Origin of the sequence: Streptomyces sp. NPDC048420 (assembly GCF_040651535.1) — a bacterium.
In the GTDB taxonomy this organism is placed as follows: domain Bacteria; phylum Actinomycetota; class Actinomycetes; order Streptomycetales; family Streptomycetaceae; genus Streptomyces.
Window position 1 is genome coordinate 93735 of record NZ_JBEZKG010000008.1, and the last position, 113606, is coordinate 207340.

The following is a 113606-nucleotide window of genomic DNA, read 5'->3' on the forward strand; positions in this document are numbered from 1 at the left end:
CGACCGGGGCGGCGTCGCCCTCCACGACGTACGCCAAGCCCTCGTCGACGGAGACCGGCACCGCACGCGTCGCCGTGAGCGCGCGGCGGACCTCGGTCACCTTCCAGCCCGTCCACCACTTCAGGTCGGCCTCGGTCGCGGGACCGCACACGGTGAGCCAGCGCCGTAGCAACTCGGCCTGTGCCTCGGCCACGTCAAGTTCGGGATGCGGCGGTGCCACCGCCCAGCGGAACTGCGAGGAGGTCCAGGAACCGAGGGGGCGGCCGCGGACCACCTTGCCCTCCACACCGAGCACCTTCAGCAGGCGGCTCAGGACGGTGTGGACGCCTTCGTAGGGCTTCCCGGCCGCGTACACGAACCGCTCCCGCAGTCTCGGCTCGTCCTCGGCGAGTTCCGTCGCCGTCGCCTGGCCGCGCCGGGCGAGCGCGGCCAGCGCCGACTCCTCGACCTCCTTCAGCCAGGTCGCGTCCGGGGCGCCGGCCTTCGCCATGTCCTTGATCAGCTTGGCCCGTTCGCGGGCGGCGACGACGACACCGGTCGAGGCGTGCACGACCGCGGTGAGCTCGGTGGGGAACGCGAACACGGTGTGCCGCATGCCGTGCATCCGCACCAGGGTCCGCTCCTCGTACAGGGCCCGCTCGGTCTCGGCGACGGTCCCCGAGGGGTCCGCGACCCGCGCACCGACCGCGAGGTAGACGGTCGCGGGGTCGGATCCGTGCAGCGCGACGAGCGCCCCGGCCACCTCCTCAGGACTCCCCGCACGAGCCGCCCCGGCCAGCTGCTGCCGCAGCCCCATCCGAGCCCGCCGCTCGTCCACCCCGATGTACCGCACCCCGTCACTCATGCGGCCCATCTTGACGGACGGCACTGACAACGCACCCCTTCAGGGGCGCGGGGCTGTATCAATGTGCGGCTCCGCCGCGTGAGCGCGACCAACCACGACGCAGCCGCAGCCATACGACGCAGCGGAGCACATGTCACCCGTTCGCCGTACTCCACATGCGCACCACCCCACCCCAGCCTTCACTGCGATCAGGAGGTGACGGACACCCGGGAACCAGGAGGCACCGTGGACGCTGAACGCGCGGAGCGCGGTCGCTCCGTCCGCAAGCATGTCCCCCGCTCCGCCCACGCCGGCTGGATCCCGTCCAGCGACCGGCAGGACCCCGTCGCCCTGCTGGAACGCCAGGGCCGCGACCGCCTCTCGGAGCTTTTGCCGATCCGCTACGGCAGAATGTCGGCCTCACCCCTCGCCTTCTTCCGCGGTGCCGCCGCAGTGATGGCCGCTGATCTCGCCGCCCAGCCGCACACCGGCCTCACCGTGCAGCTCTGCGGCGACGCCCACCTGCTGAACTTCGGCCTGTACGCCTCCCCGGAACGTTCCCTCCTCTTCGACCTCAACGACTTCGACGAGACCTTCCCCGGCCCCTTCGAATGGGACGTCAAACGCCTCGCCGCGAGCATCGCCGTGGCCGCCCGCGAGAACGGGCACAGTGAGGCGCAGGCCCACCGGGCGGCGCTGGAGGCGGTCGCCGCGTACCGCACCGCGATGCGCCGCCTGGTCCGCATGGGCGAGCTGGAGGTCTGGTACGAGAGCGTCGACGCGGACAGCCTGCTGCCCCTCGTACGCTCCGCCCGCCACCGCAGGCGGGTCGAGTCCAGCCTCACCCGGGCCCGCCGCCGCACCAGCCTCCAGGCCCTCGGCAAGCTGACGGAGGTGGTGGACGGCCGCCGCCGTATCGTCCACGACCCACCGCTGCTCGAACCGGTCGGCGCCCCGGACATGGCCAGCCTGCGCAAGATCTTCAGCGACTACCGCTCCACGCTCTCCGAGGAACGCCGGCTGCTGTTGGACCGCTACCGCTTCGTCGACGCGGCCCGCAAGGTCGTCGGCGTGGGCAGTGTCGGCATGCGCTGCTTCATCGTGCTGCTGACCGGACGGGACGCCGACGACCCGCTGTTCCTGCAGATCAAGGAGGCGCGGACGTCCGTACTCGAGGAACACCTGCCGCAGGGTCCGTACGTCCATCCCGGCCGCCGGGTGGTCACGGGTCAGCGGCTGCTCCAGTCCGCGAGCGACATCTTCCTGGGCTGGATGAGCGGGCCGCAGGGACGCGCGTACTACTGGCGCCAACTGCGCGACATGAAAGGCTCCGCCGACGTCGCCGGTATGCCCCCGGCCGACCTCAGGGCCTACGCCCGTCTCTGCGGCGCCACCTTGGCCCGCGCCCACGCCCGCGGCGGCGACCGTGTCGCCATCGCCGCGTATCTGGGGTCCGCCGACACCTTCGACCAGGCCGTGGCCGACTTCGCCCTCACGTACACCGCCCAGACCACGACCGATCACGCGACGCTGTCCGCGGCCATCGCGGCGGGGGTCGTCAGGGCGGCGCCGGGGGAGTAGGGGATGGTCAGGATCCACGCCTTCGGGGAGTCACAGCCGGGCTGAGTCCATCAGGGCGGTCACGTACGCGTCCAGCCGCCTCTCCACGGCCCGCACCGTCAGCTCCGTCCTCCCCGCCTCCCGCCATGGCCGCGACACCGCCCCGACCTCCTCCGAGAACGCCAGAGCGTCCCGCACCCGCCAGTACAGCCGCTCGCTCGCGGCCGCCGCCGGCACCCCGCCGGCTTCCTCGTACGCCTCGGCGAACCGCAGACCCCACGCCGGGCCGTGCAGCAACGCCAGGCTGGTGGAGCAGTGGGCGACATCGAGGTCCGCAGGTCCCCAGGAGGTCGCCGCCCAGTCGACGACGCCGGTGATCCGCGGTCCGGTCCCGGCGAACAGCACGTTGCCGGGCTGGAAGTCCCGGTGCAGGAACCGCCCTTCGTACGACGACGGTACCGGCCCCCGGATCACGTCGACCGCCGCGGCCCACGCCGCCGCGTCGGCGACTTTCGGGGGCACGACGGTGTCGGCGGTCGTCAAGGTCACGTATTTCCGGGGCTGTTGGGCGGGAGCGGGCCGCAACGTGTGGATCGCGACGAGCTGCCGGGCCAGCAGGGGAACGCGTGCCTCCAGTCCCTCGTCGTCGAAGACAGGTCGGCCCGCCAGACAGGTCATGAGGAGCGACGGATACTCGCACTGAGCGGCGCTCGGATCGACCGCGACCAGCTCCGGAGCGGGCACCTCGGTCCGTGTGAGCAGGGTCAGGGCGCCGGACTCCCTGTGCAGCCGGTCCTCGGCGGACTCCACGCCGACGAAGGTCCGCAGCACCAGCTCGCGGGTCCCACCGCCCCGTGTGCCGATGGTCAGCCGCCGCATCTCGGCGGTGATCCCGCCGTGCAGCACCTCACTGCGGATGACCCGCTCGCCGACGTCCAGCTGCCGGCTCACCCAAGCCAGGGTCAACGGCCGGACAGCAGCCTCCTCGTCGGGGTCGCTCAGCACGTCACCCATACCGTTCCACGGGCAGCTGCCTGGCCACCCAGCCCCCCGTCGCCGTCCAGCCCAGGTCGCCGAGCCCGGACAGCAGTGCGGCCACCAACTCCCGCCGGGAGGCCTCGTGATCACGCAGCCACCTCCCCAACTGATGGTCGGCCTCCGGAAGTTCGAGTCGCGTGAACCGGGCCCGGAGGGCCAACGCCTCCTGTACGGCCTCGGTCACCTCCGGCGGGATCACCGCGTCCGTACCCGGCACCGCCAGCACCGCACGGCCCTCGTACGCCCGCAGCACGTCGAGGGCCGGAGCCCGCCGCCAGCTGTCCGGCCGCCGGATGATCGCGCTGAACTCCCCGTCCCCACGCCCGAACGGCAGGTCCCAGGCCTCGGCCGCGTACACGGCGGGCGCGCACAGGCCGAGGGCCGCGACCCGCGCGCCGTAGTGCCGGGCGAGGTCCGCCACCGTCTGTCCGCTCATGCTGAACCCGACCAACACCAGTGGCCCGTCCACCGGAGCGTGCGCGTCGATCACCGCGACCGCCTGCTCGAACCGCCTGCGCAGGCTCAACTCGGCGAGTTCGCCGGAGCTTTCGCCGTGCCCGGAGAAGTCGAAGGCGAGCGCGTGACAGCCGTGCGCCACGAACTCGTCGAGCAGCGGCAGGAGTCGCTCCTTGCTGCCGTTGCCGGCCCCGTGCAGCAGTACGGCACTGGGCACGGTAGAGCCGTCGACACCGCCACCGCCGTGGACCCCACTGAGCCGTTCGCCGTCGTGTTCCTGCGTGAAGGGCTCGGTCATGCCGTCGACTCCAGAGTGCGGGGAAAGAGCTGCGCGCAGGGCAGGCATCACCCCGCCGCTCCGGGGCTACTCTTCTACACCACACTCACGTACACGGAGGCCCGTCATGGGCACCATGGTCATTTCCGGGACCGTCGTCCTGGTAATCCTGGGCTTCGGGAACCACACCTGGTGGCTTGTCGCCGTAGCCGTGCTCTTCCTGTACACGCAGTACGGCCGGAACGGCCGGGGCGCCTCGGCGTCCTCGTCCGGGGGCGCCTCGGGCGCGACGCCCGGCAGTTACCGCGCGTACCGCGACCGCCGGGACAAGCAGGCCAAGTGGGAACGCCGTTACCGCCGCGAGCACCCTCTGGAGGCCCGCCGACAGGCGCGCGAGAGAAAGGGTTAGGAGTTCAGAGGCCGGGGGCGCCCCACACCGGGAACCACCGGTTCAGATCCGGCTCGATCCGCAGGTCGTCGGTGAGCGCGGCCTTCACCCGCAGCTCCAGCGGGTTGTCGCGACGCTGCCCCTCGCCCGGCAGGGGCGCGAACGGGTAGAAGGAGCCGCGCTTGTAGAGGTAGACCAGCGCGAGCGAGCGGCCCTGGCCGTCCTGGAAACCGGCGAGTGAGCACAGCAGTTGGGGCCCGAAGCCGTTGACCTCCATCGAACTGTTCACCGCGTGCAGGTCGTTGACCAGTTGCGGCAGCTGGTCCGGGGTGCGTTCGGAGACCAGCCAGGAGTAACCGAAGTCGTCCCGCCGCAGTTCAACCGGCGGGCCGTCCCGGTCGGCGTCCGCGTCCAGCAGGGCCTGGACCTCCCGGTGCGTCTGCTCGAAGGCCGCGCCCTCGACCGTGGCGAAGCAGACCGCCCCGCGCCCGGTCGGGGTGAACGAGGCGGCCGCCTCCAGCGTCACGGCCGCCGACGGCAGCGCGAAGAGCTGGTCGAGATCGGGTGCGACCGGCTTGGTGCGCCCGAGCAGGATGTCCAGCAGCCCCATCCTCAGCCCGCCTCACCTTTCCCGGGCATTGCCGCCTCGCCCAACTCCGTGGAGATCCGCCCCAGTTGCTCCAGCCGCTGTTCCAGGGAGGGGTGGGTCGAGAAGTACCGCTCGATGCCGGGCTCCTTGCCGGTGGCCGGGGTGAAGTAGAAGGCGTTGAACGCCTGGGCGGTGCGCAGGTCCTTGGTGGGGATACGGGCCAGCTCCCCGGAGACCTTGGTGAGCGCGGAGGCGAGGGCCGAGGGTCGGCCGGTGAGGTGCGCGGCGGCCCGGTCCGCCGCCAGTTCCCGGTACCGGGACAGCGCCCTGATCAGCAGGAAGCTGAGCGCGTACACCGCCGCCGACACGCCCATCACGGCGGCGAAGATCACGGCGGTGTTCTGGTCCTTGCGCCCGCCGAAGATCTGGCTGTAGAAGGCGAACCGCACGATCAGCCCCGCGATCACCCCCAGGAACGAGGCGATGGTGATCACGGCGACGTCCTTGTGCGCCACGTGCGACAACTCGTGCGCGAGCACACCCTCCAGCTCGGCGGGATCCAGCCGCCGCAGCAGCCCCGTGGTCACACACACCACGGCGTTGTCCGGGTTCCGGCCGGTGGCGAACGCGTTGGGCATGTCCATCGTGGACACCGCGATCACGGGCTTGGGCATGTCCGCGATGGCACACAGCCGGTCGACCACCGCATGCAGCTCGGGATACTCCTCCCGCCCCACGACCTTCCCGCGCATCGCGAACATCGCGATCTTGTCGGAGAACCAGAACTGCGCCACGAACATCACGGCGATCAGGGCCACGACCAGCAGCCACGACTTCAGCAACACGATCAACGCGGCGAAGAAGGCCACGTACAGCAGTCCGAGCAGGAACATGGTGACCGTCATCCGCACGGTCAGCCGCCGGTCGCTCCGGAAACGACTCCGCATCTGCACCACCCCGCAGTCAGGCACTCGTCCCACCGTCCAGTGTGCACCCGGCCCTGCCCATGAAGCGGTCGCGATCAGCCCTGGGGCCGGCAAAGGCTCAGGCCTCGAGCCCGGCCTCCCACTTGCGTCTCTTCAACCCGTACTCGTCGAACAGCCGCGCCCGTTCCAGCAGCTCACCCACCTCCGCCGACCCGCGCGGCACCTCCGCCGTCGGCTGCCAGCGCAGCACGGACTGCCGGGCCCAGTGCCGCAGCCTGTCGTCCGGATCGTCGACCAGCGCGACGGCCGCCCGCAGCCGTACGAGCCCACCGTGCGCGTCGAGCAGCCGAAACGCGGAGACCCGCGTCTCCCGGGCCCGCTCCACCGCCAGCCGCTCCAGCAGCCACCCGTCGTCCAGCATCCGCGCGGACGGCACCAGCGCCAGGGTCGCCTCCCGCACCACACCGGGCGAGGGATCGTCGAGCAGCGCCCGCAGCCGCCGTACGTCCAGCACGTCCAGGGCCCGCAATCCGCCCACGGCGCGCGCCCTGACCACCGGATCCGGATGGGAGGTCAACGCCCACAGCACCTCGGCGTCACGCCGGTCACCGCACTCCGCGAGCCCGCTCACCACCCCCGCCGCCGGCGCGCTATCGCCGGCGGCGGCGCACCGCCGCCGGTACCACTCCAGCGGCTCACCCCCGGACTGCCGTACGACATACCGCGCACAGGCCCGTACCACCGCGGCCCGGTCGCCGAGAAACGCGACCGCTCGCTCCCCGCGCCCGGCCCGCCGCAACGCGGTCACCCCGGCCGACCGCGCCCGCGGGTTGCGGGCGGCGAGCAGCGGTTCGAGTACGTCGTCGTCCGCGCCGCCTTCCGCCACGGCGGCCAGGGCGGCGTCCGCGCAGAGGCCCTGGACGACCGTGTCGTTGTCCCGGGCGGCGGCGCGGGCCAGCTCGGCGGGGGAGAGGAAGCCCTCCTCGACGGCGAGCCGGTGGGCGAAGCGGCGCACGGTGCGGTCGGCGTGGGTGAGCAGCGGGAGCAGTGCCTCGCCGTCCTCCGCGCGCAGCACCTCGTCGACCAGGCCGACGGCGTAGTCGCCCCGGTGCCGGACGCCGATCCGCAGGGCGAGCGGGGCCAGCGCGACCGCGCTCTCCACCGTGACCGCCTCCGCCCACCGCTTCCGGGCCCGCTCCCGCACCGGTTCGGCCCAGTCCGCGCACCGCAGCACAACCAACGGCAGCAGCTCCGGCCGCCCCGCGACCACCCCCAGCGCCCGCTTGCGGATCCGCCCGTCCCGGTGACACAGGGCGAGCGCGAGGTGCGCGTCGGTGAGCTGTTCACCCCGTAGGAGAGCATCGATCAGGGCCCGCCCGCGCCCGGTCCGCTGCCAGGCCGGCAGCCAGGTGCCGTCGGCCGCGGACCAGACGCTGTGCCGTACCGCTTCGTCCAGCTCAATCCATACAGCCGGATCGGCCGGGTCGAACATGGCTCCCCGCAGGACGGTTCCCTCGGCGAGGCGGACCGCCGCCCGCGTCCCGTTCCAGATACTGCCGCGCACATCCGCCTCTCAGTACGGGCGGAAGCCCGTGTATCCCAGCACCAGGATGATCACCGCCACGATCCCGAAGACGGTCGCCGTGGACACCCACGACGACCGACGCGGAGCGCGCTGCTCCGGGTCGGCGCGGAACGGCTGGGGCTTCGGTGGGTTCTCCTTCCACCGGGCGGCGAGCATCCGGGCCCGGGCGGAGGGCTCCTTGAGCTCGGCCCCGTCGGCCCACTTGATGTCGAACTCCCGCTCGCCTTCGTCGTCCCGCGCGGACATCCCCGTAACCCCCGTCGTCTCCCGTCGAACAGCTGTGCAGGAAACGATACGACGGCGCCCCCGTCCCGGGAAACGGGAACGGGGGCGCCGTAAAGCCACCGTAGGACCGGCCACAGGACCGGCCTACGCGTCGATCACACGTCGAAGTACAGCTCGAACTCGTGCGGGTGCGGACGCAGCTGCAGCGGGGCGATCTCGTTCGTCCGCTTGAAGTCGATCCACGTCTCGATCAGGTCCGGCGTGAAGACGTCGCCCTGGAGGAGGAACTCGTGGTCGGCCTCGAGGGAGTTGAGGACCGCCGGGAGGGAGGTCGGGACCTGGGCGACGTTCGCGTGCTCCTCGGGAGCCAGCTCGTACAGGTCCTTGTCGATCGGCTCGGCCGGCTCGATCTTGTTCTTGATGCCGTCCAGGCCCGCGAGCAGCAGGGCCGAGAAGGCCAGGTACGGGTTGCCGGAGGAGTCGGGCGCACGGAACTCGACGCGCTTGGCCTTCGGGTTGGAGCCCGTGATCGGGATACGCATGGCCGCGGAGCGGTTGCGCTGCGAGTACACCAGGTTGATCGGCGCCTCGAAGCCCGGCACCAGACGGTGGTACGAGTTCACCGTCGGGTTGGTGAAGGCCAGCAGCGACGGGGCGTGCTTGAGGATGCCGCCGATGTAGTAGCGGGCGGTGTCCGACAGGCCCGCGTAACCGGCCTCGTCGTAGAAGAGCGGGGAGCCGCCGGCCCACAGGGACTGGTGGACGTGCATGCCCGAGCCGTTGTCACCGAAGATCGGCTTCGGCATGAAGGTCGCGGTCTTGCCGTTGCGCCAGGCCACGTTCTTCACGATGTACTTGAAGAGCTGGAGGTCGTCGGCCGCGGCGAGCAGCGTGTTGAACTTGTAGTTGATCTCGGCCTGGCCGGCGGTGCCCACCTCGTGGTGCTGGCGCTCGACCTGGAGGCCGGACTTGGCCAGCTCCAGGGAGATCTCGGCACGCAGGTCGGCGAAGTGGTCGACCGGCGGGACCGGGAAGTAGCCGCCCTTGTAGCGGACCTTGTAACCGCGGTTGTCCTCCAGCGCACCGGTGTTCCAGGCGCCCGCCTCGGAGTCGATGTGGTAGAAGGACTCGTTCGCGCCGGTGGCGAACCGGACGGAGTCGAAGACGTAGAACTCCGCCTCGGGGCCGAAGTAGGCCGTGTCGGCGATGCCCGTCGACGCGAGGTAGGCCTCGGCCTTCTTCGCCACGTTCCGCGGGTCACGGCTGTACTGCTCGCCGGTGATCGGGTCGTGGATGAAGAAGTTGATGTTCAGCGTCTTGTCGCGGCGGAAGGAGTCCACCCGGGCGGTCGACAGGTCCGCGCGCAGCGCCATGTCGGACTCGTGGATGGCCTGGAAACCGCGGATCGACGAGCCGTCGAACGCGAGCTCCTCGTCCGGGTCGAACGCCTCGACGGGCAGCGTGAAGTGCTGCATGACGCCCGGCAGGTCGCAGAAGCGGACGTCGACGAACTTGACGTCCTCGTCCGCGATGAACTTCTTGGCCTCGTCGGCGTTCTGGAACATCCAGCTCCTCCTACTCCCGACCCGTTCCGTGCCGGGGTGGTAGTTCGTTCGTGCGGCCAGTGCGGTGGCACACGCTGTCCACGACCCTAGGGACGGGTGGTTTCTCGGGCGTGACCCATTTGTTTCGCACAAGTTAACCGGACATCGCGGGTCCCGCCCCACCTGTCCGTATCCCGAAACGCTGGCAGTACCGTGGACGCGTGGACAAGAGGGATGCAATCGGATCGTGGCTCTCCGGCCCCCGCGCGGCGGCCGAGGATGCCGGTGTCGACTTCGGATACCGCGGACAGCAGCTCGGCCTGCCGGAGGAGGGACCGGGGTCGATCGCCCGCCCCGGTCGGCGGCTCGGCGCACTCGCCGTGGACTGGGCGATGAGCGTCCTGATTGCATCCCAGTTGATCACTCAGAGCTACGGCGACCCGTCGACCTCCAACTGGTCGCTGCTGGTCTTCTTCCTGATGGGCGTCCTCACGGTCGGCACCATCGGCTTCACCCCCGGCAAGCGCCTCTTCGGCCTGCGCGTGGTCGCCCTCGACAGCGGCCGCGTGCACCCGGCGCGCGCCCTGCTGCGCACGGTCCTGCTCTGCCTCGCCCTCCCGGCCCTGATCTGGGACCGCGACGGCAGGGGCCTGCACGACCGGCTGGCGAAGACCGTGGAAGTGCGGATCTGACATCGGGTGAGTTACGACGATGAGGGCGCCCGGAGTGATCCGGGCGCCCTCATCGTCGTACAGGAAAGATCAGCGGGCCTTGCCGCCGCCCTTCGGCAGCTTCATGCCCTTGGGCATGGGGCCCTTGGGCAGCGGCATGTTGCTCATCAGGTCGCCCATCGCGCGCAGCCGGTCGTTGGTTGCGGTCACCTGGGGGCCGGTCAGGACGCGCGGCAGCTTGAGCATCGTGGTGCGGACCTTCTTGAGCTCGACCTGGCCCTCGCCCGTGCCGACGAGGATGTCGTGCACCGGCACGTCCGCGACGATTCGGTTCATCTTCCGCTTCTCGGCGGCCAGCAGGCTCTTGACCCGGTTCGGGTTGCCCTCCGCGACCAGCACGATCCCGGCCTTGCCGACGGCCCGGTGCACCACGTCCTGGCTGCGGTTCATCGCCACCGCGGGGGTCGTCGTCCAGCCCCGGCCGATGTTGTCCAGCACGGCCGCCGCGGCGCCCGGCTGCCCCTCCATCTGCCCGAACGCGGCCCGCTCGGCGCGGCGTCCGAAGATGACCGCCGTCCCGAGGAAGGCGAGCAGGAAGCCCAGGATGCCGAGGTAGACCGGGTGGCCGATCAGGAAACCGATCGCGAGAAAGACACCGAGGATGAGGATGAAGACACCCGCGAGCACCAGACCGATCTTCTTGTCGGCCTTGCGGGTCATCTTGTACGTCAGGGCGATCTGCTTCAGTCGCCCGGGGTTCGCGGCATCCGCCGCACTGTCACTTCTCGCCATGCCCCGAAGTCTACGTGGCCCCGGAGGCGCCGACGACGGCAGTGTCCGCCGCCGTGGGAGAGGGGTCAGGAGCGGGCGGTGAACGTCTCGGTGAACGTCTGCTCCAGGACACGCTGCGCCTCGACCCTGTCCTTGGCGCGGCGGCGGTCCTCCAGGACGGACGTCCAGGCGTTGCGGCGGGCGGTCCGCTGACCGCTGCTCATGAGCACGGATTCGACGGCACGGAGTGCATCGGTGAACGACGGGATCGCGGTGGCGCGAACGGGCGCGGCCTGCATGATGGGGGTCCCCTCGGGAGCGGCGGCTCGGGTGAGTGGTGCACGGGCTGTACAACCAGGGTCACTGAATGGTGTTACCAGGGCGTGACCGACCGGTCAAACGCCCATGAAGCCTCGATGCGCTGCCCTGAAACACCGACGCGGCCCCGAAACCCCCCTATCTGCGGGGATGTCCAGGACCGCGTCAATCGGCCTATATCGAGCGGTAGTTGCTTGTGCTCGGATTCACACGCCGGGGGTGGCACTCCGTGCCATCAGACCGCCTGTGAGGCCACGTAGGCGCCACGCTTTTCTACGGCCATTTGGTAGAGCCGACCCGCCCGATAGGAGGACCGGACCAGCGGCCCGGACATCACACCGGAGAAGCCGATCCGGTCGGCCTCCTCCTTCAGCTCCACGAACTCCTGCGGCTTGACCCAGCGCTCCACGGGGTGGTGGCGGACGCTCGGGCGCAGGTACTGCGTGATGGTGACGAGCTCGCAGCCGGCGTCGTGCAGCTGCTGGAGCGCCTCGCTGATCTCCTCGCGGGTCTCGCCCATGCCGAGGATGAGGTTGGACTTGGTCACCAGGCCGAAGTCACGGGCCTCGGTGATGACCTTCAGGGAGCGCTCGTAGCGGAAGCCGGGGCGGATCCGCTTGAAGATCCGCGGGACCGTCTCGACGTTGTGCGCGAAGACCTCGGGGCGGGACTCGAAGACCTGCTGGAGCAGCTCCGGCACCGCGTTGAAGTCGGGGGCGAGCAGCTCGACCTTGGTGCGGCCGGCCTCGCGTCCCGCGGTCTGCTCGTGGATCTGGCGGACCGTCTCGGCGTACAGCCAGGCGCCGCCGTCCTCCAGGTCGTCGCGGGCGACGCCGGTGATGGTGGCGTAGTTCAGGTCCATGGTGACCACGGACTCGCCCACGCGGCGCGGCTCGTCACGGTCGAGGGCCTCGGGCTTGCCGGTGTCGATCTGGCAGAAGTCGCAGCGCCGGGTGCACTGGTCGCCGCCGATGAGGAAGGTCGCCTCGCGGTCCTCCCAGCACTCGTAGATGTTGGGACAGCCGGCTTCCTGGCAGACCGTGTGCAGGCCCTCGCTCTTCACGAGCTTCTGCATCGCGGTGTACTCGGGGCCCATTTTCGCCCGGGTCTTGATCCACTCGGGCTTGCGCTCGATGGGGGTCTGAGCGTTGCGGACCTCCAGGCGCAGCATCTTGCGTCCGTCGGGTGCGACTGCGGACACGACCGGCTCCCTAGCGTTGATTCTTCGGCGTGCTCAAGGGTACGCCCGTGGATTTGAAAGCCCACTGCCTGTCTCAGGCCGCAGGTGTCTTCTCGATCACCCTCGGCTTCAACTCCGCGTTCTCCAGTACGTCCTTCAGGTGCCGCTCGACGACCGGCAGGACCTCGTGGATGGCCACGTCCCGGCCGAGCTCGTCCGCGAGGGAGGCCACGCCCGCGTCCCGGATGCCGCACGGGATGATCCGGTCGAACCACTTGTTGTCCGGGTTCACGTTCAGCGAGAAGCCGTGCATCGTCACGCCCTTGGCCACGCGGATGCCGATCGCCGCGATCTTGCGGTCCTCGCGGCGCTGACCGGCGTTGGACGGGGCGTACTCCGGCCCGTTCATGCGCGGGTCGAACTCCTCGTCCGTCAGCCGCGGGTCGAAGTCCAGGGAGAGCCCGCCGAGGGACGGACGCGTCTCGACAGGATCGCCGAGCACCCATACGCCACTGCGGCCCTCGACCCGGCTGGTCTCCAGGCCGAACTCCGCGCAGGTGCGGATCAGGGCCTCTTCCAGGCGCCGTACGTGCGCCACCACGTCCACCGGGCGCGGGAGCTTCTGGATCGGGTAGCCCACCAGCTGGCCGGGGCCGTGCCAGGTGATCTTGCCGCCGCGGTCCACGTCGATGACCGGGGTGCCGTCGAGGGGGCGCTCGCTGTCCGCGGTGCGCCGGCCCGCCGTATACACAGGAGGGTGTTCGAGCAGCAGGACCGTGTCGGGGACCTCGTCCTCGAACCGCGCCGCGTGCACCCGGCGCTGCTCGTCCCACGCCACCTGGTACTCGACCGCGTCCGCACCGAAACCCATGCGGACGAACCGCAACCCACTCACGGCAAGCGCCTCCCTAGAAGGTCGTAAGGCACGAAGGGTGCCTACGCCACTGTACGTCCGGCTCACGGACGTCAGCCCTGGGGGCAATCCTCACACGATCGGATGAACGAACGTCGAAGTGTGCGATCGCCTGCTCACTCTCCGCTACATTCGCGCCGTTCGCAGAGGCCATAAGGGCTGCTCACAGGCAATCCGGGCACCACGTGACCACGTGACGGCCCGAAAGGCAGGAGACCGCACCGCAGATGACGGAACGACCCGCGCAGCGCACGCCCAACCGACAGCTCGCCGCGCTCATCGCAGAAGCGGGGTTCTCCAACGCGGGTCTCGCCCGGCGTGTGGACCAGCTCGGACTCGAACACGGGCTGGATCTCAGATACGACAAGACATCCGTGACCCGGTGGCTGCGCGGCCAGCAGCCCCGGGGCACCACACCCGCCCTCATCGCCGAGGTCTTCACCCGCCGCCTCGGCCGCCGGCTCTCCGCACAGGACCTGGGACTCGACGCCTGCGCGCCGGTGTACGCCGGGCTGGAGTTCGCCGCCGGTCCCGAGGAGGCCGTCGACATCGTCAGCGGGCTGTGGCGCAAGGACTCCGGCAGCCACGCCGAACTGCGCAAGATCGCCTTCACCCCGGCCGGCCTGGTCGTCCCGAGCCGGGACTGGCTGATCGGCCGCCCCGACGACCGGGTCGCCCGCGGGGAGCCCGCGGTCCGGGTCCCCGTCCAGGGCCGCCCGGTGGTGCCCCGGCAGCGCGGCCAGGCCGAGCGCGGGCCCGGCCAGCGGGTGACCGGGGGCGACATCGCCGCGCTCGGCTCGGTCGGCGACCTCTTCCGCACCCTCGACGACCAGTACGGCGGCGGCCACGCCCGGCAGGCCCTGGTGCGCTATCTGGAGCACGAGTGCGAGCCGATGCTGCGCGGCACGTACGGCGAGACGACCGGGCGCAGGCTGTTCGCCGCCGCGGCGGACCTGACCCGGCTCGCGGGCTGGACGTCGTACGACATCGCGGCGCACGGACTCGCACAGCGGTACTTCGTGCAGGCGCTGCGGCTCGCGCAGGCGGCGGGGGACCGGGCGTACGGGGCGTACGTCCTGGTCACGATGAGCCGGCAGGCCGTGTACCTCGGGCACGGCCGGGAGGCGATCCAGCTGGCGCGGGTGGCCCAGCAGGGCGTCGGCACCAACGCGCCGCCGGTCGTGCAGGCGCTGCTGCACTCCGCGGAGGCGCGGGGGCACGGGGTGCTGGGGGAGGTACGGGCGTGCACGGGGTCGCTGGTGCGCGCGGAACGCGCCCTGGAGGCGGCCCGTCCCGCGGACGAAGTCCCGCACTGGGCGCGGTTCTTCGACGAGGCACAGCTGGCGGACGAGTTCGGGCACTGTCACCGGGATCTGCAGCAGTTCCGGGCGGCGGCGCAGCACGCTGAGCGCTCGCTTCAGCTGCGGGCGCCGGCGTATGCGCGGAGTCGGTTGTTCTGCCGGGTGGTGCTTGCCTCTGCGAGGCTGGGGCTGGGGGAGTTGGACCAGGCCTGTTCGTTGGCGGCGGAGGCGGCGGGGCAGGCGGCGGAGATGCGGTCGGTTCGGGCCGTGGAGTATGTGCGGGACTTTGAACGGCGGTTGGAGCCCTATAAGGATGCGGCGCCGGTGCGGAGTTATCGGGACAAGGTGGCTGCGCTGGGGTAGGGGGCTCGCCGTAACTCCGCGCCGTCGTATGCCGTGTGTCGGTGTGTTGTGGCTTGTCGCGCAGTTCCCCGCGCCCCTGACGGGGCGCGGGTGTTCTGTTCGTTCAAGCTGCTCGGGATTCCGGCAAAGGGTCCGCGCAGTGCATCGAGCCCTTCGCTCCCAGGTCCGTCAGGATCGCCGTCGACGCCCTGTGGGCCGAGTGCAGTGCCCCCTGGACCGTGCTCGTGTCGCGGTGGTCGCCGCAGACGTACAGGCCTGCCAACAGGCGTACCGGGCGGCGCAGGTCGTGGGGGGCGGGCATGGCCGGGACCGCCTCCCGGGTGTGGTGGACCGCCAGGGTCTCCCAGCGGTGTGTCGGTGTGCCGTAGAGGCGGGACAGGTGGATGCGGACGGCTGTGTCCAGGTCGGACGGGGGAGGTCCCAGGACCGTCGAGGAGATCAGCGCCCGGCCCGAGGGGGCCCGGGTCGGGTCGACCTCGCTGATCAGGACCGTGTGGGAGACCGGGCCGCCCCTGTCGGCGTCCAGCAGCAACGCCGTACCCGTGCGCGGCGGTTCGTCCGTGGTGTGGTGGACGACCGTCACGGGGTGGAAGTCCGGCACCCGCAGGCCGGGGAGCAGTTCGGCCGCCGCCCGCGCGTCCGTCGCCAGCAGGACCGCCCGGCACCTGATCTCCCCGTGCTCGGCCGTGGTCACCGAGGTCGTCGCGACGGACGTGACCCGCACCCCCGTGTGCACGGTTCCCGTCGGCAAGGTCTGCGCGAGCAGCTCCGGGAGCATCTCGGCGCCGCCCTCCGGCACACACAGCCGTCCGCCCGCGAAGGCCCGCAGCGCGAGGTCCGCGCACCGGCTGGACGTCGTCAGCGCGGGGTCGCAGAGCAGGGCGGCGAGCAGTGGACGCAGGAAGCCGTCGATCGTGCGGGCCGGCAGTCCCCGGGCCGCGAGCGCCTGCCCGGCGGGCAGTTCGGGACGGGCCAGGAGCCGTTCCACGGGCACGTTCGCTAGCCGGCTGAGCGCGGCCCCGAGCCGGGCCTGATCGACCGCGCCACCGAGCGGCGCGGCCGCCCGGGCGGACCTGGACGCGACTTTCTGACCGGCACCGGGAACCGCCCTGAAGCCGGCTGCCCGGCCGAGACCCCTTCTGGACCCGGCCCCCACGACGGCCGGAGGCACCGTCCTCGACTCCGCACCCCGGCCCGCGTCGAGCGGGACCCCGACTCCGGGCCCCGGCACGGCCCCGCGAGGGGCGCTCGCCAGGGCGCGCACCGCATGCAGCGCGCCCCTTGCGCTCCCCGCGCCCGCCGGAGCGTCCACACGGTGGTGACGCCCGTCGCCGTGCAGCAGGACCCCCGGTGCGAAGGGGCGCAGTACGAGCCTGTCGAGGCCGGGGGTCAGGTGTAGTTCGGGATACGCGGTGGACAGCAACTGTCCGATCCGGTCGAGCCGGAAGCCGTCGACCTTCTCCGTCGCCATGCGGCCGCCCACACAGGGCGCGGCCTCCAGCACCGCGACGCTCACTCCTGCACTGGTCAGCCGATGCGCCGCGGAGAGTCCGGCGACCCCGGCTCCCACGATCACGACGTCCGCCTGGTACGCGGGCTCAAGCACGTGCCCCTCCTCGAGGTTGCGCGGCCGGTGGGGACGTGATGCCCCCAACAGGCTCCGGGGATACCCGAGTTCGGGTCGAGGGTAGGGCCGTGATCGGTCAGGAACAGTCGCGCATCAACAGGGCACGGTCGCACGCCGGTCGCATGTCGTCACAGACGGTCGCCGACGTCGTACGGCGTCACATACGGCCGGCCGTCGCCGACGTCGTACGGCGTCACATACGGCCGTCGCCGACGCCGTACGACATCACACGCGACCTTCGCCCGCTTCACGCCGCCGCCCGGATCGCCCCCTCGATGTCCGGGAACGCGAACGTGAACCCCGACTCCAGCAGGCGCGTCGGCCGTACCCGCGCGCTGCCCAGCACGTCCCCGGCCATCTCGCCGAGCACGCCCCGCAGCACCGGCGCGGGCACCGTGAAGAGGGTCGGCCGGTGCAGTACCCGGCCCATCGCCTCGGTGATCTCACGGTTCGTCAGGGGGTCGGGCGCGGTGAGGTTGAAGGGCCCTGACAGGCCGTCGGTCTCCAGGAGGTGGCGGATCGCGGCCACCTCGTCGTGCAGCGCGATGAACGACCAGTACTGCCGTCCGTCGCCCATCCGTCCGCCGAGCCCCGCCTTGAACAGCGGGAACAGCTTGCCCCAGGCCCCACCCCCGGCGCCCACCACGAGCCCGGTGCGGGTGAACACGGTCCGCACGCCGGCCTGTTGGGCGGGCGCGGCCGCTGCCTCCCACTCCACGCACAGCTCGGGCAGGAAGCCCTCACCGGCGGGGGAGTTCTCGTCGACGACACGGTCACCGGTCTCGCCGTAGTAGCCCATCGCACTGCCGTTCACGAAGACCCGCAGCGGCTCGTCGAGGGAGGCGACCGCCTCGGCGAGTGCTTTCGTGCCGAGCACCCGGCTGCTGCGGATACGGGCCTTGTACGCGTCCGTCCAGCGCCGCGAACCCACCCCCGCCCCGGCGAGGTTGACCACGGCGTCGCAGCCGGCGAGCCCGGCCGTGTCCACCCGCCCCGCCTCGGGGTCCCAGCGCACCTCGGCCTCGCTCCGGGGCTCCCGGCGCACCAGCCGCACCACCGCGTGCCCGTCCGCGGTGAGGGACCGCACCAGAGCCGAGCCGATCAGTCCGGACGCCCCGGCCACCGCGATTCTTGAAAGTTGCATGACCTCATCCTGCCTGGTGGGTCCGTAAGAGCGATGTCTGGTTCCGGTACCCCCCGTCGTAGGGTGGCGGTCATGTCCCAGCTGTCCATACGGTCCGCCCTGCCCGACGACGAGGAGGAGCTGGCCCGTCTCGACCGCGCCGAATGGTCGCCCCTGCACGAGGTCCTGCCCCGGCAGCAGCCGCCCTACCGGCCCTTCTTCGACGAGCGCCACCTCCCCGACGACTGCCTGGTCGCCGAGGCCGACCGGCGCATCCTGGGATACGTCCGTCTCGGTTCCCCGACCCCGCTCGACTCGAACGCCCATGTGCGCCAGATCCAGGGGTTCGTCGTCAGCGCCGACGCCCGTGGCCGGGGCGTCGGCCGGGCCCTGATCCGCGCGGTCACGCAGGAGGCCCGCCGCCGGGGCGCCCGCCGCCTCACCCTGCGCGTCCTCGGCCACAACACCCCGGCCCGCACGCTCTACGAGTCCGAGGGCTTCGCGGTCGAGGGGATCCTGCCCGAGGAGTTCCTGCTGGCGGGGGAGTACGTCGACGACGTGCTCATGGGGCGCCGTCTCTGACGACCTGGTCGGCCGCGGCGGTCGTACGGCGTCTGCGCACCACCAGACCGAGCGCGACCCCCGCGACGAGCAGCGAGATCAGGAAGAACACGGGCACGGGAACCTCCGCGGCACGACGAAAAGGGACCGACCCTCTCATCATCGGGGAGGCGGCCCCGCTACGACGTGACCAGCTCGCCCGTGTCCACCGGCGCCGTCGCGTCCGCCGCCTTCTCGGCGTCGCCCGCGACCTCGTCGGCCGTCAGGACGTAGCCCGTCTCGTCGTCGGAGGTGGAGCGGGCGAAGACCACGCCGTAGACCTTGCCGGAGGTGGTCAGCAGCGGGCCGCCGGAGTTGCCGGGGCGGACCGTCGAGCGGATCGAGTAGATCTCACGGGTGACGATGGCGTTGCTGTAGATGTTCTGCCCGTTCGCCTTCACCCGGTTGGCGACGGTGGCCGCCTGGAGGTTCAGGTCGCCGTCCTGCGGATAACCGGCGACGACCGCGGAGTCGCCCCGCGCCGCGCTGTCGTCGAAGCGCAGGACCGGCGCCCTCAGCTTCGGGACGTACAGCACGGCCACGTCCTTGTCCGGATCGAACAGCACGACGCTCGCCTCGTACGGCTGCCCCACCCCGCCGATCCGCACGCTGGGCGCGTCGATGCCGGCCACCACGTGGGCGTTGGTCATCACGTGCTCCGGCGCGTACACGAAGCCGCTGCCCTCGCGGCCCTGGGTTCCGGAGGCGCCCTCGATCTTGACGGTGCTGAGCTTGGCGGCGTTGGTGGCGGCCGCCGTGACGCTGTCACCGGTGGGCTTGGCGACCTCGGCCGTCGACTCGTTCTCGAACGGGTTGAAGACCTGCGGGAAACCCGCCTCGGTGAGCGCGGAGGTGGCCCGCGAGAACCAGGAGGGAGTGGTGTCCGGCATCGAGTCCTGGACCGCGCCGAGCAGCGCGGAGTCCCGGATGGCCGTGGTGACCAGCGGGGACGAGGAAGCACCCAGGACGCTCGCGGCGACCCACGCCACGATCAGCACCGCCACGGAGTTGGCGACGGCCCCGCCGACCCCGTCGGCCACCCTCAGCGGCCCCTGGTCCAGCTCCCGGCGCAGCCTGAGCGCCAGCCGCCCCGCCAGCTCGTGTCCCATCGCGGCCGGGACCAGCACCGTCAGCACCGCGGTCACCGTCGCGGCCGTGCTGCCCGGTGTCACCAGGTCCATCATCCACGGCAGCACCCACACGCCCACGACCGCGCCGCCCACGAACCCGGCGAGCGAGACACAGCCGGCCACCAGGCCGCGCCGGTAGCCGGAGGCCGCGTAGGCGGCGATCACCAGCAACAGCAGGATGTCGAGCAGGTCCACGTGGCCGCCTTTCTCTCAGATCCTTTAGTACGCGGGCGAGGGGCTCAGTGATCAGTCACGCGCGCGTGTGCCGCCCGGAACCGGCCACGCCCGCGTGCACCTGGAAAAACGTCGCGGACCAGGACGATGGTTCCACCGGGTGGCACACCCCACATCGCGGACGGCGCCGATCTGGCCGAGAGTGGGACCATGCGTGTCCGAAGATCGAGGGGGATGCGAGAACGGCGGGCGACGGCCCGAATACGCCACGCGGTGCGAACCCGCCTCGGGGCCTACCCCGGCCTCATCCGACGCGGCCGCTCCGCCTCCCGCAACGCCGGGCCCACCCCCACCCCCTCTGCCGGGTCCACCTCCTCTGCCGGGTCCATCTCCTCCGTCGGGCCCGCCCCCTCCGCCGGGCCCACCTCCTCTGCCGGGTCCATCTCCTCCGTCGGGCCCGCCCCCTCTGCCGGGTCCATCTCCTCCGTCGGGCCCGCCCCCTCCGCCGGGTCCACCTCCTCTGCCGGATCCACCTCCTCTGCCGGGCCCGCCCCCTCTGCCGGGCCCATCTCCTCCGTCGGGCCCGCCCCCTCCGCCGGGCCCATCTCCTCCGTCGGGCCCGCCCCCTCCGCCGGGTCCACCCCCTCCGCCGGGCCCACCTCCTCCGCCGGACCGGCCGCCCCGGCCGGGTCCGGGGCTCCTGCCGGGTCGACCGGTTCAGGCGATTCCGGGGCTCCTGCCGAGCCGACCGTCCCTGTGGAACCCGCGGCATTCACCGAGCGCCTCACCGCGGGACGACGGGTGATGCCAACCGGGCCTGCGGCTTCTGTCGGGCGGGGGGCCTCTGTCCGGCCGGAGGATTTTGCCCAGGCGTTGGCTACCGCCCGCGGCAGGGTTTCCGCCGGGCCTGCGTCTTCCACCGCGTCGGAGGTTTCTGTCGAGCCGGCGCCTGTCGAGTCCGTGGGTTCTGTCGAGTCCGCCGGTGTCACCGAGTCCGTGGGTTCTGTCGAGTCCGCCGCTGTCGCCGAGTCCGCGGGTTCTGTCGAGCCCCCCGTCAAGCCCGGGGCGATCACCGAGCCCGCCGCTCCCGTCAAGCCCGCGGCCTCCGTTCGGTCGGTGGGTCCACTTCGACTCGCCGTCCGGAGGCGATGGGACTTGGCGGGGCTGCCCCGTCCTGTTCGGCTGGTACTCGCCTGCGTGCCCGGTCTCACCGCCGTCCTCGTCCTCGCGCTGTGCGCCAACGGCATCGAGCGGGCGGCCGCCGCCCGGCCCGCGAAAACCGCCGCGGTCGCCCGGCACGGACTCGCCCCGCACACCGCGGCCAGGCCGCACATCGTGCCGAGGTCGGTGTGGGCGAACGGCACCGGCGAGGCCAACAACGTCGCCCGCACCCCGCCGCCCCCGCACTACGACGACAAGGTGGTCGCCGTCTTCGTCCACCACACCGACTCGCCCAACCACTACGACTGCGCCGACGCGCCCCGCATCATCCGCTACCTGGCCGCGGGCCAGACCGGCGCCCGGGACTGGGACGACATCGGCTACAACTTCCTCGTCGACCGCTGCGGCACCATCTACGAAGGCCGGGCGGGCGGCGTCGACCGTGCCGTCACCGGCGCCCACACCCAGGGCTTCAACCACCGCACGGCGGGCGTCGCCGCTCTCGGCACCTTCACGGCCGGCGTCACCGTCCCGCGGGCGATGGCCGACGCGATCGCCGCCCTGGCCGCCTGGAAACTGGGCCTCGCGGACATCGACCCGCGCGCAAAAGTCCGGCTGACCTCCAGCAACAGCCTCAGCCGCTACACCGAGGGCACCACCGCGGCGCTGCCCGCCCTCGCGGCCCACGGCGACGCCTATATGACGACCTGCCCCGGCGCCGCCCTCAAGGCACGGCTGCCGCAGATCAGGGAACGGGCGGCCCGGCTGCAGGGCAGGACGTGACCTGCAGCCGGGGCGCACCGCGCCGACGCCGACCTCGGTGACCTTCTGTCACCTGCGCCCGAGATACACCCGCAACGCCCGCTGCAGCACCTTGCCCTGGAGGCCCACCGGCCGCTCCCACTCCCCGAAGTACTCCACGACCCGGCCGCCCGCCCCCGTCTTGAAACCGAGCCGGCCCAGCAGGCGGCCGTCGGTGAGGGAGGGGGTGACGGACCGCAGGTCGTACGTCTCGGCGCCGGCCGCCCGCGCATCGCACAGCATGCGCCACAACAGCGCGCTGCTGGGCCGCAGTTCCCGCCCCTGGCGGCCGGACGCGGCGTAGGAGTGCCAGACCCGGGAACCCACGTTGATCATCAGCGCGGCGGAGAGCACTTCGCCGTCGTACTCGGCGAGATACAGCCGCAGCCGGTCGGAGTCCTCGGCGTTCAGCGCCTCCCACATGCGCCGGAAGTACTCCGGGGGCCGGGCCCGGAAGCCGTCGCGGGCGGCGGTCGGGGCGTAGAGGCGGTAGAAGTCGGGCAGGTCGGCGGCCGTGCCCCAGGAGACCCGGACGCCCGCCGACTCGGCCGTGCGCAGGGACTGCTCGAAGTGGGGGGCGAGAGCCTCCCGCAACTCGTCGACCGAGCGGCCCGCGAGCGGTATGAGACAGCCGTAGCGTGGCTGGCCGAGACCGAAGCCGCTGTCCTCGTCCTCCGCGCACCGCCGCCAGCCGAGCTGCCGCAACCGCTCACCGGCGTCCAGCGCGTAGCCGTCGACACCGGCCGCGGGCAGTTCGCGCAGATGGCGGGTGCCGGGGTCGGTGATGCCCGCCGTCACGGTGTCGGCCTCCCAGTGGCGGACGACGACCGGCGGCCCGATCCGGACCGAGAACGCGCCGCGCTTCTCCAGATGGGCGACCAAGGGATCGAGCAGGCGTTCGGGGCGCGGGGCCCGCCAGTCGATCGCGGGTCCGTCGGGGAGGTAGGCGAGGAAGCGCCGGGTGCCGGGCAGCGGCCGGTACAGCACAAGGGCCGTGGCGACCAGCGTGTCGTCCTCGAACCAGCCGACGCTCTCCGCCAGCCAGTCGGGCTTCACGTCGGCCCACTCGGGGATCTGGAGATGGCTCGCGTCGGGGTGCAGCCGCAGGTGGGCGAGATGGTCCTCGCGCGTGATCTCGCGCACGTACGGGCTGGTCATGGGCGGGGTGCTCCTGTTCGGGGCGGCCACGGTAAGCCGGGGGTCACGGCGGTGGTCAAGAGTCCGAGGCCTCACAGGTTTCTCGTAGGCCACTCAAGGATCACGCCGAAACAGCCGCCCTATCGTCATGCACACGCACTGACTGGAGGTGGGGAAGAAATGAACAGCAGTCACACGGGCACCCGCAGCGCCCGCGGCCCCTGGGCGGTCGTCTGCGCCGTCGCGGCCGTGCTCCTCGGCCCGGCCGCGGTCACCGCGAACGCACTCGACCAGGCCAACGCGGCCCCGATGCACCACGCGGTGAAGCTCGACCAGACGCAGGCCTACCTCCCAACGGACACGACCCGCCGCAGGGCCGGGACGGCGGCCTGAGCGGCGCAGGGTCGGGTCGCTGGGTTCGGTCAGGGAGACGGAGGTCGGCCAGAGCCGTGGACGGGCGGCTGGACCGGGAGTTGGCCGGTGGCCGTGACACGGCGGACGGTCGGCCAAGGCGGTGGGCGGGTGATCGGAGCGGTGGATGTTCGGTCAGCAGCGGAGGTCGGCCAGTGCCGTGGACGGGCGTCGGACGGGGAGTTGACCGGTGGTCGGAGCGGCGGGCAGGCGGTCGGGGCGGCGGAGCGTGGGCGGACGGGGAGCTGACCCGCGGCCGGAGGTGCGATGGATGCCTAGCCACGCCGTGGACGGCCGGCACGAAGCAGCAGACAGTTCGTCAAAGCGGCGGGCGGACAGGCGGGTGCGGGGCTGGTTGGTGGGCGGACTGCCGGGTGCGGGGCTGGTCGCCGGGCGGACAGCCGGGTGCGGAGCTGGTCGGCAGACGGCAGACGGCAGACGGCAGCCGGCAGACGGCAGACGGCAGCCGGGTACGGAGCCAGCCGCCGGACGGTTCGACCCGGAGCTCAGGCCCTGAAGCGTTCCCACAGCTTGGGGTACCGCTCCGCCAGTACGCTCTCGCTCTCCAGGTCGACCGGTGCGCCGAGTGGCTCGGAGGCCGCGGGCGGGATGCCCAGGTCGGGCGCGACGGTGCCGGTGAGCTGTTCGTAGGCCTCGTCGGCCGAGTAGCCCAGCTCCTCGCCGTCGCCGTCGACCTCCTCGTCGAAGTCGGCCAGGAGGTCGGCGAGCGAGTCGGGGTCGTGCACCGCGCCCTCGTACACCTCACGGCCCTGGCCGATCAGCCAGCACCGGAAGAAGTCGAAGGCGTCGTCGCTGGCCCCGTCCAGCAGGATCCAGGCCGCGCCCCACAGGTCCCACGTGTACGCGCGGTTGTAGCGGGCCTCGAAGTGACGGGCGAAGTCGAGGACCATGTCCGGGTCCAGCGCCAGGAGCCGGTCCACGAGCAGGTCCGCCTGCTCCTCGGGGTCGCCCTCGGCGGCCTCGCGGGTGGCGTCCACCAGCTCCCAGAACTCCGTCTCGTCCATCACGGGTCCAGCATCGGGCCTCGCGGGGTGGGGCGCACGTGGAGTGCGGCGGATTGTTATGTCCCGTACAGGCGCCCCAGTCGGGCCGCGTCGGCGACGAAACGCGCCCGCAGGCTCTTCGGCGCCAGCACCTCCACCTCCGGTCCGAGCCCCGTGAGCTGCGAGTGGGCGACCTTCTCGGACTCCACGGGAAGTGTCACGGTCAGCCAGCCGTCCTCGTCCGGGGTGCCCGCCGCCAGTGCCTCCCGGGCGGACGCCGGATCGACGGCGTACGGCAGTCTCCGCACTCCGTCGCCGGAGAGCCGTACCACCACCTCGGCCCGCAGGATGGAGCGCGCGAACTGCTCGGCCCGCTCCGCCCAGAAGCCGGGCAGGTCGAACTCCTCGTCACGCGGGAAGCGGTCCACGCGGGCCTCCACCGCCGTGAACCGGTCGATCCGGTACACCCGGAAGGAGCCGTTCTCCGCGACCCGCGCGCACACGTACCAGACCCCCGCCTTGAGGACGAGCCCGTACGGCTCCAGCTCCCGCTCCACCTCGGCCTCCTGGCTGCGATAACGCGCGGTGACCCGTCGGTCGTCCCACACCGCGTCGGCGACGGCGGGCAGCAGTTCGGGCGTCTTCGGCTCGGTGAACCAGTTCGGCGCGTCGAGATGGAAGCGCTGCGCGGCCGTACGGGAGGCGTCGCTGAGGGAGGGCATCAGGGCGGCCGACACCTTCAGCCGGGCGGCGGAGGCCGCGTCCTCCAACCCCATCTCGCGCAGCGCCCCCGGCACGCCGGACAGGAACAGCGCCTCGGCCTCGCTCCGCCCCAGCCCGGTCAGCCGCGTCCGGTACCCGCCGACGAGCCGGTACCCTCCGGCCCGCCCCCGATCGGCGTACACCGGCACCCCCGCCTCCGACAACGCCTGCGCATCCCGCGTCACCGTCCGCTCCGACACCTCCAACTCCCGTGCCAGCTCGGCAGCGGTCATGGAAGTTCGGGACTGGAGCAGCAGAACCATCTTGATGAGACGAGCGGCACGCATGCCTTCATGATGCCGGGGGCCACTGACAACGAAGGGGTACGGCAGCAGCCGTACCCCTTCGCCGAAAGCGCCGAAAGCGCCGAAAGCGCCGAAAGCGCCGAGAGCATCGAAGCTCAGGCCCTCACAGCCCGTACTTCTCCCGCGCTTCCTTCACCGCCGTCGCCTTGACCTCGCCGCGGCGGGCCAGCTGGGCCAGGGCCGCGACGACGACCGACTCGGCGTCGACGCCGAAGTGGCGGCGGGCGCCCTCACGGGTGTCGGAGAGGCCGAAGCCGTCCGCGCCGAGGGAGGACCAGTCCTGCTCGACCCACTGCGCGATCTGGTCGGGGACCTGGCGCATGTAGTCGGAGACCGCGAGGACCGGGCCCTCCGCGCCGTGCAGCGCCTGACGGACGTACGGCACCCGCTCCTCGCCGCGCAGCAGGGCCGCGTCCGCCTCCAGGGCGTCCCGGCGCAGCTCCGTCCAGGAGGTCGCGGACCACACGTCGGCGGCCACACCCCACTCCTCGGCGAGCAACTTCTGCGCGTCCAGGGCCCAGTGGATCGCCGTGCCGGAGCTCAGCAGCTGGATGCGCGGGGCGTTCGCCGCGGCCACGTCCAGGCCCGCCGTCTCCGCCGTGTTGAAGCGGTACAGGCCCTTGACGATGCCCTCGTCGATGCCGGGGCCGGACGGCTTGGCCGGCTGCGGGATGGGCTCGTTGTAGACCGTGAGGTAGTAGAAGACGTTCGGGTCCTCACCCGGGGCTGCCTCGCCGTACATCCGGCGCAGACCGTCCTTCACGATCGTCGCGACCTCGTACGCGAACGCCGGGTCGTACGACAGCGCCGCCGGGTTCGTCGCGGCGATGACGGGGGAGTGGCCGTCGGCGTGCTGCAGGCCCTCGCCCGTCAGGGTCGTGCGGCCCGCCGTCGCGCCGACCAGGAAGCCGCGGCCCAGCTGGTCGCCGAGCTGCCACATCTGGTCGGCCGTGCGCTGCCAGCCGAACATCGAGTAGAAGATGTAGAACGGGATCATCGCTTCGCCGTGCGTCGCGTACGCGGTGGACGCGGCGATGAAGTCGGCCATCGAACCGGCCTCGGTGATCCCCTCGTTGAGGATCTGGCCGTTCTTGGCCTCCTTGTAGTACATCAGCTGGTCGCGGTCGACCGGCTCGTACGTCTGGCCCTTGGGGGAGTAGATGCCCAGGGACGGGAAGAGGCTCTCCATGCCGAAGGTGCGCGCCTCGTCGGGGACGATCGGCACCCAGCGCTTGCCGGTCTCCTTGTCGCGGACCAGGTCCTTGACGAGCCGGACGAAGGCCATGGTGGTGGCCACGTTCTGGGAGCCCGAGCCCTTGTCGAAGGAGGCGAAGGCCTTCTCGGCGGGGGCGGGGAGCGGCGCCACCGGGTGGACGCGGCGGGCCGGGGCGGGGCCGCCGAGAGCCGCGCGGCGCTCCTGGAGGTAGCGGACCTCGGGGGAGTCGGCGCCCGGGTGGCCGTAGGGGACCACGCCGTCGACGAAGTCGCTGTCCCTGATGGGCAGTTCAAGCAGGTCGCGCATGGTCTTGAACTCGTCCACCGTCAGCTTCTTCATCTGGTGGTTGGCGTTCTTCGACGCGAAGCCCTCGCCGAGGGTGTGGCCCTTGACCGTCTGGGCCAGGATCACGGTCGGCGCGCCCTTGAACTCGACGGCGGCCTTGTAGGCGGCGTACACCTTGCGCGCCTCGTGGCCACCGCGCGAGAGGTGGAAACACTCGAGGATCTTGTCGTCGGACAGCAGCTTCGCCATCTCGACGAGCGCCGGGTCCTTGCCGAAGAAGTCCTGGCGGATGTAGGCGGCGTCGCGCGTCTGGTACGTCTGCACCTGCGCGTCCGGCACCTCGCGGAGCCGCCGTACCAGCGCGCCCGTGGTGTCGAGCTGGAACAGCTCGTCCCAGGCGGAGCCCCACAGCGTCTTGATGACGTTCCAGCCGGCGCCGCGGAACTGGGCCTCCAGCTCCTGCACGATCTTGAAGTTCGCGCGGACCGGGCCGTCGAGGCGCTGCAGGTTGCAGTTGATGACGAAGGTGAGGTTGTCGAGGCCCTCGCGCGAAGCCAGTGCGAGTGCCGCGGTCGACTCCGGCTCGTCCATCTCGCCGTCGCCGAGGAAGGCCCAGACGTGGGACTGCGAGACGTCCTTGATGCCGCGGGCCGCCAGGTAGCGGTTGAAGCGCGCCTGGTAGATCGCGGAGAGCGGGCCGAGGCCCATCGACACCGTCGGGAACTCCCACAGCCAGGGCAGGCGGCGGGGGTGCGGGTACGACGGGAGGCCGTTGCCGCCGGACTCGCGGCGGAAGTGGTCGAGCTGGTGCTCGTCCAGGCGGCCGTCGAGGAAGGCGCGGGCGTAGATGCCGGGGGAGGCGTGGCCCTGGATGTAGAGCTGGTCGCCGGACCCGTCGGCCTCCTTGCCCTTGAAGAAGTGGTTGAAGCCGGTCTCGTAGAGCCAGGCCGCGGAGGCGAAGGTGGCGATGTGGCCGCCGACGCCGTATTTGGAGCCGCGGGTGACCATCGCGGCCGCGTTCCAGCGGTTCCACGCGGTGATGCGGGTCTCCATCGCCGGGTCACCGGGCAGGCCCGGCTCGGCGGAGGTGGGGATGGTGTTGACGTAGTCCGTCTCGAGGAGCTTCGGCAGCGCGATGCCGTTGCCCTCCGCCCTCTCCAGCGTGCGGCGCATCAGGTACGCGGCACGGTGCGGGCCGGCCGCCTTGGCGACCGCGTCCAGGGAGGCCTGCCATTCGGCGGTCTCCTCGGGGTCCCGGTCGGGGAGCTGGTCGAGCTCGCTCGGCTGGATGGCGTTGGGGTCGGTCATGTCGCCGCCTTCCTCAGTCGAAGGGGGGTGCCCTTGGTCTTTGGCAGGACAGGGCAGTGGGGCCTCGGTAGAAGCCCGTCGGCGACTCTAACTCCCTGATCGATGATCGATCAAAGGGTTGAAGGGCAAAACTTCTCGATTCCGAGAAAGTAGGCACGGGGTGTCTCAGGTGGCGACACCGGGTGCCTTGTTTTCGAAGGGTTTCCGCAGGTGAGCGTGGGTCTGCTCGCCTGTGTCAGGCCCTCGGCGCGCACCCCAGGACATGCGCCTTCACGATCTCTGGGATCCGCGGGTCCCGGCGCTTGAACGCCGCCACCAGCTCCTCGTGCTCCTCCGCGTACGACTGCTGGACCGTGCCCAGCCAGCGGATCGACAGGGCCGTGAAGACCTCGATGCCGAGCCCTTCCCAGGTGTGCAGCAGCACCGAGTTGCCCGCCGCCCGGACCATCTCCCGGTGGAAGCCCACCGTGTGCCGCACCTGCCCGGTGCCGTCCGACTCGCGGTCCGCCTCGTACAGCGCGGCGACATGCGGCTCCAGGGCCGAGCAGTCCTGCGCCAGCCGCTCCGCCGCCAGCTCCGCAGCGATCGCCTCCAGGCCGGCCCGGACCGGGTAGCTCTCCTCCAGGTCGGCCGCCGTCAGGTTCCGCACCCGGACGCCCTTGTTCGGCGCCGACTCGATCAGCCGCAGCGACTCCAGCTCGCGCAGCGCCTCCCGCACCGGCGTCTGGCTGACCTCCAGCTCGGTCGCGATCCGGCGCTCCACGATCCGCTCGCCCGGCTGCCAGCGCCCGCTGACGATCCCCTCCACGATGTGCTCGCGGATCTGTTCGCGCAGCGAGTGGACGACGGGCGCGGTCATGAGAGCTCCTTAAGGGCGTTTGACGTAAAGACAATAAGGCCGAGGGCTGGTCCGGGAGGGGCGCACGGGGGCGCTTTCATGCAGGTGAGACGAGGCTTACACGCTCCCAGCCGCACGACTTCTGTCAAGACACGGAACCCCACCGCCTCCAGGCGTGTCGCGTTGGTCAGGGGTTCCCGCGCGGGGCGCCCCTTCGCACCACAGGGGGACGCATGAACATCGGGGGACGACGGGGACTGGCGGTCGCGGCCGTGATCGGCGCGCTCGTCGGCGTGGCGGGCTGCGGACAGCCGGCCGCGCGGGCGACCGCGGAGACGACACCGGGCAGCACGGAAGCGATCACGGGCATGGCGGGCGCGGCCCGGAGCAGCGGCGCCGCCTGCGTGTTCATCAAGCCGGACGGCGCCCAGAAGTTCGGCCACGTCGGCTGGGGCTTCAAGGTCCCGGGCACCGGCCGCTGGGTCTACGGCGCCGTCGAGAACCCCAGCGGGAAGCTGTACACCCCGCCGGGCGGCGACATCGGCGCCTGGCACGCGGAGGGGTCGTACGACCGCATGCTCAGCGAGATGTCCACGGACATGCACTACCCCGGCACCTCCGAGCACCCCTACAGCCGCTACCGCTGCACGAAGTCCTCGACCCACGCCGTGAACAGCGCCCGGGCCATGATCCGTACGGTCGAGGCGCGCGGCTTCCTCGTCGGCGTCGACCCGAGGACCGGCAAGCTCACCTCCCGGGACTGCCTGGACGCCACCTACGACGTGCTGAAGGCGTACCGCACGAAGGGACTCACGCCGGCGCCCAAGTTGTCCGTCCCGAACGTGTGGGTGGAGGAGCTGTGGGGCTGGTCGGACAAGCCGCTGACGCCCCGGTGAGACGACGGTGCCCCCGTCCGAGAACTCCGGACGGGGGCACCGCGACGCACAGCAGGTGGCTTACAGGCCGAGCTCGACCTCGAACTCGCCCGCCTCCAGGATCGCCTTGACCGCGGTCAGGTAACGGGCCGCGTCGGCGCCGTCCACCAGACGGTGGTCGTAGGAGAGGGTCAGGTAGGTCATGTCGCGGATGCCGATGACCGTGCCCTCCTCGGTCTCGATGACCGCCGGGCGCTTGACCGTGGCACCGATGCCGAGGATCGCGACCTGGCCCGGCGGCACGATGATCGTGTCGAAGAGCGCGCCGCGCGAACCGGTGTTGGAGATGGTGAAGGTCGCGCCGGACAGCTCGTCGGGCGTGATCTTGTTGGCGCGGACCTTGCCGGCCAGCTCCGCCGTGGCCTTCGCGATGCCGGCGATGTTGAGGTCGCCCGCGTGCTTGATGACCGGGGTCATCAGGCCCTTCTCGGAGTCCACCGCGATACCGATGTTCTCGGTGTCGAAGTAGGTGATCGTGCCTTCGCCCTCGTTGATCTTGGCGTTGATGGGCGCGTGCGCCTTCAGGGCCTGGGCCGCTGCCTTGACGAAGAACGGCATCGGGGAGAGCTTGACGCCCTCGCGCGCGGCGAAGGAGTCCTTCGCCCGGCCACGGAGCTTCATCAGACGCGTGACATCGACCTCGACGACCGAGGACAGCTGAGCCTGCTCGTGCAGCGCCTTGACCATGTTGTCGCCGATGACCTTGCGGATGCGGGGCATCTTGACGGTCTGGCCGCGGAGCGGGGAGGCCTCCAGGGCAGGCGCCTTCTTGGCGGCGGCAGCCGGGGCGGCAGCGGCGGGAGCCGGAGCAGCGGCGGCGGCCTTCGCGGCCTCGGCGGCGGCGACGACGTCCTGCTTGCGGATACGGCCACCGACGCCGGTGCCCTTGACGGCGGCGAGGTCGACGCCGTGCTCGGCGGCGAGCTTGCGCACCAGCGGGGTCACATAGGCGCCGTCGTCACCGGAGGTCGCGGCGGGAGCCGGGGCCGGGGTGACGGGAGCCGGAGCGGCCGGCGCGGGCGCCGGGGCGGCCGGAGCCGGGGCAGCGGCCTGGACCGGAGCCGGAGCCGGAGCCGGAGCGGGCGCCGGAGCCGCAGGGGCGGGCGCGGGAGCCGGGGCGGGCGCCGGGGCCTCAGCAGCCGGAGCCGGAGCCGCGGGGGCCGGGGCAGCGGCCGGAGCCGCACCGGGGGCGCCGATGACGGCGAGCTTCGCGCCGACCTCGGCGGTCTCGTCCTCGCCGACCACGATCTCCAGCAGCACACCGGCGGCGGGCGACGGGATCTCGGTGTCGACCTTGTCGGTGGAGACCTCGAGCAGGGGCTCGTCCTCCGCGACCTCCTCGCCGACCTCCTTCAGCCACCGGGTCACGGTGCCCTCGGTGACGGACTCGCCGAGCGCGGGCAGGACGACGTCCGTGCCCTCGGCGGAACCGCCGCCGGAGGCGGCCTCGGCGGTGGGAGCGGGCGCCGGGGCGACCTGCTCGGTGGAGGGCGCGGCCGCGGCCGGCTCGGGGGCGGGCTCGGCGACCGGCTCGGCGGCCGGTGCCGGGGCAGCGGCCGGGGCGCCGGTGCCGTCGTCGATCACGGCCAGCTCGGCGCCGACCTCGACCGTCTCGTCCTCGGCGACCTTGATGGAGGCCAGGACGCCGGCGGCGGGGGAGGGGATCTCGGTGTCGACCTTGTCGGTCGACACCTCGAGCAGTGGCTCGTCGGCCTCTACGCGCTCACCCTCGGCCTTCAGCCAGCGGGTGACGGTGCCCTCGGTGACGCTCTCGCCGAGCGCCGGAAGGGTTACGGAAACCGCCATGGTTTCGGTTGCTCCTTACGAAATTGCGGAAGTCTGGGTCGTCGCTGAGTCGCGGAGTCGCGTCTCGACCGAGGGTCAGTCGTGCGAGTGCAGCGGCTTGCCGGCCAGTGCCAGGTGGGCCTCGCCGAGCGCCTCGCTCTGCGTCGGGTGGGCGTGGATGAGCTGCGCGACCTCGGCGGGCAGCGCCTCCCAGTTGTAGATCAGCTGGGCCTCGCCGACCTGCTCGCCCATGCGGTCGCCGACCATGTGGACGCCGACCACGGCACCGTCCTTGACCTGGACGAGCTTGATCTCGCCCGAGGTGTTCAGGATCTTGCTCTTGCCGTTGCCCGCGAGGTTGTACTTCAGGGCGACGACCTTGTCCGCGCCGTAGATCTCCTTGGCCTTGGCCTCGGTGATGCCCACGGAGGCGACCTCGGGGTGGCAGTAGGTCACCCGCGGGACACCGTCGTAGTCGATCGGAACGGTCTTCAGACCGGCCAGACGCTCCGCAACCAGGATGCCCTCGGCGAAGCCGACGTGCGCGAGCTGGAGCGTGGGGACCAGGTCGCCGACGGCGGAGACGGTCGGGACGTTGGTGCGCATGTACTCGTCGACCAGGACGTAGCCGCGGTCCATCGCGACGCCCTGCTCCTCGTAGCCGAGACCGGCGGAGACGGGCCCGCGGCCGACGGCCACCAGCAGCAGCTCGGCCTCGAACTCCTTGCCGTCGGCGAGGGTGACCTTGACACCGTCCTGGGTGTACTCGGCCTTCGAGAAGAAGGTGCCCAGGTTGAACTTGATGCCGCGCTTGCGGAACGCGCGCTCAAGAAGCTTGGAGGAGTTCTCGTCCTCGAGGGGGGCGAGGTGCTTGAGGCCCTCGATGATGGTGATGTCGGTCCCGAAGGACTTCCAGGCGGAGGCGAACTCGACGCCGATGACACCGCCGCCGAGGACGATCGCCGACTTCGGCACCCGGTCCAGGACGAGGGCGTGGTCCGAGGAGATGATCCGGTTGCCGTCGATCTCCAGGCCCGGCAGCGACTTCGGCACGGAGCCGGTCGCCAGCAGGATGTGGCGGCCCTGGACGCGCTGGCCGTTCACGTCGACGGAGGTGGGGGAAGAGAGGCGCCCCTCGCCCTCGATGTACGTCACCTTCCGGGAGGCGACAAGTCCCTGCAGGCCCTTGTACAGGCCGGCGATCACGCCGTCCTTGTACTTGTGGACCCCGGCGATGTCGATGCCCTCGAAGGTGGTCTTCACACCGAACTGCTCGCTCTCGCGGGCCTGGTCGGCGATCTCGCCCGCGTGCAGCAGGGCCTTGGTGGGGATGCACCCTCGGTGCAGGCAGGTGCCGCCGACCTTGTCCTTCTCGATCAGGGCGACGTCCAGGCCCAGCTGCGCCCCGCGCAGGGCCGCGGCGTAACCGCCACTACCACCGCCGAGGATCACTAGGTCGAAAACGGTGCTGGCGTCGTTCGCCACGTCACGTCCTCCATGCATGTGCGCCGTACGCCGGTCTGCAGTGACCGCGCGGCGGCTGGTGTCCGGCCGCTCTTTCTTCGGCCCTGTGGTGGGGGCCCTGTCCTGCCGAGCCCCATCTTCGCACTTGTCAGCACTGAACGAGACGCCGGGCCGGGGTGTGAGACACCACACGCTCACATGAGAAAGCGAGACGTAGTGAGACCTTCAAGGAGGGGCACGGTGACACACCTAGGGGCGCGGGGAACTGCGCGACAAGCCACAACCGGCCCGCAGCCGCCCACGCCCCTCAGGAGCCGAGCTCCTAGGCGGTCATCAGCCCAGGTCACCCGAGGCAGTCAACTCGGCGAGCCGCACCAACGTACGCACCGCGGACCCCGTCCCACCCTTCGGCGTGTACCCGAACGGCCCCCCGTCGTTGAACGCGGGCCCCGCGATGTCGAGGTGCGCCCAGGTGATCCCCTCACCGACGAACTCCCGCAGGAAAAGCCCCGCGACCAGTCCGCCGCCCATCCGCTCACCCATGTTCGCGATGTCGGCGGTGGGAGAGTCCATCCCCTTGCGCAGGTGCTCGGGAAGCGGCATCGGCCACGCAGGCTCCCCGACCTCTTCCGCGGCCTCGTACACCGCCGTACGGAACGCGTCGTCGTTCGACATGATCCCGAACGTCCGGTTGCCCAGCGCCAGCATCATCGCCCCGGTCAGCGTCGCCACGTCCACGATCGCGTCCGGCCTCTCCGCCGACGCCGCCCACAGCGCGTCCGCCAGCACGAGACGACCCTCGGCGTCGGTGTTCAGCACCTCCACCGTCTTGCCGCTGTACATCCGCAGCACGTCACCGGGCCGCGTCGCGGACCCCGACGGCATGTTCTCGGCCAGCGCCAGCCACCCGGTCACATTGACGTCGAGACCCAGCCGCGCGGCCGAGACCACGGCCGCGAACACCGCCGCCGCCCCGCTCATGTCGCACTTCATCGTCTCGTTGTGACCCGCGGGCTTCAGCGAGATGCCGCCCGAGTCGTACGTGATCCCCTTGCCGACCAGCGCGAGGTGCTTCTTCGCCTTGGACGAGGTGTACGACAGCTTCACCAGCCGCGGCCCCGACGTCGACCCCGCGCCGACGCCGAGGATGCCGCCGTAGCCGCCCTTCTCCAGGGCCTTCACGTCGAGCACCTGCACCTTGAGGCCGTGCTCCTTGCCCGCGGTCTGCACGATCGCGGCGAAGGCCTCGGGGTTCAGGTCGTTCGGCGGCATGTTGATGAGGTCGCGCGCGCGGTTGAGCTCCTCGGCGACCGCGACGGCCCGGGCGAGCGCGGCCTTGTGCGCGGCGTCCCGCGGCTTGCCGCCGAGCAGCGCGGCCTCGGCGAGCGGCGCCTTGCCGTTCTTCGCCCTGGCGTCGTTCTTCGAAGACGCGTTCTCCTTGTAGGCGTCGAAGGAGTACGCCCCGAGCAGCACGCCCTCGGCGACCGCGCCGACATCGGCGGCGTCACCCAGCGGCAGCACGAACGCCGCCTTCTTCGAGCCGACCAGGGCGCGGGCGGCGACACCGGCGGCCTTGCGCAGCGCCTCCGCGGCGAAGGAGGAGTCCTTCTCGGGCTCGGCGCCCAGGCCCACCGCCACCACGAGGGGGGCCTTGAGACCGGACGGCGCGGGCAGCTTCGTCACCTCGCCCTCGGCGCCGGAGGCACCGAGGGTCTCCAGGAGGCCGACGAGCTTGCCGTCGTAGGCCTTGTCCACGGATTCGGCGCCCGGCACGACCGGGCCCTTCGCGCCCTTGGCGACACCGATCACGATCGCGTCGGCCCGCAGGCCGGGCGCCGCGGAGGTGCTGAGAGTCAGAGCAGTCACGGTGGTGAGTTCTCGCTTCCGATGTGAAGTTTGACTGGGTCGAGAGGGTGGGTCGACCGGGCCCGACGGCCGACCCTATTTCGTGTCCGAAAACGGATCCCGATCGGGGCCTTCACCCCTGTCGGCGACCACCCGGGAAGAGCCTACGCTCGGGGCGGCCGTCGCTCGTTCCGCACGCCCTGGAGCCCACCCTTGAAACGCCCCCTCCTGTTCGTCGCTCTGCTCCTCCTGGTGACGGGATGCTCGACGACCCACGACTCCAAGCCCGGCGACTCCCGCTGGCGGCCCCGTCCTGGCATCGCCTGGCAGTGGCAGCTGACCGGCCGCGTCGACACCTCCGTGGACGTGCCGGTCTACGACATCGACGGTTTCGACCAGTCCGGGACGGTGGTGTCCGCTCTGCACGACAAGGGCCGCAAGGTCATCTGCTACCTCTCCACGGGCGCGTTCGAGGACTGGCGCCCCGACGCCGGCAAGTTCCCCAAGTCGGTGATCGGGCGCGGCAACGGCTGGGAGGGGGAGCGCTGGCTCGACATCCGCGCCACCGACGTCCTGGAACCGCTGATGGCGGACCGCCTCGACATGTGCCGTGAGAAGGGCTTCGACGCGGTCGAGCCCGACAACATGGACGGCTACAAGAACCGCACGGGCTTCAAGCTGACGGCGGCGGACCAGCTCCGCTACAACCGGCTGATCGCGCGCCTGGCCCACGACCGCGGCATGTCGGTCGGCCTGAAGAACGACCTCGACCAGATCCCCCGACTGGTCGGCGACTTCGACTTCGCGGTCAACGAGCAGTGCGCGCAGTACGACGAGTGCGGGGACATGGCGCCGTTCATCAAGGCGGACAAGGCGGTGTTCCACGTCGAGTACGAGCTCCCGACCAGCCGCTTCTGCACCGAGTCCCGCCGCCTGAAGCTGAGTTCGATGCTGAAGAAGTACGAGCTCGGGGTGTGGCGCGAGGCCTGCTAGAAGCTCATCGAGAGGATCACCAGCGTCGCCGTCGCCGCCGTCTCCGCGAGCCCCCCGAACACATCCCCGGTCACCCCGCCGAAGCGGCGCGTGCAGTGCCGCAGCAGAAGTTCGGCCGCGGCCACGGCGGCGGCGACCGCGAGGACCGTACGGACGACGTCGTACGACCCGAAGAGCGCGCCCGCTCCGGCCGCACCCAGGGTCACCGCGGCGGCCACCAGCACCGCACCCCGTACCGGCACGACACCCGCCACCGCCGCGCCGAGCCCCTCCGGACGCGCCGCCGGCACGCCGGTACGGGCCGCCAGGGTCAGGGCCAGGCGGGCGGCCGTCGCCGAGACGACCGCCGCCACGGCACCTCGGGCCCACGAGCCGTCGTACACCTGCGTCAGGGCCGCCACCTGGGCGAACAGCACGAGGACGAGGGTGATGACCCCGAACGGGCCGATGTCCGACTGCTTCATGATCCGCAGCGCGTCCTCGGCGGGCTTGCCGCTGCCCAGGCCGTCGGCGGTGTCCGCGAGGCCGTCGAGGTGGAGGCCCCGGGTGAGGACCGCGGGTACCGCGACCGTGGCGATGGCGGCGAGAAGCTCGGAGACGCCCAGGAACAGCAGCAGCAGGCCGGCCGCGGCCGACAGACCGCCCAGCGCCACCCCGACCAGCGGGGCGCACAGCATGCCGCCGCGTGCCGCCTCCCGGTCCCAGCGGGTCACCTTCACGGGGAGCACGCTGAGCGTGCCGAAGGCGAAGCGGAGGCCGTCGAGCGGGGGCGGGGTCATGGACACGTCCGCAGGGTAGCCCGGACGCCGTAGCCGTCGGGCGGCCCACCCCCGGCCCCGTGAGACTGGAAGCATGGGCCATTGGCTGGACCGCAACATCGTCGAACCCGGCAAGCTGCCGCTGCTCCTCGCGCTGACGGCGTTCGTGCTGACCTTCCTGATCACCCGGTGTGTGACCCGGCTCATCCGGGCGGGCAAGGGGCCGTTCGGCAACGTCAGTTCCGGCGGGGTGCACATCCACCACGTGGTTCCCGGGGTGGTGCTCACGCTCGTGGGCGGCTTCGGTGCCGTCGTGAGCGGGCGGCACGGATTCGGGGCGGCGGTGTGCGCGGTCGTGTTCGGGATCGGCGCGGGTCTGGTGCTGGACGAGTTCGCGCTGATCCTGCACCTCGACGACGTGTACTGGAGCGAGGAGGGCCGCAAGAGTGTCGAGGTGGTCGTCCTCACCGCCGCGTTGGTCGGACTGGTGCTCGCGGGGTTCTCGCCGTTCGGTGTCAACGACGTGACGCAGGAGGAGGCCCAGGATCGCGGGGGTGTCATCACCAGTGTGGTGGTCAACTTCCTCTTCGCGATCGTCGTGCTGCTCAAGGGCAAGGCCCGGATGGCGATCTTCAGCGTGATCGTGCCGCTGGTCGGCCTCATCGGCGTGATCCGGCTGGCCCGCCCCGGCTCGCCCTGGGCCCGCCGCTTCTACACCCGCCGCCCACGCGCCCGCGCCCGGTCCATCCTGCGCTCCTACCGCCGAGACAGACGCTGGTCGGGCCCGCGCCGCAGATTCCAGGACCTGATCGGCGGCAAACCGGACCCGACGCCGGCCGCGGAACACCGTTGAGGTGTGGCCGGGGGGCGCTGTGCGGTGTTCGGCGGCAGGCGGCGCATGCGGATGCCGGGGGCGGTGTACGGGCGGCAGGCACCGCAGGCCGGCCCCCGCCGCACCCCGCTGACCACCCCCGCCCGCCGCTGCTGTCCCGCCCGGTCGCCTTCCCTCTATCGCTGTCGGCCCGGACTCCGGCGCTGGTGCTCGGCTCCGGACGGCCTGGGCGGGAGGGCTGTGGCGGACCGTTTCTCGGAGCGTCGGCGGATCGCAGAGATACCGCACAGCAGCAGCATCACCGCGATCGCTGCCAGGTGTTCCCGGCCGGCGAGGTTCTCCTTCACCAGGACCTCGGCCACCATCGCCGCGATCACGGCACCCGCGGTGACCCGGGCGCCGTAGCGCAGGCCGAGGAAGACGGCGAGGCCCACCACGGCTGCCGAGGGGCCGGTGTCGACGACGTGGGCGTCCGAGGCGTGCAGGCCGAACGGGTTGTCCGGGCCCAGCCAGATGCCCACGCGCGCGTACAGCGTCCCGGCGAGCGTGGCCGCGTACGCCAGCGCGAGCGTCCGCCACCGGCCCAGACAGATCTCGGCGATCCCGAACACGAACAGGATCTGTGCCAGCGCACCCCACACCGGCAGGTCCAGAGCCGGTACGAACAGGGACAGGGGAGTGCGCAGGAGCGCCAGCCACAGCGGGTCCGCGGCGCGTACGGCACCCACGTCCTGGACGAAGCCGTAGCCCCACGACTGGCTGTGCACGATGTGCAGGACCGCCGTCAGACAGATGGCCGTCAGCGCCAGGGGTACCGCCCGCCACCTCCGCCGGAGCAGCGGCTCGCGCACGGTGACGTACAGCCGCCCCCACTCCGCGCGCGCCCAACGGGCGATCCTCGTCATCCCCTGGTCCTCATCTGTGCGTACTCAGGTGCTCCCGGCGCCGCAGCCACCCCGGCAGCCCCGGCACCTCCAGGAACCCCTCCGCACGCGCCGAGGCGATCCCGATGCGCGGCAGGTCCGCGCTCTTCTCGAAGAGCAGGAACCGCGGCTCCCAGATGGGCCGGTACTTGGCGTTGGCCCGGTACAGCGACTCGATCTGCCACCAGCGGGAGAAGAAGCTGAGCAGCGACCGCCACAGCCGCAGCACCGGCCCGGCGCCAAGACGCGCCCCACGTTCGAAGACGGAACGAAACATGGCGAAGTTGAGCGAAACCTGGGTGACCTGGATCTCCCGGGCCCGGTTCAGCAGCTCGATGACCATGAACTCCATGAGGCCGTTGTCGGAGTCGCGGTCCCGGCGCATGAGGTCGAGCGACAGCCCGTGCGGCCCCCACGGCACGAAGGACAGCACCGCCTTCAGCTCACCCTCGCCGTCACTGCACTCCAGGGCCACGCACCGGCCGTCCCCCGGATCCCCGAGCCGCCCCAGCGCCATGCTGAACCCCCGCTCGGTGGCCCCGTCACGCCAGTCGTCGGCCCGCCGTACGAGTGCTTCCATCTCCTCGGCCGGGATGTCCTCGTGGCGTCGGATCCGCACGGTGTACCCGGCCCGCCCGACCCGGTTGTAGGCCTGCCGGACGGTCCGCATCGCCCGCCCCTCCAAGGTGAACTCGGCGACCTCGACGATCGCCTCGTCGCCCAGCTCCAGCGCGTCCAGGCCGTGCCGCGCGTACACCGTCCCCGCGTCCTCGCCGGCGCCCATCACCGCCGGCAGCCACCCGTGCGCCCGCGCCTCGGCGAGCCACGGCTCGATCGCCCCCGGCCAGGCCTCCGGGTCGCCGATCGGATCGCCGGAGGCCAGCGAGACCCCGCCGACGACCCGGTAGGTCACGGCGGCCTTCCCGGTCGGCGACCACACGACGCTCTTCTCCCGGCGCAGCGCGAAGTACCCGAGTGAGTCCCGCTCGCCGTGCCGGTCGAGGAGTTTCCTCAGGCGCCGCTCGTCGTCCTCGGTGAGCGGGTCGACGGCCCGCCGGGAGCGGAAGGCGGCGTAGAAGACGGCCAGGACGAGGATGGTGCTGAGCACGTTGATGGCGACGTTGACCCAGTTCGGCGTCGAGATCCCGTCGAAGCGGGAGTCGTCGGCGGCGACGGAGACCAGCCGCAGGGTGCCGTACCACCACCGCTCTCCGAAACTCGACGACCTCGACGCCTCGTTGGTGACGGTCACCAGCAGCGCGGCCAGCAGCGAGGACACGAGCAGTCCGCCCACGCCGACGGCCGCGGCGAGCCTCGGGTTGGACCGGTCACCCTTGGCGTAGAACTCCCGCCGCCCGACCAGCAGCGCGCCCACGAACGCGGCGGTCAGGGCCAGCGAGATCCAGTTCTGCGCGTACCGCCGGATCTCCGGGAACGCCATCGCGAGGACGAACAGCGCGAGGAACGCCCCGGAGAGCACCAGGTTCAGGATCCACGCCGCGCGCTTGCGCCGCCGCATGGTGATGGCGAGGAAGGCCGTGAACACCCCGGACGCGAAGCCCGCCGTCAGCAGATACGGCGTGAAGTAGTCCTCCTGGTTGTGCCGCCGCACGTCCTGCCCCAGCGAGACCCACACCGCGCTGAGGAAGTTCACGAACGCGATGACCCGCAGATACCAGACGGCGAACCCGGCGGCCCGCCTGGACGCGGTGGTGGACCGGACATTCGGAAGGGGGGCAACCCGGACATCTCCCATGAAGGGCGATCATGCCCTTTGCGCCGCCGTTTGCGTCGCAAGGGCACCCACCCGTCCCGGACTACTCCTCCTCGGACACCTTCTCCGGTTCCTCCCCGGACACCTTCTCCGGCTCCTCTTCGGACACCTCAGGCTTCTCGGGCAGCTCAGCGGCCAGCGCCGCCGCGGCCTGCACCAGCGGCAGTGCCAACAGCCCACCTGCCCCCTCCCCGACCGTCACCCCGTGGTCGAGCAGCGGCTCCAGGGCCATCCGGTCCAGGGCCTTCGTCTGCCCCGGCTCCCCGCTGTTCTGCCCGGCCAGCCACCAGTCCGGCGCCCGGAACGCGATCCGCTGGCCCACCAGCGCACACGCGGCCACGACCACCCCGTCCAGTACCACGGGCAGCTTCCGCACCGCGCTCTGCAGCAGAAAGCCCGTGATCGCCGCGAGGTCGGCCCCGCCGACCGTCGCGAGCAGCTGCAGCTGGTCCCCGAGCACCGGCCGCGCCCGCCTGAGCGCGTCCCGGATCGCCGCACACTTCCGCATCCACGCGAGATCGTCGATCCCGGTCCCGCCTCGCCCGGTGACGACGGACGCGTCCGTCCCGCACAGCGCGGCGACCAGCACCCCCGCCGCCGTGGTCCCGCCCACGCTCACATCGCCGAGCACCACGAGATCCGTACCGGAGTCGGCCTCCTCGTCGGCCACCGCGACCCCGGCCCGGAAGGCGGCCTCCGCCTCCTCCAGCGTCAACGCGTCCTCGACATCGATACGACCGCTCCCGCGCCGCACCCGATGCCGTACGACGTCCTCCGGCAGCTCGGCCGGATCGCAGTCCAGCGCCATGTCGACGACCCGCACCGGCACACCCAGCCGTCGCGCGAGGACCGACACCGGACGGCCGCCCGCCAGGACCTCCCGCACCAGCTCCGAGGCGCTGCCCGCGGGCCGCCCCGAGACGCCCAGTCCAGCGATCCCGTGGTCACCGGCGAACAGCACGACCCGCGGCCGTTCGATCGGCCGTACCGGCACGGCCGACTGCGCCGCGGCCAGCCACTCGCCCAGGTCGTCGAGGCGGCCCAGCGCCCCGGGCGGCACGATCTGACGCTCCCTGCGCGCCTCGGCGTCGCGACGCACCCCGCCGTCGGGGCGCTCGATCAGATCGGTGAAGTCGTCGAGATTAAGCGAGCTCATTCGCCGAACAGTACCGGCCCTGATCGAACACGGCGGCGCCACGGGGCCATGACGTCATTGCACCCAAGATCCCGATCCCATACGTTCCGTTTTATAGCGAATTGCCGCACGCCCACGGGAGCTGCCATGACCGCACCAACCGCCCCTTCCGTACGGCGTCTTCGCTCCACCGCCCGCGTGATGCTGCCGTTCCCCGAGCCGGAGAGCTGGCTGGACGTCGAGACCGGGGACGCGGACTTCCCGGAGGCGGCGCGAAGCTACTTCCCCTACACGGCCTTCGACGGCGTGGACCGCACCTCCCGCGTGCTGTACGCCCAGGCGGTCGAACGCCTGGAGGAAGGCCACGTCGGCCGTCTGACGGACCCGCACATCACGGCCCGCCTCCGTGCCCGCTACGACGTGGTCAGCCTGCTGAACCGTCCTGCGGACCCCGACGAACTCCAGGCGGCCCTCGCCGTCCTGCGCCCCGGCGGCCACCTCCTGGTGGAGTCCCCGGACGACCCCCGCGCCGAACTGGAGTCCCAGGGCTGCACGATCATCGCCACCGCCCGCAGATCCGCGCACGTCCCGCCCCGCGCGACGACCCGCCTGCCCCGCACCCTGCTCCCCACCGCAAGAGCCCTCGACCACGCCCTGGCCCTCCTCCTCGCCGGCACCCCCTTCGCGAGTACATACCGGGTGATCGCCCGCAAGGACACGGAGACATGGAGCAGGGGGGTGCGGGGGGAGGAGGTGCGGAGTAGGGAGGCTTGCGGGGCGGAGGCCTGTGGTGCGGAGGTCCGGGGTGGGGAGGCGTCTGGTGCGGAGGGCTGTGGTGCGGAGGCCCGGGGTGCGGAGGGCTGTGGTGCGGAGGGCTGTGGTGCGGAAGTCCGGGGTGCCGAGGCCCGGGGTGCAGAGGCCCGAGGTGCCGAGGTCCGGGGTGCAGAGGTCCGGCGTGCGGAGGCCCGAGGTGCCGAGGTCCGGGGTGCGAAGGCGCGGAGCACGGAGACCCGCGGTGCCGAGGTCCCGAGCGCGGTGGCCCGGCGCGCCGAGTCCCCGGACCTGTAGTCCCCGGACCCGGAGTCCCCGAGCGCGCAGTCCCCGGATTCGCGGTCCCAGAGCCCGTAGATCCGGCCCCGCGCTCCCCGGCCCCGCGCTCCCCGGATTCGCGGTCCCAGAGCCCGTAGATCCGGCCCCGCGCTCCCCGGCCCCGCGCTCCCCGGCCCCGCGCTCCCCGGCCCCGCGCTCCCCGACCCCACAGTCCCCGCCCCCGAAGTCCCCGAGCGTGGACAGTCAGGGCGCGCAGAGCCACCCCCCCGCCGTCTCAACCCCGTAGCACCAACGCCTGCCCCCCCACCACCAGCACCACCTGCTCGCACTCGGTCGCGAACGCCGCGTTCAGTCGCCCGAGTTCGTCCCGGTAGCGGCGCCCGGACGCGGTGGCCGGCACGATACCGGAGCCCACCTCGTTCGACACGGCGACCACGGTCCGCCGGGTGCCCCGTACCGCCTCCGTCAAGTCCCGTACCCGCGCCCGCAGTTCCCGCTCCCCGCCGTCGGCCCACTCGGCGTCGTCCCACGCCCCCACCGCGTCCATGGCGTCCGTCAGCCACAACGACAGACAGTCGATCAACAGCGGCGCCCCGTCGTCCTTCAGCAGCGGCACCAGGTCGCAGGTCTCGGTCGTACGCCATGACCCCGGTCGCCGCTCCCGGTGGGCGGAGACCCGGGACGCCCACTCGGTGTCCCCGTTCCGCGACCCCCCGGTGGCGACGTACAGCACATCGGGGAACGCCTCGAGCCGCCGCTCGGCCTCCACCGACTTCCCGGACCGCGCCCCGCCCAGCACCAGCGTCCGCCGCGGCACATCGGGTACGTCCTCGTAGACCCCGACGGCCAGAGTCGTCCCGTCGGGAACCGCCCGCGCCCCCGCCGCGGCCAGCCTCCGCCGCAGTTCGGCACCGGGAGGCACGTCGTGGTCGACATGCACGGCGACCACGTCGGTCGTGGGCCCGACCGCCCCCACGGCCCGCAGCCGGGCCAGCGCGTCCGGCCGCCGTACGACATCGGCGAGCACCATGTCGTACGACTCGACAGCACCCTCCTCCAGCCCGGCGGGCGCACCCCCGGGAGGCAGGTACAGCACCCGCTGCCCGTCGGGCCCGGTCACGGCGTACCCGGTGCCCGGCGCGTCCATGGCCACGGCCCGCACCCGATGCCCCGTCAACAAGGCCAACTCCCGCCCGTCCGGCACCCGCCCCGGCTGCGGAAGCCCGGCGGGCACCTCGACGGGGGGCCCGTCCTGGGGATGCGACAACAGAACCTGTCGTACATCTGCGAGTGAGTGCCCCGAGCGGGCGGCGGCGAAGGCGGCGCCGGGGGTGAGATCGAGCAGCAGGGTCTCGTCGACTAGCACGGCGGTAGCGGCCCGGGCATCCGCACCGAGCGCGGTGGCACAGGCAGCACAAGGACAGTCAGGGCGAGGAAGGCCGGCGGGGGCACCGGTCCCGAGCAATGTCAGTTCCACGCAACCGATTCTCGCCGGTGCTTGTTGATCGAGCGCGCGCAGAGGCGCATTCAAGGGGCGCGAGCGACCCCCATCGACCCGCACCCGACGACGCACCGCTTAGGGTGCTCTTCGTAACGGCTCAAACACGGGAGGCTCACATGGCGACATGGACCTGGCGATTCGAGAAGGCCGACGGCGCGGAGACCGAACCCGCGGTGGAGCCGGAGGAGTTCACCACCCAGGGCGACGCCGAGTCCTGGCTGGGTGAGTACTGGAAGCCCCTGCTGGCCGGGGGTGCGCACCAGGTCCGGCTGTTCGAGGACGCCACGGAGATCTACGGGCCGATGAGCCTGAAGGCGGCCGAGGAAGCGTAGCGAGGCAGGGGCGGGGGTCGCAGAGCAGGACCCCCGCCCACCCCGGCCCGTCTCCGTCACTGCTCACCCAGCGTCACGTCGACGGTCTTCGCACTGCCGTCCTCGGCCGGCGCCTCGGCCAGCGAGGTGATCGTCGTGATCCTTGTCTCGCCCAGCTGCGTGATCACGTCACCCGCCTCGATGCCGGCCTTGTCCACGGCCCCGTCGCTCTTCACGTCGACGACCGTCCGGCCGGTGATGCCGAGCGCGGCCCGGCCCGAGTCGGTGACTTTGCCGTTCTGTTGGGGTCGGTCGCGGCGAGCGTCGGGATGCCGATGACCTGGCCGTCCAGGTCGACCAGGGCGCCGTCGCTGCCGCCCTCGCTGACGGTCTGTCCGGTCGCCGAGACGATCCCCTGGGTCACGCTCGACGACAGCCCGAGCGGTGAACCCATGGCGAGGACGATCTGCCCGACCGCCACCTTCCCGGAGTCCCCGAAGGTGGCCGCCTTCAGCCCGTCCGGCACCCTGTCCAGCTTGATGACGGCGAGGTCCTGTTCCGGGTAGGAGTACCCGAGCGTCGCGGTCAGCTCGTTCTCGCTGTTGGCGGTCGTCACCTTGAAGGTCTTCTCGTCCCCGACGACATGCGCGTTGGTGACGATGTGCCCCTTGTCGTCGTAGACCACGCCGGACCCCAGATCGCCGCCGGCCTGGATCAAAGCGTTCATGCCCCGAGTCTCACGTCGGGGCGAACACCCGGGCCCGCGCTGTTCGCCCGGACGGGCTCAGCCCCGCACCCCGCACAGGTGCAGCAACGCCGCCACCCCGCGGTACGGATCCGTCCGCCCCGCCCGCTCCTCGCACGCCAGCAGCGCCTCCACGTCGGCCGGGATCTCCGCCCCGTCCTCAGCGGTGTCCGTGAAGACCCGTACGCCGTACCAGGCCTGCAGTGGCGCCCCGATGCCGGCGAGCGTGGCGGTCAGCGTGGTCAGCCGGTCGGCGCGTACGTCGAGCCCGAGTCGGTTGCGGTACGAGGTGGAGTCGAAGGCGCCCAGCGCGCCGGCCCAGTCCCCGTGCAGCCCCGGCCGCATCGCCAGGGCGTCCGCGTTGCGCACGAGCAGCGACAGCAGCCCGCCCGGCGCGAGCATCCGCGCCAGCCCCGCGAGGAGCGGATCGGGCTCCTCGACGTACATGAGCACCCCGTGGCACAGCACCACGTCGAAGCTGCCCGGCAGGAAGTGCACCCCGGTGTCCCGGCCGTCGCTCTGCACCAGCCGGACCCGCTCCCGGATCCCCTCCGGCTCGGCGGCGAGTGCCTCCCGGGCCGCGGCGATCATCTTCGGGTCCTGCTCGACGCCGGTCACCTGATGTCCGGCCCGGGCCAGCCGCAGCGCCTGCGTGCCCTGGCCCATCCCCACGTCGAGCACCCGCAGCCGCTGCCCGACCGGGTACCGCCCGACTATCTGCTCATCGAGCTGCCGGGCCACCAGCTCCTGTCGTACGACGTTCCGCAGCCCGCCCAGCTTGTCCAGCCAGGCATCTGCCGCACCCCCGGAGAAAGACGTCGTACTCAGGGCCGCTCTCCGCGCTTGACCTGCGGCTTCGGCAGCCGGAGGCGACGCATCTGGAGGGAGCGCATGAGGGCGTAGGCGACCGCGCCCTTCCGGTTGTGGTCCGGGAAGCGCTCGGCGAGCTGCTTCTTCAGCCGGAAGCCGTTGAGGATCGCGTCGAGCACGATGAGCACGATCACCACGAGCCACAGCAGCAGGGCGATGCTCTGCAGCGCGCCCACCTGCACCATGCTCAGCACGAGGATGACCACGGCCATCGGCAGGAAGAACTCCGCGACGTTGAACCGCGAGTCGATGAAGTCGCGGGCGTACTTGCGCACCGGCCCCTTGTCGCGCGCGGGCAGGTAGCGCTCGTCGCCGCCGGCCAGCGCCTGGCGCTGCCTGTCCAGCGCGGCACGGCGCTCGTCGCGCTGGCGCTTGGCCGCCTCCTTGCGCGTCGTCGGCGTGTTGGCCACGCTGCGGCGCTGGGACTGGGCCTCACTGCGCTTGGGCGTGGGCCGACCCTTGGGGGCCTGCGGGTCACGGATCTGCTTGGAGTCGGTCAGCGACGCCTGGTCGGCGGCTGCCTTCTCGTCCTTGGTGGCACGGCTACGGAACACAAAACCCAAGGGTAAGGGGTGTCCGGGGTTGGGCCCCAGTCCTGTGGGGAACGATCCGGCAACACCAGTCGTCATGTAGGGGGACAGAGGGGACGTCCGGTGACGGGTTGCTCACCCTGAAGGTCACCTACTCCTTACGCCGGAGCAAGGGAATGGTCAGTCGTCCTTGGGGATGAGCGCATCCGTCCCGGAACAGTGCGTCAATGGATGCAGGGCCCGTACTGTGGGTTCTGTCGCAGAGCTGGAGCTGGAAGTCCGTCAGAAGGGGGCGCGCGAAGCCCATGAGCGGTGTCATGAAGCGTATGGGGATGATCTTCCGCGCGAAGGCGAACAAGGCCCTTGACCGGGCCGAGGACCCGCGCGAAACCCTCGATTACTCGTACCAGAAGCAGCTGGAGCTGCTCCAGAAGGTGCGCCGGGGCGTGGCCGACGTGGCCACCTCGCGCAAGCGCCTGGAGCTTCAGCTGAACCAGTTGCAGTCGCAGTCCTCGAAGCTGGAGGACCAGGGCCGCAAGGCGCTCGCGCTGGGCCGGGAGGACCTGGCCCGTGAGGCCCTCTCCCGTCGCGCCGCGCTCCAGCAGCAGGTGACCGATCTGGAGACCCAGCACTCGACTCTGCAGGGCGAGGAGGAGAAGCTCACCCTTGCGGCCCAGCGCCTCCAGGCCAAGGTGGACGCCTTCCGTACGAAGAAGGAGACCATCAAGGCGACCTACACCGCGGCCCAGGCGCAGACCCGGATCGGCGAGGCCTTCTCCGGCATCTCCGAGGAGATGGGCGACGTGGGCCTGGCGATTCAGCGCGCCGAGGACAAGACGGCACAGCTCCAGGCACGGGCGGGTGCGATCGACGAACTCCTCGCCTCGGGTGCCCTCGACGACCAGTCCGGGATGCACAAGGACGACATCCAGGCCGAGCTGGACCGGCTCTCCGGTGGTACGGATGTAGAGCTGGAACTGCAGCGCATGAAGGCGGAGCTGGCGGGAGGTTCCTCGTCGCAGCAGGCGATCGAGGGCGGCACCGGCCAGGCGCAGTCCCAGCAACCGCAGGACACCCCGCGCTTCGACAAGCAGTAGGTCCCACGCCGAGGAGGGCGACATGATCGTACGGATCATGGGGGAGGGTCAGGTGAGACTGGCCGACAGCCACCTCGCCGACCTGAACAAGCTGGACGACGAGCTGTTGGCCGAGATGGAGAACGGCGACGGCCCAGGCTTCCGCCGCACCCTCCAAGCCCTCCTCGCCCGAGTCCGGGAACTGGGCACCCCACTCCCGGACGACTCCCTCGAACCCTCGGAACTGATCCTCCCGTCCGAGGACGCGACCCTGGAGGAAGTCCGGGACCTCCTGAGCGACGACGGGTTGATCCCGGGCTGACGGCTGGTTTTCCGGCGGGGCCGCACTTGTCGATGCCGGTCCAGGCAATTCCAGCCCGTCCGGCGTTTGAGGACGAGGCCCCTTCAGGGCCGATGCGGGGGTGTGGGGGCGGCAGCCCCCGGGACGGTCACCACGACATGGCCAAGGATCCGGAAACGTACAGGTGGCCCCCGTTCCGCCCCCGGCAGGGCCCCCGTACTGTTCAATCGTGAGCCGCCCCCTCGACCGCGCCCGGCACCACCTCAAGGCGCACCCCCTGGCCCTGGACGCCGTCCTCGCGGCGGGCGTCCTCGCCTGCATGGTGGCCGGCTCCTTCGTGGCACCCCACGAGAAGGACGCCGTCAGCTGGAGCATCCGCACCCCGGCCCTCCTCAGCCTCGTGCTCATGGCCCTCGCCGCCCTCGCCCTGGTGTTCCGCCGCCGCGCGCCCATGACGGTCCTCGCCCTCACCGGCACCGCCTCGATCATCGAGTGCGTCACCGGCGACCCCCGCGCCCCCGTGGCGATGTCCGCCGTGATCGCCCTCTTCACCGTCGCCTCCGCCACCGACCGCCCCACCACCTGGCGCGTCGGCCTGCTCACCATGACCGTGCTCACCGGCGCCGCCATGCTCGCAGGACCGCTGCCCTGGTACGCCCAGGAGAACCTCGCCATCCTGGCCTGGACCGGCATCGGCGCCACCGCCGGCGACGCCGTCCGCAGCCGCCGCGCCTTCGTCCGGGCCATCAGGGAGCGTGCCGAGAAGGCCGAACGCACCCGTGAGGAAGAGGCCCGACGGAGGGTCGCCGAGGAACGCCTCCGGATAGCCCGCGACCTGCACGACGTCGTCGCCCACCACATCGCCCTGGTCAACGTCCAGGCCGGAGTCGCCGCACACGTCATGGACAAGCGCCCGGACCAGGCCAAGGAGGCCCTCGCCCACGTACGCGAGGCCAGCCGCTCCGCGCTCAACGAACTCCGCGCCACCGTCGGCCTGCTGAGACAGTCCGGCGACCCCGAGGCCCCCACCGAACCCGCCCCCGGCCTCGCCCGCCTCGACGAACTCGTCGGCACCTTCCGCAGCGCGGGCCAGCACGTCGAGGTCGCCCGCGCCGACCACGGCACCACCCTCCCCGCCGCCGTCGACCTGGCCGCCTACCGGGTCATCCAGGAAGCCCTCACCAACGTGCAGAAACATGTCGGCACGGAGGCGAAGGCCGAGGTCAGTGTCGTACGCGTCGGCCCCAACGTGGAGATCACCGTCCTCGACGACGGCACCGGCGAGGAGGACACCCCCGACAGCGGCGGCGGCCACGGCCTCCTCGGCATGCGCGAGCGCGTCACCGCCCTGCGCGGCACCCTCACCACCGGTCCCCGCTACGGAGGCGGTTTCCGCGTCCATGCGATCCTGCCCGTGAAGACCCGCACCGCAGCGAGGGACGAACCGGGGGAGCCCGTATGACGATCCGTGTCCTGCTCGCCGACGACCAGGCACTGCTGCGCAGCGCCTTCCGGGTGCTCGTCGACTCGGAGCCGGACATGGAGGTGGTCGGCGAGGCGTCCGACGGCGCCGAGGCCGTCCGGCTGACCAAGCAGGAGCGCGCGGACGTCGTCCTCATGGACATCCGGATGCCCGGTACGGACGGCCTGGCGGCCACCCGCATGATCAGCGAGGACCCCTCCCTGGCCCATGTCCGGGTGGTCATCCTGACGACCTTCGAGGTCGACGACTACGTCGTGCAGTCCCTGCGGGCCGGCGCCTCCGGCTTCCTCGGCAAGGGCAGCGAGCCCGAGGAACTCCTCAGTGCCATCCGGGTCGCGGCCGGCGGTGAGGCCCTGCTGTCCCCGGCCGCCACCAAGGGCCTGATCGCCCGCTTCCTCGCCCAGGGCGACGCGGACGAGGAGCCGGACCCCCTCCGCTCCGAACGCCTCGCCGCCCTCACCCACCGCGAACGCGAGGTCCTCGTCCAGGTCGCCGGCGGCCACTCCAACGACGAGATCGCCGAACGCCTTGAGGTCAGCCCGCTCACCGTGAAGACCCACGTCAACCGGGCCATGGCCAAGCTGCGGGCACGGGACCGGGCCCAGCTGGTGGTGATCGCGTACGAGTCGGGGCTGGTACGTCCAAGGGTGGAGTGAGCCAAGGTGATTCTCCCGGCGATGTCGAGATCCCGCGCCCCGCTCCGTCCCCGGGGTGAGCGCGACCAGAATGGGTCGCATCAGGACCGAGGAGAGACACCATGGCCAAGTACCTGCTGCTGAAGCACTACCGTGGCGCCCCGGCTCCGGCCAACGACGTGCCCATGGAGAAGTGGACCCCTGAGGAGATCTCGGCGCATGTGCAGTACATGCGGGACTTCGCGGCCCGGCTGGAGGAGAGCGGGGAGTACGTCGAGGGGCAGGCGCTCGCTCCCGAGGGGGAGTGGGTCCGGTACGACGGCGAGGGGCGCCCTCCGGTCACCGACGGGCCGTTCGCCGAGACCAAGGACCTCATCGCCGGCTGGATGATCATCGACGTCGACAGCCACGAGCGGGCCGTCGAGCTGGCCGGTGAGCTGTCCGCCGCCCCCGGCGCCGGCGGGAAGCCGATCCACGAGTGGCTGGAGCTGCGGCCGTTCCTCGCCGCGTCGCCCACCGCCACGGACGACTGCCACGCCGGTGGATGAGGCCCTGCTCAGAGGCCTCACACCGAGCGTGCTGACCGTCCTCGGCCGCCGCGGAGCAGACTTCGCGGCGGCCGAGGACGCCGTCCAGGACGCCCTTGTCGAGGCGGTCCGCGTCTGGCCGGACGACCCGCCGCGGGACGCGAAGGGCTGGCTGGTCACCGTGGCCTGGCGCAAGTTCCTCGACCAGACCCGCGCGGACACCGCGCGCCGCCGGCGTGAGGACCGTATCGAGGAGGAACCGGCGCCCGGGCCCGCCCCCGGCGTGGACGACACGCTCCAGCTGTACTTCCTGTGCGCCCACCCCTCGCTCACCCCGTCCTCAGCGGTCGCGCTCACCCTGCGCGCCGTCGGCGGGCTCACCACCCGGCAGATCGCCCAGGCCTACCTGGTGCCCGAGGCGACCATGGCACAGCGCATCAGCCGGGCCAAGCGCACGGTCTCCGGGGTGCGCTTCGACCGGCCCGGCGATGTGGCCACCGTGCTGCGCGTGCTCTACCTCGTCTTCAACGAGGGCTACTCCGGCGATGTCGACCTCGCCGCCGAGGCCATCCGCCTCACCCGGCAGCTCGCCGCCGTCATCGACCACCCCGAGGTCGCCGGGCTGCTCGCCCTCATGCTGCTCCACCACGCCCGGAGGGCCTCCCGCACCGCCCCCGACGGCAGCCTGGTCCCGCTGGCCGAGCAGGACCGCACCCGCTGGGACACCGCCGCGATCGCCGAGGGCGTGCGGATCCTCCAGACCGCCCTCGCCCGCGACCGGCTGGGGGAGTTCCAGGCCCAGGCCGCCATCGCCGCCCTGCACGCCGACGCGCCCACCGCCGAGGAGACCGACTGGGTGCAGATCGTCGAGTGGTACGACGAGCTCGCCCGTCTGACCGACAGCCCCGTCGTCCGCCTCAACCGCGCGGTCGCCGTCGGTGAGGCCGACGGCCCCCGCGCGGGCCTCGCCGCCCTCGCCGGGATCGAGGACTCCCTGCCCCGCAGGACCGCGGTCGAGGCCCATCTCCGTGAACGTGACGGCGACCTGGAGACGGCGGCCCGTCTGTACGCCGAAGCCGCCCACAAGGCACCCAACCTCGCCGAACGCGACTATCTGACCCGCCGGGCCGCCCGGCTCAACACCCGCGGGAGTCAGTGACCTTCCCCTTGGGCCGAGCCCGACCCTCCCGTTACATATGCTGTGCCCTCGAACTGCCGTGCGCGGGAAAGGGATTCGGGCGTGCCACTGCACAAGGACGACCCGAAATCGGTCGGAGGGTACAAACTGGTCGACCGGCTGGGCGCCGGCGGCATGGGCATCGTGTACCGGGCCAGATCCAGGTCCGGGCGAGAGCTCGCCGTGAAGGTGGTGCACGCCCAGCACGCCGAGGACAAGGTCTTCCGCGCCCGTTTCCGCCTGGAGATCGAGGCCGTCCGCAAGGTCAGCGGCGCCTTCACCGCACCGGTCGTGGACGCCGACCCCGAGGCGGCACGGCCCTGGATGGCCACCCAGTACGTCCCCGGCCGCTCCCTCGCCGAGCGGATCCGTGAGCGGGGCGCGCTGAAGGACGCCGAACTGCGGCAACTGGCCCTCGGGTTGGTGGAGGCGCTGCGGGACATCCACCGGGCCGGGGTCGTGCACCGGGACCTCAAGCCCGCCAACGTGCTGCTGGCCGAGGACGGGCCCCGGGTCATCGACTTCGGTATCTCCCGTGCCGCCGAGAACCACAACACCCTCACCGAGACCGGGCAGATGATCGGCACCCCGCCCTTCATGTCCCCGGAACAGTTCACCGACGCCCGCACCGTCGGTCCCGCCTCCGACGTCTTCTCGCTCGGCGCGCTGCTGGTGTTCTCGGCCACCGGACGGGGGCCGTTCGACGCCGACAGCCCTTATCTGACCGCCTTCAGGGTGGTCCACGAGTCACCCGTGCTGGACGGCGTGGCGCAGCCCCTGCGCGCCGTCCTGGAACGCTGCCTGAGCAAGGAGCCCGCCGAGCGGCCCGAACTCGACGACCTCGCCAAGGAGTTCGTGGCCGTCCTGCCCGAGGCCGACTCCGCCGGACCGGACACCATGTCGCTGCGCGGGGACGTCCTGCGGGCCATGGGGGAGACGTACGCCGAGGCCGATCCGCGGGCGACCACCCGGAGCCCACAGCGGCGAGGGCCGGGCGGGCCCGTACGGGTGCGTGACGGACGCCGTCGTCTCCGCCGCCCGCTGCTGGTCGCCGCGGCCACCGCGGGCGCGCTGAGCCTGGGCCTGCTGGGGTACCTCCGCTTCGGACCGGGGTTCGAGCCCAGCCCCGAGGCGCTGGCCCCCGCCCCGTCCGCGAGCTCCCGCTGGGCGGCCGTGCCCTCCGGCTGGCAGCCCTGGCAGACGACGGCGTACAAGTCGGCGCCGCGCGGCGAGGTCGAACCGCTGGACAACGAGAGCGCCGAGTCGCCCGACGTCGCCTGCGCGAGGTATGAGGGGGCGGTCTACTGCGGGGGCAGCAGCGTCCTCCCGGTGCGTCTGGACGGCCGTACCGGGGACACCGTCTGGCGCGCCTCCATCGCGTCCCCCAACTCGACGCTGAACGACTTCACGATCCTCGGCGTGCGAGACGACGCGGTGCTCGTCCGCCACTCCATCTACCCGGTCGGCGCCACGAGCGGCTCGGTCAGCGTCGTCGCCCTCGACACCGAGAGCGGGGAGCAGCTCTGGGCCCGCACGGTGAACGACACGAGCGTCGACCTGGCCCTGTCCGGTGACCTCGTCCTGACCACCGACACCAGCGGCACGCTGGTGACCGCCCGCGCCCCGCGCACCGGCATCGACCGCTGGACCATGCGGCTGCCCACCGGCGCGTACTGCCAGTTCCCGACGGTCGGCTCCGTCCTGTACGCGCACTGCTTCCCGTCGGACGAGTCCGGGCCCGCCACGCTCCTGGAACTGAACCGGACCGACGGATCGGTGGTCCGGAGGCTGAAGACCCCGTACAAGACCGGCATGCTCGGCGAGGTCGACGGCCGTCTGGCCCTCGTCATCGGGAACGGCACCGGCCCGGCGCGCCCCGAGGACCTGACGTTCGGCGAGATCTGGCTGGCCGACCCCAAGACCGGCGTCGGCACCACGACGAAGCTGACGAAGACCTACAAGGGCTCGGTGACACTGGCCGCCGGCACCCTGTGGATCACCAGGACCGACGGCCAGGTGACCGCCGTGTCCCCGCTGACCGGCAGACAGCTGTGGCAGACCCGCACCAGCGTCGAGGGCTCGGGCAGGCCGACGTACGACGCCCGCACCCGCACCCTGTACCTGGCCAGCCCGAGCGGCCGGGTCGCGGCCCTCGACGCGCGCGAGGGCACGCTGCTGTGGGAGACGGGCACGCACGCCGAGCGCCTGTCGAACAGCTACACGATCAAGGCCGAGGTGCTGCCGTACGACGGCGCGCTGACCGTGAGCACCCCGGACGGCACCGTCTTCGGCCTCGACCCGGCTCACCCCGGGGCGTCGGGGTGAGCACAGGCCGCACCGGCTTTACGGCAGCGCCAGCATCCGCTCCAGCGCCAGCTTGGCGAACGCCTCGGTCTCCTTGTCGACCTCGATCCGGTTGACGAGTTTGCCGTCGGCCAGCGACTCCAGGGTCCAGACCAGGTGGGGCAGGTCGATGCGGTTCATGGTCGAGCAGAAGCAGACCGTCTTGTCGAGGAAGACGATCTCCTTGCCCTCGGGGGCGAAACGGTTCGCGAGGCGTCGTACGAGATTGAGCTCGGTCCCGATCGCCCACTTCGAGCCGGCCGGGGCCGCCTCCAGCGCCTTGATGATGTACTCCGTCGAGCCGACGTAGTCCGCGGCGGCGACGACCTCGTGCTTGCACTCGGGGTGCACGAGGACGTTCACACCGGGGATGCGGGCGCGGACGTCCTCCACCGACTCCAGCGAGAAGCGGCCGTGCACCGAGCAGTGACCGCGCCACAGGATCATCTTCGCGTCCCGCAGCTGCTCGGCGGTCAGGCCGCCGTTCGGCTTGTGCGGGTTGTAGACGACACAGTCCTCCAGGGACATGCCCATGTCGCGGACCGCGGTGTTGCGGCCGAGGTGCTGGTCGGGCAGGAAGAGAACCTTCTCACCCTGCTCGAAGGCCCACTCCAGGGCGCGTTTCGCGTTCGACGACGTGCAGATCAGGCCGCCGTGCTTGCCCGTGAAGGCCTTGATGTCCGCCGAGGAGTTCATGTACGACACCGGCACGACCTGCTCGGCTATGCCGGCCTCGGTGAGCGCGTCCCAGCACTCGGCGACCTGCTCGGCCGTCGCCATGTCGGCCATGGAGCAGCCGGCGGCGAGGTCCGGCAGGACCACCTTCTGGTCGTCGGAGGTGAGGATGTCCGCGGACTCGGCCATGAAGTGCACACCGCAGAAGACGATGTACTCGGCCTCCGGGCGGGCGGCCGCGTCCCGGGCCAGCTTGAAGGAGTCGCCCGTGACGTCGGCGAACTGGATGACCTCGTCACGCTGGTAGTGGTGGCCGAGGACGAACACCTTGTCGCCGAGCTTCTCCTTGGCCGCGCGGGCGCGCTCGACCAGGTCGGGGTCGGACGGCGAGGGCAGATCGCCGGGGCACTCGACGCCCCGCTCGCTCTTCGGGTCGGCCTCACGGCCGAGCAGCAACAGGGCGAGCGGAGTCGGCTGTACGTCGAGCTCCGTGGTCTGGGCGGTGGTCACGACACGCACCCTTTCTACTTTTCGTCGAACTGACGTTATCTATCATAACCCGGTTCACGTCACTTTGACGATGGTCATTGCGTCGATGTGACGTGAATCCCGAAGCGGCATTTTCTGACGGCGACCGCATGTGCGAGCATGAAGAAGGCGCCGGAAATCCGGTGCCCGGCCCGGAATGAATCCGCGGCCTTGCCGGTTGCACCAGTCGGCAAGCAGTCTCCGTACAACCCGGGAGAGATGTAGATGTCCGTATCGGACGAGACCGGCACCGTCACCGACGGCATCATCCTGTCCGACGCCGCCGCGTCGAAGGTCAAGGCCCTGCTCGATCAGGAAGGCCGTGACGACCTGGCCCTGCGCGTCGCCGTCCAGCCCGGCGGCTGCTCCGGCCTGCGTTACCAGCTCTTCTTCGACGAGCGTTCCCTCGACGGCGATGTCGTCAAGGACTTCGGCGGCGTCAAGGTCGTCACCGACCGCATGAGCGCCCCTTACCTGGGCGGCGCGTCCATCGACTTCGTGGACACCATCGAGAAGCAGGGCTTCACGATCGACAACCCGAACGCGACCGGCTCCTGCGCCTGCGGCGACTCCTTCAGCTAAACAGTCTCCAGCGCGAGAAGGCGGCGGCCCCGTCCGACAGGGCCGCCGCCTTCTCGCGTCTCCGGGACTACTGGGCCCCGGAGGTCTCCGGCAGCCGAGCGGCTCCCGCCTTCTTCGGGATCTCCTTGCCGTCCGAGCCCACGACCTTGCGGTCGCCGAGCGGCTCGTCCAGCGGCACCGTCTTCTGGATCTCCTTGGCGATCATGATGCAGACCTTGTCCGGCCAGGGCGTATAGGTCACCGTCACCGCCACCTCGCCCGAGCTCTCCTTCGCCGACGCGGCGTAGTCCCCGCACACCCCGCCCGTGAAGCTGACGGTCAGCTGGTCACCGTCGGCCGTGTAGCCGTCCACCTTCACGTCCCGCGTCTTCGGCGCCGAGCTCGGCTCCTCGGAGGGTGCCGTGGGGGAGGCAGGCGCACTGGGCGTCGCGGTCGCCGGGGAGGCGATGTACTTCGGGTCGACCGCCGGATACGTCACCGTGAACGCGTCCTTCGCGCCCGTCGCCCGCACCTCGAACAGCCAGGACGGCACGAGCGACTGCCGGCCCGCCACGTAGTGCGACGCCAGCCCGAACACTGCCTTCTCGACGGTGAGCGTGCTGTTCGCAGGACTCGCCGTCGACTCCCCGCAGGGCGCCTCAAGCCGGTCCTTCAGCGGTACGGGACTGGCGCAGCCGCCGATGCCCATGCGGTGGCCGGCCGCCGGCACCTTGTTCAGCAGGGCCAGTGTCTTCTCGGCGCTCAGCACGGGATACGTGTCGCTCTTGACCGGCGCCTTCAACTGGCCGGTACCGCCGACCACCTCACCCTGCGCGTTCACGGTGACGCCGGTCGACCAGCCGTACGAGGGCAGCCCGCCGACCAGCGGATCGGCGTTCACCACCCGCTGGGCGCCCATGACCTGGCTCGCGTCGAGCTTCGCGTCGTCCTGGCCCAGCGCCTTCAGCACCGGCGCGGCGGCCTTCTCCGCGGCCCCCTCGCTCACCGGCGCGTCCGTGGAGGGCCCGCACACGGTGGCGCTGTCGCAGTAGTCGATGACGGGGGCGTACCGCTGGAAGGTCCAGGCCCCCGGCGCCTGCTTGTTCACCGTGAGAGCCGGCCCCGAACCGTCCTTGACGCCGACCCGCCAGACCTCCCCCTGCGCCACCGGCTTCCCCTCGACCCCGAGCGACTCGGCGAGCCGCGTCACGTCGTCCTCGGTGACCTGCCCCCTCGCCTGGTAGACGGCCGCCGAGCCGGGCCCCTTGGGGAGACTCCCGTCGACGCGATAGGTCACGCCGTACGGATTCGGCTCCCCGGGCGCGATTCCATTGCCCTCCCCGCCGCTCCGGCTGTACCCGTCGAGCGTGAGAAGCGGGGGAGTGTCGTCACCGGACGCCCCGGACGTCGTGTCCTTCCCGGACCCTCCGGAGGCACTCGTGGCGAGGTAAGCCCCGCCACCTCCGACCAGCAGTACGGCGGCGGCGACAGCGGCGATGACGACGGGCGAGCGGCGCCGGGAGGGACGGAGATCGTCGGCGCCCTCGTCCCGGGGGACCTCGGAGCGGGAGGGTGCGGATTCGTCCGATGCGACAGCGGCGTCGGCGGCCAGGGAGGCGTCCTGCCCGCTGACGCTGTCGGATCCCGCAACGCTGTCGGATCCCGCAGACTCGTCCCGCTCGGCCGCGGCGTCAGCCGTCTCGGCCCCGGTCGGACTCGCAACGGCGTCGGCGGCTGCGGGCTCGTCCGGGTCGGCGGCGGCGACTCGCTCCTCGGGCTCCGCGGCGCCTTCGGCCGCGACGGCTTCACCGTCTCGATCAGCCCCGGTGCGGCTTTCTTCCGTACCGTCGGCCTCCGCCGCCGGAGGAGCCCCGGCACGGCCCGACTCCTCGTCACCGGAAACCCCGGAGCCCTGCTTCTCCACGGCGCCGCCCGCTCCCCGCGCGCCAAGAGCTTCCGCAGCGCTCCCGTCCCCACCGCCGGAGGCGTCGGCCCCGGTGTCGTCGTTGTCGGGTCGCTCGGTGTTCACCGCATCGCTCCTTCTGCTGCGCAACTGTCCCTCGACCCTGACCCGACCCTGTCAAAAAGGTCGGCGAACGGGTCGTATCCCGCATCCCCTTTCCGGGGGACGGCGATGGGACGCAGCAGGGGAGCGCGCGGTTCCCTCGAACGCGCCGACTCGCGCCCCGTGGCTCAGTCGCCGTACTCCGACATGGCATCCAGCAGCCGGGCGGAGCCCTCGGGCACCGTCACACCGTGGATGAGCGAGGGAGAGACCGGAAGAGAAATCATCCGCTCCGGAACCGCCCAGTGGGGAGCCATCCGGGCGCAGTCCCCGAGCAGCGAGGCAAGGTCGCTGTCCAGGTCGGCCGGGGTGGGGGCGTACAGCTCGAGGTTCGTCATGACGGAACCGTATGCACGCCGCTGCCCGCGAAGAAAGATCTACTATCGGGTAGTTTTACCTGCTTCAGTGCTCCGTCGGCCGCCTCGCAGTACTCCATACGGACCCGATAGCGTTAACCGTCAATACACCCTTCCTCAGGAGAGCCACGCCGTGCGCATCGCAGTCACCGGCTCCATCGCCACCGACCACCTCATGACGTTCCCCGGCCGCTTCGCCGACCAGCTCGTCGCGGACCAGTTGCACACGGTCTCGCTCTCCTTCCTGGTCGACAACCTCGACGTCCGCAGGGGCGGCGTCGGCGCGAACATCGCCTTCGGCATGGGCCAGCTCGGCACCAACCCGATCCTCGTCGGTGCCGCGGGCTTCGACTTCGACGAGTACCGCTCCTGGCTGGACCGGCACGGCGTCGACACCTCGTCCGTCCGTATCTCGGAGACGCTGCACACCGCCCGATTCGTGTGCACCACCGACGCCGACCACAACCAGATCGGCTCCTTCTACACGGGCGCGATGAGCGAGGCCCGCCAGATCGAGCTGAAGACGGTGGCCGACCGGGTCGACGGACTCGACCTGGTCCTCATCGGCGCGGACGACCCCGAGGCGATGCTCCGCCACACCGAGGAGTGCCGCTCGCGCGGTATCCCCTTCGCCGCGGACTTCTCCCAGCAGATCGCCCGGATGAACGGCGACGAGATCCGGATCCTCCTCGACGGGGCGACGTACCTCTTCTCCAACGAGTACGAGAAGGGGCTCATCGAGTCCAAGACCGGCTGGTCGGACGCGGAGATCCTCGCGAAGGTGGGGCACCGGGTCACCACGCTCGGCGCGCAGGGCGTGCGGGTCGAGAAGGCCGGTGAGGAGCCGATCGTCGTCGGCTGCGCGGAGGAGGAGCGCAAGGCGGACCCCACGGGGGTCGGCGACGCCTTCCGCGCGGGGTTCCTGTCGGGACTGTCCTGGGGTGTCTCGCTGGAGCGGGCGGCGCAGGTCGGCTGCATGCTGGCGACTCTCGTCATCGAGACGGTGGGGACGCAGGAGTACCGGCTGCGGCGGGAGAACTTCATGGAGCGGTTCACCAAGGCGTACGGCGACGAGGCCGCCGACGAGGTCCGCACCCACCTCAAGTGACCCGTCAGGAGATCCGGCGGACCACGTAAGCGGAACCCCGGTCCGCCGGTTCCTCTCCCACGTACTCCTGCTCCCGCATCTCGCACCACGCCGGGATGTCCAGGCGGGCCGCCTCGTCGTCCGAGAGGACCCGGACGGTCCCGCCCACCGGTACGTCTCCGATGACCTTCGCCAGTTCGATGACCGGGATGGGGCAGCGCTTGCCGAGGGCGTCCACGACCAGTGAGTCCTCGTGCGGGGTGGCCGAGGGCATCGGCGCGTCCAGCCGGGACCGCACTGCCGCCACCGCCCTCGGCAGCACCTCCAGGAAACGGTCCACATCCTCGGAAGTCGTCCCCGTCGGCAACGAAACCCGCACATTCCCCTCACTCAGCACCCCCATCGCCTTCAGTACATGGCTGGGCGTCAGCGTGCTGCTCGTACAGGACGAACCGGACGAGACGGAGAAACCCTCCCGGTCCAGCTCGTGCAGCAGGGTCTCCCCGTCGACATAGAGACAGGAGAAGGTGACGATCCCGGGCAACCGGCGCTCCGCGTCCCCGACCACGTCCACGTCGGCGACCAGCTGAGGCACCCGCGCCCGGATCCGCGCCGTCAGCTCCCGCAGCCGTACCGCCTCTTGCGCCGCCTCGGCCCGCACCGCCCGCAGGGAGGCCGCCGCCGCGACGATCGCCGGCAGGTTCTCGAATCCGGGCGCCCGCCCCGACTCCCGCTCGTCGGCGGGCCCTTGGGGCGAGAAGCGGACGCCCTTGCGCACGGCGAGCAGACCGACCCCCGACGGGCCGCCCCACTTGTGCGCACTGGCGGTCAGCAGGGACCACCCACCCTCGACCGGCCCCCACCCGAGCGACTGCGCCGCGTCCACCAGCAACGGCACCCCGGCCTCCTGGCACACGGCGGCGACCTCGGCCACCGGCTGCACGGTCCCCACCTCATGGTTGGCCGACTGCAGACAGGCCAGCGCGGTATCGGGCCGAAGAGCATCCACGTACCCCTGCGGACTCACCCCACCCGTCCGCCCCACCGGAACCTCGGTCACATCGAACAGCTCAGCCGAATGGAGGACGGAGGAGTGTTCGACAGCAGACACGATCAGGTGGCGTCCGATACGACGACGCCCGGCGAGTGCCCCCGCAATACCGGTGTGAACGGCGCGAGTGCCGGAGGAGGTGAACGTCAGCTCGTCAGGACGGCATCCCACAGCGTCGGCAGCGGCTTCCCGAGCAGCATCTAGCAACAACCGAGCCCGCCGCCCTTCCCGATAAAGACGGGAGGGGTCGGCCCACCCTTCATCAAGGGCCGCCAACAGCGCCTGACGAGCAACGGGATGAAGCGGAGCAGAGGAAGCGGCATCGAAGTAAGACACAGGCCAACGCTAGTACCGCCAGGGGCGCGGGGCTGTATCCAATAGCGGCTCCGCCGCGGGGCGCGGCCAGCCACGAACAGCCTTCAGCCGCCAATTCAGCGAACCCCCCACCCCGTAGGCACCCCTCCCGCTGAACCCCCGGAGAGCGTCGGCTAGGGTTTGGTCCGCATAAACATCCAAACCCCTGCCCGACGCAGGGCGGCGACCGACCACCGAAGAAGGCAGGCCGCAGCCAACACGCGCGGGCGAGACTCTCGGGAAGGCGCTACGTGAGTCCCAACGGCTCCGACCGCTCGCCGCGGCGCCCGATGCGGCGGAAGCTGCTGCAGGCAATGACCGCGGGCCTGGTCCTGGCGACCGCCACCGGTTGCACATACAAGGACTTCCCCCGCCTTGGTATGCCCACCCCGACCACGGAAGAGGCTCCGCGGATCCTCTCCCTCTGGCAGGGTTCCTGGGCAGCCGCGCTGGCCACCGGCGTGCTGGTGTGGGCCTTGATTCTGTGGAGCACGATCTTCCACCGGCGCAGCCGGACCAAGGTCGAGGTTCCTCCGCAGACCCGGTACAACATGCCCATCGAGGCGCTGTACACGGTGGTTCCGCTCGTCATCGTCTCGGTCCTCTTCTACTTCACGGCCCGCGACGAGTCGAAGCTGCTCAGCCTCAAGAAGCAGCCCGACGTCACCATCAACGTCGTCGGCTACCAGTGGAGCTGGGCGTTCAACTACATCGAGCCCGTCGCGGGCTCGACGGGCGACGCGAAGACCGACAAGAACCTGGACGCGATTCCGACCCGGTTCAAGGAGGACTTCCCGGCGAACGCCGGCGGTGTCTACGACTTCGGCACCCCCGCCACGCGGAACCCGCAGACCGGCAACCCCGGCCCGACCCTCTGGCTCCCCAAGGGCAAGACGGTCCGCTTCGTCCTCACCTCGCGTGACGTCATCCACTCCTTCTGGGTGGTGCCGTTCCTGATGAAGCAGGACGTCATCCCGGGCCACACCAACGCGTTCGAGGTGACCCCCAACAAGGAGGGCACCTTCCTCGGCAAGTGCGCCGAGCTCTGCGGCGTCGACCACTCCCGGATGCTGTTCAACGTGAAGGTCGTCTCCCCCGAGCGCTACGAGCAGCACCTCAAGGACCTCGCGAAGAAGGGGCAGACCGGTTACGTTCCCGCGGGCATCGAGCAGACCGCCCACGAGAAGGACCGGGAGACGACGAACCTGTGAGCATCCTCAACGAACCCCAGGGTGCCGCGGCAGCAGGGTCCCACTACACGGACGAGCTGCCGCTCCGGCGCCAGAACCGCGGCAGTGTCGTGATCAAGTGGCTCACCACCACTGACCACAAGACCATCGGCACGATGTACCTGGTCACGTCGTTCGCGTTCTTCCTCATCGGCGGCGTGATGGCGCTCTTCATGCGCGCCGAGCTGGCCCGGCCGGGTCTGCAGATCATGTCGAACGAGCAGTTCAACCAGGCGTTCACGATGCACGGCACGATCATGCTGCTGATGTTCGCGACGCCGCTGTTCGCCGGCTTCACCAACTGGATCATGCCGCTGCAGATCGGCGCGCCCGACGTGGCGTTCCCGCGGCTGAACATGTTCGCCTACTGGCTCTACCTGTTCGGCTCGACGATCGCGGTGGGTGGCTTCCTCACCCCGCAGGGCGCGGCCGACTTCGGCTGGTTCGCCTACTCCCCGCTGTCGGACGCGGTCCGCTCGCCGGGCGTCGGCGCCGACCTGTGGATCATGGGTCTGGCCTTCTCCGGCTTCGGCACGATCCTCGGTGCGGTCAACTTCATCACCACGATCATCTGCATGCGCGCGCCCGGCATGACCATGTTCCGCATGCCGATCTTCGTGTGGAACGTGCTGCTGACCGCGGTGCTGGTCCTGCTCGCCTTCCCCGTCCTCGCCGCCGCGCTCTTCGCGCTGGAGGCGGATCGGAAATTCGGGGCACACGTCTTCGACGCCGCCAACGGCGGAGCGTTGCTGTGGCAGCACCTCTTCTGGTTCTTCGGCCACCCAGAGGTGTACATCATCGCCCTGCCGTTCTTCGGCATCATCTCCGAGGTCATCCCGGTCTTCTCCCGCAAGCCGATGTTCGGCTACATGGGTCTGATCGCGGCGACCATCGCGATCGCGGGTCTGTCCGTGACGGTGTGGGCGCACCACATGTACGTCACAGGCGGCGTACTCCTCCCGTTCTTCTCCTTCATGACGTTCCTCATCGCCGTCCCGACCGGCGTGAAGTTCTTCAACTGGATCGGAACGATGTGGAAGGGGTCCCTGAGTTTCGAGACCCCGATGCTCTGGGCCACCGGCTTCCTGATCACCTTCACCTTCGGTGGTCTGACCGGTGTCATCCTGGCCTCGCCGCCGCTGGACTTCCATGTCTCGGACTCGTACTTCGTGGTGGCGCACTTCCACTACGTCGTCTTCGGCACCGTCGTCTTCGCGATGTTCTCCGGCTTCCACTTCTGGTGGCCGAAGTTCACCGGCAAGATGCTCGACGAGCGGCTCGGCAAGATCACGTTCTGGACGCTGTTCATCGGCTTCCACGGCACCTTCCTGGTCCAGCACTGGCTGGGCGCCGAGGGCATGCCGCGTCGTTACGCCGACTACCTGGCGGCCGACGGCTTCACCGCCCTGAACACGATCTCGACGATCAGCTCGTTCGTGCTCGGCCTGTCGATCCTGCCGTTCCTCTACAACGTGTGGAAGACGGCCAAGTACGGCAAGCCGGTCGGCGTCGACGACCCGTGGGGCTACGGCCGCTCCCTGGAGTGGGCGACCTCCTGCCCGCCGCCGCGCCACAACTTCCTCACCCTGCCGCGGATCCGCAGCGAATCCCCGGCGTTCGACCTGCACCACCCGGAGATCGCCGCTCTCGACCAGCTCGAGAACGCCGGTCACGGTGAGAAGGCTCTGGCCGGCAACGGCGGCAAGGAGGCCGGCAAGTGAAGATCCAGGGACGGATGTTCATCTGGCTGAGCGTCTTCATCCTCGTCATGGCGATCGTCTATGGCGTGTGGTCGAAGGAGCCGGCCGGTACCACCGCGCTCTTCCTGGCCTTCGGCCTGTCCATCATGATCGGCTTCTACCTGGGCTTCACGGCCAAGCGGGTGGACGCCGGCGCGCAGGACAACAAGGAGGCCGACGTCGCGGACGACGCCGGTGAGGTCGGGTTCTTCAGCCCGCACAGCTGGCAGCCGCTCGCCCTCGGCGTCGGCGGCGCCCTCGCCTTCCTGTCGGTCGCGATCGGCTGGTGGCTGCTGTACTTCTCGGTGCCGGTGATCATGATCGGCCTGTACGGCTGGGTCTTCGAGTACTACCGCGGTGAGAACCGCACCCAGTAGCACGAGCGGAGCTCAACAGGAGCCCGGACACTCCGTCAGGAGCGTCCGGGCTCCTGCGTTTGCCGCAAGAGTGATCACTCGTACGAGTCACCCGGCGTGCCGCAGTTGACTTCGCTTCCTAGCGTGAAGTCATGAACCACACACCGCGAACCCGCACCGTCGTCAGCTGCACGATGCTGGTGATCGCCTTCGGCATAAGCACCTCAGCCTGCGGGTCTGACGGGAACCCGCTGGCGGCCACGCCGTACGACGCGGCGGACCAGATCGCCTTCAACGCCCCCTCGGGCGACGGGAAGAAGGTCGACCCGGACAAGCCCCTGGAGGTCACCGCCGAGGACGACGACGGCCGTATCACCGACGTCACCGCCACGGACGCCACGGGCCGCCATGTGGCGGGCGAACTCTCCGCCGACGGCACCCGCTGGCGCAGCACCTCCGCGCTGGCCGCAAACGCCCACTACACGGTCCGGGTGAGCACCGAGGACGAGGACGGGGCACCCGGCCGCAAGGTCCTCGACTTCGACACCAGCAAGCCCCTCGGCAAGAAGCGCCTGAACGTCACCTTCGGCCCCAAGTCGGGCACCTACGGCGTCGGCCAGCCCATCACCGCCAAGCTGGACAGACCCGTCAAGGACAAGGCCCAGCGGGCCGTCGTCGAGCGCGCCCTCAGGGTCGACTCCACGCCCGCCGTACCGGGCGCCTGGCACTGGGTGGACGACAAGGAGCTCCACTACCGCCCCAAGGAGTACTGGCCCGCCCACGCCACGATCCAGGTCCGCAGCGACCTGGAGGGAATCAAGATCGGCGACCGGCTCTGGGGCGGCAAGGGCAAGCCCCTGAAGCTGACCACCGGCGACCGCATCATCGCCGTGACGGACGCCTCGTCCCACTCGATGACGGTCTACAAGAACAACGAGGTCATCAAGAAACTCCCGGTCACCACCGGCAAGCCCGGCTTCGACACCCGCAACGGTGTCAAGGTCGTGCTGGGCAAGGAGTACTTCGTACGTATGCGCGGCACCAGCATCGGCATCGCCGAGGGCTCCTCGGAGTCGTACGACCTCCCGGTCTACTACGCCACCCGCGTCACCTGGAGCGGCGAGTACGTCCACGCCGCCCCCTGGTCGGTCGGCTCCCAGGGCTACGCCAACGTCAGCCACGGCTGCACCGGCATGAGCACCGCGAACGCCGAGTGGTTCTTCGAGACGGTCCACGAGGGCGACGTGGTGAAGGTCGTCAACTCCGACGGCAACACCATGGAGCCCTTCGGCAACGGCTTCGGCGACTGGAACCTCGACTGGAAGAAATGGCGCGACGGCAGTGCCCTGGTGGCCGGCACCCCGGACGCCCCGAGCGCAGATCAGACGGCAAGGCTGCGACCCACGTCAGTGTGACCTGCTCAGGGGCGCGGGGAACTGCGCGACCAGCCACAACGGACCCGCAGCCGCCCGCGAACCGCAGAACCGAGCCCCTAGGCGCTCAAGGCCTTCCGATCCCGCAACAAAGAAGCCAGCGCGGAAGCGAACTCCACCGGATCCACCGGATGCGTCACCGCACCCTCGGCCCGGCTCCACGTCGCCAGCCACGCATCCTGCGGCCGCCCGATCAGCAACAGCACCGGCGGACAGTTGAACACCTCGTCCTTGATCTGTCGGCACAGCCCCATGCCCCCCATGGGCACGGCCTCGCCGTCAAGGACACAGACGTCGATCCCGCCCCTGTCCAGCTCCTTCAGCACGGCCGCCGGAGTAGCGCACTCCACGAACTCCACCACGGGGACATCGGGAGCGGGCCGACGCCCGGTCGCCAGCCGAACTTGCTCGCGGGTGTTGGAATCGTCGCTGTAGACCAGCACCGTGGCGGTCGGCTGCATTGTTCCTCCGTGACGTCAGCGTCGTAAGGACAGGCCCGTTGGCCCGGATGCTACTCCCTTGAACACCACGTCAACACCGGTCTGGAACAGGGAGACACTCCGAACGGCACCCCCCGGGGTGAGGGCGGGATAAGCGACCGACATAATGTCGGTCGTGGCGACAGCAACGACAGTAGAAACCGGGCACGCGCACCCGTCGGTCAACCGGCCGAACCTCACCAGCGTCGGAACCATCATCTGGCTGAGTTCCGAGCTGATGTTCTTCGCGGCCCTCTTCGCGATGTACTTCACCCTGCGATCGGTGACGGGTCCCGACCACTGGAAGGAAATGGCGTCCAGCCTGAACTTCCCGTTCTCGGCGACGAACACCACGATCCTGGTGCTCTCCTCGCTCACCTGCCAGCTCGGCGTCTTCGCCGCCGAGCGCGGTGACGTGAAGAAGCTCCGGGGCTGGTTCATCATCACCTTCATCATGGGCGCGATCTTCATCGGCGGTCAGATCTTCGAGTACACGGAGCTGGTGAAGAAGGACGGGCTCTCCCTGTCCTCCGACCCGTACGGCTCGGTGTTCTACCTGACCACCGGCTTCCACGGCATGCACGTGACGGGCGGCCTCATCGCGTTCCTGTTCGTTCTCGGGCGTACCTACGCGGCCAAGAGGTTCACCCACGAGCAGGCGACCGCGGCGATCGTCGTGTCCTACTACTGGCACTTCGTCGACGTCGTCTGGATCGGCCTCTTCGCCACGATCTACATGATCAAGTAGCCGGGCCCGCTCCCGACATCGCAAGCATCGACGCAGAAGATCCTGACACCGGGGTAATCCGTGAAAAAGCTCTCCGCACGACGACGCCACCCGCTGGCGGCGCTCGTCGTCCTACTCCTCGCGCTGGCATGCACCGGGGGGCTGTACGCCGTGTTCGCGCCCGCGAGCAAGGCGCAGGCAGATGAAACCGCCCAGTCCCTGGCCATCGACGAGGGCAAGAAGCTCTTCGCCGTAGGCTGCGCCAGTTGCCACGGCACCGGCGGTCAGGGGTCCTCCGACGGTCCGAGCCTCGTGGGCGTGGGCGCCGCGGCCGTCGACTTCCAGGTCGGCACCGGCCGTATGCCGGCCCAGCAGCCGGGCGCGCAGGTCCCGCGCAAGAAGGTCATCTACACGCAGGCCGAGATCGACCAGCTGGCCGCGTACATCTCCTCGCTGGGCGCCGGTCCGAGCATCCCGACCGAGGCGCAGTACGGCCCCGACGGTGCCGACATCGCCAAGGGCGGCGAGCTGTTCCGCGACAACTGCACGCAGTGCCACAACTTCACCGGCAAGGGTGGAGCGCTGACGCACGGCAAGTTCGCGCCGGACCTCGAGGGCGTCGACCCGAAGCACATCTACGAGGCCATGCAGACCGGCCCGCAGAACATGCCGTCGTTCCCCGACACCACGCTGTCGGAGCAGAACAAGAAGGACATCATCGCGTACCTGAACGCGGTCAACGGCGACGACACCGTGAGCCCCGGCGGCCTTGAGCTGGGCGGTCTCGGCCCGGTCTCCGAGGGCCTGTTCGCCTGGATCTTCGGCCTCGGCGCGCTGATCGCGGTCGCCGTCTGGGTCGCCGCTCGGACCGCAAAGGCCAAGAAGTCATGAGTAGCCAAGACATTCCAGAAGAGAACCTGCCCGCAGAGCAGGACGCGCACGGCGCGGTAGGCGTCGCGGACGAGGAGAACCCGTTCGCCGACCCCGGTCTGCCGCCGCACGAGCACCGGGTGCAGGACATCGACGAGCGGGCCGCCAGGCGGTCCGAGCGCACGGTGGCCATGCTGTTCACGGTCTCGATGCTCTCCACGATCGGGTTCATCGCCTCGTACGTGGGCATCCCCCACGACAAGTCGATCTACGTCTTCCCGATCGGTCACATCAACGCGCTGAACTTCGCGCTGGGCCTGACTCTCGGTCTCGCCCTCTTCGCGATCGGCGCGGGCGCGGTCCACTGGGCCCGCACCCTGATGTCCGACGAGGAGATCGCCGACGAGCGTCACCCGATCGAGGCGTCCCCCGAGGTCCGCGCGAAGGTCCACGCGGACTTCAAGCAGGGTGCCAAGGAGTCGGCGCTCGGCCGTCGCAAGCTGATCCGCAACACGATGTTCGGCGCGCTGGCCCTGTTCCCGCTCTCCGGCGTCATGCTGCTGCGCGACCTCGGTCCGCTGCCGGGCACCAAGCTCCGCCACACGATGTGGCGCAAGGGGCTGCTGCTCGTCAACATGAACACCGACCAGCCGCTGCGTCCCTCCGACGTCGCGGTCGGCTCCCTCACCTTCGCTAGGCCCGAGGGCCTGGAGGAGCACGACGAGGAGTTCCAGACCGAGATCGCCAAGGCCGCCCTGATGATCGTCCGGATCCAGCCGGACAACATCAAGGACAAGCGCGAGCTCGAGTGGTCGCACGAGGGCATCGTCGCGTACTCGAAGATCTGCACCCACGTCGGTTGCCCGATCTCCCTGTACGAGCAGCAGACGCACCACGTGCTCTGCCCCTGCCACCAGTCCACCTTCGACCTCTCCGACGGTGCCCGGGTGATCTTCGGCCCCGCCGGTCACGCCCTGCCGCAGCTGCGCATCGGCGTGAACGACGAGGGCTACCTTGAAGCGCTCGGCGACTTCGAGGAGCCCGTCGGCCCTGCATTCTGGGAGCGCGGATGAGCACTGAGACCACCACCGAGTCGCGCTCGCGCGACAAGGCACCGGCCGGCGAGCGCGTCGCCGACTGGGCCGACGGACGGCTCGGGATCTACTCCCTGGCCAAGTCCAACATGCGCAAGATCTTCCCCGACCACTGGTCGTTCATGTTGGGTGAGGTCTGCCTCTACAGCTTCATCATCATCATCCTCACGGGTGTGTATCTGACGCTGTTCTTCCACCCGTCGATGAACGAGGTGGAGTACCACGGCAGCTACGTCCCGCTGCAGGGACAGCTGATGTCCGAGGCGTTCAACTCGACCATGCACATCTCCTTCGATGTGCGCGGTGGTCTGCTGATCCGGCAGATCCACCACTGGGCGGCGCTGATCTTCCTCGCCGGCATGTTCGTGCACATGATGCGTGTGTTCTTCACGGGCGCGTTCCGCAAGCCGCGTGAGGTCAACTGGCTGTTCGGCTTCCTGCTGTTCGTCCTGGGCATGTTCACCGGCTTCACCGGTTACTCGCTCCCGGACGACCTGCTCTCCGGCACCGGTGTCCGCTTCATGGAGGGCGCGATCCTGTCCGTGCCGATCGTCGGCACGTACCTGTCGTTCTTCCTGTTCGGCGGAGAGTTCCCGGGCGGCGACTTCGTGGCCCGCTTCTACTCGATCCACGTGCTGCTGCTGCCGGGCATCATGCTCGGCCTGGTGGTGGGCCACCTGATCCTGGTCTTCTACCACAAGCACACGCAGTTCGCGGGCCCCGGAAAGACGAACAACAACGTCGTCGGCATGCCGCTGCTGCCGGTCTACATGGCCAAGGCCGGAGGCTTCTTCTTCCTGGTCTTCGGTGTCATCGCGGCCATCGCGGCGATCGCCTCCATCAACCCGATCTGGGCGATGGGCCCCTACCGTCCCGACCAGGTGTCCACGGGCGCCCAGCCGGACTGGTACATGGGCTTCTCCGAGGGCCTGATCCGTGTCATGCCGGGCTGGGAGATCAACTTCTGGGGTCACACGCTCGTCCTGGGCGTGTTCATCCCGCTGGTCATCTTCCCGCTGGTCCTGGTCGCGATCGCCGTCTACCCGTTCATCGAGTCCTGGGTCACCGGCGACAAGCGCGAGCACCACATCCTGGACCGCCCGCGCAACGCGCCGACGCGTACCGCCTTCGGCGTCGCGTGGATCACCTGGTACATGGTGCTGCTGATCGGTGGTGGAAACGACCTCTGGGCCACCCACTTCCACCTGTCGATCAACGCCATCACCTGGTTCGTGCGGGTCGCGTTCTTCGTCGCCCCGGTCCTGGCGTTCGTCGCCACCAAGCGGATCTGCCTCGGCCTCCAGCGCCGCGACAAGGACAAGGTGCTGCACGGCCGCGAGTCCGGCATCATCAAGCGCCTGCCGCACGGTGAGTTCATCGAGGTGCACGAGCCGCTCAGCCAGGAGCAACTGCACACGCTCACGGCGCACGAGCAGTACGCGCCGGCCGCGATCGGCGCCACGGTCGACGAGAACGGCGTCGAGCGCAAGGTGAAGGGCTCCGAGAAGCTGCGCGCCAAGCTGAGCGAGGCGTACTACGGCGAGGAAGCCCAGATCGCCAAGCCGACCGTCGAGGAGTACAGGGAGATCACGAGCGGCCACGGCCACCACTGATCGCTGCGCTCGCCACGCGCGGTAGAAGGGCCCGTCCGACACACCGGACGGGCCCTTCGCCTTGCGCCGAGCAGCGAAGGAGGCTGTGGGGGCGGGTGTGGTGGCTGGACTTGAGGTGGCGGGGTGTGGGCATGCGGGCCGGGGTCGTCTTGCCGTGCTGTGCGTGGCCACGGTGGAGGGGTGCGGTGGGGGAGGCTGTGCGGGGCTGGGTGCGGCGGCTGAAAGGGCAGGTGCTGCATGCGGGCCGGGGACGCTTGTCGTGCGGTACGCGGTCACGGTGCGGGTCGGGTGTCGTGGCCGTACCCGAGGCGGGGAGGGGTGCGTGCGGAGTGCAGGTCGGGGGCTGTTGCCGTGCGGTGGGGGAGGCTGGACAGGGTCCGGTGTCACGGCCGTCTGCGTCGTGGAAGGGCGGTCCGGCGCCCGGGTGGGGTCTGTCGCTGTGCTGGTGTAGTCGAGGCGGGGGTGGCTGTGTGGGCTCGGGTCTGATGTGGCGCGTGCGCCGGAGGCGGGAGGGTTCCGTCCGAACACCGGACGGGGCCCTTTGCCGTGGCCTGGGCTGGATAGGGTGTGAGCACACTCTGCTACGACACCTGGAGCGGCCGTATGAGCGCTGTGACCCCCGCTGGAGGCGACACCGCGGCGGGCCGTTCCTGGCCCGCCCTGCTCAACGGCCTGCTGGACGGCCGTGACCTGTCCGCCGACGACACCGCGTGGGCGATGGACCTGATCATGCGCGGTGAGGCGACGGACGCGCAGATCGCCGGGTTCGCGGTGGCGCTGCGGGCCAAGGGCGAGACCGTCGAGGAGATCACCGGGCTCGTACGGACTATGTACGAGCACGCGAACGTGATCGAGGTGCCGGGGCGGACCGTCGACATCGTCGGCACCGGCGGCGACGGCGCGAAGACGGTGAACATCTCCACGATGTCCTCGATCGTCATCGCCGGCACCGGCGCGAAGGTCGTCAAGCACGGCAACCGGGCCGCCTCCTCCGCGTCCGGCGCCTCGGACGTCCTGGAGAAGCTCGGCGTCAACCTGGAGCTGACCCCGAAGCGGGTGGCCGAGGTGGCCGAGGAGGCCGGGATCACCTTCTGCTTCGCGATCAAGTTCCATCCGGCGCTGCGTCATGTGGCCGCCGCGCGAGGGCAGTTGGGCATCCGGACCACCTTCAACGCACTCGGTCCGCTGACCAACCCGGCGAAGGTGAAGGCACAGGCCGTGGGAGTCGCCGACCCCCGTCTGGCACCGCTCATCGCCGGTGTCCTGGCCGAGCGGGGCAACTCCTCCCTCGTCTTCCGCGGCGACGACGGTTTCGACGAACTGACCACGACGTCCACGTCCCGGGTGTGGGTCGTGCGGGACGGCAAGGTCACCGAGGAGAGCTTCGACCCACGGGACGTCGGCATCGAGCTGGTCCCCGTGGAGGCGCTGCGGGGCGCTGACCCCGCCTACAACGCCGACGTGGCACTGCGCCTGCTGAACGGCGAGACGGGCCCCGTGCGGGACGCCGTACTCCTGAACTCGGCGGCCGCGCTGGTGGCGTTGGACCCGGGCGTCGGGACCCTGGCCGAGCAGCTGCGGGCCGGGATGGACAAGGCCGCGGAGTCGATCGACTCCGGGTCGGCGAAGCGGACGCTGGAGCGCTGGGTGGCCGCGAGCAACGCATAGCAGGCGGTCGCGGTCCCGCAGTTCGGACACGAGTTGCGGGACCGCGATCACGTCACGTACGTTCCTGTACCAGGTCATGAGTGACAGTCATGAGGCCCCGGCCGACTGTCCGGCAACCCTCCGTCCGTGGCGGGGTGCCCCGGGTGAAGACCAGGCCGTGAGCAGCGAGGTTCACGGCAAGCGCGGGCCCCTCTCGAAACCAGGGGTCCTGGTCGTTCGAGGGAGTCTTCCGTGAGCAAGCGAATGCGATAGGGCCGCCGAGCCCCGCCTCCGCGCACCCATCTCACCTTCACCTTTCTTTTTTCACGGGAGTCCCCCATGTCTGTCTCCACCGCTGCCTCCGCCCAGACCATTTGTGCCCAGCTGCCCGTTCTGGGGCGAGATGTCACCGTCCCGCTCGTCACCGGCGGCGAGGTCACCTACGCGGCCCTCGACTACGCGGCCAGCGCCCCCGCCCTCCAGCGCGTCTGGGACGACGTGGCGGCCTACGCGCCCTACTACGGCAGCGTCCACCGCGGGGCCGGCTACCTCTCCCAGCTGTCGACCGACCTGTTCGAGAACGCCCGTAAGACCGTCACCGAGTTCCTCGACTGCCGGGACGACGACCAGCTGATCTTCACCCGGTCGACCACCGACTCGCTCAACCTCCTCGCCGCCGCCCTCCCCGCCGACTGCCAGGTCTTCGTCTTCGAGACCGAGCACCACGCGAGCCTGCTGCCCTGGCAGGACGCCCGCGTCACCTACCTCGACGCCCCGCGCAGCCCGCGCCAGGCCGTCGAGACGCTGGAGAAGGCCCTCGCCAGCCGGGACTCCCAGGGTCCGGCCCTGGTCTGCGTCACCGGCGCCTCCAACGTCACCGGCGAGTTGTGGCCGGTCCGCGAGCTGGCCGCCGCCGCCCACGCGCACGGCGCCCGGATCGTCCTGGACGCGGCCCAGCTGGCCCCGCACCACCCCTTGAGCGTCCGTGACCTCGACGTCGACTGGGTCGCCTTCTCCGGCCACAAGCTCTACGCCCCCTTCGGCTCCGGCGTCCTGGCCGGCCGTGCCGACTGGCTGAAGGCCGCCGACCCCTACCTCGCGGGCGGCGGCGCCAGCCGCAAGGTCACCCGGCGCGAGGACGGGGGCGTGGACGTGGAGTGGCACGAGAGCGCCGCCCGCCACGAGGCCGGGTCCCCCAACGTCATCGGCGCCTACTCGATCGCCTCCGCCTGCAAGGCCCTCAACGAGGCCGGCTTCGACAGCCTGGTGGCCCGCGAGCAGCACCTGATCGAGAAGGTCCGCCAGGGTCTCGCCACCGTCCCCGAGGTCCGCGTCCTGTCGCTCTTCGGCGACGACGCCCCCCGCGTCGGCGTGATCTCCTTCGTCGTCGAGGGCTGGAACAGCTCCCACTTCGCCGCCGCGCTCTCCGCCGAGTACGGCATCGGCGTCCGCGACGGCCTCTTCTGCGCCCACCCCCTCGTCCGCACCCTCCTCGGCAGCGAACCGCAGTCCCAGGGCGAGTGCGGCGCCCCCGAGGCGGCGCCCGGCGAGAAGTCCCTGAACGCGATCCGGGTGAGCTTCGGCGCGGGCACGCCGGACGAGCACGTCGAGCGGTTCGTGAAGGCCGTGCAGGAACTGGTCGCGGACGGTGCGAAGTGGACGTACCGCACCGAGGACGGCCGCTGCGTCCCGGCCGTCTGAGGTACGGGCGTCCGCCCCGCGTATACGCTCGCTCTCGGCAGCCGTACGGAGGCAGGGGGAGCACGGGGTGCAGGAGCTGCGCGAGACGGACCCGCGGACCATCGGGCCGTACGAGGTCCTGGGCAGACTCGGGTCCGGCGGGATGGGCGAGGTGTACCTCGCCGAGGCGCGGGGCGGGCTGCGGCTGGCCGTGAAGGTCGTACGGGCCGAGCACGCCGGGGACCGCACCTTCCGTGCCCGGTTCCGGCACGAGGTACGGGCCGCGCAGACCGTCGGCGGAGCGGGGACGTACACCGCGCGGGTCGTGGACGCGGACACCGAGGCCGCGCGGCCCTGGATGGCCACCGAGTTCGTGCAGGGGCCCAACCTGCGGGACGCGGTGCTCGACCGGGGACCGCTGCCCGCGGACGCGGTACGGCTGCTGGCGGCCGCGCTCGCCGAGGCGCTCGCCGCGATCCACGCCAAGGGCCTGGTGCACCGGGACCTCAAACCGTCCAACATCCTGCTCGCGCCGGACGGCCCCCGGGTCATCGACTTCGGGATCGTCCGGGCCCTGGAGGGCACCGCCCTGACCCGGACCGGAGTGGTCGTCGGGTCCGTCGGCTATCTCTCGCCCGAGCAGATCCGCAACGGCGCCCAGGTGGTGCCGGCCAGTGACGTCTTCTCCCTGGGTGCGGTCCTCGCCTACGCGTCCGGCGGCAAGGAACCCTTCGGCGAAGGGCAGGACTCGGTCGTCCTGCTGCGGATCCTGACCGGGGACGTCGACCTGTCCGCCGTACCGAAGGAACAGCTGCCGCTGGTGGAGGCCTGTCTGCGGGACGACCCCGGGGCGCGACCGAGGCCCGCCGAGCTGGTCGCGGCCGTCGGACACACCCTGGGCTCGCTGCGGGAAGGCCTGCGGGAGGGGTGGTTCTCCGGTGGAACGCCCACCGTGGCCGTCGTCGGTGGCGGCGGGCGCTGGGTGCCGGAGCACGGGTCGGAGGAACGGCTCAGCGGGGTGGAGTACGCGGCCCCCATGACGGTCACGGACGTGCCCGCGGCCCCCGCCACCGCCCCGCCGCAGCCCTCGCGGCGGCGGATCGTCGCGGCCTGGGTCGGTGGCGCGGGGGCGATGGGTGCCGGGGGTCTGGGCTGGTGGCTGTTGCGGGACGGGTCGGATTCCTCCGGAGGCGCGGGACAGGCCGTGCAGGGAGCGACCGGCTCGACCGCGGCCGCCGAGGTGGGCTGGACGTACCCGGTGGAGGGGCTCGGCGGACGGCGCGGCCCCTGCGCCGCCGTCTCGCCCGACGGCACGCGGGTGTACGTCGGCGGCGCGGACGGCTCGCTGCACGCCCTGGACCTGGACGGGCGGACCGTGTGGCGGACCGCGCTGGGCGCCGAGGTCATGTCCCCGCTCGCCACCGCCGACGGCGTGTACTGCCTGCTGGAGGACGACCAGGAGGGCGCCTCCAAGCTGTGCGCGCTCGGCCCGCGAGGCAAGGTCCGCTGGACCAAGGCCTTCGCCGCGAACAGCCAGTACCTGGTGACCGCGGGACGACTGGTCCTGGTGTCCTACGGCGACGGCTCGGCCGCGGGCGGGGTGCGGGCCTACGCCCCCGACGGCAGCGTGCGCTGGTCCACGCCGACCGGTCCGGCGCCGACCAGCGAGCCCATGGTGGCGGACGGGGTGGTGTACGTCGGCACCTTCGGCGACAAGGTGCAGGCCCTGGACGCGAAGAGCGGGAAGCGACTCTGGGCGACACCGGCCGGCCTCGACACCGGGCGGCCCGCCCTGGTCGACGGCACCCTGATGGTCGGATCCGGCGGCGAGCAGATGCTGCACGGCCTCAGCCGCGCGGGCAAGCTCCTGTGGGACTCGTCCAACGACAAGGTGTACGGCAGCCGCTACTTCACCTGCGTGCCCTTCGGCGGCCTGGGCGTGACCGCGTCCGACTTCGAACTCGTCGCGCTGGACCCCGCCGACGGCTCGACGGCGTGGACCTTCCGGTTCACCGACGAGGGCAGCCAGTACAGCGACCCGGTGGTCTTCGGCGACACCCTCTACGCACGGCGCGGTTCGACGCTCTACGGCGTCAACCGCAAGGGCAAGCAGATCTGGCAGAGGCGCGTCGAGGGCGGCGCGTCCGTCGGCACCCAGTCCCCGGTCGTCAGGGGCGGCCGCGTCTACGTCGCGACCGCCGACGGCATCACGGTGCTCGCGCTCGGCTCCTAGGGCCTGTCCGGCGGATCAGGCCGGCTGCAAGGGACGGTGCTGATCAGTGCAGATGTGCGTGCCAGGCCCCGCGACGCCGGCATGATCCGCCGGACAGGCCCTAGCCGTCGAGGCCGATCGCGAACGCGGCTTCCAGGTCGTGCTGGGAGTACGTGCGGAACGCCACGTGGGTGTCCGTGCCCTCCACGCCCGGGATCTTGCTGATGCTGCCGGGGATCACCTCGGCGAGGTCCTCGTGCTGCTTCACCCGGACCATGGCGATCAGGTCGTACGTGCCCGTCACGGAGAAGACCTCGCTCACGGAGTCCAGCGCGGCGATCCGCTCCGCGATCTCGGGGATCCGGTCCACGCTGGTCTTGATGAGGACGATCGCGGTGATCACGGCTGGTTCTCTCCCTCGGGGGACGGAGCTGGGGCGCCCTTCACTCTAGTGGTACGGCCGAAACGGACCCAGGCGAAGACCAGGCCCAGGCCGAAGCCCACCAGGTGGGCCAGATAGGCCACCCCGGGACCGTCGGAGGCGCGGCCCGCCGCGAGCCATTGCAGCGCCGCCCAGAAGGGCAGGACGACCCAGGCGGGGAAGCGCAGTGGGAGGAAGAAGAGGAATGGCAGGAGACTGGTCACCCGGGCCCCGGGGAACAGGTACAGGAACGCTCCGAGCACCGCGGAGATCGCCCCGGACGCGCCGACCAGGGACTGGGCGGAGTCGGCGTTGGCGGCCGCGTAGCCCAGCAGGGCGAGGTAGCCGCAGCTGACGTAGAAGAGGAGGAACTGCAGTCGGCCCATCCGTTCCTCGGTCATGACCCCGAAGACATAGAGGAAGAGCATGTTGCCCAGCAGATGCACCCAGCTGCCGTGCACGAACAGCGCGGTGGCCGGGGTCAGGGCGGCACCGGGGGAGTCCTCGAAGAGCTCCGCGGGGACCACGCCCCAGCGGTGGAAGTAGGCCCGCTGGGCGGCCGACAGCGCGTCGCCGGTGCCGTACGCCGGATTGAGGCCCGAGGCGGGGCCGACCAGGAAGACCAGACAGCACAGGGCGATCAGGCCGTAGGTGACCGGTGCCGGCCCCCACAGCGACCTGTTTGCTCCACCGACCGTCACCCTCCAGTTGCTGATCATGAACACAGAGCATGACGTAACGGGACGCAAGCGAACAGACCGCCTCGCCGCCAGGGCCTGTCCGGCGGATCAGGCCGGCTGCAAGGTACGGTGCGTCCTGATCTGCCAGACCCCGCGGCGCCGGCATGATCCGGCGGGCAGGCCCTGAGGACGCCCGAGCGGCGAGTACCCGCCAGGCCTTAGGGTTACGAGCCACACGCACCGGGACGCCGGTGTGTCACTGACAATGGCTAGTAGGAAAGAGCACAGTCACGATGACGGTTCCCCTCCCGACCGCCTCGACGCGGTGGCGCTGCACCCTCTGCGGCAACCTCACGCGCTTCGACGTGACCCGCTCGTCGAAGGTGGTCGAGTACGTCCACCTCGACCTGGCGGGAGAGCCGAAGGTCGAGGAGCGCGACGTGGTCAGTGAGACCATCGAGTCGGTGCGGTGCCGCTGGTGCAACGCCGTGGATCAGGTGGAACTCGTGGACAGGCCGGGCGCCGACTCCTGAGCGGAGCGGCCCCACAGGTGATGGGGTGTGACGGATGGTGGAGACCACGGGCGGGGGGCCGGGCGACGGCGCCGCCGAGGTGCTCGACCGTCCGCTGCCCGACGGTGTGCGGCGCAGGGTCGTGCACATCGTCTCGGAGGGCTTCGGCGGGCTGACCGTCGGCGAGCTGCCCGCCCAGCTGCGGCAGTACGCCCGCTTCGCCCCGAACCGGCGGGCCAAGTTCGCCGGCAACGCGATGGCGGCCGCGCTGGAGACCGATCCGCTGTTCCGCCAGCGCATCGGGGAGAAGTTCAGAGAGGTCCAGCCGGAGCTCTCCGGCGCCCTCGACTCCGGCGCGCCGCCCCCGGCCGCGGATCCGCTCGACGTGGCGGCCGCGGCCTATGTTCTACGGCCCACCGGCTGGGTCAAGCTGGTCACCGCGGCCGGTGAGGAGGCCCAGCGGGCGGACGCCGAGCGGGCCGGCGAGGAGAGCCGTGCCGAGCTGGAGCGGCTGCGCGAGGAGCTCACGGCGGCCCGTGACCAGACGCGCGCCGAGACCGAGCGGCTGCGCACCGAGCTGGAATCGGCCAAGAAGGAAGCCGAATCGCTTCACCGCAAGCTCCGGGCGGCACTCAGTGACGTCAAGCGCGGCGAGGCGGCGCTGCGCAAGCTCCAGGCGGAGATGGAGACCGTACGCACCGACGGACAGGCCCAGGTGTCCGCCGCCGAGAGCGAGAGCCGACGCCTGAAGTCACGCCTCGGGGAGGTGGAGGCCGCCCTGGAGGCCACGCGCAGAGCGGCCCGGGAGGGGCGCAGTGTCGAGGACATGCGCGTGCGGCTGCTTCTGGACACCGTGCTGGACGCGGCCCAAGGACTGCGCAGGGAACTGGCGTTGCCGCCCGTGTCCGTACGGCCCGCCGAGACCGTCGACGCGGTCGAACCGGGACGAATGACCCCGAAGGACATCGCCGCGCGGGCGCTGTCCGAGAACGACCCGGCGATCCTCGACCAGCTTCTCGCCCTGCCCCAGGCGCACTTGGTGGTCGACGGCTACAACGTCACGAAGACCGGCTATCCGCAGATGCCGCTGGAGAAGCAGCGGCTGAGGCTCCTTGGGCAGCTCTCGCAGCTCGCCGCGCAGACCGGGGCGGAGGTGACCTGCGTCTTCGACGGGGCCGAGCTGGCCGCGCCGGTGCTGCTCGCGCCGCCGCGCGGGGTGCGGGTGCTGTTCTCCAAGCCGGGTGTCACCGCCGACGAGCTGATCCGCCAACTCGTGCGTGCCGAGCCGCCCGGGCGGCCGGTGATCGTCGCCTCGACCGACCGCGAGGTCGCCGACGGCATCGCCAAGGCAGGGGCGCGGCCGGTCGCTTCTGCGGTGCTTCTGAAGCGCCTTTCCTGACGCGGGAGTTCTGGTGTTCTGCCCTGGCCTGAGCAGGTGGGTGCCGCTCTGCCTGTCCGTGCCGGTCGCGTGGTCCGACCTGTCTCTCTGCTGGGGGTCCGGGGGTTATCCCCCGGGAAGGCGCAGTAGGTCCGAATTGGCCGCATCCTCACGCAACGTAGTGTCAAGCACGCATCACTGCACGTGAGTTGTGTGTAAAGAATGCATGGCGTGACAGGATTTTGCTCCTGAGGATTTGAACTGATCACGGGATGGTCACTAGGGTCTCCTCTCGAACCTCCGAGCGGGTGATCACTCAAAAGAAGGAGTTCACCTCCGTGGCGTCCCACCGTCGACCCAAGCAGCCGAGCCGTACGCGCGTGACCGTGCTCACGACCGCAGCCGCTGCCGCCGTGGCCCTCAGTGCCAATGCCGCCAACGCCGCGCCGAGCGAGAAGCCGAGCAAGGACGAGGTCAAGGCGAAGGTCGACGCCCTCTACGAGCAGGCCGAGCAGGCCACCGAGAAGCTCAACGGCGCCAAGGAGAAGCAGGAGAAGCTCCAGAAGGAGATCTCCACCATCCAGGACAACGTGGCCCGCGGCCAGGACGACCTGAACGAACTCCGGGACTCCATGGGCCTTGCGGCCGCCGCGCAGTACCGCACCGGCTCCATAGACTCCTCGCTCCAGCTCTTCCTGTCGTCGAACCCGGACGACTACCTGGACAAGGCCTCCACCGCGGACCAGCTCAGCTCCCAGCAGGTCGAGGCGCTGAAGAAGATCCAGGAGAAGCAGCGCGAGCTGGCCCAGGACCGCGCCGAGGCCTCCGAGAAGCTCCAGGACCTCGCGAGCACCCGCACCGAACTGGCCAAGCAGAAGAAGGCAGTTCAGGGCAAGCTGGCCGAGGCGCAGAAGCTCCTCAACACGCTGACCGCCGCCGAGAAGGCCGCCCTCGCCGCCGCCGACGCCCGCGCCAGCCGCTCCGCCACCGAGCGCGTGGACCTCGGTGACGCCCCCGCCGCCTCCGCCCGGGCCGAGGCCGCCTTCCAGGCCGCCCAGACCCAGCTCGGCAAGCCGTACGTCTACGGCGCCACCGGCACCGCCTCCTACGACTGCTCGGGCCTGACCTCCTGGGCCTACGCGCAGGCCGGCATCACCATCCCGCGCACCTCGCAGGCCCAGGCCAACGCCGGGACCCGCATCTACTCCGAGAGCGGTCTCAGGGTCGGCGACCTGGTCATCTTCTACGGCGACCTGCACCACGTCGCGCTGTACGCGGGCAACGGCATGGTGCTGCACGCCCCGCGCACCGGCACGGTCGTCCGGTACGAGTCGATCAACAACATGCCGTTCCAGTTCGGCGTGCGGATCTGACGCAGTACGACGCACCGCCCGAACGGGCGAATCGCGACAACTCCAGCTGACCCCACACCCCGCCCATGACCTGCGTCAGAGGCGGGGTGTCACGTTTTGTACGCGCGGAGGTCGTTGGAGGCACCCCTCCCGCGGGGCTACTGTCGGCCGCGTTTCCTGTCCGCCAGTGGAAGGAGCGCGGCTTCCCGTGGGGTCCCATCGCCGCCTTGTCCAGACGTCCGGGTTCAACCGGGGCGCCGGTGCCGCCCTGTGCGTGCTGTCCGCGGCGGCCGCCGCGTTCGGCGCCGTACCGGCCAGTGCCGCTCCGTCCGACGACACCCGGGCCGAGGTGGACCGCCTCTACGAGCAGGCCGAGCAGGCCACCGAGGCCTACAACAAGGCCGACGAGCGCGCCGACGCGCTGCGCGAGGAGGTCTCCACCGCGCAGGACGGCATCGCCCGGCAGCAGGAGCGCATCAACTCCATGCGGGAGGCGCTCGGTTCGCTGGCCGGTGCCCAGTACCGCTCCGGCGGCCTCGACCCGTCCCTCGCGCTGCTGTTCTCCGACGAGCCTGACGAGTACCTCGACAAGGCCGCCGTCCTGGACCGGATCAGCGCCCACCAGGCGGGCGAGCTCAAGGACCTCCAGGAGGCCATGCGCGAACTCGCCCAGGAGCGCAGCGAGGCGGCCCTGAAGCTCGGTGAACTGGAGAAGAGCCGTAAGGCCGTCGCCTCCCACAAGCGCACGGTCGAGCGGAAGCTCGCCCGGGCGCGCGAACTGCTCAACTCGCTGCCGTCCGACGAGCGCGCCGCCTACGACCGGGCCTCCCGCTCCGGCCGCGCCGAGATGCCCGACCTCTCGGGTGCGGTGGCGCCCTCGGGGCGGGCCGCCGCCGCGGTGGCCGCCGCGCAGTCCGCGCTCGGCAAGCCGTACGTGTGGGGCGCCAACGGGCCCAGCGGCTTCGACTGTTCGGGCCTCATGCAGTGGTCGTACGCCCAGGCCGGCGTCTCCCTCCCGCGCACCTCGCAGGCCCAGCGCTACGCCGGCCGCCAGGTCCCGCTCTCCCAGGCGCGCCCCGGCGATCTGGTCACCTACCGCGGCGACGCCAGCCATGTCGGCATGTACGCCGGCAACGGCCAGGTCATCCACGCCCCGTACCCCGGCGCTCCGGTCCGCTACGACCCGGTGGGCATGATGCCGGGGGCGACGGTCACGCGGCCCTGACCGGGGGCCGTCAGCCCCGTACGATCTGAAAGCATGGCTGGACGTGACACACCTCAGGGGCGCGGGGCTGTGTTTGATGTGCGGATCCTGCTGTGTCTGTTGCTCGTGTTCCTGGCCGGATGCGGCGGCACTCCGACAGCGGCCGACACCGCGAAGGCCGACGTCCAGCACCTCCTCGATCAACGAGCAGTCGCGGTCCTCGACCGGGACAAGGCGGCCATGGCGAAGACCGGCACCGCGGACTGGTTCGAGAACGTCAGCGCGGTACCGCTCGCCTCCTGGTCCTACAAGGTCACGGCAGTGCGCCGCACCGGCGCCACCGCCACCGCCGACGCCGAACTCCGCTACCAGGTCCAGGGCTACGACAGCGCCCCCGTGACCGTCGCCCGCACCCTGTCCCTCTCCCTGGACGCGTCCGACCACTGGTACGTCGTCGGTGAGAAGCCCGCCGAGAAGGCACCACAGCAGCTGTGGGACCAGGGCGAGGTGACCGTCGTCCGGGGCAAGCGCAGCATGGTCCTCGGCGTCGGACAGTCCGGCGAGAAGCTGCACTCCTTCGCGGACCTGGCCGACCGCGCCGTGCCGGCCGTGTCGGACACCTGGGGCACCGAGTGGTCCCGCCATGTCGTCGTCCTCGTACCGAAGTCCCTGGAGGGGATGGCGGGCCTGCTCGGTTCGCCCGCCTCCTCGTACCGCGGGATCGCCGCCGTCACCACCGGTGAGACAGGCGCCCCCGCGCAGGCGCCGGCGGACCGGATCATCGTCAATCCCGACGCGTACGCCCTCCTCGGCGTCCTGGGCCGGCAGGTCGTGCTCACCCACGAGACCACCCATGTCGCCACCCGCAAGGACACCACCGCGGCGACACCGCTGTGGCTGTCCGAGGGGTACGCGGACTGGGTCGGCTACCGCGGCACCGGGCGGACCCCCGCCGAGGCCGCGCCGGAGCTGGCGGAGGCCGTCACGGAACGGAAGGTGCCGGCGGCCCTGCCGTCCGACGCGGACTTCGGCTTCGGCGGCACCGCGACCGGGCTCGCGCTGTCCTACGAGAGCGGGTGGATGGCCTGCCGGATGATCGCGGACCGGTGGAGCGAGGCGAAGCTGGGTGAGTTCTACCGGGCCGTGGGGGCGCACAAGAAGCGGCCGGGCGCGGTCGAGGAGGCGCTGCGGACGGTGCTCGACACCGACCTGAAGGCCTTCACCGCCGAGTGGCAGGAGTACCTGCGGGATCAGCTCGACTGATCCAACTCCCCGATGGCTTCAGCCAGCCATGCCCGCTCGGCCGCGCCCGTCGCCCGCGCAACCCGCAGCATCCCCTGCCGGAACAGGTCCTCCGCCTCCTCCGCACGCACGGCTTCGCCACCGTCGTAGAAGAAGCTCGTGGGCGCCTCCAAGAACTCCAGCCGCCGCCGCAGCACGGCCGCCTGCTCCCGCGGGTCCGGCAGGTGTCGCAGGAACGCGAGGACGGTGTTGAAGCGCACCTGGTCGGTGATCTCGACCTGCTTGGGGTGCCGCAGCCGCTCCAGGAGGTCCTCGCGGCCTTTCTCCGTGAGCGACAGGGTCCGGCGGGGGGCCGCGCTTGCTCCCGCCTCGGCGCGCTCGTCGAGCTTGCCCGCCATGATGAGCCGCGTGATCGCCGGATAGAGCGCGCCGTCGCTGACCGGGCGCACATGGCCGGTGAGCGCCTTGATGCGTTCCTTGAGCTCATAACCGTGCAGCGGTTGCTCGGCGAGGAAGCCCAGGATCGACAGCTCCAGCACTGCGTACCTCCTTGCGGGGTCTTCGGCGCCCATGCTACCTCTTATCGAGCTACCTCTATTAGAGGTAGCTCGTATCGAGGGGGATTCACCGTGAACAGTCACCGCAAGCAGCTCGTCGCGCTCGCCCACCCCGTCTACTTCGGCCTGCTGGCCTCCGTCGCCGCCGGGATCATCAACACCGTCTGGGTCTCCCGGCTCGGCGGTCCTGCGGTCGCCGCCGTCGCCGTGGCGACCAACACGGAGAACGTGCTGCTCGGCGTTGCGCTCGTTTTCGGCTCCGGTACGACCGTGCTGGTGGCGCATGCCCGGGGTGCGCGGGATCCCGGCGGGGTGCGGGCGGCCGTGCGCGGCGGCGTGGCGCTGTGGGCGCTGGTGACCCCGGTGGTCGCCGTGGGCGGCTTCCTGCTGCGTGAGCCGCTGGCCCGGCTGGTCCTCGACGGCGGCCCCGCCGTGTCCCTGGCCACCGCCTATCTCGCGATCTCCCTCCCCGGCATCGCCGTCTTCTTCGCCCAGCAGCTCGTCGACGGCATCCTCAAGGGCGCCGGCGACACCCGGACACCCATGCGGCTCGCCCTTCTCGCGAACGGGCTGATCCTGGTGTGCGATCCGTTTCTGATCCAGGTGTACGGCGTGCAGGGCGCCGCCGCCTCGACCGTGCTGTGCCGAGGAGTGGCCCTTGGGGTGGGGCTGCTTGCCCTGCGCCGGAACAGGCTGCTGCGGCCCTGTACCAGGACCCCGGCCGGGGTCCCCGTGCGTCGGACGCTGAGTACCGGGCTGCCCATGGCCGTCGACTTCACCGTCCGTCAGGGCGGTGCGCTCGTTCTCGTCGCGATCGTGGCGCGGCTCGGGGTGACGGCGGTGGCCGCCTACTCCATCGCGTACAAGGTCATGTACGTGGCCACCATGGCCTTCTACGCCGTGCGGCAGGCCGCCTCGATCCACACCGCGCACCTGCGGGGCGCCGGGCAGGACGCGCGGCGGGCGGTCGGGCGGGAGGCGGTGCTCGTGTCCGGGGTGGTCGGGCTCGCGGCGGCCGTGCTGCTCCTCGCGACCGCGCCCTGGATCATGGCGGCCTTCGGTTCGGGGCCCGAAGTCGCCCATGACGGCGTGCTGTTCCTGCGCTGCATCGGGCCGTACCTGCTGCTGACGGCCTGCTTCATCGCGCTCGGCGGGGTCTTCGAGGGCAGCGGGGGAGCGCCGGTGCTGCTGCGGGTGACGCTGCTCGGGACGGGGGTGCAGCTGGCGCTGGCGTACGGGTGTGCGGGGCTCGGTCTGCCCGGGGTGTGCCTGGCGATGGCGTCGGCCATGGCGCTCCAGTGCGGGGTCGTGCTCGTGCTGTTCCGGCGGGCGCGCGTCGGGGTTCAGGAGGAGGCCGGGGCCTCCTGGGCGGGGGCCTCGGTGTGATCCGGCAGCGGGAGCGCCGGGGCCCGCTTCGGGACCGTCTCGCGCCACAGCATGCGCATGCTGACGACGGTGGCGGCGACCAGCAGGCCGTTGCGGACGACGAGGAGGCCGATGCCCAGCGGGGTGCTGCCCACGACGTCCGCGAACCAGATCGGGAACTCCAGGACCGTCACGAAGCACGCCACAAGGACCAGCACGGCCGGCACGGTCATCCGGCTCGCGCGGAAGCACAGACAGGCCGCGGCGAGGCCGACCAGCCACACCATGTACTGCGGGCTGATCACCCGGCTGGTCGTGGTGAACATCAGCACCGCCACCAGTGCCGCGTCGGCCGCCGTGTGCGCCTCGAACCGGGTGGCCGCGAGCCGCCACAGCAGCAGCAGTCCGAAGGCCATGCCGGTCAGCGCGAGCGCGGCCGTGCTGACGATGTTCACCCAGGGGCCGAGGAACTCGACCGAGCCGTAGTTCAGCGACACCGAGCCGTCCCAGCCGTGGTGCCGGGCGATGTGGAAGACCAGGGAACCCAGGGACTCCACCTCGGTACCGCGCTCCCGCTGGAAGGTCAGGAAGGCGAAGGCCCCGGGCATCGCCACCGAGAACAGTCCGGCCACCACCACGACCGTCACCGCCGCCGAGGCCCAGACGCTGCGCCTGCGGATGCCGACCAGGATCAGCGCCGGCCACACCTTCAGCAGCGCCCCGAAGCCCACCAGCGCCCCCGCGACCTTCGGATGCCGGGCCGCCGCGAGCACCGCCGCGACCGCCACCGCGGTCACCATCACGTCGTAGCGGGAGTAGACGGTCGGGCCGAGCAGAGGTACGCCCGCCACCCACACCCAGGCCCCGCGCAGCCGCCGTCCGGGCCGCAGGCCCGCGTACAGCAGCAGGAGGAGGACGACCAGGTCCGCTGCGAAGGCCATGAGGAAGAAGGCCTGGGTGTACTCCAGGAAGGGCAGCAGCGCGGGGGAGAGGATCGCGAGGGCCGCGGCGGGCGGATACTGCCAGGTCACGTCGTCCTGCGGGAACGTTCCGGTGCGCAGGACCTCGTACCAGCCCTGGTAGATGACCGACACGTCACTGGTGACGTCCGGGCCCGGGAAGACGTACACCTTGTAGACCCAGAGCAGCAGCAACAGCCTGGTCACGCCCCAGGTCAGCAGCAGTCCGGTCAGGGACCGCCGCCAGGCCGTCGTCTCCACGTGATCCCCTGCCGTTCTCTTTCGGACCTTGAGGGGAACATGATGTCCCGCTCTCCTGTGAGGGTGCCATAAACGTGGCCGCGCCCGGCTGTGAGCAGCCGGTTCGGTAGGGTCTGCGGCGATGCACAAGACCCTGATCGTTACGAACGACTTCCCGCCCCGCCCCGGTGGCATCCAGGCGTTCCTGCACAACATGGCGCTGCGGCTCGACCCCGAGCGGCTGGTCGTCTATGCCTCCACCTGGAAGCGGAGCCGGGAGGGCGTCGAGGCCACCGCCGCCTTCGACGCGGAGCAGCCCTTCACCGTCGTACGCGACTCCACGACCATGCTGCTGCCGACGCCCGGGGCGACCCGGAGGGCCGTCGGGCTGCTGCGGGAACACGGCTGTACGTCGGTGTGGTTCGGGGCGGCCGCGCCGCTCGGGCTGATGGCGCCGGCGCTCAGGCGGGCCGGTGCCCGGCGGCTGGTGGCCACGACCCACGGGCATGAGGCGGGGTGGGCCCAACTGCCCGCCGCGCGGCAGCTGTTGGGGCGGATCGGGGAGTCGACCGACACGATCACCTACCTCGGGGAGTACACCCGGTCGCGGATCGCCTCCGCACTGTCTCCGCAGGCCGCCGCGCGGATGGTGCAGCTGCCGCCGGGGGTCGACGAGAAGACCTTCCACCCCGGGTCGGGCGGCGATGCCGTGCGGGCGCGGCTGGGGCTGACCGACCGGCCGGTGGTCGTGTGTGTCTCGCGTCTGGTGCCGCGCAAGGGGCAGGACACGCTGATCCTCGCCATGCCGCGGATCCTCGCGCAGGAGCCCGACGCCGTGCTGCTGATCGTCGGCGGCGGGCCCTACGAGAAGGAGCTGCGCAGGCTCGCCCACGAGACCGGGGTCGCCGCCTCCGTCCGCTTCACCGGGGCCGTGCCCTGGGCGGAGCTGCCCGCGCACTACGGCGCCGGGGACGTCTTCGCTATGCCGTGCCGGACCCGGCGCGGCGGGCTGGACGTCGAGGGGCTCGGGATCGTCTACCTGGAGGCATCCGCGACCGGACTGCCCGTCGTCGCCGGGGACTCCGGAGGCGCCCCGGACGCCGTCCTCGACGGCGAGACCGGCTGGGTCGTGCGCGGCGGCTCCCCGGAGGAGGCGGCCGAGCGGATCGTCGTTCTCCTCGGCGACGCGGAGCTGCGGAGCCGCATGGGGGAGCGGGGGCGGGAGTGGGTCGAGGAGAAGTGGCGATGGGATTTGTTGGCGGAAAAGTTGAAGACACTGCTATAGCCGGAGGCGGATAATCCGCCGATGCTGCGGCCATGACAGGAAAACTGATACAGCGTCAGCTGGCTAGACGTCAGATCCTTGGTATGGCCGCCCTCCAGACGGCGGCCACTCTCGGCTTCACCCGCGTCGGGCTCCAGTCGGCCCGCGCGGACGAGCCCGCCGCGGTCGAGTCCGCGCCCGCGATCGTCGTCGGCTCCGGCTACGGTGCCGCCGTCGCCGCCCTCCGCCTCGGCCAGGCCGGCATCCGCACCCTCGTCCTCGAGATGGGCCGGCTCTGGAACACCGCAGGCCCCGACGGCAAGGTCTTCTGCAACACCGCCGACCCCGACCAGCGCTCCATGTGGTTCCGCAGCCGCACCGAGGCCCCGCTCGCCACCTTCCTGTGGCTGGACGTCGTCAACAAGGACATCACCCCCTACCCCGGTGTCCTGGACCGGGTGCACTTCCCCAACATGTCCGTCTTCGTGGGCCGCGGAGTCGGCGGTGGCTCCCTGGTCAACGGCTCGATGGCGGTCACCCCGCTCCAGTCCTGGTTCGCCGAGCAGTTCCCGACCGTGAACGCGACGGAGATGTACTCGACGTACTTCCCGCGCGCCCGCGCCATGCTCGGCGTCAACACCGTCGACCCGGCCTGGTTCGAGTCGACCGAGTGGTACCAGTTCACCCGGGTCTCCCGGAAGCACGCCCAGAACACCGGCCTGAAGACCACCTTCGTGCCCAGCGTCTACGACTTCGGCCACATGCAGCGCGAGGCCGCCGGCACCGCCACCAAGTCCGCCCTCGGCCAGGAGGTCATCTACGGCAACAACTACGGCAAGAAGAGCCTCGACAAGACGTATCTGGCGTCCGCGCTCGGCACCGGCAACGTCACCATCCACACCATGGAGAAGGTCACCGGCATCAGCCGGGCGAGCGACGGCAGTTGGGTGCTGAGCGCCGACCGCATCGACTACACCGGGGCGGTCGTCGAGACCAAGCAGTACGGCTGCACCTACCTGTTCCTCGGCGGCGGCAGCCTCGGCACGAGCGAACTCCTGCTGCGGTCACGGCAGTCGGGGACGCTCCCGGCGCTGGACGCGAGCGTCGGGGCCGGCTGGGGGCCCAACGGCAACGTGATGCTCGGGCGGGCCAACCACCTGTGGGACACCGTCGGCGCCAACCAGTCGACCATGCCGGTCATGGGCATCGACGACTGGGCCAACACGGCCAACCCCGTCTTCGCCGAGATCGCGCCTTTACCCACGGGCCTCGAGCACTGGGTCAGCCTCTATCTGGCGATCACCAAGAACCCTCAGCGCGCCGCCTTCTCGTACTCGGGCAGCGGTCTGAGCCTCAACTGGAGTGCCGCGCAGAGCTCCGTCTCCTCCGGCATGGCCAAGAAGCTCTTCGACCGGATCAACTCCGCCAACTCGACCATCTACCGGTACGACCTCTTCGGCTCGTCCAACAAGGTCTTCGCCGACGACTTCACCTACCACCCGCTGGGCGGCTGTGTGCTGGGCAGGGCCACCGACAACTACGGCCGCGTGAAGGGCTATTCGAAGCTGTACGTCACCGACGGCTCGCTGATCCCCGGCAACATCGGGGTGAACCCGTTCGTCACCATCACCGCGCTCGCCGAACGGACGATGGCGCGGGTCCTCGTGGAGGACACCGCGCCATGACGTTCCGTCAGAAGGCGTACTACTTCGCGTAGATCGCCTCGATCTCGTCCGCGTAGTCCTTCGCCACCACGTTGCGCTTGAGCTTCAGGGACGGCGTGAGGTGGCCCGTCTCCTCCGTGAACTGGGAGGACAGAATGCGGAACTTCCGCACCGATTCCGCCTTCGACACCGCGGCGTTGCCGTCGTCGATCGCGGCCTGGATCGCCGCGTTCAGGTCCGCGTCCCCGGCCAGCGACGCCGCGGTGGAACCCGCCGGCTTGCCGTGCTCCGCGGCCCAACGGCCCAGGAACTCGTCGTCGATGGTGATCAACGCGCCCACGAACGGCCGCCCGTCGCCCACCACCATGCACTCCGCGACCAGGGCGTGCGCGCGGATGCGGTCCTCGATCACGGCCGGCGCGACGTTCTTGCCGCCCGCCGTGACGATGATCTCCTTCTTGCGGCCGGTGATCCGGAGGTAGCCGTCCTCGTCGAGGGTGCCGATGTCACCGGTGTGGAACCAGCCGTCCATCAGCGCCTCGGCCGTGGCGGCCTCGTTGTTCCAGTAGCCCTTGAACAGGTGCTCGCCGTGCAGCAGCACCTCGCCGTCGTCCGCGATCCGGATCACCGAGCCCGGCAGCGGCTGCCCGACCGTGCCGATCTTCGTGCGGTCCCAGGGGTTGAACGCGGTCGCGGCGCACGACTCGGTCAGGCCGTAGCCCTCCAGGACCGTGAAGCCGATACCGCGGAAGAAGTGGCCCAGGCGTTCGCCGAGCGGGGCGCCGCCGGAGATGGCGTACTCGCCCTTGCCGCCCAGTACGGCCCGCAGCTTGCTGTAGACGAGCTTGTCGAAGGTCTTGTACTTGATCTTCAGGCCCAGCGACGGGCCCGACGGGGTGTCCAGGGCCTTGCTGTAGGCGATCGCCGTGTCGGCGGCCTTGTCGAAGATCTTGCCCTTGCCGTCCGCCTGCGCCTTGGCGCGCGCCGAGTTGTAGACCTTCTCGAAGACGCGCGGGACGCCCAGGATCAGCGTCGGCCGGAAGGACGCCAGCTCGTCGGTGAGGTGCTTGATGTCCGGGACCATGCCCAGCTTGATCGGCGCCATCATCGGCGCGATCTGCACCAGTCGGCCGAAGACGTGCGCGAGCGGCAGGAACAGCAGGACCGAGCACTCGCCGGTGCGGAACAGCGGGCGCAGCCGCTCCACGATGTTGCCGCACTCCGCGAAGAAGCTGCGGTGGGTGAGCACACAGCCCTTGGGGCGCCCGGTGGTGCCACTCGTGTACACGATGGTCGCCGGGTCGTCGGCCTTCGCCAGCGAGCTGCGCTCCTCGACGGCCGCGTCGCTGATGTCCTTGCCCGTGCGGACCAGTTCCTCGACCCCGCCGCCCTCGATCTGCCAGACGTGCTTGAGGGCGGGCAGCCGGTCGCGCACCGACTCGACGGCCGCGGTGTGGCCGTCCAGCTCCACGACACAGGCGGTCGCGCCCGAGTCGGACAGGATCCACTGGATCTGCTCCGGCGAGCTGGTCTCGTACACCGGCACGGTGATCGCGCCCGCGCTCCAGATCGCGAAGTCGAGCAGCGTCCACTCGTAGCGGGTACGCGACATCAGACCGACCCGGTCGCCCGGCTGGACGCCGGAGGCGATGAGCCCCTTGGCGGCGGCGTGCACCTCGGCCAGGAAGGCCGTGGCCGTCACGTCCTGCCACTGGCCGCCCGCCTTGCGGGCGATGACGGCGGCGTCAGGATGCTGCGCGGCGTTTCTCCGGACGATGTCAGTGAGATTGCCGTCCGCAGGGACCTCGTACAAAGCCGGAAGGCTGAACTCGCGCAAGACTGCTGCTCCTAATAAGGCGCCGGCGCCACGACGTTGTGTGATGCGACGGTGCGGTCCAAGGCTCGGGCAGGTGCTCAGAGTTTCCGTGGTTGAAAGCTGAGCACGACTGGACTGCCCGGACGTTACCCGCCGGTATGGCTTCTTCGACAGGGGGCCCGGCGAGATGTTCGCTGCGTCACACGGTTTGGGGGTTCTCTCGCGCACAGTAGTCCACCTGTTTACTGACTGGCCAGTAACCGCAAGCCCCGCCGCCACTGTTCACGTATGCCGCACACGCTTACCCTTGATCGTCATGGCACCCACACCCGCCGGAAACAGCAGAACTCGTGTGCACGTGGTCAGCGACGTACACGGCAACGCCCGTGACCTGGCCAGAGCCGGCGAAGGGGCCGACGCCCTGATCTGCCTGGGTGACCTGGTGCTCTTCCTGGACTACGCCGACCACTCGCGCGGGATCTTCCCCGACCTGTTCGGCGTGGAGAACGCCGACCGGCTCGTGGAGCTGCGCACCGCCCGCCGTTTCGAGGAGGCGCGCGAGCTCGGGGCCCGGCTGTGGGCCGGGGTCGGCGCCGACCGGGCCTCCGTGATCGAGAAGGCGGTGCGCAAGCAGTACGCCGAGATGTTCGCGGTCTTTCCGACACCGACGTACGCGACGTACGGCAATGTCGATATGCCGCCCCTCTGGCCGGAGTACGCCGGACCTGGCACGACTGTGCTGGACGGAGAGCGGGTGGAGATCGGGGGGTGGACGTTCGGCTTCGTCGGCGGCGGACTGCGGACCCCCATGCGGACGCCGTACGAGATCAGCGACGAGGAGTACGCGGCGAAGATCGAGGCGGTCGGCGAGGTCGACGTGCTCTGCACGCACATCCCGCCGGAGGTGCCGGAACTGGTGTACGACACGGTGGCGCGGCGGTTCGAGCGGGGGAGCCGGGCGTTGCTGGCGGCGATCAGGCGCACCCGTCCCCGGTACTCGCTGTTCGGCCATGTTCACCAGCCGCTGGCGCGGCGCATGCGGATCGGGGCGACCGAGTGTGTGAACGTGGGGCACTTCGCGGGGAGCGGGAAGCCGTGGGCGCTGGAATGGTGAGCCGCTGCGCGCGGTAGCCTTCACGCTGCACAGACGTGCGTACCACCCTTCCTCACCGGAATGTATCTGGAGGAGCCACGGCGATGGCGGAACACACCAGTTCGAGCATCACGATCGAAGCTGCGCCGGCCGACGTCATGGCCGTGATCGCCGACTTCGCCCGCTATCCGGACTGGACGGGCGAGGTGAAGCAGGCGGAGGTGCTGGCGACCGACGCGTCCGGCCGTGCCGAGCAGGTCCGGCTGGTCATGGACGCGGGCGCCATCAAGGACGACCAGGTGCTCGGCTACACGTGGACCGGGGAGAACGAGGTCTCCTGGACGCTGGTGAAGTCGCAGATGCTGCGGCAGCTGGACGGTTCGTATGTGCTGAAGCCGGCGGGGGCGGGTTCGACCGAGGTCACGTACCTGCTGACGGTCGACGTCAAGATCCCGATGCTCGGCATGATCAAGCGCAAGGCGGAGAAGGTCATCATCGACCGGGCGCTGGCGGGGCTGAAGAAGCGGGTGGAGTCGGGGCAGTAGGGGTCGGCTTTCGGCTTTTCGGGTGCGGGTGCGGGTGCGGGTGCGGGTGCGCTGTGGCTGGTCGCGCCCCGCGGCGGAGCCGCTGATGTCACAGCCCCGCGCCCCTGAGTGGGTGCAGTGATCGCACGCCTAGCTGTACCCACCGGGCCGCAGCCGCAAGGGCGCAGCGTCCGTTACGGTTCACCCCTATGCGCACCATCCTGATCACCGGGCCCGGCGGCAGCGGCCGTACGACCATCGCCGCTGCCACCGCGCTCGCCGCCGCCCGCGAGGGAACCCGCACCCTGGTGCTCAGTGCCGACCGCACGGACACCCTGGGCACGATCCTCGGCGTCCCCACCGGCGCGACCCCCACCAAGGTCACCCCCGGCCTCACCGCCTGGCGCCCCGATGCCACCGCCGGCTTCCGGGACGACCTCGCCGGATTCCAGGACCGTGCCTCCAACGTGCTCAACCTCCTCGGCGCTTCCCGCCTGGACCCCGAGGAGGTCACCCCCCTCCCCGGCGCCGAGGAACTCACCCTCCTGCGTGCGTTGCGGGACGCCGCCCTCGCCGAGGCGCACGAGTTGCTCGTCGTCGATCTGCCCCCCACCTCCCAGGCCCTCGCCCTCCTGTCCCTCCCCGAGGAACTCCGCCGCTATCTGCGCCGACTGCTCCCGCCCGAGCGCCAGGCCGCCGCGGGCCTGCGTCCCGTCCTCGGACGGCTCGCCGGGGTCCCGATGCCCTCGGAGTGGCTGTACGAGACCGCCGCCCGCTGGGACACCGAGCTCGGCGCGGTCGAGGCCGTCCTCGCCGACCGGCAGGCCGTCGTGCGGCTCGTCGCCGAACCGGGCCCGGCCGGCGCCGACGCCGTACGGTCCGCGAGCCTCGCCCTCGCCCTGCGCGGTCTGCGCCCCGACACCATGGTCGCCAACCGCGTCGTACCGGAGGACTGGCCCGCGGGACTCGTCGCCCAGCAGCGCAAGGCCCTGGAGGAATGGCAGGAGTCGTACGACGTCCGTCCCGTCCCGCACCTCGGCCACGACCCGCGCGGCACCGACGACCTCACCGCCCTCGCCGTCCCCCCGGTCAACGAGACGACCTCCACCGTCGAGTGGCCGATCGCCTACCACCTCGCCGAGGACGGGGTGCTGGTGTGGCACCTCCCGCTGCCCGGCGCGGTACGGGAAGAACTCGACCTCGTCCGGCGCGGCGACGAACTCGTCGTCACCGCGGGCCAGTTCCGCCGGATCGTCCCGCTGCCCTCCGCCCTGCGCCGCTGTACCGTCGCCGGTGCCGCCCTGCGCGAGGGCGAACTGCGGATCAGGTTCGCGCCGGACCCGGATCTGTGGCCCCGGACCCCGTGAAGCGGATACGCCCGTTCGGGTAACGTCGTAGAGACGAGCCGTAGTCAGGAGGTCGTCATGAGCGAAGAGCTCCCCCCGTCCGATGCCGACGAGAACGAGGCCGTGGACGAGGTACGGGCGACCGATGCCGACGCGTGGGCGACGGCGGCCGCGGAGGACCTCGAGGCGGAGAAGGCCCGCCGCCGCGCCCAGTACGGCCCGCCCCCGGGCTCGGCCGCCGAAGAACTGCGCAAGCTCGTGGACAACGTCGCCGAGAAGCTGTCCGGTCTGCAGTCCCCGCTGCTCGGAGGCATCGCCGGGCCCGCCGCCCAGCAGGTGGTCAAGCAGGTCGTCCAGCAGGCCAAGGCCGCCGTCGAGCCGGTCATCGAGCGCAACCCGGACGTCTTCGACCACCTCGCCGCCGCCGGCGGTGAACTCCTCGCCGCGTACCGCTCCGCGGTCCAGGCGCAGGAACAGCGCTGGAGCCGTCGCGACGACACCCTGCGCGACAAGGGCGAGGACCCCGGCTCCGAGCGCATCGACTTGGACTGAAACCCCCTGACGGCAGGGCCTCGGGTACGGTTGGCCGTAGCGGGGCTCGACCGAAACTGAGGGATTCATGGGACTCACCATCGGCGTCGACATCGGCGGCACGAAGATCGCGGCCGGCGTGGTCGATGAGGAAGGCAACATCCTCTCGACCCACAAGGTGCCGACCCCGGGCACGCCCGAGGGCATCGTGGACGCCATCGCCTCGGCGGTGGAGGGCGCGCGCGCCGGGCACGAGATCGTGGGCGTGGGCATCGGTGCGGCCGGATACGTCAACCGCCAGCGCTCGGAGGTCTACTTCGCGCCCAACATCCACTGGCGCAACGAGCCGCTGAAGGAGAAGGTCGAGACCCGCGTCGGTCTCCCGGTCGTCGTGGAGAACGACGCCAACGCGGCCGCGTGGGGCGAGTACAAGTTCGGCGCGGGCAAGGGCCACCGCAACGTCATCTGCATCACGCTCGGCACCGGCCTCGGCGGCGGCATCATCATCGGCAACAAGCTGCGCCGCGGCCACTTCGGCGTCGCCGCCGAGTTCGGCCACATCCGCATGGTCCCGGACGGTCTCCTGTGCGGCTGCGGCTCGCAGGGCTGCTGGGAGCAGTACGCCTCCGGCCGTGCCCTGGTGAGGTACGCCAAGCAGCGCGCCAACGCCACCCCGGAGAACGCCGAGATCCTCCTCGGTCTCGGCGACGGCAGCCCCGACGGCATCGAGGGCAAGCACATCTCCATGGCCGCCCGCCAGGGCGACCCGGTCGCGGTCGACTCCTACCGTGAGCTCGCCCGCTGGGCCGGCGCGGGCCTCGCCGACCTCGCCTCCCTCTTCGACCCCTCCGCCTTCATCGTCGGCGGCGGCCTGTCCGACGAGGGCGAACTGGTCCTGGACCCGATCCGCAAGTCCTACAAGCGCTGGCTGGTGGGCGGCAACTGGCGCCCGGTCGCCGACGTCATCGCGGCCCGACTGGGCAACAAGGCGGGCCTGGTCGGTGCGGCCGACCTGGCGAGAGAGCCGGACCCGATCATGTAACGGTGAGTGTTCTTCCTCAGGGGCGTGGGGCTGTGTCGCTCACACCTCGCGCCCCTCCCTCTTGGGCGTACATTGATCCACATGGTTCCGGTCAAGGTCCTGAGCTACAACATCCGCTCCATGCGCGACGACACGGACGCTCTCGCCCGTGTCATCAGCGCCTGCGCACCAGACCTCGTACTGATCCAGGAAGCTCCCCGCTTCTTCCGCTGGCGCAAGAAACTCGCAAGGCTGGCGTCAGCCTCAGGACTGGTCATCCTCACCGGCGGCGGCACAGCCGCGGGACCGGCGATCCTGTGCAACCTGCGGGCCACGGTCGAACGCACGGAAGACGTCCTCCTCCCGCTCACCCCCGGCGAGCACCGAAGGGGCTTCGCCACAGCCGTCGTACGACTAGGAGGAGTCAGACTCGGCGTGGTGAGCTGTCACCTCTCCCTGCAGAAGGACGAGCGTTACGACCAGGCAGGTGCGCTCCTCGACCGCCTCGCCGGCATGGGCGTGGACCACGCCGTCGCGGGCGGCGACCTCAACGAGCGCCCGGACGGCCCCGCCTTCGAGCGCGTCGCCGCCAACCTCCAGGACTGCTGGGCGACCAGCCCCCAGGGCGGGGAACACACCTGGACCCGCACCGAGCCCCACCGGCGCATCGACGCGATCTTCGCCACGAAGGGCATCGAGGTACTCGGCTGCGGAGTCCCCGTGGACCTCCCCGGGATCACGGAGAACGACCTGAGGGCGGCCACCGACCACCTTCCGGTCCTGGCCACCCTCAAGCTCCCCGCCCACTAGACGACCGCGCCCCGCCCGGGATCCCCGTCGTCCTCGTCGTCCGCCCGCATCCGCGTCACCAGCGTGACGAAACCACCCAGGAACCCGCCGATCCCCACCGTGGCCAGCCACCACGTCATCTCCCAGCCGAGCAGCACCGCGACCAGCATCAGCAGCGGCCCGCCGAGCACCCCCAGCCACGCGAACTTCGCGGTGGTGTCGGCGGCCGGCAGCGGCGGTGGCTCCGGCGGCACGAAGTGCCCCTCGTCGTCCTCCTCGAAGTCGTCCTCGGAGGGCTCCGCGGTGCTGTAGTCGCGAGGGCCGACGCCGGGCGCGAAGGAGACGGAACCGCCCAGCGGTTTCGCCGGCTTCTCGTCCTGCTTCGGCTTGGGTTCCGTCTTCTCCGCGGCCGCCGGCTCGTCGTTCGTCTCGGTCTCCAGGAGCGCGAGATCCTCGACCGACTTGAACGGCTTCGTGCCCGGCGGGTCCGCCGGCTCCTCGCCGTACCCCGCGACGATGGCCGCCCAGGCGGCCTCCTCGTCGAACGGGACGCCCTGCTCCTCCGGCTCGTGGCCCTCGCGGTCTTCGCGGTCGGAGTCGTGCTCAGCCACGGGCGGCCGTCCCTTCACTGCCGATGCCGGTGGTGAGCCGGCCGATGAACGCGAGGCTCTCGTCGAAAATCCGCTCCGCATCATGGTCCAACGTCGCCACGTGGTAGCTCTGTTCCAGCACGATCTCAGTTACGTCCGTCGAGGACACCCGGCTCAGCACGCGCGCGGAGTCGGCCGCGGGCACCACATGGTCCTGGGCGCTGCGCAGCACCAGGAGCGGCTGGGTGACCTGCGGCAGCTCGCCGTCGACCTGCCGGAAGAAGGTCCGCAGGGAGTGCGCCGCGTGCAGCGGCACCTTGTCGTACCCCAGCTCGACGCTGCCCTCCTTCTTGATGTCGCTGGCGATCCCGGGGGCCGTACGGACGAAGTGACGGGCCACCGGAAGGGCGTACGGCGCGAGGCCGTGCATACGGTTCGCCGGGTTGACGACCACGACCCCGCTCACCGCGTCCCCGTGCTTGGCGGCCAGGCGCAGGGCCAGGGTGCCGCCCATCGAGAGGCCCGCCACGAACACGGAGGTGCAGCGCTCACTGAGGGCGCGCAGCTCACGGTCCACCTCGGCGTACCAGTCCTGCCAGCCGGTGAGTGCCATGTCCTGCCAGCGGGTGCCGTGCCCCGGCAGCAGCGGCAGGGAGACCGTCAGGTCGCGGTCGGCGAGGTGCTGGGCCCAGGGCCGCAGTGACTGGGGGGAACCGGTGAAGCCGTGGCAGAGAAGGACACCGGCCTCCCCGCCCTCATGGCGGAACGGCTCGGCTCCGGGGAGGACCGGCACCTAGGTCTCCTGTTCATGAAAGAAGCGTGAGCAAGTCCAGGTGTGGTTCACCGTACGCGACCGCACTGACACCGACCAGGGCCGTCGGTCTGTTTGCCAGGTCCCCGGGTTAAGGTCTGATCCACGGAAACAGGAGGCAGTCGGTTGTTGTACGGCACGATGAAGGTCGCCATCGGAGGGCCCCTCAAGGTCGCCTTCAGGCCCTGGGTGGAAGGCCTGGAGAACATTCCCGCCGAGGGCGCCGCGATCCTGGCGAGCAACCACCTGTCGTTCTCCGACTCCTTCTTCCTGCCCGCGGTCCTCGACCGCAAGGTCACCTTCATCGCGAAGGCCGAGTACTTCACCACGCCCGGAGTGAAGGGCCGCCTCACGGCCGCCTTCTTCAAGGGCGTCGGCCAGCTCCCGGTGGACCGCTCCGGGGCGCGCGGTGCGGGCGAGGCCGCGATCAAGAGCGGCCTCGACGTCCTGGAGCGCGGCGAGCTGTTCGGCATCTACCCCGAGGGCACCCGCTCGCCGGACGGCCGGCTCTACCGGGGCAAGCCGGGCGGCCTCGCGCGCGTGGCGCTCGCCAGCGGCGCCCCGGTGATCCCGGTCGCCATGATCGACACCGAGAAGATCCAGCCGCCGGGCAAGGTGATGCCCAAGCTGATGCGGCCGGGCATCCGCATCGGTGAGCCCCTGGACTTCAGCCGCTACCAGGGCATGGAGCACGACCGTTTCGTGCTGCGCGCGGTGACCGACGAGGTCATGTACGAGATCATGAAGCTCTCCGGCCAGGAGTACGTCGACATCTACGCGACCGCCGCCAAGAGGCAGATCTCCGAGGCCGCCAAGGCCGAGAAAGCCGCCAAGGCCGCTGTCGCGAAGGCCGAGAAGGACAAGCCCCAGCAGCCGACGTCCTAGGATCCTGGGACACGGCAGTCGGAGCCTGGGGTGGGGGAGATGGCCAAGCAGGTACGCGTCATGCGCATGTCGGTCGAGCAGCCGCTGTGGCGTGCGCTGACCGGGTACCGGGTGCTCACCATGCTCTACGCGGTGGGGCTCTTCGCCACCGCGTACGACGAGTACGACCGGCCCGGCATCGCCATCACCTACTACGTCGTCCTGTGCGTGTGGACGCTCGCCACACTGCCCCGCGTCCAGAACGCGGCCGCGTGCACCAAGCGTTTCCTCGCCGTCGACCTCGCGATCGCGCTCACCGGGATCGTCCTGACACCGTTCGTCGTCAACCAGCACCACATCGACAGCGGCGGTCCCACCCTGCCGTCGATATGGACCGCGGGTTCGGTCCTCGCGTTCGCCATCAAGGGCGGCTGGCGCTGGGCCGCGGTCGCCTCCACGCCGGTCGCCGCCGCCAACCTGTTCGAGCGCGGCCACCCGGCCCGCGACACCGTGCACAACGTGATCCTCGTCTGGGTCGCCTCCATCGCCATCGGCTACGTCGTCGAGGTCGCCCGAGCCTCCGAGCGCACCCTGGCCCGCGCCCTGGAGATCGAGGCGGCGACCCGGGAACGGGAGCGGCTGGCCCGGGACATCCACGACAGCGTCCTCCAGGTGCTGGCCATGGTGCAGCGCCGGGGCGCGGTCATGGGCGGCGAGGCGGCCGAGCTGGGCCGGATGGCCGGCGAGCAGGAGGTGGCGCTGCGCACGCTGGTCTCCGGCGGCCTGGCGGCCCCGGTCTCCCGCCTCTCCGAGGACATGGCGCAGGGGGCGCTCGTCAGGGCCGTAGAAGAAGAACCCGACGACGGTCCGCTCGATCTGCGCGCGCTGCTCATGCCGTACGCCTCGGCGAAGGTCTCCCTGGTCGAGCCCGGCGCCCCCGTCCCGCTGCCCCCGCCCGCCGCGCGTGAGCTGGCCGCGGCCGTCGGGGCCGCCCTGGACAACGTGCACCGGCACGCGGGCGAGCACGCGCGTGCGTGGATCCTCGTCGAGGACGAACCCGACGAGGTGATCGTGACCGTGCGGGACGACGGACCCGGCATCCCGGAGGGGCGGCTCGCCCAGGCCGAGGGGGAGGGGCGGCTCGGGGTGGCCCTGTCGATCCGGGGCCGACTGCGTGACCTCGGCGGCAGCGCCGAGCTGATCTCGCCTCCGGGGCAGGGCACGGAGGTCGAACTGAAAGTACCGAAGGCCTCACGGGGGAAGGCAGGACAGCGATGAGCGACAAGGGTCCGATCAAGGTCATGGTGGTCGACGACCATCCGATGTGGCGTGACGCCGTGGCCCGGGACCTGGCCGAGTCCGGCTTCGACGTGGTCGCCACGGCGGGCGACGGCGACCAGGCCGTACGCCGGGCCAGGGCCGCGGGTCCCGATGTGCTGGTGCTTGACCTGAACCTGCCGGTGAAGCCGGGCGTCCAGGTCTGCAAGGAACTCGTCGGCCACAACCCGGCCCTGCGCGTCCTCGTGCTGTCCGCCAGCGGCGAGCACGCCGACGTCCTGGAGGCCGTGAAGTCGGGCGCGACCGGCTATCTGCTGAAGTCGGCGTCGACCGAGGAACTCCTGGACGCGGTCCGTCGTACGGCCGTCGGCGACGCCGTCTTCACGCCCGGCCTCGCCGGACTGGTCCTCGGCGAGTACCGCCGCCTGGCCACCGACCCCGCGCCCACCACCGACCCCGACCAGCCCAGGGCCCCGCAGCTCACCGAGCGCGAGACCGAGGTGCTGCGCCTGGTCGCCAAGGGCCTGAGCTACAAGCAGATCGCCGAGCGCCTGGTGATCTCCCACCGCACGGTCCAGAACCACGTGCAGAACACCCTCGGAAAGCTGCAACTCCACAACAGGGTGGAACTGGTTCGGTACGCCATCGAACGAGGCCTCGACGACGAGTGAGGCGCGCGTCACACTGACCCTTCGTCAGGCACCTGCGGCGAAGGGAACTGTCCATGCGCGTCGGAGTACTGACCGGAGGCGGCGACTGCCCCGGCCTCAACGCCGTCATCCGGGCCATCGTCCGCAAGGGCGTTCAGGAGTACGGCTATGACTTCACCGGCTTCCGGGACGGCTGGCGGGGTCCACTGGAGGACGCCGCCGTGCGCCTCGACATCCCGGCCGTGCGCGGCATCCTGCCCCGCGGCGGCACCATCCTCGGCTCCTCCCGCACCAACCCGCTGAAGCAGGAGGACGGCATCCGCCGGATCCAGGAGAACCTCGCCGCGCGGGAGATCGAGGCGCTCATCGCCGTCGGCGGCGAGGACACCCTGGGCGTGGCGGCCGAGCTGTCCGACCGGCACGGCGTGCCCTGCGTCGGCGTACCGAAGACCATCGACAACGACCTCTCCGCCACCGACTACACCTTCGGCTTCGACACCGCGGTCGGCATCGCCACCGAGGCCATCGACCGGCTGCACACCACCGCCGAGTCCCATATGCGGGTCCTGGTCTGCGAGGTGATGGGCCGTCACGCCGGCTGGATCGCCCTGCACTCCGGCCTCGCGGGCGGCGCCAACGTCATTCTCATCCCCGAGCAGCGCTTCGACGTCGACCAGGTGTGCGCCTGGATCACCTCCCGCTTCAGGGCCTCGTACGCCCCGATCGTGGTCGTCGCCGAGGGCGCCATGCCGAAGGACGGCGACGCGGTCCTCAAGGACGAGTCGCTCGACTCCTTCGGACATGTGCGCCTGTCCGGCGTGGGCGAGTGGCTGGCCAAGCAGATCGAGAAGCGCACCGGCAAGGAGGCCCGCACGACCGTGCTCGGCCACATCCAGCGCGGCGGCACCCCCAGCGCCTTCGACCGCTGGCTCGCCACCCGCTTCGGCCTGCACGCCATCGACGCCGTCCGCGACGGCGACTTCGGCAAGATGGTCGCCCTGCGCGGGACGGACATCGTGCGGGTGCCGATCGCGGAGGCGACGGCACAGCTCAAGACGGTGGATCCCAAGCTGTACGCGGAGGTGGGGGTCTTCTTCGGCTGACGCGAACGGGCGCCTACACGGTCGTGTTCCGCAGCTGACCGATCAGCTCCCGTACGACCGTGGCGCCGTCCAGCGTCAGGACCGACTCGGGATGGAACTGCACGCCGGCGAACCCGGGCCCGCGTACGGCATGCACCTCACCGTTGCCGGCCCGGCTCAACTCGACGCCGTGTGCCGCGAGTTCGGTGAGCGACTCGTCGTCGCAGCGTGCCACGAAGCTGTTGTAGAAGCCGACGGTCTCGGGCCGCCCGAACAGATCGATCGTCACCTGCGCGCCCTGGTAGGGCACTTCTTTCCGCACGATCTCCAGGCCCAGCTCGGCCGCGATCAGCTCGTGGCCCAGGCAGACCCCGAGGACGCCGTGCCGGTGGTCCTGGATCACCTCGGCGGTCAGGGCCCGCAGGAACCGCATCTTGGGGTCGGTCCCGTCGGAGGGGTCACCGGGACCGGGGCCCAGCACGACCGGCCCCTCATGGGCGAGCACGGCCTCCCTCAGCCCCGGCTCGTCGTAGCGCCGGACGGTCACCTCAAGGCCGCTGGACCGCAGCACATGCGCGAGCATCGCCGTGAAGGTGTCCTCCCCGTCGACCACGAGGGCATGCCCTTCGAGCTCGTCGGACCGCTCCTGCATCCGCAGCCAGAACGGCGCGAGGGAGGTGCGGCGCCCGTCGAGCGCGGCACGCACGCGTGGGTCGTCGGCGAGAGCCACGCGCGCGTGCTCCGCACGGGACCGGGACGGTCGTACGCCGAGAGTCGCCAGCACCCCCGCCGCCTTCGCGTGGGTCTCCGCGACCTCGCTCACCGGGTCCGAGCCGCGCACGAGGGTCGCGCCGACCGGGACCTTCAGGTGTCCCTCGGTGGAGATGTCCGCCGTGCGGATGAGGATGGGGGAGTCCAGGGTCTGCGCCCCGCCGGAGTCCCGGCCGAGCAGGGCGAGCGCACCGGCGTAGTAGCCGCGGCCGCCGACCTCGTGCCGTTCGATGACCCGGCAGGCGTTCTGGACGGGCGAACCGGTCACGGTCGCCGCGAACATGGTCTCCTTCAGGACCTCCCGCACGTCCAGCGAGGACTTCCCGCGCAGTTCGTACTCGGTGTGCGCGAGGTGGGCCATCTCCTTCAGCCGGGGTCCGATCACCACCCCGCCCATGTCGCCGACCGTGCACATCATCTTGAGCTCCTCGTCGACGACCATCGACAGCTCCTCGATCTCCTTGCCGTCGGCGAGGAAGTCGAGCAGGTGCTCGGGGGTGGGGCCCTCGGCGGGATAGCGGTACGTCCCGCTGATCGGGTTCATGACGACGGTCCCGCCGGTCATCCGTACGTGCACCTCGGGGCTCGCGCCGACGAGGGTGCGGTCTCCGGTGTGCACGACGAAGGTCCAGTACGCGCCCCGCTCGCCCACCAGGAGCCGCCGGAACAGCGCGAGGGCGTCGCTTCTGGAGAAGCCCGGGATCTCGCCCTGATAGGTCCGCCGGATCACGAAGTTGGCGCCCTCGCCGCGTCCGATCTCCTCGTGCAGCACGCGGCCGACGATCTCGGAGTACTCCTCGTCGGCCACGTCGAAGCCGCCGTTCTCGACCCGGACGTCGTGCGCGGGGAGCTGGTCGAGGGCCTCCGCGAGGGAGAGGGTGTGGGTCTCCTCGGGGGTCAGCACGGCCAACGGCGTCCCGTCGTCCCGTACGTCGAAGCCGCGCTCGCGGATCTGGCGGTAGGGGACGAGCGCCAGGCCCTCGTCGGGCAGGTCGGCGAGGCGGTCGTAGGTGCTGACGGGGCCGATGAGCAGTTCGACGGTGTTCTCGTCGTGGCCGGGGGTGCGGCGGCGGAGCAGGGCGAAAGGGCGATCGCCGTGCAGGAGCTGTGTCAGGTCCATGGTTCCTCAGCTGTCGATGGTGAGGAACGACCCCGGAAACGCCGAAGGCCGCCCCTCGGGCGGCCTTCGCGAAGTCTTGCGTACGCGCAGTCAGTGGGCCGCCGGATGAGCGGTCCACCACCAGTTCTGGGTCGAGTGCGCGAACATGCGACGCACCCTACCCCATGCGCACCTGAGCGGGGCCGTGTCTCACCTGTCGAGCCGTGCGAAAACGACTCGACACGACCCCGTAATGTGGAGGGCGTGACCGTGAACGCTAAGACCAGCGCGAGCGCTGGCAACACCTGGCGAGACCTGCCCGCGGCGCAGCAGCCCGAGTACCCCGACACCGAGGCTCTGCGCGCAGTGATCGCGGACCTCGAGTCGTATCCGCCGCTCGTCTTCGCGGGCGAGTGCGACCAGCTGCGCGCCCGGATGGCGGCCGTCGCCAAGGGAGAGGCGTTCCTCCTCCAGGGCGGCGACTGCGCCGAGGCCTTCGACGCCGTGTCCGCGGACCACATCCGCAACAAGCTCAAGACCCTGCTCCAGATGGGCGCCGTGCTGACGTACGCCGCCTCGGTGCCGGTCGTGAAGGTCGGCCGCATCGCCGGCCAGTACTCCAAGCCGCGCTCCAAGGGCACCGAGACCCGCGACGGCGTGACGCTGCCGACGTACCGCGGTGACTCCGTCAACGGCTTCGAGTTCAACGAGAAGGCCCGCGTCCCGGACCCCGAGCGCCTGAAGCGGATGTACAACGCGTCCGCCTCCACGCTCAACCTGGTGCGCGCCTTCACCACCGGCGGCTACGCCGACCTGCGCCAGGTGCACGCCTGGAACCAGGACTTCGTGAAGTCGTCCCCCTCCGGCCAGCGCTACGAACAGCTGGCCCGGGAGATCGACAACGCGCTGAACTTCATGCGGGCCTGCGGGACCGACCCGGAGGAGTTCAAGACCGTCGAGTTCTACTCCTCGCACGAGGCGCTGCTGCTGGACTACGAGTCGGCGCTCACCCGCGTCGACTCCCGCACCGGGCAGCTGTACGACGTCTCCGCGCACATGGTGTGGATCGGTGAGCGCACCCGGCAGCTGGACCACGCGCACATCGAGTTCGCCTCGCAGATCCGCAACCCGATCGGCATCAAGCTCGGCCCGACGACCACGGCCGAGGAGGCGCTGCAGTACATCGAGCGCCTGGACCCCGACCGTGAGCCCGGCCGGCTGACCTTCATCGTCCGTATGGGCGCCGACAAGGTCCGCGACAAGCTGCCCGAGCTGGTGGAGAAGGTCACCGCGTCCGGCGCGACCGTCGCCTGGATCACCGACCCGATGCACGGCAACACCTACGAGGCGGCCTCCGGCCACAAGACCCGCCGCTTCGACGACGTGCTCGACGAGGTCAAGGGCTTCTTCGAGGTCCACAAGGGCCTCGGCACCCACCCGGGCGGCATCCACGTCGAGCTCACCGGTGACGATGTCACCGAGTGCGTGGGCGGCGGCGACGAGATCTTCGTCGACGACCTGCACCAGCGCTACGAGACGGCCTGCGACCCGCGGCTCAACCGCAGCCAGTCGCTTGACCTGGCGTTCCTCGTCGCGGAGATGTACAGGGACCAGTGAGTCCTTGAGACGGCTGTGGGGCGCGGATCACATACGATCCGCGCCCCACGCCACTTTTGCGCTCACCCGGCACCGGGTAAGGTTAGGTTAGCCTTATCGATCCCGGCCGGAGGTGAATCCGCGTGTACGTCTGCAGTTGCTTCGGTGTGACCGAGACGCAGGTCAAGCAGCACGCGGAGAACGGCGCCTGCACGCCGCGCCAGATAGCCTCCGCCTGCAAGGCGGGCACCGACTGCGGTTCCTGTGTGCGGCGCATCCAGGCGATCCTGGGCCGGGGCGCGTGCCCGCGTCCTGAACTCGTCGAGCGTCCTGAACTCGTGGAACTGGACGAGGCCGCCTAGCTCTCCGGCTGCTCGATCAGCTGCGCGATGTAGAGCGCCTCGCCGAGCTTCTCCAGAAGCTCCAGCTGGGTGTCCAGGTAGTCGATGTGGTGCTCCTCGTCCTCGAGGATCGACTCGAAGATGTTCGCCGACGTGATGTCGCCCTTGGCGCGCATGACCTCGATACCGCGCTTGAGGCGGTCGATCGCCTCCACCTCGATCTGCCGGTCCGCCTCGAACATCTCCTTGACGGTCTGGCCCACGCGTACGTGGAACAGCCGCTGGTAGTTCGGCAGTCCGTCCAGGAAGAGGATGCGGTCGGTGAGCACCTCGGCGTGCTTCATCTCGTCGAACGACTCGTGCCGCGTGTACTTCGCGAGCTTCGTCCAGCCGAAGTTCTCCTGCATCTTCGCGTGCAGGAAGTACTGGTTGATCGCGGTGAGCTCGCCCGTGAGCTGCTCGTTGAGGAATTCGATGACCTCGGGGTCGCCCTGCATCGCAGAGGCTCCTTCCAACCGTGGGGAACTGGCAGGTTGCGCCGCATCCTCGCACCGGTGAAGAAGATCGTCCAGTAAGTCTTCACTTAGTAAGTAAGGGCATGCTTAGTTCTAAATGCCCGGTTTGGGTGGGCGTTGGTCATGTGCACTGGCCGAGGTCTGTCAGGATGGAAGGCATGGGTCAGCCGGAGCAGCGTGAGAGCGGAGAAGCGGCGCGCTCCGAGCTTCCGCCGGGGCAGCGGCTGCAGCGCGGCTGGCCGGTCACGCACTACGGCCCGGTCCCCAGGTTCCGGCCCGAGCGCTGGGAGTTCCGGGTCTTCGGCGCCACCGCGGACGGCGGGAAACACTGCTGGAACCACGAGGAGTTCACGGCTCTGCCGCACACCACCGTCGTGGGCGACCTGCACTGCGTGACGAAGTTCAGCATGCTCGGCGCCGAGTGGGGCGGCGTCCCCGCCCGCACGATCCTGGAGATCGCCCCGCCCGCGCCGGCGGTCACGCATGTGATGGTCTGGGCCGAGTACGGCTTCAGCTCCAACCTGCGCCTCGCGGACTTCGCCTCCGCGCGGACGATCTTCGCCACCCACAAGGACGGCGAGCTGCTCACCGCCGAACACGGTTTCCCGCTCCGTCTCGTCGTCCCTCATCTGTACGCATGGAAGGGCCCCAAATGGGTCCGCGGGGTGGAGTACATGACCGCCGACCGCCGGGGCTTCTGGGAGGAGCGCGGCTATCACAACGTCGGCGACCCCTGGAAGGAACAGCGCTACTCCTACCAGGAGGAGCCGGGGGACGGCCCGGAGCTGTGAGGTCTTTCAGTGGTGGCCGTGGTACTGATGGACCACGGCGTGCCCCTTGCCCCGGCCGATCATCCACTTGTTCACCGGCACCGTGACGACGAACGCGATGACCAGCGAGATCGCCAGTGACGCCCAGAACAGCACGTCGGCGAGTTCCGCGTCCATCGCGTCCGGCCACAGTGCGATCACGCCGTTGTCGATCAGCTCCATCACCGCGATCGACAGTGTGTCAGCGGCCAGTGCCACCCGCAGGGCCGCCCGGAAGCCCATGCCGGCCTTCAGGACCCCGCGCAGGGTGAAGGAGTAGCCGAAGAAGAAGGCCAGGATGACCGCGAGGACGGTCGTGGGTACGTTCCCCCAGCCGAGCGCGGTCCCGATGACCATGCCGAGCACCTCGCCGATGGCGCAGCCGGTGAGGCAGTGGAGGGTCGCCTGAACGGCGATGGCCCAGGTGGTGCCTGACGGTGCGGCGTCGGTGTGACCGTGTGCGGCGTGTTCGTGGTCCATGGCTGACCCCCGGTATCAGGTGACGGATCCTTCGACAGCGCGGTCAACTATATACCCCCTGGGGGTATTGCTGTGAAGGTTCGGGCTCCGTTCCGGTAACGGACAGCACATCCCGTGCCCAGAGCGCTACGCTGAGATCCTTGCCTGGCGGGAAACGCGGGCGAGGACGGATCCATGGGGCGCCTGAGGTTCCGCTTGCGGTTCGGTTCGGGGGAGAGCGGTACGGGGGACGACGGTGGGGCTGTTCGGAGAGCGGCATACCTTCTTGGGCGGCTTGGGCCCGGCGGACCGGGAGGCCTTGTCGAGCCTCGGCACCCGGCACGAGTACCCGCCGTACGACATGGTTCTCGCGGAGGGCGACCGCACCACGTTCGTGGTCGTCCTGCTCAGCGGTTGGTGCACGGTCTGGACGTCGACCGATCGCGGTGGCCGACTGATCCTGGCCCTGCGGCGGGCCGGCGAGGCCGTGGGCGACATGGCCGCACTCGACGGCCGCCCCCGCAGCGCCTCGATCAGCGCCCTCGGCCCGGTGACCGGCCTGGTCGTCCCCGGTGACCGCTTCCGGCGGTTTCTCGCCTCCCGGCCGCACGCCAACGCGCTGATGACGATCCAGCTCACCGAGCGCCTGCGCAGCGCGGACCACGAGCGCCGGTCCCTCGCCTCCATGACGGTGTTGCAGCGGCTCGCCGAGCGCCTGGTCGAACTCGCCGACCGCACCGGCCGGCTGGAGAACGAGGCCGTGACCATACGGCTGCCCCTCGCACAGCACGAACTGGCCGCGTCCGTGGGCTCCACCCGCGAGGCCGTCGCCAAGGCCCTGCGTCTGCTGCGTGAACAGGGCCTGGTCCGCACCGGCCCCGGCACCCTCGTCGTCGCCGACCTGGACCCGCTCCGCCTGCTCGCCGCCGGGCAACCCCAGGGCACGGAGACCTAGCAGCACCGAGCACCGCGCTGTGTAAACGGCTACAGCGGTGACCGGCCGGCTCCGCGACCATCCGAAGGGGCCGGTGGTTCGACGGGACGGCAGACAGGAGAAAGCGATGGAGGGGGAAGCCACGTACGGCTTCATCGTCAACGTGGACGCACAGGGCTCGGGCCTGCTGTCCGACACGGAGAAGCGCGCGATGCGGCGCAGACTCTACGAGGTCACGGGCGCCGCCTTCGAGCGGTCCGGCATCCGGGAGCCCCGGCTCTACCAGGAGGACCGCGGCGACGGCATCCTCAGTGTGCTGACGCCGGACGTGCCGCCCAGCCGGGTGGTGGGGGAGTGGGTGGAGTACCTCCACCAGAACCTGCGCCAGATCAACGCCGACCTCAGGAAACCCTTGCGGCTGCGCGCGGGCCTGCACGTCGGTCCGGTCACGCCCGACGAGTACGGCCGGTACGGGCAGGCCGTCGACCTGGCCTGCCGACTGGGCGACTGCGACATCGCGAAGGCCACCCTCGCGGCCGCGGACGGGGCCCACCTGGTGGTGGTCGCCTCCGACCGGCTGTACGAGGACGTCGTCCGGTCGGGCGGACGCTGGGTGGAGCCGGAGTGCTACCGATCCCACGAGGTGGAACTCAAGGAGGGCCGCAGGACCGCCTGGTTCATGGTCCCCGGGCGGTCTCAGCCACCTGAGCCGGGAACGGCGGGACAGGACACCGAGCCTGAGCCGTCGGCGCCGGACGGCACGAAGGACAGCTACGTCCAGCACAACTACAACTCCGGCAGCGGCGACCTGAACGCGGCCAACCACGTCGGCACGTGGATCATCGACCGTCGCGGCGGTGCCCGATGAACGCGCAGAGCCCCCCGCCGCCCCAGGGCGATCCGCAGCCGCAGCAGAAGTCCGAGTCGGACAAGGCGGCCCAGGGCGAGCCGGGGGCCGGCCCCGAGAAGCAGTCCGACGTCATCGGTGGGGCAGCCGCCGACTCGCTCGGCGAAGAGGCTCTGCCCGGCGACGCGGCCGCTGCCTCCCGGATCTTCCGGTCGACCGTGACCAACCACGGATCCGGCGACATCTTCACCGCCGCGTCCGTCGACACCGTGCACCTCCACGGTTGGCAGGCGCCGGAACGCCTGCTCGCCGGCCCTCTCCCCGAAGACGAACTGCAAAGGCTGCGCCGCGTCTTCCAGGAGCCCGAGGGCTACGACGAGTACCGCGGACAATTACGCACCGGCCGCCTCCTCGTCCTGTCCGGCCGGCCCGGCACCGGCCGTGCCTACACCGCCCTGTCCCTCCTGGACGACGTGACCCGCGGACAGGTCTCCCGGCTCGATCCGCGCACCGAGCTGGACAAGCTGGACGACAGCCAGATCCACGAGGGCCACGGCTACGCGCTGGAAGCGAGCGCCCCCGGACTGCCCGACGAGACCGGCCTGGACCGGCTGTGCGAACTACTGGGCAGCAAGGAGGCGTACGCGGTACTCCTGGCCGTTCCCGAACCCGGTGAGGTGTTCTCCCGCGGCGGCCGCTACCACCGCGCCCACGTCCCGGCCGCCCCGACCGCCGTACTGAAGGGCCACCTCGAACTCGAACTGGAGGACGCGACACCCGACGCGCGTGAGCGGGCGCGGGTGGCGGCCCTCGACCCGGACGTCCTGGAGGCGACCGGCCTCGACGAGCTGCGGCCCGCCGAGGCGGCCCACTTCGCGACCCTGTTGGCCCGCAACGCCCGGGACGAGCTCACACACGGCGAACTCCTCGCCGCCTGCCGGAAGTTCGCGGAGAACCAGGCCGCCGAGTGGTTCGCCGGAGGCGTCCGCTCCGAGACCCCGGAGCGACTGCGGGACGCGGCCTACCGGATCGCCGTCGCCGTACTCGACGGGGCCTCGCTCAGTGCCGTCGCCGAGGCAGCCGAGGTGCTTGCCTGGGAACTGGCCGTCACCGTCGACCCGGAGGCCACCCCCGGGCGCCCGCTGTTCAGCGACGGTGTCGACGCCCGGCTGGTCTCCGCCCGCGCTGTCGCCGAGCTGGGCAAGGAGGAGGTCGGCACCGAGGAGGTGCCGGTGCGCACCGTGCGCTTCGCCGGCGAGGCCCTCGCCCCGGCCGTCCTCGGCCATCTCTGGCAGCACCGGCACAATGCGCGCGGGCCCGTGCTGCGCTGGCTGGCCGGGCTGTGCGAGGACAACCGTCCCCAGGTCTGGGTGCGGGCCGCCGTCGCCGCCGGGCAGCTGTGCCGCCTCGACCTGTCCCACACCGTGCACGAACTGGTCCAGCCCATGGCCGGGGCCGAGCAGGCGCGTCGCCGGCTGTTCGCGGCGACCGTGCTCGACGTGGCCGTCCGCTCACCGGAGGTCGGCGGCGCGATCCGCGCTCTGGTCGGTACCTGGGCCCGGCACGGCGACGAACCGCGGCGCCGGACGGCGGGTGCCGTCCTCGGCCGGGGCCGGGCCACGACCACCGTCCGCGAGGCGCTGGACCTGCTCGGCGGCATCGGTGTCCGGGACGAGGGCAAGCTGCGCGCCGACGCGGCCCTTCAGGTCGCCCGCTTCGCCGGCGCCCATCCGGAGGCGCAGGTCCTCGGCCGTGTCCGCGCCTGGCTCTCCGACGAACGGCGGCCCCAGCAGGACCTCGGCCTGCAGAGCACGGTCTTCCTCGCCGTGATCCCCGCGGAGGAGGTCTGGAACCGGCACCCGGATCTGGAGGGCCACGGCGACTGGCCGCTGATGCTCGCCCTCGCCGCCGTCCGGCCGGCCCTTGCCACGCAGCTCGCCGGGCTGCTGTGGACCGCGCTGCAGACGTCCCGGTCCTACGAGGCGGCCGTGGACACCCTGTCCGACTGGCTACGCGGCTCGGCCGACCAGCCCTGGGCGGAGCCCCTGGAGCGGTTCCTGCCGCTGCTGGTGCACAGCCACGACGACCGGGACCGGCTGCTGGGCCTGATCAAGGAACTGTCCGAAGACCCCGACCAACCACTCAACGAACAGCAGGTCCGCCGTCTGTGGGGGGCGGTCCAGGGAGCGAGTACGTCATGACGCACAACCAGTGGGGCCAGCAGTGGCCGCCTCAGGACCAGGAGTTCGTCCTCCCGCACGACCTCAGAGGCCCCTTCGTCAGGGAGTTCGCCCCCCAGGCCGCCTACCGGCACCGCAACAGCCAGGTGGCCTCGGTGCTCTACTACAAGAACGGTGGGCACAGCGTCATCACCGTCCGCGGCGCCCAGCACTTCAACAAGCCGCTGATGGGCAAGCCCACCTCGGTGTGCTGGATCGCCCGCGGCCGGCACCAGGTCTCCTTCCAGCTGGAACTGCCCACCTACGGCGACCGGTCACGGTTCAGGGCGGGCGCCGACGTCAACTGGGAGGTGCAGGACTTCTACACGGCCGCCGAGAAGAGAGTGGTCGACGTGGAACGCATGCTCCGCCCGCCGCTCGAGGCCCGGCTGCGGGGTATCAGCCGACGCCACAACCTGGACTCGGCGCAGCAGGTCGACGAGGCGATCCAGGACGAGCTGGCCAGCGGCCGGTGGAATGACTTCGGCGCCGATCTCGGCCTGGTCACCCAGGTGTTCATCCGCATCGACCTCGGCCAGGCCGCCGCCGACCACCAGGCCCAGATGGTCGCGGTGGAGAAGGGCAGCAAGGTCCAGGAGGCCATCGACATCGCCAACAAGGCGCGTATCGCGGCCAACCTCGCCGACGCGCAGAAACTGATCAGCGCGGGCGAGACCGTCCAGTACGCCACGATGCTGGCCCAGGACCCGAGCCGGGCACACGAGATCCTCGGTGTGCTCCAGCAGCAGGCCCGCGAACAGCGCCAGGGCGCCCTGGACTACCTGACCAACCTGATCAACCAGGGCGTGGTCCAGCGCCACCAGATCGACGACCAGGTCCAGGCACTCATCGACTACAGCCGTACGGTCGCCGGCGGCGCCTTCCCGAACGGGCTGCCGCAGGCCCCGACCGCGCTGCCGATACCGCCGATGCCGCCCAAGCCGCCGCTGCCCCCGGCCGACGCACCGCCCGCTCCTCCCGAACCGCCGACCGACTCGATCCCCGGGCAGGGCACGGGAGTGGAGTACGACTCCGGTCCCGGGACACGCGGGTGACGTCGGACGGGCCGGATGGCGCGCACTACGTCGCCGAGCGGCTGCTGCTGACCGTCCGTGAGGACCTGGGCAGGGCGGACGTGAAGGCGTCGATCCTGCTCTCCGGTGCCGTGGCGGTGCCCGCGCTGGCGCTCGGCAGGGGGGCGTCCGCCGACACCACCGGCCTCGCCCTGGCGTTCCTCGCGGCCGGGGGGGCGCTCTGGGCGGTCGGCACGCTGCTGCTGCTCGTGGTGGTCCTGCCCCGCACCGGCACGCTCCGCTCGGCGCCCGGTCTGACGTACTACGCCGACGCCCTCGCGGCCACGGACCTGGAGGCGTTGCGCCGCGCCGCGGGCGAGGCCGGTGCGGACCGGGTGGGCTGGCTGCTGACCCAGTTCCAGGACGTCAGCGACATCCTCGCGGCCAAGTACCGCTGGCTGCGCCGGTCGATGGCGTTCCTCGGGGCGGGGCTGCTGCTGGCGTTCGTGTCGGTGCTCGTGAACTGACGCGGCCGTCCACAGCGGCCCTCTGCCGTTCAGCCGTCCCGGAGTTTCTTCAGCCGCTCCACGTCCGCTGCGTGTCCTTCCTTGCCGCCGGGGGTCTCGATGATCAGCGGTACGCCCTCGGTGGCGGGGTGGGTCATCAGGGCGCGGAAGGGGTCCTCGCCGATGTGGCCGGAGCCGATGTTCTCGTGACGGTCCTTGTGGGCGCCGACCACGTCCTTGGAGTCGTTGGCGTGGATCAGCTTCAGGCGGCCCTCACCGACGGTGTCCACCAACAGGTCGAGCGTCTGGTGCATGCCGCTGGGGCCGGTCAGGTCGTGGCCGGCGGCGAAGATGTGGCAGGTGTCCAGGCAGACGCCCAGTTTCGGATGGGCGTCCAGGGCCTCGAAGTACGGGCCGAAGTCCCAGGTCCGCGAACAGAGGGAGGCGCCCTGGCCGGCGGTCGACTCCAGGAGCAGGTACGGGTCGTCGTCGTGGGTGAGCTCGTCGAGCAGCGGCAGCAGGTACTCCCGCACCTGTTTCAGAGCCACGGAACGGTCCCGGCCACCGGTCGCGCTGCCGGTGTGCACGACGACACCGAGCGCGCCGATCTCGCGTCCGCGGCGGAGGGAGTGCCGCAGTGACTCGATGGACCTCTCGACCGTCGCCTCCGTGTGGGAGCCGAAGTTGATCAAGTAAGGCGCGTGGACGTACGCGGGGATCGTGCTCTCCGCACAGGCCTCGCGGAACGCCTCGTCCTGCTTCGGGTTCCCGGCGGGGGTGGCCCAGCCGCGGGGGTTGGCGACGAAGACCTGAACGGTCTCGGCGTTCAGGTCACGGGCGTAGGAGAGCCCCACGGAGTGGAGACCACCGGCGACGGGGACGTGGCCGCCGACGGGGTTGCGCTGAGTTGTCACCGGTCAAGGGTGCCATTGCCTGCGGCGCGTGTGCGGGGCGCCTAAGGGGTGACTCGGTTTGCCGTGTGGCGGGTGCGGCTGCGTCGTGGCTGGTCGTGCCCACGCGGCGGAGCCGCACATGTCACAGCCCCGCGCCCCTATGGGGCGCGTCTGTCAGCGAATCGTGATAGTGATGGTCGACCCCTTCGGTGCCGTGTCCCCGCCCTTCACCGACTGCTTCTTCACCGTGTCCCCGAACAGCCCCAGCAACCCCCGGTCCTCGTCGACCTGGAACCCCGCTCCCTCCAGCGCGGCCTTCGCGTCGTCGACGCTGTCGCCCGTGACGTCCGGGACCTCGATCATCTCGGGGCCCTTGGAGATCGTGAGCGTGACGGTGTCGCCCTCGGCCGCCTGACTGTCCGAATCGGGGCTCTGCAAGGCGACCTGTCCCGCGTCGTACTCGGAGTTGACCCGGACGGCGGCGACCTTCACCCTCAGCCCGGCCTCCGCGAGGTCGGCCCTCGCGTCGGCCAGATCCTCCCCGGTGACGTCCGGCACGTCGACCGGGGCGCCCTTGCTGACCGTGAGCGCGATCGCCGAGCCGGCCCGCAGTGTGGTGCCGCCCACGGGGTCCGTGCTGATCACCATGCCCTTCGGGACGTCGTCGCTGAACTCCCGGGTGACCATGCCGGGCTGGAGCCCCTCCGCCTTCAGCCGGGATCGCGCGTTGCTCAGTTCGTAGCCGTCCACGTCGGGCACCTTCACCGTCTGCGGGCCCCTGGAGACGGTGATCGACACGGAGTCGTTGTTCC

Annotated in this window: 108 protein-coding genes, 1 pseudogene and 1 riboswitch (2 of these 110 cut by a window edge); of the genes and pseudogenes, 58 read left to right on the top strand and 51 right to left on the bottom strand. The window is 70.8% G+C overall.

The annotated features are described in order from the left end of the window. Positions 1-844 carry the 5' portion of a winged helix DNA-binding domain-containing protein gene (locus AB0D34_RS15845; RefSeq protein WP_362661822.1) on the bottom strand. The gene continues 350 nt to the left of window position 1, outside the view, so 844 of the gene's 1194 nt are visible here — the first part of the coding sequence; its start codon is at positions 842-844; its stop codon lies beyond the left edge, outside the window. A 225-nt stretch (positions 845-1069) separates the two neighbouring features. On the opposite strand from AB0D34_RS15845, the gene AB0D34_RS15850 reads away from it, so the two are divergent. Then, positions 1070-2404 (top strand): DUF2252 domain-containing protein, encoded by a 1335-nt coding sequence (locus AB0D34_RS15850; RefSeq protein ID WP_362661824.1) that lies wholly within the window; start codon positions 1070-1072, stop codon positions 2402-2404. 30 nt (positions 2405-2434) lie between these two features. On the opposite strand, the gene AB0D34_RS15855 is transcribed toward AB0D34_RS15850, so the two are convergent. Both AB0D34_RS15855 and AB0D34_RS15860 read right to left on the bottom strand, forming a co-directional pair. After that, positions 2435-3397, bottom strand: a complete 963-nt coding sequence (locus AB0D34_RS15855; protein WP_362661826.1) for an aminoglycoside phosphotransferase family protein — start codon at positions 3395-3397, stop codon at positions 2435-2437. Further along, entirely contained in the window at positions 3390-4175 is a 786-nt protein-coding gene (locus AB0D34_RS15860; protein ID WP_362661828.1) for an alpha/beta fold hydrolase, read from the bottom strand. Before AB0D34_RS15860 ends, AB0D34_RS15855 begins: the two co-directional genes overlap by 8 nt. Positions 4176-4281: 106 nt before the next feature. On the opposite strand from AB0D34_RS15860, the gene AB0D34_RS15865 reads away from it, so the two are divergent. Further along, positions 4282-4563 carry a hypothetical protein gene (locus AB0D34_RS15865; RefSeq protein WP_362661830.1) on the top strand — a complete coding sequence of 94 codons (282 nt, stop codon included), beginning with the start codon at positions 4282-4284 and terminating at the stop codon, positions 4561-4563. A 4-nt stretch (positions 4564-4567) separates the two neighbouring features. On the opposite strand, the gene AB0D34_RS15870 is transcribed toward AB0D34_RS15865, so the two are convergent. The 5 genes from AB0D34_RS15870 to glnA form a co-directional block, all read right to left on the bottom strand. Next, positions 4568-5152 carry a hypothetical protein gene (locus tag AB0D34_RS15870; protein ID WP_362661832.1) on the bottom strand — a complete coding sequence of 195 codons (585 nt, stop codon included), beginning with the start codon at positions 5150-5152 and terminating at the stop codon, positions 4568-4570. A 2-nt stretch (positions 5153-5154) separates the two neighbouring features. After that, positions 5155-6078 (bottom strand): zinc metalloprotease HtpX, encoded by a 924-nt coding sequence (gene htpX / locus AB0D34_RS15875; RefSeq protein ID WP_362661833.1) that lies wholly within the window; start codon positions 6076-6078, stop codon positions 5155-5157. Positions 6079-6175: 97 nt separating this feature from the next. Continuing rightward, on the bottom strand, positions 6176-7621 hold the full coding sequence (locus tag AB0D34_RS15880; protein WP_362661835.1) for a hypothetical protein: 1446 nt from the start codon (positions 7619-7621) through the stop codon (positions 6176-6178). Positions 7622-7630: 9 nt separating this feature from the next. After that, entirely contained in the window at positions 7631-7888 is a 258-nt protein-coding gene (locus AB0D34_RS15885) for a hypothetical protein (protein ID WP_362661837.1), read from the bottom strand. A gap of 134 nt (positions 7889-8022) precedes the next feature. Continuing rightward, the gene (glnA, locus tag AB0D34_RS15890; protein WP_362661839.1) at positions 8023-9432 is read right to left on the bottom strand and encodes a type I glutamate--ammonia ligase; all 1410 of its coding nucleotides are present in this window, start codon (positions 9430-9432) and stop codon (positions 8023-8025) included. A gap of 200 nt (positions 9433-9632) precedes the next feature. Between glnA and AB0D34_RS15895 the strand changes: the two genes are divergently transcribed. Further along, positions 9633-10103: an RDD family protein gene (locus AB0D34_RS15895; protein ID WP_362661841.1), complete on the top strand. Its 471-nt coding sequence runs from the start codon at positions 9633-9635 to the stop codon at positions 10101-10103. A gap of 69 nt (positions 10104-10172) precedes the next feature. Here AB0D34_RS15895 and AB0D34_RS15900 read toward each other — a convergent pair whose 3' ends face one another. The 4 genes from AB0D34_RS15900 to lipB form a co-directional block, all read right to left on the bottom strand. Further along, a complete protein-coding gene (locus tag AB0D34_RS15900) occupies positions 10173-10874 on the bottom strand; it encodes a DUF4191 domain-containing protein (protein WP_362661843.1) in 702 nt (233 codons plus the stop codon). Positions 10875-10939: 65 nt separating this feature from the next. Further along, positions 10940-11152 carry a hypothetical protein gene (locus tag AB0D34_RS15905; protein ID WP_362661845.1) on the bottom strand — a complete coding sequence of 71 codons (213 nt, stop codon included), beginning with the start codon at positions 11150-11152 and terminating at the stop codon, positions 10940-10942. Positions 11153-11406: 254 nt separating this feature from the next. Beyond that, positions 11407-12372 carry a lipoyl synthase gene (gene lipA, locus AB0D34_RS15910; RefSeq protein WP_362661847.1) on the bottom strand — a complete coding sequence of 322 codons (966 nt, stop codon included), beginning with the start codon at positions 12370-12372 and terminating at the stop codon, positions 11407-11409. A 73-nt stretch (positions 12373-12445) separates the two neighbouring features. Next, entirely contained in the window at positions 12446-13246 is an 801-nt protein-coding gene (lipB, locus tag AB0D34_RS15915) for a lipoyl(octanoyl) transferase LipB (protein WP_362661849.1), read from the bottom strand. Positions 13247-13491: 245 nt separating this feature from the next. On the opposite strand from lipB, the gene AB0D34_RS15920 reads away from it, so the two are divergent. Beyond that, on the top strand, positions 13492-14928 hold the full coding sequence (locus AB0D34_RS15920; protein ID WP_362661851.1) for a regulator: 1437 nt from the start codon (positions 13492-13494) through the stop codon (positions 14926-14928). A 103-nt stretch (positions 14929-15031) separates the two neighbouring features. Here AB0D34_RS15920 and AB0D34_RS15925 read toward each other — a convergent pair whose 3' ends face one another. The 3 genes from AB0D34_RS15925 to AB0D34_RS15935 all read right to left on the bottom strand — a co-directional run bounded on the left by AB0D34_RS15925 (position 15032) and on the right by AB0D34_RS15935 (position 17699). Next, on the bottom strand, positions 15032-16534 hold the full coding sequence (locus AB0D34_RS15925; protein ID WP_362661853.1) for an NAD(P)/FAD-dependent oxidoreductase: 1503 nt from the start codon (positions 16532-16534) through the stop codon (positions 15032-15034). Between the two features lie 149 nt (positions 16535-16683). Continuing rightward, complete coding sequence (locus AB0D34_RS15930) at positions 16684-16806, bottom strand: hypothetical protein (protein ID WP_362661855.1); 123 nt, start codon at positions 16804-16806, stop codon at positions 16684-16686. Beyond that, positions 16803-17699, bottom strand: a complete 897-nt coding sequence (locus AB0D34_RS15935; protein WP_362661857.1) for a TIGR01777 family oxidoreductase — start codon at positions 17697-17699, stop codon at positions 16803-16805. Before AB0D34_RS15935 ends, AB0D34_RS15930 begins: the two co-directional genes overlap by 4 nt. Positions 17700-17771: 72 nt before the next feature. Here AB0D34_RS15935 and AB0D34_RS15940 point away from each other — a divergent pair, with 72 nt between their 5' ends. Then, positions 17772-18260 carry a GNAT family N-acetyltransferase gene (locus AB0D34_RS15940; protein ID WP_362661859.1) on the top strand — a complete coding sequence of 163 codons (489 nt, stop codon included), beginning with the start codon at positions 17772-17774 and terminating at the stop codon, positions 18258-18260. 158 nt (positions 18261-18418) lie between these two features. On the opposite strand, the gene AB0D34_RS15945 is transcribed toward AB0D34_RS15940, so the two are convergent. Next, positions 18419-19603, bottom strand: a complete 1185-nt coding sequence (locus AB0D34_RS15945; protein WP_362661861.1) for a MarP family serine protease — start codon at positions 19601-19603, stop codon at positions 18419-18421. Between the two features lie 272 nt (positions 19604-19875). Continuing rightward, positions 19876-20241, bottom strand: coding sequence for a hypothetical protein (locus AB0D34_RS15950; protein ID WP_362661863.1), 366 nt, complete (start codon positions 20239-20241; stop codon positions 19876-19878). A gap of 538 nt (positions 20242-20779) precedes the next feature. On the opposite strand from AB0D34_RS15950, the gene AB0D34_RS15955 reads away from it, so the two are divergent. Beyond that, positions 20780-21526 (top strand): N-acetylmuramoyl-L-alanine amidase, encoded by a 747-nt coding sequence (locus AB0D34_RS15955; protein ID WP_362661865.1) that lies wholly within the window; start codon positions 20780-20782, stop codon positions 21524-21526. A gap of 48 nt (positions 21527-21574) precedes the next feature. Here the strand turns inward: AB0D34_RS15955 and AB0D34_RS15960 are convergent, their stop codons facing one another. Beyond that, positions 21575-22702: a peptidoglycan bridge formation glycyltransferase FemA/FemB family protein gene (locus tag AB0D34_RS15960; protein WP_362661867.1), complete on the bottom strand. Its 1128-nt coding sequence runs from the start codon at positions 22700-22702 to the stop codon at positions 21575-21577. Between the two features lie 159 nt (positions 22703-22861). On the opposite strand from AB0D34_RS15960, the gene AB0D34_RS15965 reads away from it, so the two are divergent. Next, on the top strand, positions 22862-23074 hold the full coding sequence (locus tag AB0D34_RS15965; RefSeq protein ID WP_362661869.1) for a hypothetical protein: 213 nt from the start codon (positions 22862-22864) through the stop codon (positions 23072-23074). A 524-nt stretch (positions 23075-23598) separates the two neighbouring features. Here the strand turns inward: AB0D34_RS15965 and AB0D34_RS15970 are convergent. From AB0D34_RS15970 to AB0D34_RS15985, 4 genes are all read right to left on the bottom strand, one after another. Beyond that, positions 23599-24117, bottom strand: a complete 519-nt coding sequence (locus AB0D34_RS15970) for a DUF4240 domain-containing protein (RefSeq protein WP_362662346.1) — start codon at positions 24115-24117, stop codon at positions 23599-23601. A 56-nt stretch (positions 24118-24173) separates the two neighbouring features. After that, complete coding sequence (locus AB0D34_RS15975; RefSeq protein ID WP_362661871.1) at positions 24174-25145, bottom strand: YafY family protein; 972 nt, start codon at positions 25143-25145, stop codon at positions 24174-24176. Positions 25146-25266: 121 nt separating this feature from the next. Beyond that, complete coding sequence (aceE, locus tag AB0D34_RS15980; RefSeq protein WP_362661873.1) at positions 25267-27972, bottom strand: pyruvate dehydrogenase (acetyl-transferring), homodimeric type; 2706 nt, start codon at positions 27970-27972, stop codon at positions 25267-25269. Between the two features lie 235 nt (positions 27973-28207). Beyond that, entirely contained in the window at positions 28208-28831 is a 624-nt protein-coding gene (locus AB0D34_RS15985) for a GntR family transcriptional regulator (protein ID WP_362661875.1), read from the bottom strand. 212 nt (positions 28832-29043) lie between these two features. On the opposite strand from AB0D34_RS15985, the gene AB0D34_RS15990 reads away from it, so the two are divergent. Next, positions 29044-29706 (top strand): hypothetical protein, encoded by a 663-nt coding sequence (locus AB0D34_RS15990; protein WP_362661876.1) that lies wholly within the window; start codon positions 29044-29046, stop codon positions 29704-29706. Positions 29707-29766: 60 nt separating this feature from the next. Here AB0D34_RS15990 and sucB read toward each other — a convergent pair whose 3' ends face one another. The 3 genes from sucB to AB0D34_RS16005 all read right to left on the bottom strand — a co-directional run bounded on the left by sucB (position 29767) and on the right by AB0D34_RS16005 (position 34860). Continuing rightward, entirely contained in the window at positions 29767-31551 is a 1785-nt protein-coding gene (sucB, locus tag AB0D34_RS15995) for a 2-oxoglutarate dehydrogenase, E2 component, dihydrolipoamide succinyltransferase (RefSeq protein ID WP_362661878.1), read from the bottom strand. Positions 31552-31626: 75 nt separating this feature from the next. After that, positions 31627-33015, bottom strand: a complete 1389-nt coding sequence (gene lpdA / locus AB0D34_RS16000; RefSeq protein ID WP_362661879.1) for a dihydrolipoyl dehydrogenase — start codon at positions 33013-33015, stop codon at positions 31627-31629. A gap of 312 nt (positions 33016-33327) precedes the next feature. Next, positions 33328-34860 (bottom strand): leucyl aminopeptidase, encoded by a 1533-nt coding sequence (locus tag AB0D34_RS16005; RefSeq protein WP_362661881.1) that lies wholly within the window; start codon positions 34858-34860, stop codon positions 33328-33330. A 192-nt stretch (positions 34861-35052) separates the two neighbouring features. On the opposite strand from AB0D34_RS16005, the gene AB0D34_RS16010 reads away from it, so the two are divergent. Beyond that, the gene (locus AB0D34_RS16010; RefSeq protein ID WP_362661883.1) at positions 35053-35832 is read left to right on the top strand and encodes an endo alpha-1,4 polygalactosaminidase; all 780 of its coding nucleotides are present in this window, start codon (positions 35053-35055) and stop codon (positions 35830-35832) included. Here AB0D34_RS16010 and AB0D34_RS16015 read toward each other — a convergent pair. Next, entirely contained in the window at positions 35829-36611 is a 783-nt protein-coding gene (locus AB0D34_RS16015) for an adenosylcobinamide-GDP ribazoletransferase (RefSeq protein ID WP_362662348.1), read from the bottom strand. The genes AB0D34_RS16010 and AB0D34_RS16015 overlap by 4 nt on opposite strands. Positions 36612-36684: 73 nt before the next feature. Here AB0D34_RS16015 and AB0D34_RS16020 point away from each other — a divergent pair, with 73 nt between their 5' ends. Beyond that, entirely contained in the window at positions 36685-37443 is a 759-nt protein-coding gene (locus AB0D34_RS16020; RefSeq protein ID WP_362661885.1) for a hypothetical protein, read from the top strand. Between the two features lie 155 nt (positions 37444-37598). On the opposite strand, the gene AB0D34_RS16025 is transcribed toward AB0D34_RS16020, so the two are convergent. The 3 genes from AB0D34_RS16025 to cobT all read right to left on the bottom strand — a co-directional run bounded on the left by AB0D34_RS16025 (position 37599) and on the right by cobT (position 41275). Further along, positions 37599-38327: a hypothetical protein gene (locus AB0D34_RS16025; protein ID WP_362661886.1), complete on the bottom strand. Its 729-nt coding sequence runs from the start codon at positions 38325-38327 to the stop codon at positions 37599-37601. A gap of 10 nt (positions 38328-38337) precedes the next feature. Beyond that, positions 38338-40101 carry a phosphatidylglycerol lysyltransferase domain-containing protein gene (locus AB0D34_RS16030; RefSeq protein WP_362661888.1) on the bottom strand — a complete coding sequence of 588 codons (1764 nt, stop codon included), beginning with the start codon at positions 40099-40101 and terminating at the stop codon, positions 38338-38340. Positions 40102-40162: 61 nt separating this feature from the next. Next, the gene (gene cobT, locus AB0D34_RS16035) at positions 40163-41275 is read right to left on the bottom strand and encodes a nicotinate-nucleotide--dimethylbenzimidazole phosphoribosyltransferase (protein ID WP_362661890.1); all 1113 of its coding nucleotides are present in this window, start codon (positions 41273-41275) and stop codon (positions 40163-40165) included. A gap of 126 nt (positions 41276-41401) precedes the next feature. Between cobT and AB0D34_RS16040 the strand changes: the two genes are divergently transcribed. Further along, the gene (locus tag AB0D34_RS16040; RefSeq protein ID WP_362661892.1) at positions 41402-42322 is read left to right on the top strand and encodes a methyltransferase domain-containing protein; all 921 of its coding nucleotides are present in this window, start codon (positions 41402-41404) and stop codon (positions 42320-42322) included. Positions 42323-42578: 256 nt separating this feature from the next. On the opposite strand, the gene AB0D34_RS16045 is transcribed toward AB0D34_RS16040, so the two are convergent. After that, the gene (locus tag AB0D34_RS16045; RefSeq protein ID WP_362661894.1) at positions 42579-43781 is read right to left on the bottom strand and encodes a bifunctional adenosylcobinamide kinase/adenosylcobinamide-phosphate guanylyltransferase; all 1203 of its coding nucleotides are present in this window, start codon (positions 43779-43781) and stop codon (positions 42579-42581) included. 140 nt (positions 43782-43921) lie between these two features. On the opposite strand from AB0D34_RS16045, the gene AB0D34_RS16050 reads away from it, so the two are divergent. After that, positions 43922-44137: a hypothetical protein gene (locus tag AB0D34_RS16050; protein WP_362661896.1), complete on the top strand. Its 216-nt coding sequence runs from the start codon at positions 43922-43924 to the stop codon at positions 44135-44137. A 56-nt stretch (positions 44138-44193) separates the two neighbouring features. On the opposite strand, the pseudogene AB0D34_RS16055 reads toward AB0D34_RS16050, so the two are convergent. From AB0D34_RS16055 to AB0D34_RS16065, 3 genes and pseudogenes are all read right to left on the bottom strand, one after another. Then, positions 44194-44831 (bottom strand): annotated as a pseudogene (locus tag AB0D34_RS16055) (trypsin-like peptidase domain-containing protein); the annotation flags it as partial. A 69-nt stretch (positions 44832-44900) separates the two neighbouring features. Next, the gene (locus tag AB0D34_RS16060; protein WP_362661898.1) at positions 44901-45602 is read right to left on the bottom strand and encodes a methyltransferase domain-containing protein; all 702 of its coding nucleotides are present in this window, start codon (positions 45600-45602) and stop codon (positions 44901-44903) included. An 83-nt stretch (positions 45603-45685) separates the two neighbouring features. After that, on the bottom strand, positions 45686-46360 hold the full coding sequence (locus AB0D34_RS16065) for a DUF3043 domain-containing protein (protein ID WP_362661900.1): 675 nt from the start codon (positions 46358-46360) through the stop codon (positions 45686-45688). Between the two features lie 218 nt (positions 46361-46578). Between AB0D34_RS16065 and AB0D34_RS16070 the strand changes: the two genes are divergently transcribed. The 7 genes from AB0D34_RS16070 to AB0D34_RS16100 all read left to right on the top strand — a co-directional run bounded on the left by AB0D34_RS16070 (position 46579) and on the right by AB0D34_RS16100 (position 53785). Further along, positions 46579-47358, top strand: coding sequence for a PspA/IM30 family protein (locus AB0D34_RS16070; RefSeq protein ID WP_356586361.1), 780 nt, complete (start codon positions 46579-46581; stop codon positions 47356-47358). Between the two features lie 22 nt (positions 47359-47380). After that, positions 47381-47659, top strand: coding sequence for a hypothetical protein (locus tag AB0D34_RS16075; RefSeq protein WP_362661902.1), 279 nt, complete (start codon positions 47381-47383; stop codon positions 47657-47659). Between the two features lie 208 nt (positions 47660-47867). Further along, on the top strand, positions 47868-49100 hold the full coding sequence (locus AB0D34_RS16080; protein ID WP_362661904.1) for a histidine kinase: 1233 nt from the start codon (positions 47868-47870) through the stop codon (positions 49098-49100). Beyond that, complete coding sequence (locus tag AB0D34_RS16085) at positions 49097-49777, top strand: response regulator transcription factor (protein ID WP_362661906.1); 681 nt, start codon at positions 49097-49099, stop codon at positions 49775-49777. The genes AB0D34_RS16080 and AB0D34_RS16085 overlap by 4 nt, the downstream gene beginning before the upstream one ends. A 101-nt stretch (positions 49778-49878) precedes the next feature. Then, positions 49879-50304, top strand: coding sequence for a YciI family protein (locus AB0D34_RS16090; RefSeq protein ID WP_362661908.1), 426 nt, complete (start codon positions 49879-49881; stop codon positions 50302-50304). Continuing rightward, positions 50297-51442 (top strand): DUF6596 domain-containing protein, encoded by a 1146-nt coding sequence (locus AB0D34_RS16095; protein ID WP_362661910.1) that lies wholly within the window; start codon positions 50297-50299, stop codon positions 51440-51442. The genes AB0D34_RS16090 and AB0D34_RS16095 overlap by 8 nt, the downstream gene beginning before the upstream one ends. Positions 51443-51523: 81 nt before the next feature. Then, on the top strand, positions 51524-53785 hold the full coding sequence (locus AB0D34_RS16100) for a protein kinase (protein ID WP_362661912.1): 2262 nt from the start codon (positions 51524-51526) through the stop codon (positions 53783-53785). Positions 53786-53803: 18 nt separating this feature from the next. On the opposite strand, the gene nadA is transcribed toward AB0D34_RS16100, so the two are convergent. Next, positions 53804-54988, bottom strand: coding sequence for a quinolinate synthase NadA (gene nadA / locus AB0D34_RS16105; protein WP_362661914.1), 1185 nt, complete (start codon positions 54986-54988; stop codon positions 53804-53806). 243 nt (positions 54989-55231) lie between these two features. Between nadA and AB0D34_RS16110 the strand changes: the two genes are divergently transcribed. Beyond that, positions 55232-55588 (top strand): iron-sulfur cluster assembly accessory protein, encoded by a 357-nt coding sequence (locus AB0D34_RS16110; protein ID WP_164427171.1) that lies wholly within the window; start codon positions 55232-55234, stop codon positions 55586-55588. 67 nt (positions 55589-55655) lie between these two features. Here AB0D34_RS16110 and AB0D34_RS16115 read toward each other — a convergent pair whose 3' ends face one another. Both AB0D34_RS16115 and AB0D34_RS16120 read right to left on the bottom strand, forming a co-directional pair. After that, positions 55656-57596 carry a hypothetical protein gene (locus tag AB0D34_RS16115; protein WP_362661916.1) on the bottom strand — a complete coding sequence of 647 codons (1941 nt, stop codon included), beginning with the start codon at positions 57594-57596 and terminating at the stop codon, positions 55656-55658. Positions 57597-57760: 164 nt separating this feature from the next. Next, positions 57761-57970, bottom strand: coding sequence for a hypothetical protein (locus AB0D34_RS16120; RefSeq protein ID WP_362661918.1), 210 nt, complete (start codon positions 57968-57970; stop codon positions 57761-57763). Between the two features lie 151 nt (positions 57971-58121). On the opposite strand from AB0D34_RS16120, the gene AB0D34_RS16125 reads away from it, so the two are divergent. Further along, on the top strand, positions 58122-59096 hold the full coding sequence (locus AB0D34_RS16125; RefSeq protein WP_362661920.1) for a carbohydrate kinase family protein: 975 nt from the start codon (positions 58122-58124) through the stop codon (positions 59094-59096). Between the two features lie 4 nt (positions 59097-59100). On the opposite strand, the gene AB0D34_RS16130 is transcribed toward AB0D34_RS16125, so the two are convergent. Further along, the gene (locus AB0D34_RS16130) at positions 59101-60462 is read right to left on the bottom strand and encodes an aminotransferase class V-fold PLP-dependent enzyme (RefSeq protein WP_362661922.1); all 1362 of its coding nucleotides are present in this window, start codon (positions 60460-60462) and stop codon (positions 59101-59103) included. A 269-nt stretch (positions 60463-60731) separates the two neighbouring features. Here AB0D34_RS16130 and coxB point away from each other — a divergent pair, with 269 nt between their 5' ends. From coxB to AB0D34_RS16150, 4 genes are all read left to right on the top strand, one after another. Next, on the top strand, positions 60732-61691 hold the full coding sequence (coxB, locus tag AB0D34_RS16135) for a cytochrome c oxidase subunit II (RefSeq protein WP_362661923.1): 960 nt from the start codon (positions 60732-60734) through the stop codon (positions 61689-61691). After that, positions 61688-63430 (top strand): cytochrome c oxidase subunit I, encoded by a 1743-nt coding sequence (gene ctaD, locus AB0D34_RS16140; protein ID WP_362661925.1) that lies wholly within the window; start codon positions 61688-61690, stop codon positions 63428-63430. Before coxB ends, ctaD begins: the two co-directional genes overlap by 4 nt. Next, entirely contained in the window at positions 63427-63825 is a 399-nt protein-coding gene (locus AB0D34_RS16145) for a cytochrome c oxidase subunit 4 (RefSeq protein WP_362661927.1), read from the top strand. Before ctaD ends, AB0D34_RS16145 begins: the two co-directional genes overlap by 4 nt. 131 nt (positions 63826-63956) lie before the next feature. Further along, complete coding sequence (locus AB0D34_RS16150; protein WP_362661929.1) at positions 63957-65219, top strand: Ig-like domain-containing protein; 1263 nt, start codon at positions 63957-63959, stop codon at positions 65217-65219. 77 nt (positions 65220-65296) lie between these two features. Here the strand turns inward: AB0D34_RS16150 and AB0D34_RS16155 are convergent, their stop codons facing one another. Next, positions 65297-65698 (bottom strand): response regulator transcription factor, encoded by a 402-nt coding sequence (locus tag AB0D34_RS16155; protein ID WP_123760214.1) that lies wholly within the window; start codon positions 65696-65698, stop codon positions 65297-65299. Between the two features lie 145 nt (positions 65699-65843). On the opposite strand from AB0D34_RS16155, the gene AB0D34_RS16160 reads away from it, so the two are divergent. The 7 genes from AB0D34_RS16160 (at position 65844) to AB0D34_RS16190 (ending at position 75580) form a co-directional block, all read left to right on the top strand. Further along, the gene (locus AB0D34_RS16160; protein ID WP_266565888.1) at positions 65844-66464 is read left to right on the top strand and encodes a heme-copper oxidase subunit III; all 621 of its coding nucleotides are present in this window, start codon (positions 65844-65846) and stop codon (positions 66462-66464) included. Positions 66465-66524: 60 nt separating this feature from the next. Then, positions 66525-67334, top strand: coding sequence for a c-type cytochrome (locus AB0D34_RS16165; RefSeq protein WP_362661931.1), 810 nt, complete (start codon positions 66525-66527; stop codon positions 67332-67334). Continuing rightward, on the top strand, positions 67331-68386 hold the full coding sequence (locus AB0D34_RS16170; RefSeq protein ID WP_362661933.1) for a Rieske 2Fe-2S domain-containing protein: 1056 nt from the start codon (positions 67331-67333) through the stop codon (positions 68384-68386). Before AB0D34_RS16165 ends, AB0D34_RS16170 begins: the two co-directional genes overlap by 4 nt. Continuing rightward, a complete protein-coding gene (locus tag AB0D34_RS16175; RefSeq protein WP_362661935.1) occupies positions 68383-70020 on the top strand; it encodes a cytochrome bc complex cytochrome b subunit in 1638 nt (545 codons plus the stop codon). The genes AB0D34_RS16170 and AB0D34_RS16175 overlap by 4 nt, the downstream gene beginning before the upstream one ends. 603 nt (positions 70021-70623) lie before the next feature. Further along, on the top strand, positions 70624-71688 hold the full coding sequence (gene trpD / locus AB0D34_RS16180; RefSeq protein WP_362661937.1) for an anthranilate phosphoribosyltransferase: 1065 nt from the start codon (positions 70624-70626) through the stop codon (positions 71686-71688). Between the two features lie 72 nt (positions 71689-71760). Then, a riboswitch (SAM riboswitch) is annotated at positions 71761-71877 on the top strand. A gap of 129 nt (positions 71878-72006) precedes the next feature. Then, positions 72007-73368 (top strand): aminotransferase class V-fold PLP-dependent enzyme, encoded by a 1362-nt coding sequence (locus AB0D34_RS16185; protein WP_362661939.1) that lies wholly within the window; start codon positions 72007-72009, stop codon positions 73366-73368. 67 nt (positions 73369-73435) lie between these two features. Continuing rightward, positions 73436-75580 (top strand): serine/threonine-protein kinase, encoded by a 2145-nt coding sequence (locus AB0D34_RS16190; protein WP_362661941.1) that lies wholly within the window; start codon positions 73436-73438, stop codon positions 75578-75580. 100 nt (positions 75581-75680) lie between these two features. Here AB0D34_RS16190 and AB0D34_RS16195 read toward each other — a convergent pair whose 3' ends face one another. Together AB0D34_RS16195 and AB0D34_RS16200 are read right to left on the bottom strand one after the other, a co-directional pair. Beyond that, positions 75681-75962 carry an Lrp/AsnC ligand binding domain-containing protein gene (locus tag AB0D34_RS16195; protein WP_306982661.1) on the bottom strand — a complete coding sequence of 94 codons (282 nt, stop codon included), beginning with the start codon at positions 75960-75962 and terminating at the stop codon, positions 75681-75683. Further along, the gene (locus AB0D34_RS16200; protein WP_362661943.1) at positions 75959-76699 is read right to left on the bottom strand and encodes a rhomboid family intramembrane serine protease; all 741 of its coding nucleotides are present in this window, start codon (positions 76697-76699) and stop codon (positions 75959-75961) included. Before AB0D34_RS16200 ends, AB0D34_RS16195 begins: the two co-directional genes overlap by 4 nt. Positions 76700-76953: 254 nt before the next feature. On the opposite strand from AB0D34_RS16200, the gene AB0D34_RS16205 reads away from it, so the two are divergent. The 5 genes from AB0D34_RS16205 (at position 76954) to AB0D34_RS16225 (ending at position 82369) form a co-directional block, all read left to right on the top strand. Further along, entirely contained in the window at positions 76954-77193 is a 240-nt protein-coding gene (locus AB0D34_RS16205; RefSeq protein ID WP_108013339.1) for a hypothetical protein, read from the top strand. Positions 77194-77227: 34 nt separating this feature from the next. Next, positions 77228-78571 (top strand): NYN domain-containing protein, encoded by a 1344-nt coding sequence (locus tag AB0D34_RS16210; RefSeq protein WP_362661945.1) that lies wholly within the window; start codon positions 77228-77230, stop codon positions 78569-78571. A gap of 317 nt (positions 78572-78888) precedes the next feature. Continuing rightward, entirely contained in the window at positions 78889-79923 is a 1035-nt protein-coding gene (locus tag AB0D34_RS16215) for an NlpC/P60 family protein (protein WP_362661946.1), read from the top strand. Between the two features lie 187 nt (positions 79924-80110). Further along, entirely contained in the window at positions 80111-81127 is a 1017-nt protein-coding gene (locus AB0D34_RS16220; protein WP_362661948.1) for an NlpC/P60 family protein, read from the top strand. A gap of 33 nt (positions 81128-81160) precedes the next feature. Next, the gene (locus AB0D34_RS16225; protein WP_362661950.1) at positions 81161-82369 is read left to right on the top strand and encodes a hypothetical protein; all 1209 of its coding nucleotides are present in this window, start codon (positions 81161-81163) and stop codon (positions 82367-82369) included. Here AB0D34_RS16225 and AB0D34_RS16230 read toward each other — a convergent pair. Further along, positions 82357-82887 (bottom strand): PadR family transcriptional regulator, encoded by a 531-nt coding sequence (locus AB0D34_RS16230; RefSeq protein ID WP_362661952.1) that lies wholly within the window; start codon positions 82885-82887, stop codon positions 82357-82359. The genes AB0D34_RS16225 and AB0D34_RS16230 overlap by 13 nt on opposite strands. A 90-nt stretch (positions 82888-82977) precedes the next feature. Here AB0D34_RS16230 and AB0D34_RS16235 point away from each other — a divergent pair, with 90 nt between their 5' ends. Then, positions 82978-84291: an MATE family efflux transporter gene (locus tag AB0D34_RS16235; protein WP_362661954.1), complete on the top strand. Its 1314-nt coding sequence runs from the start codon at positions 82978-82980 to the stop codon at positions 84289-84291. Here AB0D34_RS16235 and AB0D34_RS16240 read toward each other — a convergent pair. Continuing rightward, on the bottom strand, positions 84249-85490 hold the full coding sequence (locus AB0D34_RS16240; RefSeq protein ID WP_362661956.1) for a glycosyltransferase 87 family protein: 1242 nt from the start codon (positions 85488-85490) through the stop codon (positions 84249-84251). The two genes, AB0D34_RS16235 and AB0D34_RS16240, sit on opposite strands and share 43 nt — an antisense overlap. Positions 85491-85611: 121 nt before the next feature. On the opposite strand from AB0D34_RS16240, the gene AB0D34_RS16245 reads away from it, so the two are divergent. After that, the gene (locus tag AB0D34_RS16245) at positions 85612-86754 is read left to right on the top strand and encodes a glycosyltransferase family 4 protein (protein ID WP_362661958.1); all 1143 of its coding nucleotides are present in this window, start codon (positions 85612-85614) and stop codon (positions 86752-86754) included. A gap of 83 nt (positions 86755-86837) precedes the next feature. Continuing rightward, on the top strand, positions 86838-88418 hold the full coding sequence (locus tag AB0D34_RS16250) for a GMC oxidoreductase (protein WP_362661960.1): 1581 nt from the start codon (positions 86838-86840) through the stop codon (positions 88416-88418). 19 nt (positions 88419-88437) lie between these two features. Here AB0D34_RS16250 and AB0D34_RS16255 read toward each other — a convergent pair whose 3' ends face one another. After that, on the bottom strand, positions 88438-90234 hold the full coding sequence (locus AB0D34_RS16255; RefSeq protein ID WP_362661962.1) for an AMP-dependent synthetase/ligase: 1797 nt from the start codon (positions 90232-90234) through the stop codon (positions 88438-88440). A 295-nt stretch (positions 90235-90529) separates the two neighbouring features. Here AB0D34_RS16255 and AB0D34_RS16260 point away from each other — a divergent pair, with 295 nt between their 5' ends. The 6 genes from AB0D34_RS16260 to AB0D34_RS16285 all read left to right on the top strand — a co-directional run bounded on the left by AB0D34_RS16260 (position 90530) and on the right by AB0D34_RS16285 (position 95538). Then, entirely contained in the window at positions 90530-91327 is a 798-nt protein-coding gene (locus AB0D34_RS16260; RefSeq protein WP_362661964.1) for a metallophosphoesterase, read from the top strand. Positions 91328-91410: 83 nt separating this feature from the next. Continuing rightward, positions 91411-91851, top strand: coding sequence for an SRPBCC family protein (locus AB0D34_RS16265; protein ID WP_362661966.1), 441 nt, complete (start codon positions 91411-91413; stop codon positions 91849-91851). A 188-nt stretch (positions 91852-92039) separates the two neighbouring features. Further along, positions 92040-93197, top strand: coding sequence for an ArsA-related P-loop ATPase (locus tag AB0D34_RS16270; protein WP_362661968.1), 1158 nt, complete (start codon positions 92040-92042; stop codon positions 93195-93197). A gap of 57 nt (positions 93198-93254) precedes the next feature. Further along, positions 93255-93728 (top strand): DUF5304 family protein, encoded by a 474-nt coding sequence (locus tag AB0D34_RS16275; RefSeq protein ID WP_362661970.1) that lies wholly within the window; start codon positions 93255-93257, stop codon positions 93726-93728. Positions 93729-93795: 67 nt separating this feature from the next. After that, on the top strand, positions 93796-94749 hold the full coding sequence (locus tag AB0D34_RS16280) for an ROK family glucokinase (RefSeq protein WP_362661972.1): 954 nt from the start codon (positions 93796-93798) through the stop codon (positions 94747-94749). 81 nt (positions 94750-94830) lie between these two features. After that, the gene (locus AB0D34_RS16285; protein WP_362661974.1) at positions 94831-95538 is read left to right on the top strand and encodes an endonuclease/exonuclease/phosphatase family protein; all 708 of its coding nucleotides are present in this window, start codon (positions 94831-94833) and stop codon (positions 95536-95538) included. Here the strand turns inward: AB0D34_RS16285 and AB0D34_RS16290 are convergent. Then, positions 95535-96128, bottom strand: a complete 594-nt coding sequence (locus tag AB0D34_RS16290) for a hypothetical protein (RefSeq protein WP_362661976.1) — start codon at positions 96126-96128, stop codon at positions 95535-95537. The two genes, AB0D34_RS16285 and AB0D34_RS16290, sit on opposite strands and share 4 nt — an antisense overlap. Beyond that, a complete protein-coding gene (locus tag AB0D34_RS16295; RefSeq protein WP_362661978.1) occupies positions 96121-96900 on the bottom strand; it encodes an alpha/beta fold hydrolase in 780 nt (259 codons plus the stop codon). Before AB0D34_RS16295 ends, AB0D34_RS16290 begins: the two co-directional genes overlap by 8 nt. Before the next feature lie 144 nt (positions 96901-97044). Here AB0D34_RS16295 and AB0D34_RS16300 point away from each other — a divergent pair, with 144 nt between their 5' ends. From AB0D34_RS16300 to AB0D34_RS16315, 4 genes are read left to right on the top strand one after another with little or no spacing between them, the layout of a single operon-like run. Next, positions 97045-97803 carry a lysophospholipid acyltransferase family protein gene (locus tag AB0D34_RS16300; protein WP_362661980.1) on the top strand — a complete coding sequence of 253 codons (759 nt, stop codon included), beginning with the start codon at positions 97045-97047 and terminating at the stop codon, positions 97801-97803. 39 nt (positions 97804-97842) lie between these two features. Further along, positions 97843-99060, top strand: coding sequence for a DUF5931 domain-containing protein (locus AB0D34_RS16305; protein ID WP_362661982.1), 1218 nt, complete (start codon positions 97843-97845; stop codon positions 99058-99060). Continuing rightward, positions 99057-99731: a response regulator transcription factor gene (locus AB0D34_RS16310; RefSeq protein ID WP_362661983.1), complete on the top strand. Its 675-nt coding sequence runs from the start codon at positions 99057-99059 to the stop codon at positions 99729-99731. The genes AB0D34_RS16305 and AB0D34_RS16310 overlap by 4 nt, the downstream gene beginning before the upstream one ends. 53 nt (positions 99732-99784) lie before the next feature. Next, complete coding sequence (locus tag AB0D34_RS16315; protein ID WP_362661985.1) at positions 99785-100813, top strand: 6-phosphofructokinase; 1029 nt, start codon at positions 99785-99787, stop codon at positions 100811-100813. Positions 100814-100826: 13 nt separating this feature from the next. On the opposite strand, the gene AB0D34_RS16320 is transcribed toward AB0D34_RS16315, so the two are convergent. Next, positions 100827-102683 (bottom strand): anthranilate synthase family protein, encoded by a 1857-nt coding sequence (locus AB0D34_RS16320; protein WP_362661987.1) that lies wholly within the window; start codon positions 102681-102683, stop codon positions 100827-100829. Positions 102684-102773: 90 nt separating this feature from the next. Next, complete coding sequence (locus tag AB0D34_RS16325; protein WP_071528813.1) at positions 102774-102830, bottom strand: trp operon leader peptide; 57 nt, start codon at positions 102828-102830, stop codon at positions 102774-102776. Positions 102831-102926: 96 nt separating this feature from the next. Between AB0D34_RS16325 and AB0D34_RS16330 the strand changes: the two genes are divergently transcribed. Together AB0D34_RS16330 and AB0D34_RS16335 are read left to right on the top strand one after the other, a co-directional pair. Next, a complete protein-coding gene (locus AB0D34_RS16330; protein ID WP_362661989.1) occupies positions 102927-104279 on the top strand; it encodes a class II 3-deoxy-7-phosphoheptulonate synthase in 1353 nt (450 codons plus the stop codon). Between the two features lie 122 nt (positions 104280-104401). Further along, positions 104402-104620: a (2Fe-2S)-binding protein gene (locus AB0D34_RS16335; protein ID WP_362661991.1), complete on the top strand. Its 219-nt coding sequence runs from the start codon at positions 104402-104404 to the stop codon at positions 104618-104620. Here the strand turns inward: AB0D34_RS16335 and bfr are convergent. After that, positions 104617-105096, bottom strand: coding sequence for a bacterioferritin (gene bfr / locus AB0D34_RS16340; protein ID WP_059197560.1), 480 nt, complete (start codon positions 105094-105096; stop codon positions 104617-104619). The two genes, AB0D34_RS16335 and bfr, sit on opposite strands and share 4 nt — an antisense overlap. A gap of 176 nt (positions 105097-105272) precedes the next feature. Between bfr and AB0D34_RS16345 the strand changes: the two genes are divergently transcribed. Continuing rightward, entirely contained in the window at positions 105273-105905 is a 633-nt protein-coding gene (locus tag AB0D34_RS16345; protein ID WP_362661993.1) for a sulfite oxidase-like oxidoreductase, read from the top strand. A 6-nt stretch (positions 105906-105911) separates the two neighbouring features. On the opposite strand, the gene AB0D34_RS16350 is transcribed toward AB0D34_RS16345, so the two are convergent. Continuing rightward, positions 105912-106403 carry a DUF4396 domain-containing protein gene (locus AB0D34_RS16350; protein ID WP_362661995.1) on the bottom strand — a complete coding sequence of 164 codons (492 nt, stop codon included), beginning with the start codon at positions 106401-106403 and terminating at the stop codon, positions 105912-105914. Between the two features lie 274 nt (positions 106404-106677). On the opposite strand from AB0D34_RS16350, the gene AB0D34_RS16355 reads away from it, so the two are divergent. From AB0D34_RS16355 to AB0D34_RS16375, 5 genes are all read left to right on the top strand, one after another. After that, a complete protein-coding gene (locus AB0D34_RS16355) occupies positions 106678-107337 on the top strand; it encodes a Crp/Fnr family transcriptional regulator (protein WP_362661997.1) in 660 nt (219 codons plus the stop codon). A 106-nt stretch (positions 107338-107443) separates the two neighbouring features. After that, positions 107444-108184, top strand: coding sequence for a hypothetical protein (locus AB0D34_RS16360; protein WP_362661999.1), 741 nt, complete (start codon positions 107444-107446; stop codon positions 108182-108184). Continuing rightward, the gene (locus tag AB0D34_RS16365; protein WP_362662001.1) at positions 108181-110364 is read left to right on the top strand and encodes a hypothetical protein; all 2184 of its coding nucleotides are present in this window, start codon (positions 108181-108183) and stop codon (positions 110362-110364) included. Before AB0D34_RS16360 ends, AB0D34_RS16365 begins: the two co-directional genes overlap by 4 nt. After that, entirely contained in the window at positions 110361-111437 is a 1077-nt protein-coding gene (locus AB0D34_RS16370; protein WP_362662003.1) for a hypothetical protein, read from the top strand. Before AB0D34_RS16365 ends, AB0D34_RS16370 begins: the two co-directional genes overlap by 4 nt. Then, the gene (locus AB0D34_RS16375; protein WP_362662005.1) at positions 111434-111922 is read left to right on the top strand and encodes a Pycsar system effector family protein; all 489 of its coding nucleotides are present in this window, start codon (positions 111434-111436) and stop codon (positions 111920-111922) included. Before AB0D34_RS16370 ends, AB0D34_RS16375 begins: the two co-directional genes overlap by 4 nt. A gap of 29 nt (positions 111923-111951) precedes the next feature. On the opposite strand, the gene AB0D34_RS16380 is transcribed toward AB0D34_RS16375, so the two are convergent. Both AB0D34_RS16380 and pknB read right to left on the bottom strand, forming a co-directional pair. Then, on the bottom strand, positions 111952-112815 hold the full coding sequence (locus tag AB0D34_RS16380) for a deoxyribonuclease IV (RefSeq protein ID WP_362662007.1): 864 nt from the start codon (positions 112813-112815) through the stop codon (positions 111952-111954). A 153-nt stretch (positions 112816-112968) separates the two neighbouring features. Beyond that, on the bottom strand, positions 112969-113606 hold the 3' end of the coding sequence (pknB, locus tag AB0D34_RS16385) for a Stk1 family PASTA domain-containing Ser/Thr kinase (protein WP_362662009.1). Its footprint extends 1300 nt past the window's final position; only the last 638 of its 1938 coding nucleotides appear in the window; its start codon lies beyond the right edge, outside the window; its stop codon occupies positions 112969-112971.

Coding starts and splice junctions, on each gene's coding strand:
- AB0D34_RS15960 (WP_362661867.1), bottom strand. CDS start 22,702: ATGACCAGCCCGTACGTGCGCGAGATCACGCGCGAGGACCATCTCGCC.
- AB0D34_RS16245 (WP_362661958.1), top strand. CDS start 85,612: ATGCACAAGACCCTGATCGTTACGAACGACTTCCCGCCCCGCCCCGGT.
- AB0D34_RS15990 (WP_362661876.1), top strand. CDS start 29,044: ATGAACATCGGGGGACGACGGGGACTGGCGGTCGCGGCCGTGATCGGC.
- AB0D34_RS15935 (WP_362661857.1), bottom strand. CDS start 17,699: ATGCAACTTTCAAGAATCGCGGTGGCCGGGGCGTCCGGACTGATCGGC.
- AB0D34_RS16175 (WP_362661935.1), top strand. CDS start 68,383: ATGAGCACTGAGACCACCACCGAGTCGCGCTCGCGCGACAAGGCACCG.
- AB0D34_RS16260 (WP_362661964.1), top strand. CDS start 90,530: ATGGCACCCACACCCGCCGGAAACAGCAGAACTCGTGTGCACGTGGTC.
- AB0D34_RS15855 (WP_362661826.1), bottom strand. CDS start 3,397: ATGGGTGACGTGCTGAGCGACCCCGACGAGGAGGCTGCTGTCCGGCCG.
- AB0D34_RS15860 (WP_362661828.1), bottom strand. CDS start 4,175: ATGACCGAGCCCTTCACGCAGGAACACGACGGCGAACGGCTCAGTGGG.
- AB0D34_RS16370 (WP_362662003.1), top strand. CDS start 110,361: ATGACGCACAACCAGTGGGGCCAGCAGTGGCCGCCTCAGGACCAGGAG.
- glnA (WP_362661839.1), bottom strand. CDS start 9,432: ATGTTCCAGAACGCCGACGAGGCCAAGAAGTTCATCGCGGACGAGGAC.
- AB0D34_RS16205 (WP_108013339.1), top strand. CDS start 76,954: ATGACGGTTCCCCTCCCGACCGCCTCGACGCGGTGGCGCTGCACCCTC.
- AB0D34_RS16365 (WP_362662001.1), top strand. CDS start 108,181: ATGAACGCGCAGAGCCCCCCGCCGCCCCAGGGCGATCCGCAGCCGCAG.
- aceE (WP_362661873.1), bottom strand. CDS start 27,972: ATGACCGACCCCAACGCCATCCAGCCGAGCGAGCTCGACCAGCTCCCC.
- AB0D34_RS16150 (WP_362661929.1), top strand. CDS start 63,957: ATGAACCACACACCGCGAACCCGCACCGTCGTCAGCTGCACGATGCTG.
- AB0D34_RS16305 (WP_362661982.1), top strand. CDS start 97,843: ATGGCCAAGCAGGTACGCGTCATGCGCATGTCGGTCGAGCAGCCGCTG.
- AB0D34_RS16015 (WP_362662348.1), bottom strand. CDS start 36,611: ATGACCCCGCCCCCGCTCGACGGCCTCCGCTTCGCCTTCGGCACGCTC.
- AB0D34_RS16270 (WP_362661968.1), top strand. CDS start 92,040: ATGCGCACCATCCTGATCACCGGGCCCGGCGGCAGCGGCCGTACGACC.
- AB0D34_RS15905 (WP_362661845.1), bottom strand. CDS start 11,152: ATGCAGGCCGCGCCCGTTCGCGCCACCGCGATCCCGTCGTTCACCGAT.
- AB0D34_RS15965 (WP_362661869.1), top strand. CDS start 22,862: ATGAACAGCAGTCACACGGGCACCCGCAGCGCCCGCGGCCCCTGGGCG.
- AB0D34_RS16210 (WP_362661945.1), top strand. CDS start 77,228: ATGGTGGAGACCACGGGCGGGGGGCCGGGCGACGGCGCCGCCGAGGTG.
- bfr (WP_059197560.1), bottom strand. CDS start 105,096: ATGCAGGGCGACCCCGAGGTCATCGAATTCCTCAACGAGCAGCTCACG.
- AB0D34_RS16285 (WP_362661974.1), top strand. CDS start 94,831: ATGGTTCCGGTCAAGGTCCTGAGCTACAACATCCGCTCCATGCGCGAC.
- sucB (WP_362661878.1), bottom strand. CDS start 31,551: ATGGCGGTTTCCGTAACCCTTCCGGCGCTCGGCGAGAGCGTCACCGAG.
- trpD (WP_362661937.1), top strand. CDS start 70,624: ATGAGCGCTGTGACCCCCGCTGGAGGCGACACCGCGGCGGGCCGTTCC.
- AB0D34_RS16310 (WP_362661983.1), top strand. CDS start 99,057: ATGAGCGACAAGGGTCCGATCAAGGTCATGGTGGTCGACGACCATCCG.
- AB0D34_RS16155 (WP_123760214.1), bottom strand. CDS start 65,698: ATGCAGCCGACCGCCACGGTGCTGGTCTACAGCGACGATTCCAACACC.
- AB0D34_RS16040 (WP_362661892.1), top strand. CDS start 41,402: ATGACCGCACCAACCGCCCCTTCCGTACGGCGTCTTCGCTCCACCGCC.
- AB0D34_RS16020 (WP_362661885.1), top strand. CDS start 36,685: ATGGGCCATTGGCTGGACCGCAACATCGTCGAACCCGGCAAGCTGCCG.
- AB0D34_RS16200 (WP_362661943.1), bottom strand. CDS start 76,699: ATGATCAGCAACTGGAGGGTGACGGTCGGTGGAGCAAACAGGTCGCTG.
- AB0D34_RS15985 (WP_362661875.1), bottom strand. CDS start 28,831: ATGACCGCGCCCGTCGTCCACTCGCTGCGCGAACAGATCCGCGAGCAC.
- AB0D34_RS16350 (WP_362661995.1), bottom strand. CDS start 106,403: ATGGACCACGAACACGCCGCACACGGTCACACCGACGCCGCACCGTCA.
- AB0D34_RS15975 (WP_362661871.1), bottom strand. CDS start 25,145: ATGCGTGCCGCTCGTCTCATCAAGATGGTTCTGCTGCTCCAGTCCCGA.
- AB0D34_RS16170 (WP_362661933.1), top strand. CDS start 67,331: ATGAGTAGCCAAGACATTCCAGAAGAGAACCTGCCCGCAGAGCAGGAC.
- AB0D34_RS16250 (WP_362661960.1), top strand. CDS start 86,838: ATGGCCGCCCTCCAGACGGCGGCCACTCTCGGCTTCACCCGCGTCGGG.
- AB0D34_RS16345 (WP_362661993.1), top strand. CDS start 105,273: ATGGGTCAGCCGGAGCAGCGTGAGAGCGGAGAAGCGGCGCGCTCCGAG.
- AB0D34_RS16030 (WP_362661888.1), bottom strand. CDS start 40,101: ATGGGAGATGTCCGGGTTGCCCCCCTTCCGAATGTCCGGTCCACCACC.
- AB0D34_RS15885 (WP_362661837.1), bottom strand. CDS start 7,888: ATGTCCGCGCGGGACGACGAAGGCGAGCGGGAGTTCGACATCAAGTGG.
- cobT (WP_362661890.1), bottom strand. CDS start 41,275: ATGAGCTCGCTTAATCTCGACGACTTCACCGATCTGATCGAGCGCCCC.
- AB0D34_RS16265 (WP_362661966.1), top strand. CDS start 91,411: ATGGCGGAACACACCAGTTCGAGCATCACGATCGAAGCTGCGCCGGCC.
- AB0D34_RS16025 (WP_362661886.1), bottom strand. CDS start 38,327: ATGACGAGGATCGCCCGTTGGGCGCGCGCGGAGTGGGGGCGGCTGTAC.
- AB0D34_RS15920 (WP_362661851.1), top strand. CDS start 13,492: ATGACGGAACGACCCGCGCAGCGCACGCCCAACCGACAGCTCGCCGCG.
- AB0D34_RS16075 (WP_362661902.1), top strand. CDS start 47,381: ATGATCGTACGGATCATGGGGGAGGGTCAGGTGAGACTGGCCGACAGC.
- AB0D34_RS16185 (WP_362661939.1), top strand. CDS start 72,007: ATGTCTGTCTCCACCGCTGCCTCCGCCCAGACCATTTGTGCCCAGCTG.
- AB0D34_RS15970 (WP_362662346.1), bottom strand. CDS start 24,117: ATGGACGAGACGGAGTTCTGGGAGCTGGTGGACGCCACCCGCGAGGCC.
- AB0D34_RS16320 (WP_362661987.1), bottom strand. CDS start 102,683: ATGGACCTGACACAGCTCCTGCACGGCGATCGCCCTTTCGCCCTGCTC.
- AB0D34_RS16070 (WP_356586361.1), top strand. CDS start 46,579: ATGAAGCGTATGGGGATGATCTTCCGCGCGAAGGCGAACAAGGCCCTT.
- AB0D34_RS16225 (WP_362661950.1), top strand. CDS start 81,161: ATGGCTGGACGTGACACACCTCAGGGGCGCGGGGCTGTGTTTGATGTG.
- AB0D34_RS16120 (WP_362661918.1), bottom strand. CDS start 57,970: ATGACGAACCTCGAGCTGTACGCCCCCACCCCGGCCGACCTGGACAGC.
- AB0D34_RS16085 (WP_362661906.1), top strand. CDS start 49,097: ATGACGATCCGTGTCCTGCTCGCCGACGACCAGGCACTGCTGCGCAGC.
- AB0D34_RS15900 (WP_362661843.1), bottom strand. CDS start 10,874: ATGGCGAGAAGTGACAGTGCGGCGGATGCCGCGAACCCCGGGCGACTG.
- htpX (WP_362661833.1), bottom strand. CDS start 6,078: ATGCGGAGTCGTTTCCGGAGCGACCGGCGGCTGACCGTGCGGATGACG.
- AB0D34_RS16110 (WP_164427171.1), top strand. CDS start 55,232: ATGTCCGTATCGGACGAGACCGGCACCGTCACCGACGGCATCATCCTG.
- AB0D34_RS16065 (WP_362661900.1), bottom strand. CDS start 46,360: ATGACGACTGGTGTTGCCGGATCGTTCCCCACAGGACTGGGGCCCAAC.
- AB0D34_RS16160 (WP_266565888.1), top strand. CDS start 65,844: ATGTCGGTCGTGGCGACAGCAACGACAGTAGAAACCGGGCACGCGCAC.
- AB0D34_RS16275 (WP_362661970.1), top strand. CDS start 93,255: ATGAGCGAAGAGCTCCCCCCGTCCGATGCCGACGAGAACGAGGCCGTG.
- AB0D34_RS16280 (WP_362661972.1), top strand. CDS start 93,796: ATGGGACTCACCATCGGCGTCGACATCGGCGGCACGAAGATCGCGGCC.
- AB0D34_RS15940 (WP_362661859.1), top strand. CDS start 17,772: ATGTCCCAGCTGTCCATACGGTCCGCCCTGCCCGACGACGAGGAGGAG.
- AB0D34_RS16050 (WP_362661896.1), top strand. CDS start 43,922: ATGGCGACATGGACCTGGCGATTCGAGAAGGCCGACGGCGCGGAGACC.
- AB0D34_RS16315 (WP_362661985.1), top strand. CDS start 99,785: ATGCGCGTCGGAGTACTGACCGGAGGCGGCGACTGCCCCGGCCTCAAC.
- AB0D34_RS16090 (WP_362661908.1), top strand. CDS start 49,879: ATGGCCAAGTACCTGCTGCTGAAGCACTACCGTGGCGCCCCGGCTCCG.
- AB0D34_RS15870 (WP_362661832.1), bottom strand. CDS start 5,152: ATGGGGCTGCTGGACATCCTGCTCGGGCGCACCAAGCCGGTCGCACCC.
- AB0D34_RS16360 (WP_362661999.1), top strand. CDS start 107,444: ATGGAGGGGGAAGCCACGTACGGCTTCATCGTCAACGTGGACGCACAG.
- AB0D34_RS15865 (WP_362661830.1), top strand. CDS start 4,282: ATGGGCACCATGGTCATTTCCGGGACCGTCGTCCTGGTAATCCTGGGC.